The sequence below is a fragment of the Alterinioella sp. B-7 genome (assembly GCF_056857775.1).
This window is the reverse complement of sequence record NZ_JBSXNT010000039.1, coordinates 195,001-304,880: the sequence shown is the minus strand read 5'-3', so window position 1 is coordinate 304,880 and position 109,880 is coordinate 195,001. Positions and strand designations below refer to the sequence as shown.

The window sequence follows — 109,880 nt, the reverse complement described above, 5'->3', positions numbered from 1 at the left end:
CCAGCAGATGGCGCTTGGCCGCGACCTCTATCATGGTGAGCCACTGGTGCGCGGCGACCTCGTGTTCTGGGAGGGGCATATCGGCTTCATGGCGAATGAGCGGATGCTCTTGCACGCGAATGCCTATCACATGGCCGTGGCCTATGAGCCGTTGAAGGAGGCCGCCGCGCGGATCGAGGAGGATGGCGGCGGGCCGATCACGGCGCGGCGGCGGTTCTTGAAGCCGTAGGTTCAATGCGTGAGGGTTTCGGCGCTTGCGCGCCGACCCGGGCGAGGGGTTTCACCCCTCGCGCTCCCCAAGGTATTTTTAGCAAAATGAAAGGACTGAGGTCACTCGACCGCGCGGATGAGCTTGCGTTCCAGCACGCGCAGCACGGTCTTCAGGTCATGGCCGCGTTTCAGGATCTGGCCGTCCATGCCGATGACGGAATACTGCCCCTGCCGCTGCGCCAGCTTGGGCCGTTTCTCGATCCGGTAGATCGGGTGTTCCGCGGTGCGCTTGAAGACCGAGAAGATGGCCGCGTCGCGCAAGTGCGAGATGCCGTAGTCGCGCCATTCGCCTGCCGCCACCATGCGCCCGTAAAGGCCCAGAATCACGCCCAGTTCCTTGCGGTCGAACGCGACCTCTTCAAGCGGGTTGAAGACACCGCCGGGCTGTAGATGCATCACCATTGCAGGCAGATTGGCGCTGTTTCCCGCGTAACGCAAGCGCTGCCACGCAATTGCCCCGAAGATGCCCCGCACCTGCCGCCCGCGCACCCTGATCTCGCCTTTCGGCGGCGTCATAACGGTTCTCGTAGTGATGAGCATTGGCTCACCCCCGACGGCGCGGTTTTCTTGCCCCCACCCAGTCCGTGCCGTCGGGGACTACACCTTCCCCCCGAACCGCCATTGCCAGCCGAGTTTCCGCCTTTTGCCGAGCAAGGTTGCCGGATATCGCAGATCCCGTGTTAAGCTCGGGTCAGAAAGCCAATGGAATCGGAGGAGGTGCCACATGTCCCGACACATCATCGACAAGCCCGCCGAGCGTGAATCGTCGCCGAGAATGGAAGAATATCTCCGTCAAGAGCGCCTGAAAGGGCCGCATGCCGCCACCAAGGCCCTGCAACGCCGCCCGCGCAGCCGCGACAGTCAGAAACGGGTGGAGGAGTTCGCCCGGATCGAGCGGGAGAACAGCTGATTCCCGGTTCGGGCGCAAAGACCCTCTGACCTCCGCCGCGACCCGATGCGCTGCGAAGGTCGGGGTGTGGGGGAGGGCTACTCCCGCACCAGCCTCTCATACCCTTCCGCGATGTCGCGGGTCAGGGCGCCGACCTCGAAATTGTAATCGCCGATCTGGCCCACCGGTGTGACCTCGGCCGCCGTGCCGGTCAGCCAGCATTGCTGGAAGCCTTCCATCTCGCCGGGTTCGATATGGCGTTCATGGACCTTGATCTGACGGTCCTTGAGCATCCCGATCACTGTCTGGCGGGTCAGGCCGTTCAGGAAGGCATCGGCGAGCGGCGTGTGCACTTCGCCGTCCTGGACAAAGAAGATATTGGCCCCCGTCGCCTCGGCCACGTAGTTGCGATAATCCATGAACAGCGCGTCCGAACAGCCCTTTGCCTCGGCGGCGTGCTTGGACATGGTGCAGATCATGTAGAGACCGGCGGCCTTGGCATGGACGGGGATGGTTTCGGGGCTCGGGCGTTTCCACTTGGAGATGTCGAGCTTGGCGCCCTTCATCTTGGCATCGCCGTAATAGGCGCCCCATTCCCAGGCCGCGACAGCCAGACGAACCGGGTTACGGGCCGAGGCAACGCCCATGTCCTCGCCCACGCCACGCCACGCGACGGCGCGCACATAGGCATCCGTCCAGCCATTGGCCTTGAGCACGTCGTATTTGGCCTTCTCGATCTCCTCGACCGACCAGGGGATCTCGAAATCGATCATCTCGGCGGATTTCTTCAGCCGTTCGGAATGCGCCACCGACTTGAAGATCTTGCCGTTGTAGCAGCGCTCACCCTCGAAGACCGAGGACGCGTAGTGCATCGCATGGGTCAGGATATGCACATTGGCCTCGCGCCAGGGGATCAGTTTGCCATCCATCCAGATGTAGCCATCGCGGTCGTCATATGCGCTCATTGTCTTGTCCTTCGCCAAGGGTCGCAATTTTACGGTTTGTTGCGCCTCTTATGGCCGTATCGGACATAATATTTCGCCAAACCGGCCATTCGCTACCAATTGATTCTTGGAAAGTCAACAAGGCTGACATAAACTGTGATCCAGAGCAGAGGCATGGGGGAATCCGGATATGGCCGAAAGAGGGGCTGCAAACGCGGTGTTCAGCGGCGAGGGGCTGCTGTTCCTGACCGACGAACAACTCAGGCGCGGAATCGAGGCGATGTTCTTCGCCTATCGCGGCTTCACCGCCGATCCCGACAAGATCCTGCAGGATTACGCCTATGGCCGGGCGCATCACCGGGCGATCCACTTCATCAACCGCAGCCCCGGCACCACGGTGAACAACCTGCTGACCATCCTGGGTGTCACCAAGCAATCGCTCAACCGTGTCCTGCGGACGCTGGTGCAGGATGGCCTCGTCGAAAGCCGGGTCGGCACGCATGACAAGCGCGAACGCCACCTCTATCTGACCGAGGAGGGGATCGCGCTGGAACGCGAATTATCGGACGCGCAGCGGGCCCGGATGCGGGCGGCGTTCCGGGCGGCAGGCCCCGAGGCGGTCGCGGGGTTCCGCACCGTGCTTGAGGCGATGATGGATCCCGAGTTGCGCCGCCAGTTCAGGGCCGGACCGGGAGGTGAGACATGAGCGACCCCTCCGCCCATCTGCTGATTGTCGATGACGACGAGCGCATCCGCGGGCTGTTGCAGAAATTCCTTGTCCGGCACGGCTTCCTGACGACCGCCGCGCGCGACGCGGCCCATGCCAGGCGGCTGGTCGAGGGGTTGGAGTTTGACCTGATCGTGCTGGACGTGATGATGCCGGGTGAAGACGGCATCAGCCTGACCAAATCCCTGCGCGAAGAGATCATGACGCCGATCCTGCTGCTGACGGCGCGCGGCGAGGCCAGCGACCGGATCGGCGGCTTGGAGGCCGGGGCCGACGATTACCTGCCCAAGCCGTTCGAGCCCAAGGAACTGCTGCTCAGGATCAACGCGATCCTGCGCCGGATGCCCGCCGTGGCGGAGCCGCAGGGTACGCCGAACATGCTGAACCTCGGGCCGATCCGCTATGACCTGGAGCGCGGTGAGATGTGGCACGGCTCTGAGCCGATCCGCCTGACCGCGACCGAGGCGGCGTTGATGCGGATTTTCGCGGGCTGCCCGAATGAACCGGTCAGCCGCGCGCAGCTGGTCGAGGATCTGGGCCGAGACAAGGGCGGCGGCCCGGCGCAGAGCCAAGAACGCGCCGTCGATGTGCAGATCACCCGGCTTCGGCGCAAGATCGAGGCTGACCCGAAACAGCCGCGCTACCTGCAAACTGTGCGGGGCGCGGGATATATGCTGGCACCTGACTGATGACAATCTGGATGAAGAACGTGGCGGGCACAGAACACGAGATGCCCGCAGGCCACCCCGAGCAGATCGCCCGATTGGAGCGGGTCAACGCGGCCCTGGAGGGGCCAGGGTTCTTTGCGCTGGGCATGCACCACGCCCCGATGGCCGGGGAGGCAGACATCATGCTGGCCCATCCGCGCGCCTATCTTGAAGGGATCCGGCGCGTCGCGCCGAGCAAGGGGATGATCAGCCTCGATCCCGATACCAGCATGTCACCGGCCACGCTGGAGGCGGCGCTCTGCGGGGTCGGCGGCTGCACTGCCGCCGTCGATGCGGTGATGGCGGGCGAGGTGAAGAACGCCTTTGTCGGCACGCGCCCCCCCGGCCACCACGCCGAAAAGGCCCGCGCCATGGGGTTCTGCCTGTTCGGCAATGTCGCGATTGCGGCGAAACACGCGCTGGAACGGCTCGGGGCTTCCCGCGTCGCGGTGGTCGATTTCGACGTGCATCACGGTAATGGCACGCAGGATCTGCTGTGGGAGGAGGATCGCGCGCTGTTCATCTCCAGCCATCAGATGCCGCTTTTCCCCGGCACCGGGTCGGCCAGCGAGCGCGGCGCGGCGAACAATGTCATGAACGTGCCACTGGCACCGGGAAGCGGAAGCGATGCAATGCGGGAGGTTTACGCCAATCGCATCCTGCCGAGGTTGGAGGCGTTCGCCCCCGACCTGATCCTGATCTCGGCGGGTTTCGATGCCCATGCCGATGACCCCTTGGCGAACCTCAATTGGACGACCGAAGATTTCGTCTGGCTCACCCGCAAGATCTGCGCGGTGGCCGAGCGGGTTTGCGGCGGTCGCGTGGTGTCCTCGCTTGAGGGCGGATACGACCTGGACGCGCTGGCCGAGGCGGTGGCGGCGCATGTCAGCGTGCTGATGGAGCAATGACCACCGCGCTGATCACGCACGCCGATTGCCTGGCGCATGTCACGCCCGCCGATGTCGAGGAACAGCCCGCCCGCCTGGCCTATGTGCTGCGCGTGTTGGAGGGTCTGCCGCTGGAGCGTCACGAGGCCCCCCTGGCGGAGGAGGCGAGCATCCTTGCCCTGCATGACGCCGCCTATGTCGCGCGGATCAAGGCCAGCATTCCGGGCGAAGGCTTTGCCATGCTGGACGCCGACACAGACAGTGAAACCGCGCTTTGCCCGACTTCCCTCCCCGCGATCCTGCACGCCGTGGGGGCGGCGCAGATGGGTGTCGATCTGGTCATGTCGGGCGCGGCGCGCAACGCTTTCGCCGCCATCCGTCCCCCCGGCCATCACGCCGAACAGGCGCTGGCGATGGGGTTCTGTTTTCTCGGCAACGTGGCGCTGGCGGCGCGTCATGCGCTGGACCGACACGGCCTGTCCCGCGTCGCCATCGTGGATTTCGACGTGCATCACGGCAATGGCACGCAGGCGCTGCTCTGGGATGAGCCGCGCGTGCTGACCGTCACCTCACACCAGATGCCGCTGTGGCCCGATACCGGCTATCCGTCCGAGACCGGCGGGCATGAGAACGTTCTGAACGTGCCGCTGGCCCCCGGAACAGGCGGGATCGAGATGCGCGAAGCCTATGAGCGGCTGGTGTTCCCCCGCCTGCATGATTTTGCGCCGGAATTGCTGCTGATCTCGGCGGGGTTCGACGCCCATGCCGCCGATCCGCTGGCCGATCTCACCTGGCATGAGGCGGATTACACGTGGCTCACGCAGGGCCTTTGTGACATTGCCGATACGCATTGCAACGGTCGCGTGGTCTCGACTCTCGAAGGCGGCTATGATCTGGACGCGCTGGCCGCATCGGTCGCGGCGCATGTGAGGGTTTTGACGGAGCGAGCCGGATGAGCAACGAGACGAAGATCGACGAGATGAGCTTTGAAGAGGCCATCCGCGAATTGGAACAGGTGGTCAACGCGCTGGACAAGGGCGATGTGGCGCTGGAGGATTCGATCTCGCTCTATGAGCGCGGGGCCAAGCTGAAGGCGCGCTGCGAGGCGAAGCTGAAAGAGGCCGAGGAAAAGGTCGCGCAGATCACGCTGGACGCCGACGGGCAGCCCAATGGGGCCAAGCCGGTCGAGGGGCTCTGACCCCTTGTTCCAGGCAAAGCTGACATCCACCCAAGACGCGATCGGGGCGTTTCTGGCCACGCGGATCGGCGCGCTTGGGCGGGACCGGATCGTCGAGGGGATGCGCTATGCCAGCGCCGGCGGCAAGCGGCTGCGCGGGTTCCTGGTGCTGGAAAGCGCGGCGCTGTTCGGTGTGAACCGGGACGCCGCGATGCAGGCGGCGGGCGCGGTGGAATGTATCCACGCCTATTCCCTCGTGCATGACGACCTGCCCTGCATGGATGATGACGACCTGCGCCGGGGGCAGCCGACCGTTCACCGGAAATGGGACGAGGCGACGGCGGTTCTGGTGGGCGATGCATTGCAGAGTTTCGCCTTTGAATTGCTGGCCGACCCGGTGACAGGTGATGCCAACCAACGGGCTGAGTTGATGGGCACGCTGGCCCGTGCCGCAGGCCCGCGCGGCATGGTTCTGGGACAAAGCCAGGACATCGCCGCCGAAACCGCCGCGACCCCGCTGACGCTGGAGCAGATCACCACACTCCAGGCCAACAAGACCGGCGCGCTGCTGGAATGGCCGGCCCATGCCGGGGCGATCCTGGGCCGGGCCGATGCCGCCCCCCTGCGGCACTACGCGCGGGCGATTGGACTTGCTTTTCAGATCGCCGACGACATCTTGGATGTAGAAGGCGATCCGACGAAGGCCGGGAAACGGCTGCAAAAGGATGCCGAGGCAGGCAAGGCGACCTTCGTGTCGCTGCTTGGGCTGGATGCCGCCAAGGCGCGCGCGCAAACGCTGGTCGAAGAGGCCGAGGCCGCGCTGCAGCCTTATGGCGCTGCGGCGGGAACCTTGCAGGATCTCGCGCGCTTCGTTATCGCGCGCGATACCTAGACCCTTGGAGACCGGCCCGATGAGCCAACGCCCCGCCACGCCCCACCTGGACCGCATCGCCTCCCCCGCCGATCTGCGGGGCCTCAGCGATATGGACCTGCGCCGCGTGGCCGATGAGCTGCGCGCCGAGACCATTCACGCCGTCAGCCAGACCGGCGGCCATCTGGGCGCGGGGCTTGGCGTGGTCGAACTGACCGTGGCGCTGCACGCGATCTTCGACACGCCGCGTGACAAGCTGGTCTGGGATGTCAGCCACCAATGCTACCCCCACAAGATCCTGACCGGGCGGCGCGATCTGATGCCGACACTGCGCAAGAAGGATGGGCTGTCGGGCTTCACCAAGCGGTCCGAGTCGCCCTATGATCCGTTCGGCGCGGCCCATAGCTCGACCTCGATTTCCGCCGCGCTCGGCTTTGCCGTGGCGCGCGATCTTGGCGGCGTGCCCGATACCGGCGCGGGCGACGCGATTGCCGTGATCGGCGACGGTGCGCTCTCGGGTGGCATGGCCTATGAGGCGATGAACAATGCCGGTCACCTGGGCAAGCGCCTGATCGTGATCCTGAACGACAACGAGATGTCGATCGCGCCGCCGACGGGGGCGATGTCCTCCTACCTCTCGCGGCTCTATGCCGGTGCGCCGTACCAGGAGTTGAAGGCCGCCGCCAAGGGCGCCGTCTCGCTGCTGCCGCCGCCCTTCCAGGAAGGCGCGCGCCGGGCCAAGGAGTTGCTGAAATCGGCCACCGTGGGCGGGACGCTGTTCGAAGAACTGGGGTTCTCCTATGTCGGCCCCATCGACGGGCATGACATGGAGCAGCTTCTGTCCGTCCTGCGCACCGTCAAGGCCCGCGCCGACGGGCCGATCCTGATCCATGCGATCACCAAGAAGGGCAAGGGCTACAAACACGCCGAACACCGCCCCGACAAGGGCCATGCCTCTGCGCCCTTCGACGTGGCGACCGGCGACCAGCGCAAGGCCCCCTCGAACGCGCCGAGCTACACCAAGACATTCGCCAAGGCCCTGATCCGTGAGGCCGAGGCCGATGACAAGATCGTCGCGGTGACGGCGGCGATGCCCGATGGCACCGGGCTGGACCTGTTCGGCGAACGCTTCCCCAAACGCTGCTTCGATGTCGGCATCGCCGAGCAGCACGCGGTGACCTTCTGCGCCGCGCTGGCGGCGGGCGGGATGAAGCCCTTTGCCGCGATCTATTCGACCTTCCTGCAACGCGGCTACGACCAGGTCGTGCATGACGTGGCAATCCAGCGCCTGCCCGTGCGCTTTGCCATCGACCGGGCCGGGCTGGTGGGTGCCGATGGCGCGACCCATGCCGGCAGCTACGATGTCGCCTACCTCTCAAACCTGCCGGGTTTCACCGTCATGGCCGCCGCTGACGAGGCCGAGCTGATCCACATGGTCGCCACCGCCGCCGCGCATGACGACGGCCCCATCGCCTTCCGCTATCCGCGCGGCGAGGGCGTGGGTGTCGATATGCCTGAACGGGGCGTACCGCTGGAGATCGGGCGCGCGCGCATGATCGCCGAAGGCAACCGGGTGGCGCTGCTTTCCTTCGGGACGCGCCTTTCCGAAGTGCAAAAGGCCGTCGAGGGTCTGATGCAGAAGGGGATCACGCCGACCATCGTGGACGCGCGCTTTGCCAAGCCTCTGGATGCGGACATGATCCTGCAACTGGCCGCCCATCACGAGGCGCTGATCACCATCGAGGAAGGCGCGATCGGCGGTTTCGGCAGCCATGTCGCGCAGCTGCTTGCCGAGAACGCGGTGTTCGACCGGGGGCTGAAATACCGGTCCATGGTGTTGCCGGACGTGTTCATCGACCAGGCCAGTCCGGCGGACATGTATGCCGTGGCCGCGATGAATGCCGAACATATCGAGGCCAAGGTGCTGGATGTGTTGGGTGTTGCGAGTTTGGGGAAGCGGGCTTGAAGGAAGCATGTGTCGCCGCGCCTTCGGCGCGCCGATCCGTGGGGGTTTCACCCCCACACCCCCAAGGTATTTTCAGCAAAATGAAGATGCTCGGGACAGGCTGGCCGCAAGCTCCACATGTGGGCTCCAGCGGAACTGGTCGACGACCTGCACCCAGTCGAACCGGTAGCCCGCATCGCAAAGCGCCCTGGCGTCGCGGGCGAACGTCACCGGGTTGCAGGAGGCATAGGCGATGCGCGGCACGCCAGCCTCGGCGATCTGCGCCACCTGTGCCTCGGCCCCGGCGCGGGGCGGGTCGAGGAGGACCGCATCAAAGCGGGTCAGCTCATCGGGCAGGAGCGGGCGGCGGAAGAGGTCGCGGGTTTCAAACGTGATCGGTTTCAACCCCGTCGCGTGGCGCGTGGCGTGGTCGAGCGCCTCGGTCAGGTCGGCGGCCCCTTCGACGGCATGAACGGCGGCGGTTTGCGCCAGCGGCAGGGTGAAGGTGCCGCACCCGGCGAAGAGGTCGGCGACATGACGCGGCTCGCCCACGGCCTCCTGCACGGCTGCGACCAGCGCGGCCTCACCATCCGGGGTGGCTTGCAGGAAGGCCCCCGGTGGCGGGATCACCTGCGCGGGGCCGAAACGCTGCGCGGGCGGGTTGGCGGTGAAGACGGTCTCATCCCCCCAGGTGAGCCGCGCGAAATGCGGCACGAAGCGGGGCAGGGCAAGGCGCAGCGCCTCATCCAGCGGTTTGCCCCCGGTGACGGCGCAATCGACGCCGGCATCGGACCGGGTCAGGGCAAAACCCAACACCGCGTTGCGCGAGGCACCAAGGCGGGTGACTTCCTCCAACACCGGGACCCGCGCCAGAAGATCGGGATGCAGCACGTGGCATTCCGTGATCGGCACGATGGTGTCCGAACGGCGGGCGTGAAAGCCGACCAGCGCGCCCTTCTTGGTGCGCCGTCCGGCCAGCGTGGCGCGACGGCGGGTGCGCGGCGGTGACGTGTGGATGGGGCGGAAGGGCGCGACAATGCCCTGCGCGGCAAGCGCCGTTTCGACCACCTGCGCCTTCCAGCGGGCCACGAAATCATCCGAGGCGTGTTGCAACGCGCAGCCGCCGCAACTGCGGAAATGGGCGCAGGGCGCGCGGACGCGGTCGGGCGAGGGGGCCACGATGCGCGGGTCGGTGATGCGGCCATTCTCGGGCGCGCCGGATACGACCTCGCCCGGTAGCGTCAGTGCGGCCCGCAGGCCGTCGCCGGTAATACCGTCGCCCTTGTGGCCGAGCCGCTCGATTACGTGATCCGTCATGGCCCCCGCCATATCTGCAAACCGGCGCGCGCGAAAGATGGTTCAACCGCTTGGGATCGCGGGGCTGAAGGCATAGCCTTCGGGGCTGAGCACGGTGCCCTCGCGCAGCCCGTGCGGCTTGTCTCGAACGGGCTCCAGCACCACATCGCCGCGCGCTTCGGCCCTTGCGATGGCGGCGTCGGGGTCGATCCCGAAGAGGTAGAGTTGCAAGCCGGACCCGCGCGGCGGCGTTTCCGGCACCAGCCCAAGCAGGGGATGCGCACCATAGGTGGCGTCGGCGTGCAGCTGCATCATCATCTGCCCATGCCGGACGATGGCAAAATCCTCCGACACGTGATGCGCGGTGAGGCCGAGAACCTCGGTCAGGAACCTGGCCAACGCCCCCACATCCGGGCTCAGCAGGTTGACGCCGAGCCCTGTCAGGCTGCGCCCGAACGCCTCGGCTGAGATTGTTTCCAGATCCATCGCCTCACGCTCCTATTCGGCGGCCTCGTCAATCCCGATGAAGCCGCCTGATTGCCGGTTCCAGTAGCGCGCGTAAAGGCCGTTCCGCGCCAGCAATTCGTCATGCGTGCCGTCCTCGACGATGCGGCCTGCATCCATCACCACGATCCGGTCCATGGCGGAGATCGTGGACAGGCGGTGCGCGATGGCGATGACGGTCTTGCCCTCCATCACCTGCGCCAGCGTGTCCTGGATCGCGGCCTCGACCTCGCTGTCCAGCGCCGATGTCGCCTCGTCCAGCACCAGCACCGGCGCATCCTTCAGGAACGCGCGGGCCAGGGCAATGCGCTGGCGCTGTCCACCCGAGAGTTTCACGCCGCGTTCGCCAAGATGGGCGTCATAGCCGCGCCGCCCGGTATGGTCGCGAAGGTCCAGGATGAACTCATGCGCCTCGGCCCGGCGGGCGGCGTCGATCATCTCGTCCTCACTCGCCCCCGGACGGCCATAAAGGATGTTGTCACGCGCCGAGCGGTTGAACATCGCGGTTTCCTGCGTGACCATCGAGATCTGGCGGCGCAGGCTTTCCTGCGTCAGGTCGCGCACATCCGTCTCGTCCAGCATCACGCGCCCGCCCTCGGTGTCGTAGAGCCTGAGCAGCAGCGCCACGAGGGTGGACTTGCCCGCGCCCGACGCCCCGACGATGCCCAGTTTCTCACCCGGTTTCACGTCCAGCGACAGATCGACAATGCCGCCCGTATCGCCGCCATAGGCGAAGCTTACCTCATCGAAGCGGATGCGTCCCTTGGCCCGCTCGACCTCCAGCGCGCTGTCACGGTCGGTCAGGGCATGGGCGGGCGAGAGCGTGTGCATCCCGTCCTCGATCTCGCCGATATGGGAATAGATCGCCATCAGCACGAAACTGACCCAACCCGTCATCTGCGCGATGCGGATGGCAATGGCCCCGGTGGTCGCGATCTCGCCCGTCGAGGCGAGACCGAGCGACCAGAGCCAGAGCGTGCCGCCAATCAGGATCACCGGCAGCGCGCCCGCCACCGTCATCAGCGAGAGCCGGAAGAGGGCCGAGATGCGCCCGAACCCGATTGCCTTCTGACGGAAATTGGCCATCGCATCGAGGGCCGAGCGATCCTCGAAATCGTGATGCGCGAAGAGCTTGACGGTCTTGATATTGGTGATCGTGTCCACGACCTGCCCGGACACGGCGGCACGGCTGCCCGCCCGCGCCTTGGACAGTTTGCGCACACGCGGCATGAACCAGCGGATGAGCGCGAAATAGGCCGCGAGCCAGACGACCAGCGCCACGGCCATCCGCATGTCGATCGAGATCAGCAGGATCAACGAGCCGATGAGCGAGGCCAGCGCGAAGGCGACGACATTGACGAATTCCACCACCACATTGGTGACCGCGCCCGAGGTCTGCATCTGTTTCTGCGCGATGCGGCCAGCGAAATCGTTGTCGAAGAAGGTCACCGCCTGGCCAAGCGTGTGCCGGTTGAGCCGCGCCAGAACCAGCACATGCACATTGGGCTGCACCACCAGCGCCGAGGCCGCGGATGACGCCGCGAAGGCCAGCGGGCGCAGAGCCAAGAAGAACCCGAGCGCGGCCAGAAGGAGGGGCCATTCGGCCTGAAATATCGTGTCGGGCTGGCCGGTGCTGGCGGCGTCGATGATGAGACCCAGGAGCAGCGCCGACAGAACCTCGGAAATGCCCGCGATGGCCGAGACCAGCCCCGCCATGATCAAGACCGGCCACGCCCCCTTGAGGCACCAGTAGATGAACGCGCCGAGCGTGTCGGGGGGCGGGCCATCCGCCGGGCGGAAGGCGTCGATGAGGTTGGCGAGGCGGTTCATTCGGCGGCCTCGGTGCCGATGAACCCGCCCGATTGCCGCGCCCAGAACCCGGCATAGAGGCCGTTCTGCGCCAAAAGCTCCGCATGCGTGCCTTCCTCGGCCACGCGGCCATCCTCCAGCACGACGATCCGGTCCATATGGGCGATGGTGGACAGGCGATGCGCGATGGCGATCACGGTCTTGCCCTCCATCACGCCGTAAAGCGTGTCCTGAATGGCGGCTTCGACCTCAGAGTCCAGCGCGCTTGTCGCCTCGTCCAGCACAAGGATCGGCGCGTCCTTCAGGATCACGCGCGCCAGCGTCACGCGCTGCCGTTGCCCGCCCGACAGTTTCACGCCGCGTTCGCCGACCTGCGCGTCATATCCCTGCCGCCCCTCGGGGTCGGCCAGATCGAGGATGAAATCATGCGCCTCGGCCCGCTTGGCGGCGTCGATCATCTCCGCTTCACTCGCGTCGGGGCGACCGTAGAGGATGTTTTCACGCACCGAGCGATGCAAAAGCGAGCTGTCCTGCTGGACCATGCCGATCTGACGGCGCAGGCTGTCCTGCGTCACCTCCGCGATGTCCTGCCCGTCGATCAGGATGCGTCCGGTCTCGGCGTCGTAGAAGCGCAAGAGCAGTTTCACCAGCGTGGATTTCCCCGCGCCGGAGCGCCCGATGACGCCGACCTTTTCGCCTGCCGCAATGGTCAGGTTGAGGTTCTGAAGGCCTCCGCTTTCACGCCCGTAATGGTGGCTGAGGCCGCTGATCTCAATCTCGCCCTTGGTCAGGTCAAGTTCAAAGGCTCCGGGCCGGTCGATCAGCTCAATGGGTTGCGCGATGGTCTCCATCCCCTCGGACACGACGCCGAGAGAGCGGAAGAAGGTGCTGAGCGCCCACATGAACCAGCCGGTCATCGCATTCAGCCGCAGCGTCAGCGCGGTGGCGGCGGCGACGATGCCGACGCTGGCCGTGCCCTGCATCCACAGCCACACGCCCCACCCGACGACGGCCACGACCAGAAAGCCGTTCAGCGCGGTCAGGGCGACATCCATCGTCGTGTAGATGCGCATCTCGTTGGCGAAGGTGCGGCGGGTGTGCTCGATGGCTTCGCGGGCGTAATTCAGCTCATCATCGTGATGCGCGAAGAGCTTGACCGAATGGATATTGGTGTAGCTGTCGACCACCCGCCCTGTGACCTCCGAGCGCGCGTCGGAACTGGCCTTGGAGGCGGGGCCGACGCGGATCATCGTCCAGCGGACAAGGATCGCGTAGAGGACGAACCAGACCAGCAGCGGGATCACGAGGCGCGGATCCGCATCGAAGAGCAGCAGGGCAGCCCCCACCAGGTAGGCCAGCGAAAAGGTGATCGCGTCGAAGACCTGGAAAATGGCGTCCCCCGCGGCGGGCGGCGTCTGCATGATCCGGTTGGCCAGCCGTCCGGCAAAGTCGTTCTCGAACCAGCCCACGGATTGGCGCAGCACATGGCGATGCGCGCGCCAGCGGATCAGCGTGCCGAAATTGACGATGATCGCATTGTTCAGAAGGGCCACGTCCAGCCATTGGATGATTGGCCGGATGAACAGGATGAAGATGGCGACGGCCAGCAATTCCCACCCGTATTCCGACAACACGGTGTCCGGGCTGAGGCCGCTCAGGATGTCGACCAGGCGGCCCATATAGGCGATCAGCCACAGCTCCAGCGCCGCCACCACGACAGACATGAGCGCGGTGAGCGCAAAGACCTTCTTGAACGGCTGCGAATAGGCCCAGAGAAACGGGCCGATCTTGCGCGGGGGCTGATCCTCTTCCGCGTAGTCGGTGAAGGGATCGACCATATTTTCGAAGAAACGAAACATGGGGCTGACCAGGAATTGGGGTTCAGACGGAAGATATAGCGCGCGTGCTACAGGAAGACCATGAGGGCCGAGGCGGCGAGGGCGGTGGCCATCACGGTGCGGAAAACGGCCCAGGCTGCCGGTGTGGTCAGCAGCAGCGCCAGCAGCGTGCCGGCGAAGCTCCAGAACAGGCAGACGAAGAGGTTGAGGCCCGAGAAGGCACTGGCAAGACGCTGCGCGTCCACCCAAGGCCCAAGCCCCGCGCCATAGCCCGCCGCCGCCGCCATCGCCACGGCCCAGACCTTGGGATTGACCCACTGGAACAAGACCGCTTCGATGAAGGTGAAGGGGCGCTCGCGCGACCGCTTCGCCTTCAGCCGCGAGGCGTTCAGCAATTGCCAGGCCATGAACAGGATCCACGCCGCAGCGGCAATCTTGAGGGTCAGGGTCAGCCCCGGACGCGCCGCCAGCAGCGCGCCGATACCAAGCCCGGTCAGCCCCGCCGTGATGCCCACGCCAAAGGCCACGCCCGCGACATGGGGCAGGGTGGCGCGAAAGCCGAACCGCGCGCCCGAGGCGGTGATCAGGATGACATTGGGACCGGGGGAAAACAGCCCGGCAAAGACAAAGGGATAGAGCGGATCCATGCGCGCGACATGGAGGGCGCGGGGGCTACTCTGTCAAGCCAGCAAATCGGGTTTGGTGAGGGTAAAGCCCGAGGCGATCCAGCGTGCCTCCGCCGCGCGCAGGGCTTCCCCCAGTGCGGGGCCAGAGAGCCCCTTGGCCTGTAGATCGGCGGCGCGGATCGGCAGGGTCTGCGCGGCACCATGTGCGACGGCGTCCAGATCGGCCTGCGTCACACCGGTTCCGAACAGGGCCGCGCGCAACAGCACCACGTCGCGCCCCGCCTGGTCGCCGAGGTGATAGCCAAGCGCGCCCGCGCCCGCCACATCCCCGATCCGCGCGCGGCGGTTGGCGATGCACGATGCCTGCGATTTGCTGAGGCGCAGCGCGTCCGTCGCGTTCTCTCCCCCGATCAACGCCAGTCGCCGGACCGGGTCGGGAGACAGCCCATGTTGACCCTCCAGATGCACCAGCACCGGCAGCGCGGTCGCATCCGCCCCCGGCAACACGCGCGCCAGGATACCCGCCTGCGTCATCGCGGCGACGGCTGGCGCGGGATCGGGGGCGGACAGCAGCTTGACCATCTCGGCCCCCACCCGTTCGCGCGACAACCCGTCCAGCCCCTCGGCCATCCCGGCGCAGGCTGCGAGGCCCTCGGCGTCCAACCCTCCGGCGGGATCGGCATAATGGGCGTGGAAGCGGAAGAAGCGCAGGATGCGCAGGTAGTCTTCCTCGATCCGGTCACGTGGATCGCCGATAAAGCGCACCCGGCGCGCCTCAAGGTCGGGCAGGCCCTGGCCAAGCGGGTCCAGCACTTGCCCGCGGGCATCGGCATAGAGCGCGTTGATGGTGAAATCGCGGCGCTCGGCGTCTTCCTCGACCCTCTCCGAGAAGGCGACAACCGCGCGGCGGCCATCGGTCTCGACGTCGCGGCGGAAGGTGGTGACCTCATGCGGAAAGCCCCCGGCCACAACCGTCACGGTGCCGTGGTCGATGCCGGTCGGGACGGGTTTCATGCCGGCCGCCTGCGTGACCCCCATCACCCGTTCGGGCCGCGCATCGGTGGCGATGTCGATATCCGAGACGCTCCGCCCGATGATTCCGTCGCGCACGCAACCGCCCACGAAGAGCGCGTGAAACCCCGCCCCCTCAAGCGCCGCGCAGAGCGCCTGAGTCGCGGGACGGGTCAACCAATCCGCCTCCAACTTCATGATCCCACCCGATCAGCGAGGCCCTTCAGCATTCGCGCGGTCGCGCCCCAGATGTAATAGGGGCCATAGGGCACCACGTAATAGGCCCGCCACTTGCCCTGCCAGCGGCGTTTCTCGACCCGGTAATTCGCGGGCGTCATCAGGAAGGTGAGCGGCACGGTGAAGACCTCGGCCACTTCACCGGGTTCGGAAACCGGTTCAAACGGTGCGCGGACCCGGCCCACGATGGGGGTGACGGTGTAGCTGGTCACTGTTTCATGGGGCGGCAGGGGGCCGAGGATGTCGACATTGGCGGGGTCCAGCCCCACCTCCTCCCACGCCTCGCGCAGGGCGGCGGCGGTCGCATCCGCATCGCTTGCGTCGATCTTGCCGCCGGGAAAGGCGATCTGGCCGGGATGGTGCTTCAGGGTCGAGGCGCGTTGCGTCAGGATCACCCGCGCCTCTGCCCCCTCGCCCATGACCGCCATCAGCACCGCCGCCTGCCGCAGCTTGCGCCCCGCGGGCAGCAGCACGTCCGGATTCAGGTCATAATCCGAGGAGGCCGGGGCAGGCCCCGACAGCACCTCGGTTATGCGGGCCAGGTCAGTCAGCGGGATTCTCCGCCTCGAAGCCGAGCGTTTTCGGGTCGAACACGTAATGCGCGCCGCAGAACTGGCAATCGGCGGTGACCGTGCCCTCATCCGTGGTCATGTGGCCGATGTCCTTGGCCGAATAGATCGACATCGACTGGCGCACGCGATCGGCCGAACAGGTGCAGCCGAACTGGACCGGCAGCGCGTCGAAGACGCGCGGGCCTTCCTCGTGAAAGAGGCGCAGCAGCAGGTCGGTCGGCGCGACGCTCGGCCCGATCAGCTCCAGATCCTCGACCGTGTCCAGCAGCAGGTTGGCGCGGGTCCAGTTCTCGGATTCATCGTCGGTCAGGATATCTTCCGCCGTCAGCAACCCGGCCTCGCCCGAGCCGCCTTCACCGGTCACATGGGGGCTGGCCTTGGGCATGTGTTGCAGCATCACGCCGCCCGCACGCCAGCCGGTGACTCCGCCGGGTTCCGAGCTGTGGCCATAGGACAGCGCAAAGCGGGTCGGCAGTTGCTCGGATTGGGCGAAATAGGCCTCGGAGCAGGCGGCCAGCGAGCCACCCGACAGCGGCGTGATGCCCTGGTAGGGCTCCATCCCCTTGCCCTGGTCGATCAGGATCGCGAAATACCCCTTGCCGATCTGGGCAAACGGGTCCGCATCCGCATCGAAGGTCTCGGCGTCATAGCTGGCATAGCCCCGGATCCGCGCCTTGCCGCCGGGTTCAGACGGGGCATAGATATCGGTCGCCAGGATGCGCAGCGGGCCGTCGCCGCGCACTTGCAGGGACAGTTTCCAGCGCAGCTTGATGGTCTGGCCGATGAGGGCCGTCAGCAGCGCCATCTCGGCGACCATGCTTTCGACGCCGCGCGGATAGTCGTGCTGCGACAGGATCTGGTCGATGGTGCCGTCCAGCCGCGCGACCCGGCCACGAATGTCGGACCGGTCCAGCTGGAACGGCAGGACGGTATCGTCCCAGGCGAGTTTCATGGCTGTGGTCATCGGCTTTCCTTCCGCGGCGCGCGCTGGCATACCGCGCCCATATATGCGGGGCAAGCGCCTTGCCAACCCCGAGCCTGACAAGACACGCCCGAGATGAACCGCCGCTTCGGCCCCAAACCGGACCCAGACCGCTACTACTGCCCCCGCATGGGGGCCTATGCGATCGTGCTGGCGGGCGATGGGATTCTGGCGACGTTCCAGGAGCGTCCGACGCCCGAGCTGCAACTGCCCGGTGGTGGCGTCGACCCCGGCGAAAGCGCGGTGCGCGCCCTGCATCGCGAGGTGCTGGAGGAGACCGGATACCGCATCCACGCCCCGCGCCGGTTGGGCATGTTCCACCGGTTCACCTATATGCCGGATTACGAGATCTGGGCGCAGAAGCAATGCCATGTCTACCTGGCGCAGATCGGCCCTTGCGTGACGGTGCCGTCCGAACCCGGCCATATCCCCGTCTTCCTGCCCTGGCATGTCGCGGAAGAGAGGCTTGGCGTCGAGGGCGACCGGTATTTCGTGGCGCAGGTCAGGCGGCGGATGGGCCTGTGAAATCGAACGCGACCAGCGAGACATCGTCGGCAAATTCGGTCCGACCGGCAAAGTCCTGCACAGCCGTGACGATGGTCTCCAGCAACGCCTCGCCCTGATCCTCGGCGGTCCGGCGCAGGAGGGCCGCCAGCCCATCCTCGCCAAATTCCTCGCCCGCGCGGTTCTCGCATTCGGTGATGCCGTCGGAATAGAGCATCAGCCGGTCGCCGGGTTCAAGGTGGAAGGTGACGCTGTCGAACTGCGCCTCTTCCAGCAGGCCGATGGGCATCCCGCCTTCCCCGACCCAGGTCACCGCGCCATCCGGGCGCAGGACCGCCGGATGCGGATGGCCCGCCTGCACCATCTGGACGGCGCCCGTGGTCAGGTCCAGATAGGCCAGCGCGAGGGTGAAATAGAGGTCGGTCTCGATCTCCTCGAACATCATGCGGTTCAGCTTGGCGGCGACCCGGTCGGGTGGCAGCGCGTCCCAGGCCCCGCCGCGTTTCTGCACCATTGCGACGTTCTGCTCCGGTGCCGCCGTTCCCAGAAGAGCCGCCATGCGCGCCGCCAGCAGCGCCGAGGTCACGCCATGGCCCGAGACGTCCAGCGAAAAGAGGCCGATGCGGGCCGCGTCGATGGGAAAGAACCCGATCAGATCGCCGCCGACATGGCCGCTGGAACGCAGCGTCAGCGCGATCGAGCCGGTGTCGAATTGCCGGAACCGTTCCCGCACCAGCGTGTCCTGCAGGCGTTTCGCCTCCAGCAGGTCGCGGTCCAGCGCGTCATAGAGCCCCCGGATCTCGGCCAGGGTGCTGCGCACGCGCTGGTTCTGCCAGACCAGTTCGCGCTGCATCTCGATGATGCGGATCCCGGCCCGCATCCGGGCGCGCAACTCATGCGGATCGACGGGCTTGGACACGAAATCATCGGCCCCCGCATCCAGGCCATGCGCAATCTCGGCCTTTTCGGACTTGGAGGTGAGCAAGATGACATAGGCATAGCCTTCGCGCGGGGTTCGGCGGAAGGCACGAGTAAATTCGGGGCCGGTCATGCCGGGCATCATCCAGTCGGTTAGGATGATGGAGATGGATTGATCGGTCAGCGCCTCAAGCGCGTCGCCGGGGGTTTCGCAGACGGTGACGGGATGGCCCCATCTGCGCAAGAGCGTGGCCAGTAGGCGCCGTTGCGCGCGACTGTCATCCAGCACCAGCACATGCGCCGGATCCGCCTGCATGGGCGGCCGGTCTACGGGTCTGATCTGAATCGCATCGTCCGGCACGTCTGGCCCTTTGACTACCATGTCGGTTCTTGTTGCCCGATATGTCTTAAGCCCTCGTGAATGATAAAATCCGAACCAAACACCGCTGTCGCGGCAAGGCCCTGTTAAGCTATGCAACCCTAGGCTGCGCCTTGGTGGGCGGCGATACATTAGGAGGGTGACATGATTGATCGAGCCCGATTGGCCGAATTGAAGCATGAGATCGGCGACGAGGATTTTGAGGAGGTGGCCGAGATTTTCCTGGAGGAAATGACCGAAACCCTCGATGCGCTGGCCGCGAACCCCCTCCTGGTGACGCCCGCGGCGTTTCACGGGCTGCGCGGATCAGCCTCCAACCTGGGGTTTGCCGGGTTCGCCGCGGCCTGCAGCGAGGCGGAAAAACAGTGCCAGGCGGGGGACGCGGTCGATATAGCGGCGCTCGTCGCGCTCTTCCATACCTCGGTCGAGGCGGCGGCGGATGATCTGCCCGCGCAGGCGGCGTAGGGGCTGGCGGCCTATATCATGAACTCCGCCAGAACCTCATCTTCGGTGATGTCGCGATAGGCAAAGCCGCGCTCGGTCATCTGCGCGAACAGCGTGTCGAAGCTCTCCGGCGCGCCGGATTCGATCCCGATCAGGACCGAGCCGAAATTGCGCGCCGATTTCTTGAGATACTCGAACCGGGCGATATCCTGATCCGGCCCCAGAAGCGCCAGAAAATCCTTGAGCGCGCCGGGGCGTTGCGGCAGGCGCAGGATGAAGTATTTCTTTACCCCCCGATAGCGCATCGCGCGTTCCGCGACCTCTGGCAGGCGCTCGAAATCGAAATTCCCGCCCGAGGTGACGCAGACGATGGTCTGGCCCTGGATCACCGCGCCCAGATCAACCAGCGCGTCGATGGTCAGCGCGCCTGCCGGTTCCAGCACGATGCCCTCGATATTCAGCATCTCCTGGATGGTGACGCAGATGCGGTTTTCGGGCGCGATCAGCACATCGCCGGGATCGGTCTGGCGCAAGACCTCGAAGGGCGCGTCGCCGATCCGGGCCACGGCCGCGCCATCGACGAAATTGTCGACGCGCGGCAGGGTGACGGGTTCGCCCGCCTTGAGCGCCGCGCTCAGGCTGGCCCCGCCCGCAGGCTCCACCAGCTTCAGCCGCGTGGGCGCGCCGATCCCGGCCAGGTAGGCGGTGACGCCCGAGGACAGCCCGCCGCCGCCGACCGGCAGCACCAGACGGTCCGGGGCGGACCCCAGCTGTTCGATCAGTTCCACCGCGACCGAGGCTTGCCCTTCCATCACGTCGAGATCGTCGAAGGGCGACAGAAAATGCGCGCCGCTGGTGGCGCAGAACGCCTGCGCGGCGGCCAGCGTGTCGTCGAAATAGTCACCGACCAGCCGGATCTCGATGGCGTCGCCGCCGAAGACCTGCGTTTTGGCGATCTTCTGTTTGGGTGTCGTGACCGGCATGAAGATGGTGCCATGCCGGTTCAGGTGGCGGCAGACATAGGCCACCCCCTGCGCGTGGTTCCCCGCACTGGCGCAGACAAAGCTGTCCTGATCGGGATGCGCGGCCAGATGCTTGGATATCGCGTTGAAGGCACCACGGATCTTGTAGCTGCGCACCGGCGACAGATCCTCGCGCTTGAGCCAGATCCCGGCCCCGAACCTCTCCGACAGGAAGGCGTTGCGCAGAAGCGGCGTGGGCGGAAAGAGGTCGCGCATCGCGTCCGTGGCGCGGCGCACATTTCCGGCGAACCCCGTCATGACAGGGACCGGCCCTCGATCTGCATTCCGTAGACGGTTGTCATCAGCGACAGGTTCAGCAGGATCTGGATCCAGTAGACCCCGGCCACCAGCACCAGCCCGACCAGCGTGCTGCCGAAGATCGCCTCGACCGCGCCGCTGAGGACAGTGATGGAAATGGCGATGATCACGATCGGCACCAGGATATCGGTCGAGACGGGCTTGGTCGCCTGCCAGGATTCCGCGATCCGCATCTTCTCGCCCAATGCGGCGGCGGGCAGGATCAGCCCGATCCGCACCGCGACCCAGGAAATGCCCATCGCGATACCGATGGCGACGAACCAGATCACCAGCACCGATTGCGTGGCCAGGATCAAGGCCCCGGACGCGATGCCGATGGCCAGAACGATCAGGATCATCACCAGCACCAGGATGATCAGCCGCCCGATATAGGATTTCACGTTCTGCCCGTGCCATTGCGGCACGATGCCGGCCCCGTATTCCTCGCGCAGGACAAAACGGTGCCAGCCGACCGCGGCCCAGGCCGAGAGGATCAGGTTGAGGATCGAGACCAGGAATATGAAACCGGGATATTCCGGCATCGGAATTCCGTCGGGCCCCGGCACCGTCTGCGCCGAAAGCCAGACCAGCACCAGCATCGGGGCCGCCGTCAGGAACAGGGTCAGCCGAACCGCCTGCCCGAGGTTGCCGAACACCTGCCGCACCACGTGCTGCAACATCTTGTAGCCATCATCCATCGCCGTCGCCCTCCTTGCTTCCCCCCTGAAAACCCGGTATCGCCCGCGCGGTCAATCTCATATTCCCGGAGTGCCTGAAATGTCCGCGCCCAAGAAAGTCGTCCTTGCCTATTCCGGTGGTCTCGATACGTCGATCATCCTGAAATGGCTGCAGACGGAATATGGCTGCGAGGTCATTACCTTCACCGCCGATCTGGGCCAGGGCGAGGAGCTTGATCCGGCGCGCGAGAAAGCCGAGCTTCTGGGGATCAAGCGCGAGAATATCCATATCGAGGATGTGCGCGAGGAATTCGTGCGCGATTTCGTCTTCCCGATGTTCCGCGCCAATGCGGTTTATGAAGGGCAGTACCTGCTCGGCACCTCCATCGCGCGGCCGCTGATCTCCAAGCGGTTGGTGGAACTGGCCGCTGAACACGGCGCCGACGCGGTGGCGCATGGCGCGACCGGCAAGGGCAATGACCAGGTGCGGTTCGAACTGGCGGCCTATGCGCTCAACCCCGATATCAAGGTGATCGCGCCGTGGCGGGAATGGGACCTGTCCAGCCGCACCAAGCTGCTGGATTTCGCCGAGAAGAACCAGATCCCCATTGCCAAGGACAAGCGCGGCGAGGCGCCGTTTTCCGTCGATGCGAACCTTCTGCACACCTCGTCGGAGGGCAAGGTGCTGGAAGACCCCGCCGTCGATGCGCCCGATTACGTCTATCAGCGCACCGTGCATCCCGAGGACGCGCCCGACACCCCCGAATATGTCGAGATCGGGTTCGAGAAGGGCGATGCCGTCAGCATCAACGGCGAGGCGATGAGCCCCGCGACGATCCTCACCAAGCTGAACGAGCTTGGCGGCAAGCATGGCTGCGGGCGGCTGGACCTGGTCGAGGGGCGCTTTGTCGGCATGAAGTCACGCGGCATCTATGAGACGCCGGGCGGCACGTTGCTGCTTGAGGCGCATCGCGGGATCGAGAGCATCACCATGGATCGCGGCGCGATGCATCTGAAGGATGAGCTGATGCCGAAATACGCCGAGCTGATCTATAACGGCTTCTGGTTCAGCCCCGAGCGCGAGATGCTGCAAGCCGCGATCGACGCGAGCCAAGCTTACGTGACCGGCACGGTGCGGCTCAAGCTCTACAAGGGGCAGGCGCGCACCGTGGGCCGCTGGTCCGACTACTCGCTCTATTCCGAGGCGCATGTGACGTTTGAGGATGACGCGGGCGCCTATGACCAGAAGGACGCGGCGGGCTTCATCCAGTTGAACGCGCTGCGCCTGAAACTGCTGGCGGCCCGCAAGCGGCGGGTGGAGTGATGGCGCTGGAGCGCCGCAGGGTCGAGAAGGACCACCTGCGCGCGCTCTTCCGGCTGAAGGTGGCCGAGGATCAGGCGGGTCTGGTCGCGCCGAACGAGATCACATTGGCGCAGGCGGCCTATGAGGCGGGTGGGTATGTCTGGGGCCTCTGGGAGGGCGACACTGCCGTTGGTCTCATGGCCATGATCCACCCGCATGAGGCGGGCGGCATGGAAGAGGGCGAAGACCCCGATGCCGCCTATATCTGGCGGCTGATGATCGGGGCGGAGTATCAGGGCAAGGGCCATGGCCGTGCCGCGCTGGACCTGGCCATCGGGCAGGGCCGCGACTGGGGCCTGCCGCGCATTGCCCTGTCGGTGGTGCAGGCCGATAACAGCGCTATCGCCATGTATGAGGCGGCAGGGTTCCGGCGGACGGGCAAGATCATCGAGGATGAGATCGTCCTGTCGCGCGACCTGTGAGCCCTTCGCCGCAACGTCATCATTGACGCGGGGCCGCGCGCGGCGCTCACTGATGCAACCCCGCGAAGGAAGCCCATGCCACCCATGACCCTTACCGAAATATCCGCGCTGATCGGGCGCGGCCTGTCCACCAGCAGCTTTACCGACAGCCTGAAATTCGATTGCGGCGCGGATGGCGTGATCGTCATCGCCGACAAGACCGTGTCGCTTGAGGATGCACCGACCGACTGCACCCTGAGCATCAGCCGCGAGAACCTGCAAAAGCTGATCTTCGGCAAGCTCAACCCGATGACGGGCGTGATGATGGGCAAGCTGAAGGTTTCGGGCGATGCAACCGTCGCGCTGAAACTGGGGCAGCTTCTGAAGGCATGAAAAAGGCCCGCGCCGGGACGACGGCGCGGGCCAAGACAGCCGAACCAGGGTGGGGGCTTATTCGGCCGTGATCGTGGCCATCACAAGGTCGCCGTCCTGACGGATCGGGCCGTCTTCCGAGGCGCCGAGTGTATACTCGAAAACGCCGGTCGACATGCCGCCATCCTCGCCGTGAACCATCAGCATCAGCATGTCGCCCGAGGCAACGTCCTCGGTCAGGATCGCGGTGACATCCATGTTTTCGCCTTCGCCAAGCGGCGCGTGGCCGACGACGGGGCCGGGGGCCATCTCTGCGTCGGTGCGGTGGACGACCAGCCAGCCATTGGCGGGCGCGATCACGCTATCGGCGGAAACGGTGCCGCCCGAGGTATCCTGATCCGACGCGGTGACGGCGGGCGCCATTGCGTGGGCCGCGGCGAAGGCTGCGGCGGCGGACAGGCAAAGGGCGGTGGTTGCGATAATGGTCTTCATGGTTGATCTCCCGTGTCTGTTAGGCACGCATTCAGGGCGTGCGATACAGGCAGTCACGAAAGACCCGCGGAGAGAGTTTCACCGGCGCCGGATTTTTTTTTGGCCTTGGCGCGCGCGTCAGTGCCCGCGCAGAAACTCCTCCTCGCCCATGACGCGCGACAGCCGTGTGCGGTCAAAGTCGATATGGACGATGCGGCTGGTGCTGTTGTCGTCGGCGACGCGGCGGAACCAGAACTGATCCTCGCTGAAATTGCCGCGCTGCATGATCCAGCGCACCATCGAGGCGGTCAGCCCCTTATAGGGCGCGATCAGGTCGATGATCCACAGACGGTCGCCCGATTGCCAATCCTCCGGCTCAAGCGCCTCGCCGGTGATCAGCTTTTCCTCGGCCTCGCCGTTCAGCCAGCCCCAGGTGAACATGCCGCGCGGCACGTCGTCGAACCGGAAGATACGAAACTGGCCAAGCTCGATCGCCGGTTCGAAATAGGTCCGCAGCAGGCTGACCTGCATCCGCGTGTGGCGTGGTGACCGGAAGGCCAGGAACATCACATCGCCATAAACCCCCAGCTTGTCGCGCGAGGGGCGTTCCAGTGGCGGCAGCGTTGCGCCGGTGGTGTCGGTCCTGGCGTTCATGACGCGTCCGCCAGCATCGCCGCCTCCCAGACCTTGAGGGCGGGGCGGGTGACGGGCGGGCGGTCTGCGTCCGATTGCAGGGTGGGGAAGAGGGCGAACAGTTCCTCGCGCACGTCGTCTTCGAGGCCGCAGAGCGTGTAATCGCCGGGATGGAAGCTCTCGGTGGGGGTGTTCTCGGTGTAGATGACCTCGTGATTGTCGAAGAGCAGGTGGAAATATTCGACCTCCTCCGCCTGGGTATCGACGCGGATCGAGTGATCGTTGACCAGCCCCTTGGCGGGGGCAAGCACCTGCGCCTCGCCGAACAGCAGGTCGGCGCGCCAGTCATCCAGGTAGATCCGGTGCTGCGGTGAAACCACAAGGTCGCGGGCGGGCCGTGCGGGGCCGAAAGCATCCTGTGCGATGCGAACCGGGCGCAGGCTGGGGTCGGCAGCAAGCGCCGCGCGGTCCAGCCTGCGCGAGCCGATCCAGCGCACCCGCTGCGGCGGGCCGTCCAGGGTGCGGACAAGATCGCCCGTGGCCAGGGTTTCAACGGCCACCGGGCCCCCGGGCGTGTCGATCATGGTGCCGCGCGCGACACAGATCAGGATGTTGATCGTGACCGTGTCATCGTCGGAATTGCCGCCGCTCGTGCCCACGATGGTGAAGCTGACCACCTGGTCGCTGCCAGACTGGATGACTGCCGAACGATCCACGGTGAAGGTGTATTCGCCCGTCACCGTGTTGAAGCTGAGCGTGCCCCAAGCCGTTGTATTGAGGGCGGAAAAGCTGTAGCCGCCGGTCGCTTCGCCCTGGCTGTTGCCGGAGGTGAGCGAGACGACGTCGAAATCGCCGCTGATCGTGGTCGCGGAGGGATCGCTCAGATCGAGCGTGAGGCCCCAATCATTGGGGCCGCCGGTGGCGTTGCCACTGACATCTGCAATATTGTAACCCATGATACGCCTGTAAGTCTTCGACTGCACGAGTGCCGCGATTTCGCGGTCGTTGGGGGCAGTTCATCACAGAAATCTGGCGTTTGAAAGGCAACCGGCGTCAAACGGGGTCTGGTGCGGCGGAAAGCAGCGCGTGGCGGCGCAGGTGGTCGTAGCAGGGCATGGCGCGGGCCAGGAGGGCAGCATCCGCGCCGGTCAGGTCCGGCAGCGCGCCCTCGGCTCCGGCAAAGCCCGTGCTGGCATGGATCGCGCCATACCAGTGCTTCGCCCAGATGCCGTCGCTGGCGTGGCCACCGGCGGGCCATTCCAGCATCCGATCGGTGAAGTCGAGACCGATTGCGGCGCAGAGTTTTCGCAGCATTTTCCGTGGGTTGGCGCGGATGTCATGGCTGTCGATGACGATGCCGCCGAGCCGGTCGAAAAGCGCCACCTGTTGCGGAAATCCGAGGTCTTCCAGCGTCGCGTTGCCCCGTTTCGCACCATAGGAGGCGATGACGCGGGCGGGGTGGCGGATCAGGTGGACATGGGTGCAGTTCGCGGCCCAATCCATCGGGAATCCGTCCAGCATGTGATGCGGCATCTGTTTCATATAATGATGCTTTTTGCCCTCGGGCACCGGCCCGGCGCAGCGCGCGGCGACCTTGTCGGGGTCGCTTTCATGGGCGGCGATGATCTCGTCCGCCAAGGGGTGATCCGAGCCGCTTTCCTTGAGATAGGCGGCGTAGAAAGGCTCGTCCCAGACCGCGCAATCGCCGCGTGCGGCGAAGGCATACATCATCGCGGTCGAAAGGTTCCTCGGCCCGCTCCACATGGCGATTTTCATGATGCACCCCCCTGTACACCCCCCGATGCACCCCCCGTGCATACGCGGGTGGCCCGCGTCCTCGCGTTGGATCACCCGCGCGTGATCTCACACGGGATTGCATTGTGTTTCAAGATGCGCCGCCCGCAGGATGGGGCGAGAACGCTGAAAAGGGAGGTTCGTCATGCCGCGCATTCGCATCAAAGAGAAGGTCAGGACAACCGCGCTGGGCCTTGCCATCGTGCTCGGCGTCATTGTCCATGGCAGCCGCGCCCATGCCGGGGAGATACGCGGCACGGCCGTCGCGGGCGGCTGTTTCTGGTGCGTCGAGAGCGATTTCGAATCGGTGCCGGGTGTGGTCGGGGTGGTGGCCGAGCTCTGGGGCGATGCCGTGCCGGTTGCGGGCGATCATTGAGGGCGTGATTTCTTCATGGGTTCGAATTGCTGCGCAATCCGACCGATGCGAGGGGTCAACCCCTCGCGCTCCCCGAGGTATTTTCAGCAAAATGAAAGGGAAGCGCGATTGTGTGTGATGGCCGACTCGGGCCTTAGAGGAACACGGCCACGTTGTTGCGCAGCACGATCTCGGCGGCGAAGATGCCCAGGATCACGATGAGCGGCGCCAGGTCGATGCCGCCCATGTTCGGCAGGGTGCGGCGGATCGGGCCATAGACCGGCTCGAGCAACCTGTTCAGCCCGGTCCAGATCTGCACCACCACGGGCTGGCGCATGTTCAGCACGCCGAAGGTGATCAGCCAGCTCATGATGATATGGGCCAGGATGATGAACTTGGCGACCTGGAGCAGCATCAGGAGAATCTGGTAGATCGAATACATGGGCGCGCTTTCCGGGGCTTGGGGACATGACCGGCTGCACAGGTAAGCGGGGCGGACGGGCTTGGCAAGGGAGTGACGTGACGGCAGAGGTTGACCATGAGGTCATCGGCCCCACGTAACAGGTCTGACAGTCCATTTTCGCGTTAGCGCCATGTATCCCTTTCTCCGCCTTGCCTACCAGCTGCTCGTTACCCGCAACGCCCCGCCGATCGCGCCCACGGACACCCATGTCAGCCATCACCGCTGCTGGCCCTGGGATCTGGACATGTTCCTTGAGCTCAATAACGGGCGCACCCTGACCATCTATGACCTTGGCCGCGTGCCGGGGGCCCGGCGCGCCGGACTGCTGCGTGTCCTGCGCGAGAAGGGCTGGGGCATGACCATGGCCGGGGCCTCGGTGCGCTACCGGTCGCGGGTGCGGGTGTTCGAAAAGGTCGAGATGCACAGCCGCCTGGTCGGCTGGGACGACCGGTTCTTCTACCTCGAACAGAGCATGTGGCGGGGGCAGACCTGCTGCAACCAGATCGTCTATCGCGCGGCGGTGACGGACAAGGGCGGGATCGTACCCGCCGACCGCCTGATGGAGGCCCTGGGTCATGAAGGGCCGCGCCCGAAGATGCCGCAATGGGTGCGCGCCTGGATCGCGGCGGATAACCTGCGGCCCTGGCCGCCGGTCCGCGAGGACGAGACCGAGGCGGAAGCGCCCCGGCGTCTGGCCGGGTAAGGCCGACGCGCGCCCTTTCCCATTGCCAAACGGCCCGAATGCCCCAAGGATGCCCCGCAATGATCGGGCGGGGGGCACATGGCCGAAATCTCACAGAAAAAACGCATCTGGGGCTGGTTCTTCTTCGATTGGGCCAGCCAACCCTACAACACCCTGATGCTGACCTTCATCTTTGGCCCCTATTTCGGGCAGACCGCCGCCGCCGCCCTGATGGCGAATGGCATGTCCGAACAGGCCGCCGAGGCCGAGGCGCAGGCGCTGTGGGGCTACGGCCTGGCGCTGACCGGCGTGATCATCGCCATCCTTGCGCCGATCCTGGGCAGTGTCGCGGACAGTTCCGGGCGGCGCATGCCCTGGGTCTGGATCTTCTCGGTCATGTATGTCGTGGGGGCCTTCGGCTGCTGGTACACGGTGCCGCAGGATTTCTCGGTCTTCTGGGCGCTGGTCTTTTTCGGCATGGGCCTGATCGGGATGGAGTTCGCCACGATCTTCACCAATTCTTTCCTGCCGAGCCTCGGGCCGCGCGAGGAGCTTGGCCGCATCTCGGGCTCGGGATGGGGGTTCGGCTATGTCGGCGGTGTGCTGGCGCTGGTGATCATGCTGGCCCTGTTCCAGGCGGGCGATAACGGGCTGACCATGGTGGGGCTGGAGCCTCTCTTCGGGCTCGATCCGGGAGCCGGGGAAGATACGCGCATCGTCGGGCCGCTGACGGGCCTGTGGTATGCGGTCTTCATGATCCCCTTCTTCCTCTGGGTGCGCGAGGCGCCGCCGCATGACGGTGCGCATTACCGGATCGGGCAGGGCCTGCGCGACCTGGGGCGGACGCTGAAGGGGTTGCCGAGCCATCCCAGCCTGCTGGCCTATCTGGGCAGTTCGATGTTCTACCGCGATGCGCTGAACGGGATGTATACCTTCGGCGGCATCTACGCGCTTGGCGTGCTGGACTGGTCGATCATGGAGGTGGGGATCTTCGGTATCCTGGCCGCGATCTCGGGCGCGGTCTTTGCCTGGGTCGGCGGCCATGCGGATCGCAAATTCGGGCCGATGCCGGTGATCGTGGTGTGCTGTGTCACGCTGATCTTCACCGCCTGCCTGATCGTCGGCCTCAGCCCCGAGGCCGTTTTCGGAATGGCGGTCGAGGAAGGATCGAGCCTGCCCGATCAGCTCTTCTACCTGGCCGGGCTGCTGATCGGGGCGGCGGGCGGCGCGGTGCAATCTGCCAGCCGCAACATGCTGACGCGGCAGGCCAATCCGGCGCGCATGACCGAGGCTTTCGGACTTTACGCGCTGTCGGGCAAGGCGACGACCTTCCTGGCGCCGTGGCTGATCGGGATGACGACGGACATCACCAACAACCAGAGGCTCGGGGTGACGCCGCTGATCGTGCTGTTCGGAATCGGGCTGATCATGCTAATCTGGGTCAATCCGCGCGGAGAGGGGGCAAGAACATGATCCGGGGAGTTCTGGGACTTTTCGCGGTGACGCTGCTGGCGTCCTGCGGTCCGGGGGGCGAGGAATCGGCGGGCTATGTCGCCGTGCGGCAGGCCGATAGCCGTCCGGCGCGCGAATTGTTCGGCTATGTGCCGGATGCCAGCGAGGGGCGCGGGCAGGCCCTTGGCGGCTATGCGCGCGGCTGTCTGGCGGGGGCCGCGCAGCTGCCCGAAACCGGTCCGACATGGCAGGCGATGCGGCTGTCACGCAACCGCAACTGGGCGCATCCCGCGATGGTGGAGTTTCTGCAGGATCTGTCGCGCTTTGCCGCCACGCAACCGGGGTGGGAGGGGCTTTATGTCGGCGACATCAGCCAGCCGCGCGGCGGGCCGGTGACGGGCCATGCCAGCCACCAGATCGGGATGGATGCCGATATCTGGATGCTGCCGCCCGACCGGCTGAACCTGAGCGCGGCGGAACGCGAGACTGTCTCCTCGGTCTCGTTGCGGCGGGCCGAGGGGGCCTATGTCAACGATGCCTGGACAGAGCAGCATTGGGCGATCCTGCGCGAGGCGGCCAGCGATCCGCGCGTGTCGCGCATCTTCCTGTTTCCCGGTGCCAAGGTCTGGATGTGCGACAACGAGACCGGCAACCGCGATTACCTGCGCCAGATCCGGCCCTGGTACGGGCATTATTCCCATTTCCATGTCCGGCTGAGATGCCCGGCGGGCTCACCGGGGTGCGAGGATCAGACCCCGCCGCCGCCCGGTGACGGCTGCGCGGAGGCGCGTGAATGGCAGGCCAATATCCTGAACCCGCCGCCGCCGCAGCCGCCCGACCCGGACGCACCGCCGCCCGAGCCGCGCCGTGAAATCACCCTTGGCGACCTGCCCGCGCAATGCACCGCCGTTCTGGCCGACGGCTAAGCGCCGCGCTGGTCGCGCTGACCTGTCTCGGCGCACCGGCTTGGGCGCAGGAGGCACGGCTGATCGGCGCGCTGACGCTGCGGGTGGATCATCCGCAATGGGGCGGTCTGTCGGGCGTCGAAATGGCCGCGGACGGCGGGTCGCTGGTCGCGGTCTCGGATCGCGGGATCCTGTTTCGCGCGACCGTGACGCGGGACGAGAGCGGGCAAATCACCGGCCTGACACTGCTCACCACGGATGAGTTGACGGGCCGCGACGGGCAGCGGGGGCCGTGGGCGGCGCGTGACAGCGAGGGGCTGGCGATGCGGGCCGACGGCACGCTCTTCATCTCGTTCGAGGGCGATCACCGGGTGGCGCGTTACATTGGCGGCGGGGCCTCGGAACCGCTGCCGCCGCATCCCGATTTCGCCGGGTTGCAGGAAAACGCCTCGCTCGAGGCGCTGGCCGTGGATGCGGAGGGCACGCTCTATGCCCTGCCGGAACGGTCCGGCGAAACGACCCGCCCCTTCCCGGTCTTCCGCTATCGAAACGGCGCCTGGGACGGGGATTTGAGCCTCCCCCGCGAGGGGGATTTCCTGGCCGTGGGGGCGGATTTCGACGATCGCGGGCGGTTCTACCTGCTGGAGCGGGATTTCAGCCTGTTCTTCGGCTTCGCCACCCGCATCCGGCGCTTCGAGATCACGGAGTCTGGCCTGGGAAGGGGCGAGGTGCTCTTGCAGACCCGCGCCGGGCAACATTCCAACCTGGAGGGCCTGAGCCTCTGGCGGGACGCGGCGGGGCGGCTGGTGGCCAGCATGGTCTCGGACGATAATTTCAGCCCGCTCCTGCCGACACAGGTGGTGGAATATTACCTTGCGGAATAGGCGAATTGGCCGCGTTCTCCCCGCATCCGCTCCGCGTTGCTGACACATTTTTCTCCTAGACAAGGTGGGAGTGAGAATGAGGCCCCGCCATGCCGGTCTATTACGGCTATTCCAACGCCATCTTTGGCACCCAGTCGACGGTCAACGGATCGCCGGTCAACTATGCGTTTGGCCCGACCGTTGGCGGCACCTGGACCTGGACCGGCTCGACCACTTCGTTTCATGTGCGCGAGAATGACGGCGCGACTCTCTATAACGGCGATCCCACCAACGAACAGGTCAGCGGGCAGGAGCAGATCGGCGGGGCGTGGGAGCAGGTCACGCTGATCGGCGGCACCTATTACCAGACGATCTGGGATTACACGTTCGAGATCGAGGCCGCCGATGGCACGCTCTACCGCGTGGCCGTGATCGACGTCGACCTCAACAATGACGACGACCTGAACGATGCCGGCGAGGATGGCTATTACCTGGTCTTCCCCGATGGTGTGCCGCCCGCGGGGGTCAACTACACCGTCAACGGGATCGTCGAGAATGACGATTTCGTACCCCATGCCGATCTGGGTGCCACCATCGTCTGCTTCACCGAGGGCACCATGATCGAGACCGAGCACGGGCCCCGCGCGATCGAGACGCTTCAGCAGGGCGACCGTGTCCTGACCCGCGATGACGGCTATCAGCCGCTGCGCTGGATCGGCACGAGGCGGGTGCGCGCCGAGGGCGACCTGGCCCCGGTCCTGTTCCAGCCCGGAACCGTGGGCAATGACCGCCCGCTGCTGGTCTCGCCGCTGCACCGGATGCTGATGTCGGATTGGCGGGTGGAGCTGTTGACCGGCGAGCCACGGGCGCTGATCGCGGCGCGCGATCTGGTCAATGACCGCGATATCGTGCGGCAACGCGGCGGGTGGATCACCTATGTGCATATCCTCTTTGACCGGCATCAGATCGTCTATGCTGAAGGCGCGCCGAGCGAGAGCCTGCATCCCGGCCACTGTGCCCTTGATGCGCTGGAGCGTGAAAGCCGCGCCGAGGTGATCGCGCTGTTCCCTGAATTGGCCGAGGATGTGGCCAGCTACGGGCCCGCCGCCGCCACGGTGGTCAAGGGCTACCAGGCCGCCTGTATCGCGCGACTGGCGGGCTAGGTGGGGGCAACCTGCGTCGACACCAGGTTTCTTCGCGCGGGATCGACCCCGCGCATCTCCCGGCGTTAGGCGTCGCCTTCCAGCCGGTCGTCGCCGCGGCCCGGAATATCGCTGCGTTTGGTCGGCTCGGGCCACGTGTCGATGACCTGCACTGCCTCATCCGCTGTTTCGACAAAGCGGAAGAGGTGCAGATCCTCCTCGGATATCGTCCCCGCCTCGGCCAGCGCGTCCCAGTTGATGATCTTGCGCCAGAACGCCTCGCCGAAGAGGAGGAAGGGCACCCGTTCCATGCGGCCCGTCTGGATCAGGGTCAGCGCCTCGAAGGTCTCGTCCAGCGTGCCGAAGCCGCCGGGAAAGACCGTGATCGCGCAGGCCCGCATCAGGAAATGCATCTTGCGGATCGCGAAATAGTGGAAGTTGAAGCACAGATCGGGCGTGACATATTCGTTCGGCGCCTGTTCATGCGGCAGCACGATATTGAGGCCGATCGACACGCCGCCCGCGTCCTGCGCGCCGCGTGATCCGGCTTCCATCACGCCGGGGCCGCCGCCGGTGACGATGATGTTGTCGTGGCGGCCCGTGTTCAGGCTGCGTTCGGTCATGATGCGGGCGAATTTGCGCGCCTCGTCATAGTATTTCGACAGGTCGCGCAGGGTGTCGGTGCGGGCCAGATGCGCCTCGGAGGGGGCCGGGATGCGCGCGCCGCCGAACATCACCACGGTGCTTTCGACGCCGTATTCATCCATCAGCATCTGCGGTTTGAGCAGCTCCAGTTGCAGGCGCACCGGGCGCAGTTCATCCCGGCACATGAAATCGCTGTCGGTGAAGGCCAACCGATAGGCGGGCGCGCGGGTCTGGGCCGTGTCGGGCACGTCCTGCGCGCTCTTGATGTCGGTTTGGGCCTTGCGGAACGGGCCCTGCCGCTGGTCGTCTTTCATTGCGCCTGTCCTTCGTGTTTACCTGTCCCGACGCTATCGTGGGCAGCAGGCAGAGGGAACCGGGAATGCAGGACTGGACAGGAGAGATCGAGGCGGCGCAGGCGCGAATCGCGGCCCATGTGCGGCGGACGCCGGTGATGAAGGCGGTTCTTGGCGGGCATGACGTGGCGCTGAAATTCGAGCATGTGCAGCACACCGGCAGCTTCAAGCCGCGCGGCGCGTTCAACACGCTGCTGTCACGGGAGGTGCCGGAGGCGGGGGTCGTCGCGGCCTCGGGCGGCAATCACGGCGCGGCGGTGGCCTATGCGGCGGCGCAGTTGGGGCACAGGGCCAAGGTCTTCGTGCCGGAGATGGCGGGGCCTGCGAAGATCGCGCTGATCGAGCGGGCAGGGGCCGATCTTGTGGTGGTGCCGGGGGCCTATGCCAATGCGCTGGAGGCGGCCGAGGCGCATGAGGCCGAGACCGGCGCGATGCAGGTCCATGCCTATGATTCCGTGCAGACCGTGGCCGGGCAGGGCACCGTGATGGCGGAATGGGAGGCGCAGGGGCTGGAGGCCGATACGGTGCTGATCGCCGTCGGCGGTGGCGGGCTGATCGCGGGGGCGATGGGCTGGCTGGCGGGGCGGCGCAAGGTTGTGGCGGTGGAGCCTCGCCTCAGTTGTGCGCTCCATGCTGCGTTGCAGCAAGGGGCGCCGGTGGATGTGGATGTGTCGGGTGTCGCGGCAAATGCGCTTGGGGCGCGGCGGATCGGGGAGATCTGCCTGGAGCTTGCGCAGGCGCAGAATATCGAGTCACTTCTTGTAGAAGATGATCGGATCACCGCCGCGCGCACCCTTCTTTGGCGGGAGTTGCGCCAGGCGGTGGAGCCTGCGGGGGCGACGGCAATGGCCGCGCTTCTGTCCGGGGCGTACCGACTGGAAAAGGGGGAACGGGTGGCCGTGCTGCTCTGCGGTGCGAACGCGGCGGGGTTTGACGGGTTGATGTGACGCGCAGCGATGCTGCGCAGCAATTTATTGTATAAGAATGTGTCGCCCCGTGTGATTGCCCGCGTGAGACAGAAACTGTTCCGCGCCGCGCGGCGATTGCATCGCGCGCGGAGCCTGACTATAGCAGCCCGGACCATCGCCAGAACAGGATACATGCCATGACCGCCAATGCCCAACTGGAAGCCGCCATCGAAGCCGCATGGGAGGCGCGCGACCAGATCACGCCCGCGACCACCGGCGAGACCCGCGAGGCGATCGAGGACACGCTGAACGCGCTGGATGGCGGCGGGCTGCGGGTGGCCGAGAAACAGGATGACGGCAAGTGGCATGTCAACCAATGGGCCAAGAAGGCGGTGCTTCTGGGGTTCCGCCTGAAGGACATGGAAATGCAGTCGGGCGCGCCGCAGGGTGCAAGCTGGTTCGACAAGGTGGACAGCAAGTTTGCCGGATGGGGACCGAATGAATGGGGCAATGCGGGGTTCCGCGCCGTGCCCGGCGCCATCGCCCGCAAGTCGGCCTATATCGCGCCCGGCGTGGTGCTGATGCCCTCCTTCGTCAATCTGGGTGCCTACGTGGACAGCGGCACGATGGTGGACACCTGGGCCTCCGTCGGATCCTGCGCGCAGATCGGCAAGAACGTGCATCTGTCGGGTGGCGTCGGCATCGGCGGCGTGCTGGAACCGATGCAGGCGGGCCCCACGATCATCGAGGATGAGTGTTTCATCGGCGCGCGCTCCGAGGTGGTCGAGGGCTGCATCGTGCGCGAAGGATCCGTGCTTGGCATGGGCGTCTATATCGGCCAATCGACCAAGATCGTGGACCGGGAGACCGGCGAGGTTTCCTATGGCGAAGTGCCTGCGGGATCGGTCGTGGTGGCAGGCTCGATGCCGTCCAAGAACGGGGTGAACCTTTACTGCGTCGTGATCGTCAAGCGGGTCGATGCCAGGACACGGGCCAAGACCTCGATCAACGAATTGCTCAGGGCCTGAGGCGCGCATGGCCGACAAGCCGAAAAAGACGCAACAGGTCTACACCCTCGTTGTCGAGGTCGGGCGCAAGGCGGGCGACGGCTTGCCCAGGGACGCGACCGGCGCGGCGCTGATGCTCTATGCCTCGGGCGTGGATGAGGCCGAGGCGGTGCGCGAAAGCGTGGCGGTCCTGAAACAGGCCGACATGGCCCCGCTGGATGTGCAGGGCTACGGCACGCTGGAGGAGCGGCGCGAGCTGGGTCACGAGATCGGTGAGGATGAACTGGAACTGATGCAGCGCGCTGCCGATGAAAACGCGGTGATCGTGGCGCAGATGACGCCGTTTTTCGACAAGGAGTGAAGGTGGCTTACGCGGCGATGCGCCCGTTCGCCCCCAGAAGCGCCAGATAGGATTGCGCCGAGGCGCGGTCCAGAGTGGGCCAGGCGGCGAGGCGGTCGGCCTCTTCCAGCTTGTCGGCGGATTTGCCCTGCGCGGCCAGCACATCGCCAAGCAGAACCGATTCCATCCGGCAGCGGCCTGCGATCAGGCAATCGTGGTCGTCCAGCAGCACCTGGTGATAGACCCGCGTGGCCTGTGTCATCGTCAGGCGGGCGGAGCGGCCATTGACCAGGTCGCCCGCGCGGGCCAGCACGTGATCTTCCCCGAAGAGGTATTCGATATCGGGACCGCTGAGAAGGATGCGCTGGTTGCGGGCGACGCAGATATCGCCCGTCAGGCCGAAATAGGGCGCGCGCATCTCGATCGGGGCGGTGTGGCCGCGCGCAAGCGGCTCGGTCCGGCCGATCCAGCGAATGGGCTGCGGCCCGCGCGACACGGTTTCGACCAGCATTCCGGGGGCCAGCGTTTCAATGGCGCGCGGCCCGTCGGGCGTGGCGATACAGGCGCCGGTCGCAATACCCGGCAGCGGCACGGCGGGCACGAAGTGATTGGCGATGCCGGCGAAGTCGATGGAAACCCTGGCCTCCTGCGGACCGGGCAGCAGGGTGCGCGGATCGTCGATGTAGAGGGGGCCGACGGGCGTGGCCAGCCGGTCACCGGATTCGGTGTTTTCAAGGATCAGCGCATCGGCGCGGCCCAGGATGTCCCAGGAATAATGCAGGTGCAGCGGGTCGCCGCCCGAGAGGAACCCCGGCCCGGTCTCGAAGCTGAACCCGCCATGTTCGACGGAAACGGTTCCGTTGGGGTAATGGATGACGCGGAAATCGGCGGCGGTGCCGGTGCGGCCCTGCCAGATCACCACGGGCACACCGCGCCCCGGACGCAGACGCGCCTCGAAGATCAGCGCCCCGATGGAGAGGTCCGGCGCGCGCGCGGGCCGTTTCGGGTGGATCAGGCGGGAGCTGTCCCAGATCGCCAACCATGTCATGTAAACAATCGCCTCAATAAGCTGCTGATTGAACCCTAACCGGGGATTGCGGGCCGAATTTCACCACAAAGAGGCAAGATTGTGTTCGGCGGTGGATCGCCTACCCCATCAGCGCGCGGGCCTCGTAACTGCGCAGCGAGGGCCGTGCGGCGGCGCTGTAGCCCGCACCGGTTTCGGGGTCCAGCTCGGGGAAGAGCGCAAAGAGCTCCTCCTGCACCGCATCGTCGAAGCCCGACAGGGTCTGCGGTCCGGGCTGGAAGCTTTCGGTCAAGAGCCCCTCGGACCAGATCATCTGGTGATCGTCAAAGAGCAGGTGGAAATATTCGACCTCTCCGCCCTCGCGCACGCGGATGGAACATTCATTGACCAGATCCTTGGCGGCGACCAGCACCTCGTCCTCGCCGAAGAGCAGTTCCGCCATGTGGTGGCGGATCAGCACCCGGTGCTGCGGCGACAGGATCAGCGTGTCATGCAGGCCAAGCGTGCCGCGTTCGATCACGATGGGGGCGAATTTGCCGGTGGCGGGCACGCGCCGCCGCCCGATCCAGCGCAGGGGTTGCAGGCCGCTGTCGCGGGTCTCGACCAGGTCGCCCGCCTGCAGCGCCTCGACCGCGATGTCGCCGCGGTCGGTCCTGATCCGCGTGCCGGCGGCGAAACAGGGGATCGAGGTGATCGAGACGAAGGCGGTGTCGGAAATGCCGGCCGCCTCGGCGGTGTAGGAGAAATTGAACGTGTCGGGATCGGTCAGGTTGCCATAGCCCGCGGGCGGCTCGACGCTGAGCGTTCCATCGGCCATCAGCGTGACCTCGAAGCCGTTGTTCAGCGTGATCGTGTCGCCGACATTGACCGCCTGCCCGTTGATATGGGTCACGACCATCACGCCGACCGAGCTGTCATTGCCGAGCACGTCGATATTGGCGGTCTGGCCTTCGAACACGGTCTGCGAATCGTCCCAGGCCAGCACGTCGCCCTGGATCGAGCCCCCGCCGATCAGCAGGGTGGAATCGTAGCTGCTGTCGGCGACATCCGCGATTCCGAGGCGGATCGAGTTGGTCACCCCCGCATTGACCGGCATCATCACCGAGAGCGTGACGGTATAGCCGTCCATCTCGGTATTCACCTGGTCATTGGTGTTGTCGTTGTAGAGGGTCTCGTTCGCGCCGCCATTGACGTTGTTGATCTGGGCGATCTCGAAGATGGGGGATTCGATCAGCTGTCCGTTGACCCAGATCCCGACCGCGTCGTTGAAGATCGAGCCGACATATTCGGGATATTCCTCGGAGGCGAAGGTGAACTGGATCGAGATGAAATCGGTGGTCGGGATGAACTCCGCCTCGAGGATGGCGGCGTCATATGTGTTCTGCCCGGCGGCGGCGTTGAAATCGGCGTCGTTGTTCACGCCGTTGGTGTTCGAGGAGGTGTTTGAGCGCCAGTTGGAGCTGCCCCACCCGTTGGTGAAATTGGACAGCCTGCCGGTGGAGAGCATCACCCCGGTATCGCCCGGCGTCACCTCGCCCGAGACGCTGTCGCCGTCGCTCCAGATGCCCGAGGACCGGTTGTCGCCGGAATAGTTGGCGTTCAGCACCGTCACGCCGGGGCCGAAGATCGTGTTGGCCATCTGGATGGCCGACGCATTTGTATTGATCGGTAACTCGCTGGCTGCGACCATGCCTCTACTGCCCCTTGTTCAGGCGGCACCCGTCGCAATCCCGGTGTTTTCTTCTGCTGGATTGCCCGGATGGAAGGTCTTTTGCCTTCCCGACCGCCTCTGCTTCTTTTGTTTTGCCGGAGAATAGCCCGATTTTTGCCATGAAGTAAGAGGGTTGCGCAGGTCGGCGCGGGCCTTGTGTCCCGCAGGACGCAGGTTTAGCAATTCTGCAACTGCCCCGATCCCGAGGACCGAGCCCATGACCGACCCCCAGAAACTGACCGCCGACCTTGTGAAATGCCCCTCGGTGACGCCCGAGGAGGGCGGCGCGCTGGTGCTGCTGGAGGAGGTGTTGAGCGCGGCCGGGTTCGAGTGCGCCCGCGCGGATCGGGGCGAGGTGTCGAACCTTTTCGCCCGGTGGGGCGACAAGGGACACGCGCGCACATTTGGCTTCAACGGTCACACGGATGTGGTGCCGGTGGGCGACGAGGCCGCCTGGACGCATCCGCCCTTCGGGGCCGAGGAGGTGGATGGATGGCTCTATGGTCGCGGGGCCACGGATATGAAATCGGGCGTGGCGGCCTTTGCGGCGGCGGCAATTGATTTCGTCCGCGACACCCCCCCCGATGGCGCGATCATCCTGACCATCACCGGCGATGAGGAAGGCAGTTCCGTCGACGGCACGCCCGCGCTGCTGGACTGGATGGAGGCCAAGGGCGAGAAGATGGATATCTGCATCGTGGGCGAGCCCACCAGCGTCGAGAGCATCGGCGACATGGTCAAGATCGGGCGCCGCGGTGCGATGTCGGCCTGGTTCACGGTGAAGGGCAAGCAGGGCCATTCCGCCTATCTGCACAAGGTGCTGAACCCGATGCCCGCCGTGGCGCTGCTGGCGCATCGGCTGTCATCGCATGTGCTGGACGAGGGGACCGATCATTTCGACGCCTCGACCTGTTCGGTGGTCACCATCGACACCGGCAACACCGCCACCAACGTCATTCCCGGCCAGACCCGGATGGCCGTCAATCTTCGCTTCAACGACACCCATAGCGGGGAAAGCCTGACGGACTGGCTGCGCGAAGAGGCCGACAAGGTGGAGGCGGAGACCGGCGTGCGGATCGAGATGCGGGCGCAGATCTCGGGCGAGGCGTTCCTGACCCCGCCGGGCGACCTGTCGGCGCTTGTGGCGGGCGCGGTAAGCCGCGAGACCAACCAGAGCCCGATCCTGTCCACCACCGGCGGCACCTCGGACGCGCGCTTCGTCAAGTCGCATTGCCCGGTTGTGGAATTCGGGCTTGTCGGCCACCGGATGCACCAGGTCGATGAGCGGGTCTGGATCGACGACATCCACGCGCTGAAACGGGTCTATACCGGGATCTTGCGGGATTATTTCGGCGGCTAGGCAGGGCTGCGGGGCGTTCCGCGCTGAGCCGCGCCATCGCCGCCCCGCGTGACGGCGATGGCGCGGCGGCTTCGCCTTGATTCCGCGCCGGAGCCATTACTCCCCATCCACCTCGGGCGTGGCGGGCGGGCCGCCTTGCAGGTCGGCAATCAGCGCCTCCATCTCGGCGATCTCAAGGCGCTGCGCCTCGATGATCCGTTCGGCCAATGCCTGCACGCGCGGGTCCGAGAGCGTGGCGCGCTCGCTGGTCAGGATGGCGATGGAATGGTGCGGGATCATGGCGCGCATCCACGAGATGTCGCCCACAGTCGCCTGCGACCGCAGCAGATACAGAGACGCCGCGAAGACCACGACGCTGACCCCGAGAATGGCGTAGTTCGAGGCCTTGTTGCGATACATCCCCCACATGAAGAGCAGCATGATCACCGCCATGGTCGCCCCCATGTAGATCGCCATGTAGGTGCGGGTCTCGCTGAACTGGACATGGCTCCAGACAAAGGTGTTCAGATACATCAGCCCGAACATCGTCACGGTCGATGTCAGGATCATCGCGATGAAGCGTGTGTAGGTCATTTGTGCCTCTTTTCGTTGCGTCACATGACATGTCAACAACGTTCCCCCACTGGAAGGTTCCGGAGATTATCCGCATGACGCGCTGTGCGACCCATGCTAGCCATGGCGCATGGCACGCATCCCCTCAAAATCCGAGATCCTCGACTGGATCGGCGAGAACCCCACCAAGACCACCAAGCGCGACATCGCGCGGGCCTTCGGCATCAAGGGGGCCGACCGCATCGACCTCAAGCGCATCCTGAAGGAGCTTGAGGGCGAGGGGCATCTGGAGAAGCGCAAGAAGACCTATCGCGACCCCGACAAGCTGCCGCCGGTCTCGGTGCTCAAGGTGCTGGCGCCCGACGATGCGGGCGACATTTATCTCAGCCCGCTGGAATGGCACGGCGAAGGCCCCGCGCCGCGCGTGCTGTTCTCGGCCAAGGCGACCGACCCCGCGCTTGGCGAGGGCGACCGTGTGCTGGCGCGGTTGCAGGAGGTCACGGGCGAGGATCACGCCTATGTCGGGCGGCTGATCCGGCGCATCGGGACCAACCCGCACAAGATCCTGGGCATTTTCCGCAAGTCCGCCGAGGGCGGGCGCATCCTGCCCATCGACAAGGGATCCGACAAGGAATGGCAGGTCGAGGCCGGGGCCAGCGACGGGGCGAAGGATGGCGAGCTGGTCGAGGCCGAACAGGCCGGGCCCAAGGGCCGGATGGGCCTGCCGAGCGCGCGCGTGATTGCCCGGCTCGGCGATCCGTCAGCGCCGCGCGCGGTGTCGCTGATCGCCATTCATGAGCACGGGATACCGGACGATTTTCCCGATGCGGTGATCGAAGAGGCCGACGCGAAGAAACCCGCCGGTCTCAAGGGGCGCGAGGATCTGCGCGATCTGCCGCTCGTTACAATCGACCCAGCCGACGCGCGTGACCATGACGATGCCTGTTATGCCCATGCCGATGACGACCCCAAGAACCCCGGCGGGCATGTGATCTGGGTCGCCATCGCCGATGTGGCGCATTACGTGACGCCGGGATCGGCGCTGGACCGCGAGGCGAGGAAGCGCGGCAACTCCACCTATTTCCCCGACCGGGTGGTGCCGATGCTGCCGGACCGGTTGTCGGGCGACCTGTGTTCCCTGCATGAAGGCGTGCCGCGCGCCTGCCTTGCCGTGCGCATGGTGGTCGATGAGTTCGGCGAGAAGATCGGCCACCGCTTTGTCCGTGGCCTGATGAAATCGCCCGCCTCGCTGAATTACGAGGAGGTGCAGGCGGGGATGGACGGCCAGCCGAACGAGAAGGTCGCGCCGCTCATCGAGGATGTGATCCATCCTCTCTTCGCCGCCTATGACGCGCTGAAAACCGCCCGCGCCAAGCGCCAGCCGCTGGACCTGGACCTGCCCGAACGCCGGATCGAGCTGTCCGAGGACGGCACCGTCACCTCGGTCGCGTTCAAGGATCGGCTGGATGCGCATAAGCTGATCGAGGAATTCATGGTGCTGGCCAATGTGGCCGCCGCCGAGACGCTGATCGCCAAGCGCCAGCCGCATCTGCTTCGCGTCCATGAAGAACCCAATCAGGACAAGCTGACCGCGCTGCGCGAAACGGCGCAGGCCAGCGGCTTCACCCTCGCCAAGGGGCAGGTGTTGCAGACGCGGCATCTGAACAGCCTGCTGAATGCGGCAGAAGGCACCGAGTTCGACGAGTTGATCAACATGGCGACGCTGCGCTCGATGACGCAGGCCTATTACAGCCCGCAGAATTTCGGGCATTTCGGTCTGGCGCTGAGGGCCTATGCGCATTTCACGTCGCCCATTCGCCGCTATGCCGACCTGGTGGTGCATCGCGCGCTGATCACCGTGCACGGGTGGGGCGAGGACGGGCTGAGCGCGCAGGAGGTGGAGCGGCTGGAGGACACCGCCAAGCATATCTCGGACACCGAACGCCGTTCGATGATGGCCGAGCGCGATACCAATGACCGCTATCTTGCCGCCTATCTCTCGGATCGGGTGGGCGCGACGTTTACCGGTCGGATCAGCGGAATCGCGCGGTTCGGCGTGTTCGTGAAGCTGGACGAGACCGGGGCCGATGGCCTTCTGCCGATGCGTGCCCTGGGGCGGGAATATTTCCACCACGATGCCGAGGCGCAGACGCTGACCGGGGCCGATAGCGGCATGGTGATCGGGCTCGGGGCAAGGGTGCAGGTCAAGCTGGCCGAGGCGGTGCCGGTCACCGGGGGGCTGGTGCTGGAACTGGTCGAGATCGAGGGCAAGACGGTCAAACCCGGCAAGGGACGGCACCGGGGCGCACCCCCGCGCCGCAAGGCGGGGCAGGCCAAGGCGAAATCGGCCAAGGTGAAGAAGAAACTGCGCCGCAAGAAGGGGTGAAGCCCGTCCCGTTCAGATTTGCGTAACCTCTACCTGCGATGGTTCCGGCAACAGATTGCCGATCCGCTGGCCTGCGGCTTTTTGCAGCCCCCGGAACCGGATATGATCTGAGGTGCTGGCAGAAGGCGAGGCGCAACAGCGACATGAAAATTCTTCTCACTATCGTCGGGGTGATTCTGGTCTGGGCCGGGGCGACCTTTGCCTCGCCGCCCGAAAACTCGTTGCGCCCTGCGATGCGGCCCGCGACCGGCGGCGTGATCGAAATGGCCGCCCTGGCGTCGCAAACGCTTGGCGATATCCGCCCGGTCATGCGGCGCGATCCGCCCGCGGTTGAGCCGCCGGCGCTTGAGGTCGGGGCTGCCGTCACACCATCGCGCGGGGACAGCCCGATCAGCGATGCTGGCTTCCGCGACTGGATCGCGTCATTCGCGGCCCATGCGCGCGCGCGAGGCATCAGCCAGGCCACCCTGACCCGCGCCTTCGACGGGGTTGAGGTGAATGAGAGGGTGATCGAGCGCGACCGAAACCAGGCCGAGTTTTCGCGCACGCTGTGGGACTATCTCGATTCTGCCACCTCGCCCGCGCGCATCGCCAACGGGCGCGACGCGCTGGCCGAATGGCGCACGACCCTGGCGGAGATCGAGCGGGACTACGGCGTCGAGGCCGAAATCGTGACCGCCATCTGGGGGTTGGAGAGCGCCTATGGCAGTTTCCGCGGCGACGTGCCGATCATCGAGGCGATGGCGACACTGGCCTATGAGGGGCGGCGTCAGGCGTTCTTTGAAGCGCAGCTGATGGCGGCGCTGGAGATCATCGAGGCGGGCGACATTTCACCGGGCAACATGCGAGGCTCCTGGGCGGGCGCGATGGGGCATACGCAGTTCATGCCAACGAGCTTTACCGAACACGCGGTCGACCACAACGGCGACGGGCGGCGCGATATCTGGGGCGATTATCCGGGCGATGCGCTGGCCTCGACCGCGCGCTACCTGTCCGAGAACGGCTGGACATTTGGTCAGCCCTGGGGGCTGGAAGTGGTGCTGCCCGACGGGTTCGATTTTGCCCAGAGCGGAGAGCTGATCCGGGAGGATGCTGCGCATTGGAACGCGATGGGCGTGCGGCTTGTGGACGGTGGAGAGGTGCCGGATCACGGGCCGAGCTCGATCCTGCTGCCGGGCGGGCATACCGGCGTGGCGCTGGTCATCTACGAGAATTTCCAGGTGATCGAGACCTATAATCCGGCGGATGCCTATGTGATCGGGGTGGGCCACCTGGCCGACCGGATCGCGGGCGGGCCGGCCTTTCGCGGCGGCTGGCCGCGCGCGGACCGGGCGCTGACCAATGACGAGCGGTTCGAGTTGCAGCGGCGGCTGACGGCGGCGGGCTTCTCGACCGAGCGCATCGACGGCATCGTCGGCCCGCTGACGATCCAGGCGGTGCGCGAGTACCAGGCCGCCGAGGGGCTGGTGCCGGATGGCTACGCCTCGGTTGACCTGCTGCGGCGGTTGCGCTGAGGCGGTTGCGCCGCCGCGTCGCGTCATCGCGGTGGCGGGCGGCCCGCGTCAGGCCCCCTGCGGGAGCCCTCCTTGTGCCGCATTGCCATGGAGACCTTGCAAGGGTGGTTCTGTGACGGACGGGTTGCCGGTGGGGGCGGGCCGGGGATGCGCGGCCTCTGGCGGAGGCGCGAACGGGTTGCGTCAGATTCAGGTATTTGGACGAAGAAGATGGGACCGGTGGGGCCCGTCATATGTTGTCGCGCCTTTGGTCTCTGTGGGTTTGAGTATTTGGACCAAGAAGATGGAGGGGATTGGGGGCCGCTACCAGGTGGTTTTCTGCCCCCTGCCCGCGTTCTTTGCCGCGAGATATCCCAGGCGCGCGATGGCGAAATCGCCGATGGCGAGGCCGCGGAAGAGGAAGGCGCGGGGGGTGTCTGGCGTCATCTCGCCGGGGCCGTCGGTGAGGAGGTGCTTGAGGTCCCCGGTGACGAGGTCGGGGGCGACCAGCTTCTTCGGGCTTGCCTCCTCCTGCGCCATGTCGTCGATGAAGAGGGGGGAGATCGCCTCCATCCCCTCGGGGTTCCACGGAATGCCCAGATCGGTGACGGCGGCGAAGGCGCCCGGTTTCAGCCAACGCGCGTCGAGGAAGGGGGCGACCTCGTAATCCAGCGTGATCGAGCTGACGACGATATCGGCCTCTTCGATGGCCTCTTGCGGGGTTGTGCTGGCCCTGGTCTCCAGCCCGAGTCTGCGGCCCATGTCGCAGAGCCGGTCGATATTGGCCTGGCCCCGGCCCGAGGCGCGGATGGATGTCAGCGGGAAGAGGTCGTTGAAAATGGCAAGATGGCTGCGCGCCTGCATGCCGCAGCCGATGAAGGCGATGCTCTGCGCTTCGGGGTTGGCCAGGCGGCGGGCGGCGACGGCGGAGAGGCCCGCCGTGCGCACGCCCGTGACCCATCCGGCCTCGCACAGCGCCCGCATCTGGCCGGTTTCGCTGTCCTGGATCAATATCGCGCCGTCGATGCCGGGGCGGCCTCTGGCCGGGTTGCGGGGGCTGACCATGACCGATTTCACGATGGTGAGGTCGGGCGTGTCCGCCGAGGACAGCGTTGTCATCATGTAGCGGCCATCGCCCGGCAGCACGGCGGATTTGGGCGCGGTCGAAATCTCACCCGCCGCCTCGCCCCGGATCGCCTCCTCGATGGCATCGACGATCTGCGCGCCGGAGAGGCCGAGCCCCTCCAGGTCGGTGTCGGAGAGGATCAGGAATTCGTCGTCCGTCATGTTCGGTCTCCTTCGGTTTGCCCGAAGGCTAGGCCGAAACGGAACCTAACGGAAGAGCAGCACCGGCACCTTGCAGGCGCGGATCATCTCGGTCGTGGTCGAGCCGATCAAGAGGCTGCGGATCCGGCTGTGGCCGTAGGCGCCCATCACCAGAAGGTCGAAATCATGCGCCTCGGCGCGGTCGGCGATCTCCTTCTCGGGCTGGCCCTCGGCGATCTCGGTGGTGATGTCATAGCCGCCGCCCTTCAGCACGGCGGCGGCGCCCTCGATGGCGCGGCGCGCCTCTTGGGTCTCATCGCCCACGGTCAGAAGGTGGATGGCGAGACCGGCGAAAAGCTCGGACCGCGCGATGTGATCGACCGCCTTCATCGCGAACCTGCCGCCGTCGAAGGCCACCAGCAGTTTCTGCACGGGCCGGAAGGCGCGCGAGGCGACCAGGACGGGCCTGGAGGAGGCGCGCACGACGCGTTCCATGTTGCTGCCCAGGTGCAGGCTGGCGAAATCGGCACCTTCGCCGCGCTTGCCGATGATGACGAGGTCGGCCTCCGCCTCGGCCTCGCGCAGCGTGTCGATCAGGTCGCCGATGCGCAGGCGGGCCGAGACCTCGACGCCTTCCGCCGCAATGCGCGCGCTGGCATCCTCGATGATCGCCTGGCCGCGCTTGCGGGCAAGCTTGGCCTTCTGCGCGTCAAGGTCTGCCAGTTCGTTGAGCAGCGCGGTGCGCGCGCCAAGCCCGATATTGCCGGACAGGTTGCGCGGGTCGGTGGCCTCGTCGCGGCGGCCGATCACGTGCAGAACCTCGACCGGCCAGCCCTTGCCCTTGGCGACCCAGGCGGCGTGGTCGCAGACGCTTTGCGAATAGGTGGAGCCGTCCACCAATGCGATAACCTTGCTCATATCGGCCCTCTCAATGTCCCATCAGGCGGTCCATCGCGCCCGGTTTGTCATGTTCCGCCAGCTTGTCGACGATGGTTTCCGACGCCTCGTTGAGGCCGCGGATCTCGACCTCGGCGCCTTCCCTGCGGAACTTGAGCACGGCCATGTCCAGCGCCGCAACAGACGAGATGTCCCAGATATGCGCGCGGGAGACATCGATCACCACCTTGTCCAGCACCTCGCCGAAGTCGAAGGCGGCGGAAAACTCATCCGAGGAGGCGAAGAAGAGCTGCCCGTGGACGGTGTAGATGCGGGTCGTGCCGTCCTTCGACAGCTCCGACGTGACGCTGAAAAGCTGCGCGATCTTGCCGGCAAAGAAGATGCCCGACAACAGCACGCCGGTCAGCACGCCGATGGCGAGGTTGTGGGTGTAGACGGTGACGAAAACGGTCGCCAGCATCACGATCGAGGAGGAGCGGGGATGGTCGCGCAGCGCCCCGATCGAGGACCAGGAGAAGGTGCCGATCGAGACCATGATCATGATCGCCACGAGGGCCGCCATCGGAATGATCGAGACGATATCGCCAAGCACCACGATCAGGATCAAGAGGAAGACCCCGGCGGCAAAACACGAAAGCCGCCCGCGCCCGCCCGATTTCACGTTGATCATGGATTGGCCGATCATCGCGCAGCCCGCCATGCCGCCGATGAAGCCGGTGCAGAAATTGGCCACGCCCTGGCCGATACATTCCTGGTTCTTGTCGGATTTCGTATCGGTCAGGTCATCGACGATCTGCGCGGTCATCAGGCTTTCCAGCAGGCCCACGGCGGCCACGGCGGCGGAATAGGGCAGGATGATCTGGAGTGTCTCAAGGTTCAGCGGGATGTCGGGGATCAGGAAGACCGGCAGGGTCGAGGGAAGCTCACCCATATCGCCCACGGTGCGCAGGTCCATCCCGAAGATCAGTGCGATGCCGGTCAGCACCACGATTGTCACCAGTGGCGAGGGGATCGCGGTGGTGACGTAAGGAAAAAGGTAGATGATGGCGAGGCCGCCCGCGACCATCACATAGGTCAGCCAGGGCACGCCGATCAGTTCGGGCAGTTGCGCCATGAAGATCAGGATCGCCAGCGCGTTGACAAAGCCGGTCATGACCGAGCGCGAGACGAAGCGCATGACGGTGCCCAGTTTCAGCATCCCCGCGATGACCTGCAAGACGCCCGCCAGCACGGTGGCCGCCAGCAGGTATTGCAGCCCGTGGTCGCGCACCAGCGTCACCATCAAGACGGCGGTAGCGGCGGTGGCGGCCGAGATCATGCCGGGCCGGCCGCCGACGATGGCGGTGATCACGGCGATGGAGAACGAGGCATAGAGGCCGATCTTGGGGTCGACGCCCGCGATGATCGAGAAGGCGATGGCCTCGGGGATGAGGGCAAGCGCCACGACAAGGCCGGCCAGCAGGTCGGCGCGGATGGTGCCGAGCCATTCGACCCGCATCCGGTTCAGAAAGTCCGGGGACATGGGGCAAGGGTCTCCGTCAGGGGAATGTTCGCGTTTGCGCGGGGCATAAAGCGGCTTGGGGCCGGTGGCCACCCCCTTGCGCGCTTGACGGGCGCGCGTGACCCGAAAGGCTCAATCCACGCGGTCCTGCGCGAAAAGGTAGAAGACAAGGCCGACCGCGACGATGAGACCGAAGAGACCGAAGAGGGCGCCGTAAGCCTCGGGCGGGGCGTTTTCCGCCGACAGCCTCGTAAAGATCGGGCCGCTGGCGAATTGCATGATGCCGACGCCGCCGATGGAGAACAGGTTCATCAAGGTCACGCCGCGCCCGACCAGATGCGGCGGAAAGAAGCTGCGCCCATGCGCCATGATCACCGGGTAGGACGAGCCGAAGAGGCCGATGGCCGCCATAAGCGCGATCGCCCCCCACTCGCTGCCCGAGGGTGCAAGCCAGAGCGCGCCACAGAAAATGGCCGTCATCAGGTTGCCGGTGAAGATGATCCATTTGCGCGTGCCCAGAAGGCGGTCGAGCGGCCCGTAGATGAAATTGGCCAGCACCATCGCCAGCCCCATGATCAGCGTTGCTGTGCCGATCCGGGTGACATCGGCGGCGAAGACATCGGCCAGGTAGGGGCCGCTCCACAGGCCGCGGATCCCGGCGGCGGGGGCGTAGCAGACCAGCATCATCGCCAGCACCGGCCATAGCCCTCGGATGCGCAGGATGTCGATGAGGCGGCCTTTTTTTCCGCCTTCCGGCATGTCCGGGTCCTGCACCGTCAGCGCAATGGCGGCGGCGGTAATCAGCGTGATCGCGGCCAGCCCCCAGAGCGTCTGCCGCCAGCCGAAGGCCTCGACCGCCCAGGCCGTGGGCAGGGCGGCGGCGATATTGCCCAACGATCCGACGCCGACGATCACTCCGGCCAGCGTGGCGAAGACCACGGGCGGATAATTGCGCGCGAGGATGTAGTAGGAGGCCATCAGCACCGGCGCGCAGCCGATCCCGATCAGCACCATCGCGACCCAGATCGCGGCAGGCCCCTGCGCCAGGGCCATCACCACCGCGCCGCCCCCGCCGCCAAGCGCCAGCAACCCGCAGGCCGTGCGGCGCGGGCCGATACTGTCCAGCGCCCATCCGATCGGGATCTGCATGGCGGCGAAGCTGACGAACCAGAGGCCCGAGGCAATGGCCAGGTCTTCCGGGCCAGCGCCGATCTCGGCCTCCAGAACCGGCGACAGGACCGCCAGGAAGGCGCGGTAGAACTGGCTCAGCACATAGGCCGTGACCAGGAAGAACATGCCTGCTTTCATCACGGCCCCCTCTTGGCGCGCAGCCTGCCGCCGGGCGGATAACTGCGCAAGCGGGATTATGCCCAAGTATTTTTGTCGGATAACCTTGACGCCGCTTTCCGGCCTTGCCACAAGAGGCGCAGAAAGCCCGAGTCTTTCGCTCAAATTTACCAACCAACGGGATGCAGACATGAAACTCGCCCTTACCACGCTGATGGCCACGACCGTTCTGGCCGGTGCCGTTTCCGCCCAGGAACTGAACCTCTATTCCTCGCGCCACTACGAGACCGACGAGAGGCTCTATTCCGATTTCACCGATGCGACCGGCATCACCATCAACCGGATCGAAGGCAATGCCGACGAACTGATCGCCCGGATGGAGGCCGAGGGCGTGAACTCGCCCGCCGATGTGTTCCTGACCGTCGACACCTCGCGCCTGCAACGCGCCGCCGATGCAGGGCTGTTGCAGCCGGTCGAAAGCGAGCTTCTGGAGGCGCGCATCCTCTCGAACCTTCAGGATGACGAGAACCAGTGGTTCGGCTTCAGCCAGCGTGCGCGGATCATCTTCTACAACCCCGAGATCGTGGACACCCCGCCCGCGACCTATGCCGACCTGGCCGATCCCGCCTATCAGGGGCTGGTCTGTATCCGGTCCTCGACCAACACCTACAACCAGACCCTGCTGGCCTCGATCATCGAGCATGAGGGCGAAGAGGCCGCGACAGACTGGGCCGAGGGCGTCGTCGCCAATTTCGCGCGCGCGCCGCAGGGCGGCGACACCGATCAGCTACGCGGGCTGGTCTCGGGCGAATGTGGCATCGCGGTCTCGAACAGCTACTATTTCGCCCGCGCCGTGCGGCGTGAGGTCGAGGGCGTCAGCGAGGCCCTGGACACGATCGGTTGGGTGTTCCCGAACCAGGAGGGGCGCGGCGCGCATATGAACCTGTCGGGTGGCGGGGTCGCGGCCCATGCGCCCAATCGCGATGCGGCGGTGGCGTTCCTGGAATATCTCGCCTCGGACCAGGCGCAGGAATATTTCTCGGCCGGGAACGATGAATTCCCCGTGGTCGAGGGTGTGCCGGTGGCGGAGTCCGTGGCCTATCTGGGCACGTTCGAGGCCGATGAGGTGGACTTGTCCGACGTGGCCGACAACATCCCCACCGCGCAGGAGATCTTCAACACGGTCGGCTGGCCCTAAATCCTGCACGGGTTCCAGCCGCTCCTCAAGCCCGTCCCCTTTTGCCAAGGGGGCGGGCTTTCCTCGCTCAGGCCACCGCGCGCATCAGGACCGGACGGCGCAGCGCGGTGATATGGCGGGCCTCCTCGGCACGGCCCTGGCGCAGCAGCGCGGTCAGCAGCGCCAGTTCCAGCAGGTCACGCTGTGCGCGGCTGCCGCCGATGCGGGCATGATCGGCCATCGCGGCGGTCAGATGCGCGGTGGCCTCGGCCCAGTTGCCCCTGGCGATGTGCGCAAAACCCTCGGCCAGGTCCGGCACCAGATCGGCGGCATTCCCCCTGGGCGAGGTGATGATGCGCGAAAGCTCCTCTCCATTGCCTGCCATCGCATGGGCCAGCGCCGCGTGTGTATCGACGAAGGCATTGCCGCAACTGGGGAAAAACTGCGCCGCGTAATCGCTGATCTGGCGCCAGCGGGCCGGGTCCACGGCGACGCCCGCCGCCTCGGCCCGGAACAGCAGCGACGCGGTGTCGGTGAGCACGTTGATCGGCAGCGCCTTGCAGGTGCCGGGGGCGACATCGGCATCCATCACCGCCCACATCCCGGCCTCATCCCCCTGCTCCAGCGCCCAGAGTGCGACATGCCAGGACAGGTGCCCATGCAGGAACCCGTCGCGGTCATGGCCCCCGACCCAATCGGCCAGGTAACTGCGCCCGGTTTCGGTCTCGCCGGTTTCATAGAGGACGTGCGAGCGCACATGCGCGCCATTGGCGTTGTCCGGGTTCAGGGCCAGCGCGCGGTCGATATGGCGGTTCGCCTTGGCCAGTTGCCCCGTTTCGCAGAGCGCGAAGGCATATTGGCTGAGGCACCACCAATCCTCGCCGTAATGCGGCAGGAGCGAGGCATTGAAGGCCAGCATTTCCGCCTCGCGCCCCGGCTGGCCGGAAAACCCGATCAGGCCGAAGACCGATGTGCAGGTCTGCGCCACCACGGCATCACGGGGGTGCGCCCCGACATGCGCGCGGATGGCGGCGTAGGCGTCAGTCAATTTTCCGTCGGTCAGCAGCCCCATGGCGTGGATATGCCCGGCCTCGCGATCAGTGACGCCTTGCGCCAGATCGCGCGCCGTGGCCGTGGCCGCCCTGGCCCCGGCCATGTCGTTGGCGTATTGCCGCGCCCGCGCCAAACCGGCATGGCCAAGCGCGAAGCCGGGATCATGGGCGATGCAATCCTCGAACGCCTCGACGATGCGCGCCTCGGCCCCAAGCAGGCGGTGCTGGCCAAGGCGATAGGCCGTGGCCGCCGCATCGGATTGGGTGGAAATGGGCAGGTCATAGAGGTCGGTCTGCATCGGGGCCGCTCCTTCTGGCTGAAGCGGTCAGCCTGCACCGGGCCGCGTCACCCTGTCAAAGGAAGGATCAATCCGCCGCCACCGGGTCCGGCACGAAATTCGCCTCGGTCCGGTCGGAGCGGCCAAGGCTCCAGCACAGAACGATCACCGGCAGAAGGCCGACTGCGCCGATCACCAGCGACGGCACGGCGGCCTGCGCGAGGCGTTCATCGGCGGCCAGGCGATGCGCCTGCACCGCCAGCGTGTCGTAGTTGAAGGGCCGCATGATCAGGGTCGCGGGCAGCTCCTTCATCACATCGACGAAGACGATCAGCAGCGCGGTCAGCAGCGAGGGCCGCAGGATGGGCAGGTGCACGCCGCGCAGCATGGTCGATGGTGATCGGCCAAGCGTGCGCGCCACCGCGTCTATATTGGGGTTGATCGTGGACAGGCCCGCATCATAGGCCGACAGGGCGGCGGCCATGAAGCGCACGGTATAGGCGGCGACCAGCAGCCAGATCGACCCGGTCAGCAGAAGGCCCGTCGAAATGTCGAAGGTCGCCCGCATCCAGGCATCCAGCGCGTTGTCGAAGGCGGCGAAAGGCACCATCAGCCCGACCGCGATGACACCGCCGGGCACCGCGTAGCCAAGCCCGCCAATGGCAATCGCGGTGCGGTTGGCGCGGGTCGGATGCAGCCGCGCGTTGAAGCCGAGCAGCACGGCGGCCGCGACCGTGACCAGTGCCGCGACCGAGGCCAGCGTGACGGAATTTTGCAGGAAGCCCAGGTAGCGCTCGGTCAGGATCAACTGGCCCGAGCCCCATCCCATCCAGAGCAGAAGCCCCGCAGGCAGCAGAAATCCGAGCAGGACGGGCGTGGCGCAGAAGGCCAGGGCCAGCGCGGCGCGGTATCCGGTCAGGCGGGGCGGCTCCATCCTCTCGAAGCGGCGACCGGCGCCGTGATGCCTCTGCCGGCTGCGTTGCGCGCGTTCCAGGGCTGCCAGCAGCAGGGCCACGCCGAGCAGGACCAGCGCCAGTTGCGCGGCGGCAGAGCGATCGGCGAAGGAGAACCAGCTTTGATAGATGCCGGTCGCGAAGGTCTGGACGTTGAAATAGGAGACGGTGCCGAAATCGGCGATGGTCTCCATGATCGTCAGCAGCACACCGCCCGCGATGGCAGGCCGCGCCACCGGCAGGCTGATGCGGAAGAAGGCCGACCAGGGCCCGTGCCCAAGCGTGCGCGCGGCGATATAGGCGGTGGCGCTTTGTTGCAGGAACGCGGCGCGCGCCAGCAGGTAGACATACGGGTAGAGCACCAGCATCAGCATCAGGGCGGCGCCCGGCAAGCTCCTGATTTCAGGGAACCAATAGTCGCGCGGCCCCCATCCGGTCAGGTCACGCAGGGTGGTCTGGACCCACCCCGGATGATCCAGGAAATCGGTATAGGCATAGGCCAGGACGTAGGCCGGGAAGGCCAGCGGCAAGGCCAGCGCGATCTCCAGCACCCGGCGGCCGGGAAAGCGCGTCATGGTGACCAGCCAGGCGGTGCCGGTGCCGATTATGGCGGTGCCGGTTGCCACGATCAGCACCATCAGTGCGGTGGCGCGGGCGTAGCGGGGCAGGACGGTCTCAGCCAGGCTGGTGACGGTCTCCAGCCCGCCGGTCAGCGCGGCCAGGGCGACGGCGACGATTGGCAGCAGGCACAGGCCCGCGGCCCCCCAGGCGAGGGCGGACATCCAGATACCTGAGCGGAAGCGTCGGTTTAGGCTCATGGGGCTAGGCTCTAGGCCAAATCGGCAGGGGCGTCCAGCGGGGCGTGGCGGGTGAGGAAGGCGGCGGTTTCGGCCTCGGTCGGGGCGTGGCCGGTGAAGACCTCGACATAGGGCGGCATCTGATCCAGGCGGGTTTGCAGGCTCTCGTCCAGCTGCATGGCGTAATAGCCCACCTGCGTGAAAATCATCGTGTGCGCGCGGGTGCGGGCCTGCGGTTTCGTATAGTCAAACCTTTGAAACATATCGGAAATCGCTGCGATGCGCGTGGCATCGGCGGCATCGACTTGGCCCCGGAGGGCCGCATCATTCTGGCCCCAGTTGCGGATCGCGAGGTCCAGCTTGGCGTCGAAAAGCCGCGCGTCGATCCAGCAATCGAAGAGGTTGTAGACACCGGCGCAGATGCTGGCGGCGGGGGCGTTGCATCGCGCCACGAGGTTGCCGGTGTTCTTCGCTTTCCAGCGGTCGACGATCCCCGCCAGGAGGGCGTCACGATCCGCGAAATGCCAGTAAAAGCTGGTGCGCGACAGGCCAAGCGCCTTGGCCAGCGGCATGATCTTTACCGCGTCCACCCCGCCCGACACCAGCGCCTGATGGGCCGCATCCAGCCACAGATCGGGCGAGCCGCGCCAGCCCTGGGTCTTGTCGGGGTTCTGGTCAATCATCGCCCTGCCACCTATCATCCAGGACCACTCATAGGAAATTCCTGACAGGATTGTCCGGTTTTTCTGACAGGTTTGTCAGGAAATCGCAGCATCGGAAGGGACGACATGAAAATAGGCGTGATCGGCACAGGCACCATCGCCAGCGCGGTGGTCCGGGGCATCGCGGGGGACGGGCATGACATCGCCGTGTCCGAGCGCAGCGCGGCCCGTGCGGCTGACCTGGCGCGCGCGTTCGACAACGTCAGCGTGCATGACAATGCGGGCGTCGTGGCTGCAAGCGACGTGATCTTCCTGGGGCTGATGGCCGAGGCGGCGGGCGAGATCCTCGCGGGCCTGTCCTTTCGCGCGGGTCAGCGGGTGATCTCGTTCATGGCGGGCGCCTCGCTGGAGGAGGTGGCGGCAATGGTCGCGCCCGCGCGGGCCGTCGCGGTGATGTTGCCGTTTCCGGGGATTGCCGTGGGCGGCTCGCCGATCCTGGTGCAGGGCGCGGCGGATCTGGCGCGCGACTTGTTCGAGCCTGCGAACCGGGTCTACACGCTGGCCGATGATGCGGAGCTGTCCAATTACCTGGCGGCGCAGGCGGTGCTGTTGCCCACCGTCACGCTGGTGGCGGAGGCGGCGGGCTGGCTGGCGGCGCAGGGCAGCGATGCCGACCAGGGGGCCGCGTTCCTGAAACACCTTGTGGGATCCTCGCTGATGGCCTCGAATCTTGGCCCGCTGATGGCGGACCTGGGCACGCCTGGCGGATACAATGCGCGGCTGCGCGATCATATGGAGGCGGCGGGGATACAGGATGCCTTGCGCGAGGGGCTGGACAGGCTGGCGCGCTGAGAGGTCAAGAATACCCCCGCAAGCTGGGGCTTGCGGGGGCAGGAGTGTAATCAATCACGTGCTGAAATATGCGGCTGAAGCCCCATTTTTTGGGGGGGGGGGCGAGGCGTCAGCCTACCAATCCGCCATCGTCGCGCCAGACCGCCACGACCGAGGAGCGCGGCAACCGGCCTTCGCCATCGGGGAAGGGCGCACCGGGGTGCTGGATGCCGACGAACATGGTGCGCCGATCCGATGACCAGGTCAGGCCCGTCACCTCGGAGCCCTGCGGCCCGGTCAGGAAGCGCACGATCTCTCCGGTCTCGGGATCGCCTGCCAGCATCTGGTTGTTGCCCATGCCGGCAAAGCCGTCCTCGTTGCTGTCATCGCCATCGGTCTGGATCCAGAGGATCCCGGCGGTGTCGAACTGCATCCCGTCAGGCGAGTTGAAGAGGTTGCCCTGATGGATGTTGCCCGAGCCGGCATTGGCATCCGCATGCACGCCGGGATTGCCCGCCATGACGTAGAGATCCCACCGGAATAGGTTGGCGGCGTGATCGTCGTTGGAGGGGAACCAGCGCACGATCTGGCCGTAACGGTTCTCGGCCCGCGGGTTGGGGCTGCCGGACACGGGTTCGACGAGGTCGCCGCCCGCATTGGTCCAGCCCGGCGCGCGGCGCGAGTTGTTGGTCAGGGCGCAATAGCCCTCGACCGCGATGGGGTTCACCGCGACCCATTCGGGGCGGTCCATCGTGGTGCCCCCGGCGGCAGAGGCGGCCTGCCGGGTAAAGACGCAGATCTCGACCTCGGACATGCCCGTGGCCTCGGGCGTCAGCGCCACCCATTCGCCGGTGCCATCGGTGTCGAAACGCGCGACATGCAGCAGCCCGTCATCAAGCAGGTGATCGGTGGGTCCGCCCGGCTGGTAATAGCCGTTGGAGACGTATTTGTAGAGGTATTCGCCGCGCTCGTCATCGCCCAGATAGACCACGACCCGGCCATCGCGGGCCACGGCGCAGGCGGCGTTCTCGTGCTTGAAGCGGCCAAGTGCCGTGCGCTTGACGGGCCTGCTGTCGGGGTTGGCCGGGTCGATCTCGACCACATAGCCGAAGCGGCGCGGCTCGTTCGGGGTCTGGCTGACATCGAAGCGGGCGTCATGCGCCTCGTAGGCATAGCGCCCCTCGTGCCCGATACCGTAGCGGGCATAGTCGGCGGGCAGCTCGAAATCGGCGTCGGTAGAGCCGAAATAGCCGTTGAAGTTTTCTTCGCAGGTCAGGTAGGTGCCCCAGGGCGTCTGGCCCGAGCCGCAATTGTTGAGGGTGCCAAGGGCGGTCATCCCCTCGGGGTCGGCCTCGGTCTGCAACAGCGGATCACCGGCGGCGGGGCCCGCGATGCGCGTCTCGGTGTTGTGGTGGATGCGGCGGTTGAAGGGGCTGTCGACCACGATCTGCCAGCCGTCCGCGCCCTGCGCGACCTCCATCACCGTGACGCCTTGCAGGTTCTGCAGCTTGCGCACGTCCTCGGCGCTGGCGACATCGCCGCCCGAGGCGGGCAGGTTGACGTCCTTGTTCACGTATTCATGGTTCACCGCGATGATCTGGCGGCCGCCGATATTGAACAGCTCCATCCCGTCGGTGTTTTCGCCGAAGACCCGGTCCGAGCTGGCAAGATCGCCGCCGGTGGCCTGGTCCAGATCGGGGGCCGCGTCCGAGAACAGCGGATCGCCCCACCGCGCCAGCACTGACCAGCGGTAGCCCTCGGGCACATGCACGGTGGCATCGGTCTGGATCGGGATCGGGGTGAAGGCGAAGCGGCCGGCGGCCTGCGCCTCGGCGGAGGTGGAGGAGAGCAAGCTGCCCACGCCCATCACGGCGGCGCCGGAGCCGAAGGCCAGGACCGAGCCGATGAAGCCCCGCCGCGACAGGGCGGTTTCGACCACGGCGTCGAACTCGGGCGCTTCGGGGCGCGGGTTGTGGTGCTCGTCCCAGTCGTCCCAGGACAGGTGGCTCAGGTCGGTGTCTTTCATCGGATCGTGCCTCGTGTTGCAGGGTGAGTGACTGCGGGCGGGGTAGGCGATGCAGGCAAAACCCGCGTGACGATCCGGTGTCGGTTTGATGACAGTTGCCATCGGGGCTGTGGTATCGCCAGCCGTGCCCCGGCCCCGTCGGGCTGCATCGGGCAAAGCACCGCGCTTAGGCCAGCAGCATCCAGATCGCGACACCGGCCAGGATCGCCCCGAAGGTGAGGTTGAGGATGCGCGCGCTGGCGGGGCTGCGGAAACGGCGGGCGAGGCGGTCGCCCACCACGGTCCAGGTCAGGAAGGCCATGAGGTTGTTCAGCGTGAAGACGGTGGTGATCAGCAAGATCACGGCCAGCGGATCGGCAGGGTCGAGGAACTGCGTGAACATCAGTGCGATGATGACATAGGCCTTGGGGTTGAGGATCAGCAGCACCGCGCCATCCGCGAAACTGGCCGGGCGCGGGGCGGGGGCCGAGGTCAGCGTGCCCGCGCGGATCAGCCCGAAGGCGAGCCACAGGACATAGAGCGCGCCCGCGATCTTGAGCACGGCAAAGAGGCGCGGGGCCATGTCGAGGGCGGCAACGAAGCCCAATCCGATCCCTGCCGTCACCACCCATGTGGCGATGTGATAGCCCGCATTCGCAGGCAGCGTCGCGCGCAACCCGAAGCGCGCGCCATTGGCGGCAAAGACCATGTTGCCGGGGCCGGGGCTGTAGGCCAGCGGGAAGAGGAAGACGATGAGGGCGAGGGCGATCTCTAGCATCGGGGCGGTCCCTGTTGTGGACGCTCAGGATGCGCGGAGAGGGACGTGGAGGGCGACCCGGATGTTGCGCAAACGGAAGATGCCTACTTATTCAGGTAAGAATCTTGATAGATTTCTTGGCAAGTCTCACGAGGTTAACGCATGAAGAATTCGACGAGCATGAGCTTGGATGCTGCGGTTCTGGAGGAGGCCAAACGCCCTGGACTCAATATCAGCCAAGCCGCCGAAACGGGCGCGCATCTGGAAGGAAGAGAACGCCGGGGCAATCACGGACCTCAATGCGTTCATCGACGCTGAGGGCGTGCCTCTGGCTGAGTATCGGAAGTTCTGATCCTGGCGGCGCAGTTCGACCTCGATCGAACCGACAAGGCCGCGTTGGTCGTGGGTTCCGGTGCAATCGGTGGAACGGGTGGTGACACCACTGAACCCGACGGTAATGATCGGTGATATGACCTATATGGTCATGTCGCACCTTCCGGGCGACCCTGACTGTTGCCGGGTTGGGCGAGAGGATCGGATCCCTGTCAATGATGCGCGACGCATTGGTGCGGGCGGTGACTGCGTTGCTCACCGGCGTCCGATCACGTTCCCACCCCCAACCCGAAAGGGCCGGGGGCGGCGCTTTCATCCCGATCCGTCAGCCGGGGATCTTGGCCATGCGCAGGTAGGGCAGCTTGGTGTCGATCGCGCCGTATTTGGCAATCGCGTCCTCGTCCGATACGGCGACGGGCACCACGACATCCTGGCCCACCTGCCAGTTGGCGGGGGTGGCGACGTTTTCCTTCGCGGCTATCTGCAAACCGTCCAGCGCGCGCAGCACCTCGGCGAAGTTGCGGCCCACATTCATCGGATAGGTCATGGAGAGCTTCAGCTTCTTGTCCGGCCCGACGATATAGACGACGCGCACGGTGGCGGTGTCATTGGGGGTGCGGCCATCGGGCAGGTAGGCGTCGGCGGGCAGCATGTCGAAGGCCTTGGAGACCTCCAGATCCTTATCCGCGATGATCGGAAAACCGGCCTTGGCGCCGCCGACCTTCTCGATGTCGGTCTTCCATTTCTTGTGGTCCTCGACCCCGTCCACCGAGATGCCGATCACCTTGGTGCCGCGTTTCTGCCATTCGGCGTCAAGTTGCGCGACGGCGCCGAATTCGGTGGTGCAGACGGGGGTGAAATCCTTCGGGTGCGAGAACAGGATAGCCCAGTTGTCGCCGACGAACTCATGCAGGGAAAAGCTGCCCTGGTCGGTTTCGACATTCAGGTCGGGGATGGTGTCGTTGATGCGCAGGCCCATGACGGTCTCCTCTTACGGTTGCGGTTCCTTGCCGCCAAGATGTGCCTTCCCCCGTGCAGGGGCAAGGGGGTGCGCGGAAGTGTTCAGGGGCGGGCTTGCGGAGGCCCGCGCCGGGTGACAGGTTGCGCGCAACCGAATGCCTGGGAGAAAGCCAATGCCTGATAGCAGAAATTTCTACATCAACGGCCAGTGGGTCGCGCCCGCGACAGCCAATGATCTCGACGTGATCAACCCCTCGACCGAGGAGGTCTGCGCGACGATTTCCCTGGGCGGCCAGGCCGATGTCGATGCCGCCGTCGCCGCCGCGCGCGCCGCGTTCGAGACCTGGTCGAAAAGCAGCAAGGCAGAGCGTCTGGCGCTGCTGCACCGCGTGCTGGAGGTCTACAAGGCCCGCGCCGGGGATATGGCGGAAGCGATCTCGACCGAGATGGGCGCGCCGATCGACCTGGCCAAGACTTCGCAAGTCGGTGCGGGGGCGTTCCATATCCAGAACTTCATCCGCGCGCTTGAAGGGTTCGAATTCGAGCAACCCTTGGGCGATCACGCGCCGAATGATCGCATCATCCATGAAGGTGTCGGCGTCGTCGGCATGATCACGCCGTGGAACTGGCCGATGAACCAGGTCACGCTGAAGGTGATCCCCGCGATTGCGGCGGGCTGTTCGATGGTGCTGAAACCCTCCGAGATCGCGCCGCTGTCGGGGCTTCTCTTTGCCGAGATCATGGATGAGGCCGGGGTGCCGGCGGGCGTCTTCAACCTGGTCAATGGCGACGGCGCGGGGGTCGGCACGATGCTGACCAGCCATCCGGGCGTCGATGCGATCAGCTTTACCGGATCGACGCGCGCCGGGATCGCGATCTCGAAATCCGCCGCCGACACGCTGAAACCCGTCCATCTGGAGCTTGGCGGCAAGGGTGCGAACGTGATCTTCGCCGATGCCGATGAAAAGGCGGTCAAGCGCGGCGCGCAGCATTGTTTCAACAACACGGGCCAAAGCTGCAACGCGCCGACGCGGATGCTGGTGGAACGGTCGATCTATGACAGCGCGGTGGAGATTGCGGCCGCGACCGCCGAGAGCACCGCCACCGGCATGGCGGCGGAACCGGGGCGGCATATCGGCCCGCTGGTCAGCCAGGCGCAATGGGACAAGGTGCAGGGGCTGATCGAAAAGGGTATGGCGGAAGGCGCGCGGCTGGTCGCGGGCGGTCCGGGCCGGCCCGAGGGGGTCAATCGCGGCTACTTTGTCCGGCCCACGGTGTTTGCCGATGTGAGCAACGACATGACCATCGCGCGCGAGGAGATCTTTGGCCCGGTGCTGAGCATTATCCCCTTCGAGGATGAGGAAGACGCCGTGCGCATCGCCAATGACACCGAATATGGCCTGACCAATTACGTGCAATCGCAGGACGGCGCGAAACGCAACCGGATGGCGCGGCGGCTGCGCTCGGGCATGGTCGAGATGAACGGCCAGTCGCGCGGCGCGGGCGCGCCCTTTGGCGGCATGAAGAAATCCGGCAACGGGCGCGAAGGCGGCGTCTGGGGCTTGATGGATTTCCTGGAGGTCAAGGCGGTCTCGGGCTGGTCGCCAGAGGACGCGTGAGACGCTGACATTTGCAAAACGGAGGCAACCGGGGCAGAGAATGGCCTCGGTTGTTTTCATTCAAGGCCCGCTGCCATGGAATTCGTGCCCGAAACGGTGCTGAAACGCGACATCTTCTCGGAGACGATCGTGGGCCATCTGGCCGAGGATCCGGCGTGCAAGGTGGTGCTGCGCAAGCTGGACGGGGTGCCGTGGTATGCGCGCCCGATTGCGTGGTTCCTGGCGCGCAAGGAAGTGCGGGGACTGCGCGCGGTGGCCGGGATCGAGGGGGTGCCGGAGTTGTTGCGGGTGGATCGCGTGGGGCTTTTGCGCAGCTGGTCAGAGGGCACGCCGCTGCAGCTGGCAAAGCCCGACAGCGCCGCGTGGTATCACGATGCCAAGCGCCTGCTGCGCGAGATGCGGGCGCGCGGCGTGGCGCATAACGACATTGCCAAGCCGCAGAACTGGCTGATGACGCCCGAGGGGCGCGCGGCGGTGATCGACTTTCAACTGGCATCCGTGCATCCGCGCAAGGGATGTTGGTTCCGTCTGCTGGCGCGCGAGGATCTGCGGCACCTGCTGAAACAGAAACGCGCCTTTGCGCCCGGTCTGCTGGTGCCGAGCGAGCGCAGGGTGCTGGCGAAGAAATCGCTGCCCTCGCGGATCTGGATGGCGACGGGCAAGCGGGCCTATAATTTCGTAACGCGGCGGCTGATGAACTGGTCGGACGGGGAAGGCACCGAGGACCGGATCGCGCGCGACGGGCCGGAACTGCGCAAGATCGCGGAGCGGCCCGAGATGTCGGATGTCGTGCTCTGCACCTATGCGCTGCCCGCGCGCGGCGTGGGGGTCTATGCGTTCTACGAGACCTATATGGCGCAGTCCGAATTGCGGGCGCTGGTGCCGGAGGCCCGCGCCGACCTGGTGCAGGCAGTGGCCGAGTTTCCGCGTGACGGGGTCGAGATACGCGAGGATATCCTGCATCTGATCGCCGCGAATCGGTTGGATGAACTGGCCGTGCTGATGGAGGGCGCGCCGGACTTGCAGCCGGTGGTCGCCAGGATCGTTGCGGGGCGGCAGAACCTGACGGATCGGGTGTTGAGGCAGTAAGGCTCCTCGCCCCCCTGTTTCCGGGGCGCTCCTCGCCTTCAGAACTCGGGTTTCGCGGTGTATTTCACGCCCTTGCCGCTGTCGGGGTGGTTGAAGCGCAGGGTCTCGGCATGGAGCATCAGGCGCGGGTAATCGCGCGCCGGGCCGCTCGCATAGAAGGGATCGCCCAGGATCGGGTGGCCGATGGCGCGGGCATGCACCCGCAACTGATGCGTGCGTCCCGTCCGGGGCGTCAGGCGCACGCGGGTCTCGCCTCCGCCAGATTTCAGCACCCGCCAGTCGGTCTGCGAGGGCTTGCCGGTGTCATGGCAGACCATCTGCAGGGGCCGGTTGGGCCAGTCCACGATCAGCGGCAGGTCGATGGTGCCGGTTTTCTCCAGCCCCTCGCCATGGACCCGCGCGATATAGGTTTTCCTGACGCTGCGTGCCTCGAACTGGCGGTTGAGGGCGCGCTGCGCGTGGGGGCTGAGGGCGAAGACCATGAGACCCGAGGTGTCCATGTCCAGCCGATGCACCAGCAGCGCGGTGGGAAAGGCCGCCTGCACGCGGGTCAGCAGGCAATCGGACAGGTGATCCCCGCGACCGGGGACCGAGAGCAGACCGGCGGGCTTGTCGACCAGCACGATCTCATGATCCTGGTGCAGCACGTCCAGGGGCGTGTCGGGGGGGCGGTAGTCATGGGCCATGGCGCGCGGTGTAGCGCGTGGGGCCGCTATTGCAAGGGCGCGCGGGTGGCAATGAGGGCGGTGTTGACCACGATCGCGGCGAAGGCCACCAGCCAGACGATGCGCAGGGTTCGTGTGGCCGGGTCGCGCATCCAGACCCGCATGGCGGAGAGGAACGAGAAGGGGCCGGGATTGATGCTGCCGGTCTCGGCCGCCGCGATGGCGCGGATCTGAAAGAGTGCCCGGAAGGAACAGATCGCCCAGATCAAGAAGGCCACGCCTTGCAGGCTGAAGAAGGGGAGGGCGAGGATGTCCATGGCGCCCAGTCAAGCGCAGGTCGGAGATCGGCGCAAGTGGGATCGAATTGTCGGCATTCGGGACGCTGCGCGTTAACCCGCCGGAAACCGGGCCCGCGTCAGGGTCGACGGATTGGATGGGGGCGTCAGCCAAGAAGGTTTGCGCCGATGATGAACAACACAAGCGAAGTGCGGGTGATCAAGCTGAAGGACACGTATCCCGACGAGAAGGGCCATGCCAGCGACATGATGGCCACCTTCCGGATCTGGTCGCTTCTGGGCGGGGCGGAGCAGATGCGCGACAGGACGGTTGCAAACCGGTTTCTCGGATAGATCCGGACCGGTCTTGCGATTTCCGTCGCCGGGTGGCACCGAAGACCCGGACACGGCGTTTGATCCGTGTCATTTGCGAACCGCGCGTTTGCGGCGCAAGATCGGAGTGCAACAGGTGTCAGGGAAGGGGAATCGCCATGCTGGCCATATCATCGCGCAAGATCGCTCAGGTCATCCTGATGGGGCACGAACTGGACCGCGCGGAGGGAGAGCTGCGCGGCTTCATCGAGGCGCTGAACGAGGATGAGCAGGCCGAGCTGGTCGCCGTCATGTGGATCGGACGGGGCAGTTTCGAACCCGCCGATTTCCGCGAGGCGCTGGCCACCGCCTATTCGGAACGCACGACGCCGACCGCCGATTACCTGATCGGCACGCCGCACATGTCCGACCACCTGGAAAGCGGGTTGCAGGAACTGGGGATCGATCCGGGCGACGAGGAAGACGCGCTGCTTTAGCTTGAAGGTCAGGCGTTGACCTTGAGGGAGGACCGGAAGGCCAGCCCGATCAAGGCGACGCCGCCGAGGCCGGTGATCAGCTCTGGCACCTGAAACAGCGTGTGGGCATACATGATGACCGACAGCAGCAGGATCGCGTAGAAGGCCCCGTGTTCGAGGTAGCGGTATTCGTTCAGCGTGCCCTTCTCGACCAGCATGATGGTCATCGAGCGCACATACATCGCCCCGATGCCCAAGCCGATGGCGATGATGAAGAGGTTTTGCGACAGTGCGAAGGCCCCGATCACGCCGTCGAAGGAGAAGCTCGCATCCAGCACTTCGAGGTAGAGGAACGCGCCCAAACCCCCCTTGGCGACGCCGCTTGCCGCGTCCTGCTTGTCCAGCACATGGCCCAGAACATCGACGCAAAGGAACGTCACCAGCCCGTAAAGCGCGGCGGTCACGAATTCGGCCGCGGTCTCGGGGGGCAGGAACCGCGAGAAGCCCAGGATGAAGATCAGGACCACGGCGATCTCGATCCCCTTGATCGAGGCCCAACCCGAGAGCCGTTCCTCGATCCGCCGAATCCAGTGGACGTCCTTTTCTGTGTCGATGAAATAGCTCAGCGCCACCATCATCAGGAAGGTGCCGCCGAAGGCCGAGATGCCCAGTTGCGCGTCGTGCATGATGTCGGCATAGGTCTGCGGCTCGGTCGCGGCCAGGCGCACGGCCTCCCAGGGGCCGACATTGGCGGCGACGACGACGACCAGCAGCGGAAAGACGATCCGCATCCCGAACACCGCGATCAGGATGCCCCAGGTCAGGAACCGGCGTTGCCAGGCAGGGGTCATGGTCTTGAGCTTGTTGGCATTGACGATGGCATTGTCGAAAGAGAGCGAGATCTCCAGCACCGCGAGGATCGCGCAGATGAAGAAGATGCCCATCGTCCCCCGGATCGTGCCGGTATAGGCCCAGCCGACCCAGACGCCCAGCAAGAGGCCGACGACAGTGACGATGAAGGCCCAGCGGAAATAGGACAGGGTCGGACGGGACATGAAGGCTCCGGGGGTGATGTTCGATTACTGGTCGATGAACGAGCCGTCCAGATGCGGCCGCATCTCGATCTCGCGCACCACGTTTTCGGCACTGTATGCGGCATTGGCAAGCCCCGCCCCCAGCCCCGGACCTTGCGGAATGGATAGGTATCCGTCGCGGATGTCGGGCGTCCAGTCAACCAGGTCGGAACCGCGCAGCCGGTTCTCGTGCCCTGTCGCGCCGTCCTTCTGCGTGACCAGCGGCAATTCCTGGATGGCGAAGTTGGAGATCGCCGCGTCCAGTTGCAGGCAGGCCAAGAGCGAGATCGGCGACAGCGGGTTATGCGGTACCACCTGGATGTCATGTGCCTCGGCCAGGGCGGCGATCTTGCGCGCACCGGTGATGCCGCCGCACAGGCACAGCGACACGCGGGCATAGTCGAGCGCGCCGCGCTGGATATGGGCCTGGAACTGGTAGAGCGAGAAAAAGCGCTCGCCGGTGGCCAGCGGAATGCCGATATTGTCCGCGACCCGACCCATCGCCTCGGTGCTGGTCGGCGGAATCGGATCCTCGTAGAACATCGGGCGGAACTGCGCGATCTCGCGGGCGAAGGCGGTCGCCTCGGGCGGGGTCAGACGGCGGTGGATCTCGACGCAGAGGTCCATGTCGGGGCCGACCGCCGCGCGGATATCGGCGATGACCTGCACTGCCTCGTCGATCTTACGGGCATGGCCGCGGGTGTAGACCTCGGACTTGGCCTCATCCAGGAACGGGTTGAGATGGCCGATCGCGGTATAGCCCTGGTCCTTGCGTTGCAGCGCGGCGTCGATCATCTGCTCCTTGGTGGGCGATTTGACATGGGCGTAGACGCGCACCCTGTCGCGGGTCGGCCCGCCCAGAAGGACATGGATGGGGACGCCAAGCGCCTGGCCCTTGATGTCCCACAGCGCGATGTCGATGGCCGAGATCGCGCCGCAGATCGCCGCGCCCGTGAAATGGCCGAAGCGGTGCATGACGGTCCAGTGGGTCTCGATCCGGCCCGGATCCTTGCCGATCAGGTAGGTGGCGAATTTGCCAACGGCGGTGGCGGCGGCCTCGAGATGGCCCCAGGCCCCGCATTCGCCGGTGCCGATCAGTCCCTCATCCGTCTCGATTTGGACATAGAGGTATCGGTTCGCAAAGATCGGGGTGACGCGGGTGATTTTCATGGGGACGGGCCTTTCGCGGGTCAGTCGTTGGTCAGCGGAAAGTGGCACTTGACCACACGGTCGGCGTCGCCCACGCGGGTGGTCGGCGGCACCTCGCGGCATTTGTCCTGCGCCTTCCAACAGCGGGTGCGGAAGCGGCAGCCCGAGGGCGGGTTGACGGGGCTTGGCACCTCGCCCTTGAGAAGCACTTGCTGGCGTTTTTCGCCGCCGATATTGATCTCGGGCTCGGCCGACAGAAGCGCCTTGGTATAGGGGTGGGCGGGGGTCTCGTAGACATCCTCGCAATCGCCCATCTCGACCATCTCGCCCAGATACATCACGCCGATCCGGTCCGAGATGTGGCGCACGATGGACAGGTCGTGGCTGATGCACATATAGGCGACGCCGAACTCCTCCTGCACTTCCTCCAGCAGGTTCACCACCTGCGCCTGGATCGACACATCGAGGGCCGAGACCGGTTCATCGAGGATGATCAGCTCGGGGCCCAGCACCAACGCGCGGGCGATGCCGATGCGTTGCAACTGCCCGCCCGAGAACTCATGCGGGAAGCGGTTGGCAAATTCGGGGCGCAGGCCGACGCGTTCCAGCAATTCGCGCACCCGTTCGGGCCATCTGGCCTTGTCCAGCGTGCCTTCGTGAATCTTCAGGGGCTCGGTCAGGACGTCATAGATCGTCATGCGGGGCGAGAGCGCGGCGAAGGGATCCTGAAACACGACCTGGATACGGCGGCGCAGGGCCTTGTCGGACAGGGCCTGTGGCGTGAAAATGTCCTGACCCTCGAAGGTGACGCGGCCGCTATTGGGGGTTTCCAACCGCAGGAGCGTGCGGGCCAGCGTGGACTTGCCGCAGCCGGATTCGCCGACGATGCCGAAGGTCTCGCCCCGGCGGATGTCGAAGCTGACGCCATCGACCGCCTTGACGGTGCCGGTCTTGCCGCGCAAGAGGCCGCCGCCGACGTCGAAATGCTTGACCAGGTCCGAGACCGAGAGAAGCGGTGCAAGGGTCGCGGTTGTCATGTCGTCACCTCGGGCTGTCGATTGCCCTGGCCCGCCTCTTCGGCGACCACATGGCAGGTCACGTCCTGACCCGAGGGGACATGGACCGTGGGCGGGAACTGTTCGGAGCAGACGGGTTTCGCCGCCGTGCAGCGCGGCGCGAAGGGGCAGCCGCGCGAGGCAGCGGCCAGGTTGGGCGGCGAGCCCAGGATCGGGCGCAGCTTGTCGCCTTTCTCAATCGCCTGCGGACGCGAGCCCAGAAGTCCCAGCGTGTAGGGGTGGCGCGGCGTGCCCAGAACCTGCCGGATCGTGCCCGTCTCCATCACCGTGCCGGCATACATGATCGCCACGCGGTCGGCGGTTTCGGCCACCAGCCCCAGGTCATGGGTGATCAGGATCAGCGACATCTGCCGTTCGTCCTTGAGCTGCTGCAACAGGTCCATGATCTGCGCCTGCACCGTCACGTCGAGCGCGGTGGTGGGTTCGTCCGCGATCAGCACCTCGGGGTCCAGCGCGATGCCCATGGCGATCATCGCCCGCTGGCGCATACCGCCCGAGAACTGGTGCGGATAATCGTCCAGCCGCCGCTCCGGTTCGGGGATGCCGACTTTTGTCAGCAACGCGATGCTGGCCGCACGAATTTCACGACGCGTCATTTGTGGTCGGTGGACGCGGAACATCTCGCCGATTTGCCAGCCAACAGTATAGACCGGGTTCAGCGCGGTCAGCGCATCCTGGAACACCATGGCGATCTTCTCGCCGGTGTAGCGCCACCAGTCCCTTTGCCGGACGGCCTGCAGATCCTCGCCCTTGAAGCGCATCGCGTCGGCGGTGATATGGGCGGGCGGGCTTTGCAGCAGGCGCATCGCGGCCATCATCGACACCGTCTTGCCCGAGCCGCTTTCGCCGACGATGGCGAAGGTCTCGCCCTTGTCGACATGGAAGCTGACCCCGCGCACGGCGTGAACGGTCTGCGCCGGTGAGCGGAAGGCGACATTGAGGTTGCTCAGTTCGAACTGGTGTCGGGTCATGCCTGTTTCGCCCTTTCAAAGCGCCAGCGTTCGCGCGGATCACGGATGCGGCGGGTCCAGTTTGCCATCAGGTTGATCGAGAGGGTCGAGAGCATGATCATCAGGCCGGGAAAGAAGGCCATCCACCACGCCGTTTCCAGGTAGTCCTTGCCCTGGCTGACCATCAGACCCCAGGTGATGTTGGGGGCCTGCACGCCGATGCCCAGAAAGGACAGCGAGCTTTCCGACAGCATGATCAACGCGAAGTCGATGGTAACGATATTGATCACGGTCGGGATCACCATAGGCCCGATATGCATGGCGATGATCTGGTATGGCCTGGCCCCGATGACGCGCGCGGCATCGACGAAGAGACGCTCGCGCAGCTCCAGAACCTCGGCCCGTGCGACGCGGATATAGACCGGCAATTGCCCCACCGCGAGGACCAGGATCAGGTTCAGCGGCGAGGGGCTGAGCATGTAGAGCACCACCATCGCCAGCAGGATCGAGGGAAAGCTTTGCAGGACGTCGGAAAGCTGCATGATGACTCGGCCCGTCCAGCCGCCCTTGAATCCGGCCCAGAGGCCGATCAGCGTGCCGATGATCAGCGCCGCGATGGCCGAGGCCATCGCGATACCCAGGGTGACGCGGGTGGCGACGATGATGCGGGCCAGGATCGGACGGCCAAGCGCATCGGCGCCCAGGATATTGACCAGGCCGCCCTCGGTGGTGCCGAAGGGCGCGGCGCGGGCGCGCAGGTTCATGCCACGGGCCAGATCGCCGAAGAGCCATTCGCCGAACAGCGCGCAGAACAGGAGGAACAGCAGCCAAAGGGCCGCCAGCACGGCGACCGGGTCGCGGACCAGGAAGTAGAGATAGGGCGTGCGGGTGCGCGTCGCCACCATCTCGGCCTGGATCGACGGCGCGCCGGGCGGGTTGTCGCGGGTGTTGTTCAGCTCGGTCATCGCGCCCTCACTTGTGCCGGATCCGGGGATCGAGCAGCGCGTAGGCCACGTCGATCAGGATATTCATCAGGAAGATCACCACGGCGGTGATCACGACGCCCGCCTGCACCACGGCGAAATCGCGTTGCTGGATGGCGTCGATCATCAGCTTGCCGACGCCGGGAAAGCCGAAGATGCTTTCGATCACGACCGACCCGTTGATGAAGCCCACCGCCTGGTTGCCGGCCATGGTCAGGATCGGCAGCGACGCATTGCGCAGCGCGTGGACGAAGAGGACTGAGCGGAACGGCACGCCCTTGGATTTCGCGGTGCGCACATAGGGCGCGGTCAGGGCGCGGATCATCGCCTCGCGCACCACCTGGGCCAGCAGGCCGAGGGGGCGCAGCGTCAGCACGGTGATCGGCAAAATCCAGTATTCCCAGCCGCCGATGCCCGAGGTCGGCACCACCCGCAGCCAGACCGCGAAGACCGAGATCAGCGTCAGCGCGACCCAGAAATTCGGGGCGGAGGCGCTGGCCAGCGACAGGATCGAGATCACCCGATCCAGAAGGCCGGTGGGCCGGACCGCCGCCCAGACACCCAGGAGCACCGCCCCGATGACGGAGATGAGCATGGTCAGCCCGGCCAGTTTCAGCGAGGTCGGATAGGCCTCCAGCACGATCTGCGCGGCGGGACGCGCCTGGCGCAGGCTTTCGCCCAGGTCGAGGCGGAAGAGGCCGCTGAAGAATTCCCAGAACTGCACGATCATGGGACGGTCGAGGCCGTGGATGCGGATGTATTCCTGCCGCGCCGCCTCCGAGGCGTCGTCGGGCAGGTAGAGGTCGGCGGGGCTGCCGGTCAGGCGGACCAGGAAGAAGACCAGGACGACAAGGCCGATCAGCGAGATCAGGCTTTGGGCCATCCGGGCGAGAACGAAATTGCCCATGGGGTGCGGGCTCCCTTTTTGGCGGGTATCCGGTGTGCGCGCGGGCATGATGCGCCGTCGGGACGACAGGCGAAAGCGGCGGGCCGGATTGCGGTGATCTGGGGAAGGCGCGGGTAGAGGGGGTGGCAGGGGCCCAGGGTGCGTGGCCCCTGCCGGTGGTGCGATCAGTTGAAGGTCACTTCCTCGATCAGGAAGGTGGACGGGTTCTTGCCCGACACATCATAGCTGATCCTGGGCCCGATCCGGGCAAAGGCGACCTGGTGGCCGATCACGGCGTCGACCTGGACATCCTCGTGCATGAAGCGCACGACCTCCTGCCAGGCGGCTTCGCGTTCCGGGCCCTGCGGGGTGGCCAGCGCGGTCTGGATCATCTCGTCCAGTTCGGGCAGGCAGATCGGGTTGCGGTTCGAGTCGCAGAGGTGGCGGGTCAGCGAAAAGCCGGCATCGCCCTTGTCGTTGTCATGGCGCGACAGCAGGATCACGGCACGATCTTCGCCGCGGGGTTCATCGCGGTATTCACGATAGACGCCGGATTCGACCAGCTCCATCCGGGCGTTGAAGCCTGCAGCCTGCAACATCAGCGCCATCGCCTCGACCAACTCGTTCGAGCCGGGGAACCGGTCGTTGATATACATCACGGTGATTTCGCGATCCACGTCGACACCGTCGGCGCGCGCCTCTTCCAGAAGCTCGGTCACCCGGTCCGGGTCATAGGGGTGCGGAACCAGATCGGGGTTCGAGCCGCTGATCGAGGGGCCGATGATGGCGGTGCCCAGAACGGTTTCGGCGGGCAGGATGGTGCCGAGCAGCGCCTCGCGGTCAATGGCGAGGTTCACCGCCATGCGCACGCGCAGGTCATCCAGCGGAGCCTCCCATGCGCCGAGGATGAAATAGATCGTCTCGAAGTTCTGATAGGCGACGTCCATGTCGGTGGTTGCCAGTTCCTCGGGCACCGAGAAGGTGAAATCGGCCTCGCCGACCTCGACCATGCTGGCGCGGACCGAGCCTTCGCCGCGGAACACGAAGGTTGCGCGCTCGACCTCGGGCTGGTCGCCCCAGTAATCGGGGTTGCGTTCCAGCACGATCTGCACCCCGGCCTGCCATTCGGCCAGCGTGTAGGGGCCGGTGCCGACAGGTGCGCGGGTCAGCGCGTCGAACGGCGTGTTGGGCGAGACGATCGGCACCTGGCTGAGCGAGAATTCGACGGTATACTCGTCGATCGCCTCGGCGGTGAAGGTCATGTGATCCCAGTACTTGTTCCGGGCGATCTGCTCGAGGTCGGTATTGAACAGGCGCTCGACCGAGTAGACGACGGCATCGGCGTTGAAGGGCGCGCCGTCATGGAAGGTGACGCCCTCGCGCAGCGTGTAGCGATAGGTGGTGTCGTCCACCTGCTCCCACGCGGTGGCGAGCCGGGGCTGCAGAGAGCTGTCGGAGAGGTCCAGCAGGGTCAGCGTCTCGATCACGTTCTGACGCAGGATCGGGCCGGTCTGGCTGTAGTCGAAATTGCCGGGGTCGATATTGGGCGGTTCCGACGACTGGACGATAACGATCTCGCCCTCGGCGGGTTGTGCGGCCACGGGGGCGACACCCATCGAGACGGCGATGATGGCGGCGGCCAGAACCGGTGTCCCCAGTCGGACCCCCATCTGGCTGATGCGCTCGGCAAATGACATTCGAACTCCTCCTTCGAGTTTTCCCAAGAACCGGTGCCGCTGTCAGGCTTCGCCGCAGGGCGAAAAACCATGGCAAACGCCGATCCCCTCCCTGGGATCGCGGAATGCGATGGGAACAGGTTAGGGGAGTCTGTCCATATGTCAACAAGCGAAATAGTATTTCATTAGATGAAATTACAAGAGAAATATATCCAATATCAAGCCGTTGCTGCGCGTGCGAAAGGATGCTCCCCGCAAAAGGAATGCCGGGCGCGGGACCGAAACGATGCGAATCGGGTCAGTCGATGAGGGTGCTTGCCGTGTCGTCGCCGCCTGGATCGCGCCGGGGGCCGCGATAGCCAAGGCGGCTGGACACATGCACCGCGGCTGCCGCCAGAACGGTGCAAAGGTGATCCTCGCGGTCGGCGACACTGCGCGCTGGACCCTGTAGCCCGAGCGCGCCGATCACCTCGCCGGTGCGTTTGCGGATCGGGGCCGAGATGCAGCAGATATCGACGTCGCGTTCCTGCCGGTCGAAGGCCAGGCCAGCCGTGCGCACCTGCTCCAGCTCGGCGCGGAACCTGTCGGCATCGGTGATGGTGTTGGGGGTCAGGGCCGCAAAGTCGATCCGGCCCAGCGCGTCATCCAGCCCCGCGGACCAGTGCCAGGCCAGCAGGATCTTTCCCGCCGCCGTGGCATGGATCGGGGCCCGCCCGCCGATCCGCGCCGCCGAGCGCAGCGACCCGGTGCCCTCGAACACGTCCAGATAGACGACATCGCCGTCCTGCAATACAGCCAGCGTCGCGGTCAGCCCGGTTTCCGTGGCCAGCGCTGCCAGGCTGCCCTGCGCGGTCTCGCGCAGGCCGGTATCGGCCAGGAACCGCGAGCCGACCTCCAGCGCGCGCAGGCCGATGCCGTAGGTCTTGGTCTCGTCGTTGCGGATCAGGAAATCGCGGCCCCGCAGGGTTTCGAGAATGCGCAGCGCGGTCGCGGGCGACAGGTCGCAGGCGGTGGAAATCTCGGCCAGGGTCTGGCCGGGCCGGTTGGCCACGACCTCCAGCACATGCAGGCCGCGATCCAGGGCGCGGGTCGGCGTGGGGGCGGTCTTGCGCGGCTTGCTCATGCCGGTTGCCCCAGCCCGAGCCGCGCAAGCGCCGCGTTCAGCACGGCCACGATCTTGTCCTCATGGCCCTGGTAGAAATAGCCCAGACCGGGCACCATCTTGCCGTCGAAGGCGGGCGTTGCGATGGCGTCGCGCCGCAGGCGCTCCAGGAAGGTGGAGACTTCGCGCATCGGGCGCTCCTCGCGGGTGCCGTACCAGGCAAAGATCGGCACCCGGACCCGCGCAATGGCCGGCGGTGTCCGGCCATCGCCATAGACCTCGCGGTTCATCTCGGCCCGTGCCATGTACCATTCCGCGCTGACCGTGCTGTCATAGGTGTCGCCGCCGGTGCCCCAGGGCATCAGGTCGCGCCCGCGCCCCTCGGCCACCATCCGGCGTGCCAGTTCGCGCCCCTCGTCGGTGAACTTGTCGCGCACCGCCGCCCCCGAGGAGGCCAGCCCCAGCGCCACGACCTCGGGGCGTTGCTGTTGTGCCTGGTAATGCACCACCTTGGCGCCGCCAAATCCGTAACCGACCAGGAAGATCGAAGTGTAGCCCGCCGATCGCGCCCATTCCACCCAGGCGTCGAGGTCGAAAATGCAGTCGGTGAACAGCTCCCACGCGCTGCCATGCAGGACCGGGCGTTGCTCGCCCCGGAACCAGCTTCCGAAATCATGGCCGCGCGTATCGACACTGAGGAAGGCGCAGCCGGGGCGCACGACGCGGCGGCCGATCTCGATATACTCCTTCTCGGCGAAATTCTGTTGCCGCGTATGGACCCACAGGATCAGCAGCCGGGGCTTGCCCCGATCGCCCGCCGCCCTGATCAACGCGCCGCGCAGGTCCAGATTGTCCTCGGTCCGGGTATAGACGATGCGTTCCTCGCTTGGGCCGCTGAACGGATCGAGGCGCTTGCGCTTGTCAGGCATTGTCGCAACGCTCCTTCGCACGGCGGCTTGGTCGGGCCGCATCGGCAGCACCCATCTGGCCGTCGTCTTTAGCCATTTCAGAACCGGGGCGCAATTGCGGTTGGGCGATTGCACTTGCTGCTTGTTTCGGGCGACATGGGCGCATGACCCTTTCAATGGCCCAGACATGACCCCGCCCGAGACCGCCCTGCCGCCGGGCACGCTGGACCTGCATGTCCACGCCGCCCCCGATATCAAGCCGCGCAGCGTCAACGACCTGTCGCTGGCCCGCGCCTGTGTGGATCTGGGGTGGCAGGGCGCGGCGCTGAAATCCCATAGCGAGCCCACGGGAGGCCGCGCCGCCATGGTCGGGGCCGCGACCCGGGCGGGGATGATCGGCGGGCTGGTCCTGAACCGCGCCATTGGTGGGCTGAACCCGCGGGCCATCGCGGCCTTTGCCAGTGCCACGCCGGACACCGCGCGGATCGTCTGGATGCCGACACGGGACGCGGCGCATGACATCGCCCGCAAGGGCACGGGCCGCGCGGCGGTTCCGGTTCTGGATGGCTCTGCCCCCGCCGAGGGGCTTACGGAGGTGCTGGAGGCGATTGCGCGGCATGACCTGGTCCTGGCCAGCGGTCATCTGCACCCCGCCGAGACGGTTGCCGTCTTCCGGCTGGCCAAGGCGGCAGGGGTGCGCCGCCTGCTGGTGACCCATGCCACCGCCCCGATCACCGATATGGGCGATGACCTGCTGCAAGAGTGCCTGGAGCTTGGCGCGCATGTGGAGATCTGCGCCCGCAATGTCTTCGGGGACGACCGCGCCCGTATCGACCCGGCCAAACTGGGGCGCGCGGCGGAGGTGTTCAGGCTGTGTGGCGGTCGCGCGCTGCTGTCCTCTGACCTGGGCGACACGCGCTACCCGCTGCCGTGGGAGGGGCTGGCGCAATTGGCCGGGGCACTGGCGGGGCAAGGTATTCCCGCCGCCGATCTTCGGCATGCGCTGACCGAGATCCCCGCGCACCTGGTCCATCAGTCCACGGCGTAGCGGGCGATGTAGTCCCGGTCCAGCGTGATGCCGAAACCGGCGGATTGCGGCACCGTAACATGGCCGTCCGTCACGGGCGGTTGCTCGGGCGCGATGCGCGGTGTCAGCGGGTCGCGTGCGTCCGAAAAATACTCGGCATAGAGTCCGCGCGCCTTGGCCCCCAGAAGGTGCATCGAGACCAGCGGTTCCTCGTGATGGGCGATGCGCACCTCATGCGCCTCGGCCAGAGTCGCCGCGCGCACCCATTCGGAAACGCCGCCACCCAGCGAGCTGTCGAAATTCAGCACATCCACCGCGCCAGCCGCGATCAGGTCGCGGCAGCCCTCGGACGACATCTCGTTCTGGCCTGCGCCGACCTGTTGCCCTGTCGCCTGCCGGACATGGGCCATTCCGGCGGCATAGTCGCGCCAATGGGTCGGCTCCTCGATCCAGTCGACGTTCAGTTCGGCCACGGAGCGGGCGAATTCGCTGGCCTGATACCGGTCCCAGCCCTGGTTGGCGTCGCAGATCAGCACGAGATCCGGGCCGATGGCGTCGCGCACGGCGCGGGCGCGGGCGGCGTCCACATGCGGTTCGGAGAAGCCCACCTTGATCTTGACGCCGCCATAGCCCTCGTCCCGGCGCTCGGCCGCTTCTTCGGTCAGCGCGCCGGTATCGTCGGCCCCGCCCATGTAGCCGCAACTGACTACGGCGCGGACCCGGTCCTGCGCGCCGCCCAGAAGGCGATGCACGGGCAGGCCGGTGATCTTGCCGAACAGGTCCCAAAGTGCCGTATCGACGGCCGAGATAGCCTCCATCACGCGCACCCGGTGATGCACGCCGCCGGAGAGGCCGATCATCGCGGCGTAGCACGGGCCCAGCCGGGTCGCGTCCAGCCCGATGAGGCGCGGGGCGATGTCGTCGCGGATGATCTTCACGACCTCGCCCTGGTGATCGCGGATATCGCCGATGAAGACCTCGCCCACCGCGCCCGCGTCGGTTTCGATCCGCACCACGAGGGTGCAGCGCACGTCGATGGTGAAGGTCGCGGCCCGGAAGGCGCGCTCCAGCGGGACGCGCATTGGGGTGACGGTAACGGCCTCGATGATCATTGTCAGGGATCCCGTATTGCGTAAGCGCGACTGATCGTCGGCATTTCACTTAGTGCAATAGAATTTCACCTGATGCAATAGTTGAAGCTTTGGGGCACCTAGATGTGCCGGTCGAACACCGCCTTGGCCCGGCCCCAGACGCCCGCATCGAGATCGTCCAGCGTCAGCAGCGACGGCAGCAATTGCGCGGCGAAGTCCTGGCTGCTTTCGACCGGCAGCAGCGAGGGCAGGTTGTCGATGGCCATGACATCCAGCACCGGATCCCTTGCCACGCGCAGGGCGGGGGCGGCCCATGTCGTGGCGCTGGAATAGACCGGGACCGGGTTGTAATCGCTGTCGGGGTCGCAGGCGACATCGCCGATGACGGACAGCGTGCGGGATTGGCTGAGCGCCACACGCGGGACAAAGACCGGCGTGCCGGGGCGCGCGAAGATGCAGTTGAGGAAGATGTCATGGGCGAGGATCTCGGGGAAGGGTCCGCCCGACGCGGTTTCGGCCATGTCCCAGCGGGTGACGGGCAGGTCCATCGCCTTGCAGAGGTCGGCGGCCCCCGATCCGACCCGGCCCAGCGCGCCGATGACGAGGGCGGCGGGCCGCTCCTCGCTACTGCGCAGCTCCTCGCCCAGGCTGGCGAGAAGCGCATCCTTGCTGGCATAGGGCGCGACGGGGCCGCAAATCTCTCCGCGTCTCTGCGCCGTCCAGGCCATCAGCGAGGCCGCAGCCCCCGCGAACCCGGCCCAATAGCCGAAGGCGGCGACGCGGCGGCCCTCCTCATCGACCAGGTATTCCAGATCGTAGAGCGTGCCGCCCCCCGCCTTGAACCGGTCCAGCAGGATACGGCCCGAATGTTGGCCCTTGAAGGCATGGCCGAACATGATGTGGCGATGTTTGAGCGGCGTACCATCCTCGGGCAGTTCCTTCAGCCCGAAGATGATCGCATCCTCGGGCGCATCGGGCCAGGCGTTCTCCGGTGCGATCTCGGCCCCCGCCGCGGCATAGCCCGTCAAACCGGCGGCGCGGGTGGAGCTGTCTTCCATCGTCACGCGGAGGCCCTTGGCGATCAGCGCGCGAACCCCATCCGGTGTGACGCCGCAGCGTTGCTCGTTCTCGCGTTGTTCGGCGCGGATCCACAGATGCGTCATGTCGGTCCTTTCACAGATGGGTGCGGGCAAACTGGCGGTCGGGGCCTTCCAGATGGGGCAGCGCGTTGAACTGGGTCAGGGCGAGGTGCCCTTCGAGCGGCAACCAGCGGCTGAGCGAGGTGTTCTCGATCGCGAGACACACCCGCGCCATGGCCTCCAGCGACAGGCCCAGCGTGATCCGCATCGCCATGCCGATGACGCCGCCCGAGGTGATCACGATGCTGCGCCCGTCATTCTGCATCAGGTCACGCAGGCCCGCGCCGACGCGGGTTTCGAAATCGGCGAAGCTTTCGGGCGTATCGGCGATCTCATCGGCCTGCCACGCGGCCAGCATCCGGGGCATGAACTGCACGAAATCCTCGCGCGTGTCCGGGATGGCGACCCCGTGCTGCGCCTCGAACAGATGCGCGATGGTGAAGAACTCCATCTCGTCGAATCGGGCATCGGTCTCTGCCCCCTCGATCCCCATCGCGTCAGCCGTCTGCCGGTGTCGGTGCAGCCCGCCGCGATAGCTATGCGCGAAGACCTCACCGGCATCGCCCAGATGCGCGCCGAGCCAACCGGCCTGCCGCGCGCCAAGTTCGCTGAGTTGGTCATAGCTGACCTCGTCTCGGGCTGCGGTATTGGCCTGGCCGTGGCGGACAAGGGTGATCTGGGACATGCGGGCTCTCCTTCGCCGATGGTCTAGGCGTTTGGCAGGGCGGGGAAAAGGCACGATGACGGAAAAACGCGCGGGGCCGTCGCGCATGGGGGTCTTTCGCTGCCCGTGCTTTGGCATAGAATGGGGCCAAGCAACCGGGAGGCCCCTTCACATGTCCGACGCAATCCGTTTCCAGCTCGATGGCGAAGAGGTCACGGCCGAGAAGGGCATGACCATCTGGGAGGTGGCGAATGGCCGGGGCCTGGTCATCCCGCATCTGTGCCACAAGCCGCAGCCCGGCTATCGCCCCGACGGCAATTGCCGCGCCTGCATGGTCGAGATCGAGGGCGAGCGGGTGCTGGCGGCCTCGTGCATCCGCGAACCGTCCGAGGGGATGGTGGTGACGACCAACTCGGGCCGTGCGAAATCCGCGCGCAGAATGGTGATGGAGATGCTGCTTGCCGACCAGCCCGAGCGTGACGCAGCGCATAACAAGTCCAGCCACCTCTGGGACATGGCCGCGTTGTGCGGCGTCAGGACAAGCCGGTTGCCGACACTGGAGGCCGACCGGATCCCGATCCTCGATGACAGCCATATCGCGATGCGCGTGAACCTGGATGCCTGCATCCAATGCGGGCTCTGCGTTCGGGCCTGCCGCGAGGTGCAGGTCAACGATGTGATCGGTATGGCGGGGCGCGGTCACGATGCCTATCCGGTCTTCGATCAGGCCGACCCGATGGGCGACAGCACCTGCGTGGCCTGCGGCGAATGCGTGCAGGCCTGTCCCACCGGCGCGCTGATGGAGGCGACTGTGCTGGATGACGCCCAGGTCGGTGACCGGGCCGATTACGACAGCGAGACCGAAAGCGTCTGCCCCTTCTGCGGCGTCGGCTGCAAGGTCAGCCTCAAGGTCAAGGATGGCCGCATCAAATATGTCGAGGGCATCAACGGGCCCGCCAATGAAGGGCGGCTCTGCGTCAAGGGGCGGTTCGGGTTCGACTATATCCACCATCCGCACCGCCTGACCAAGCCGCTGATCCGACGCGAGGATGCGCCCGCGAAGGGGCTGAACGTGGACCCCGCCAACTGGCAGACGCATTTCCGCGAGGCCAGTTGGGAAGAGGCGATGGAGGTCGCAGCCGGGGGCCTCAGCCGGTTGCGCGAGACCCATGGCGGGCGGTCCGTCGCGGGGTTCGGCAGCGCCAAGTGCACGAATGAGGAAGCCTACCTGTTCCAGCGCTTCATCCGTGAAGGCTTCGGGCACAACAATGTCGATCACTGCACGCGGCTCTGCCATGCGTCCTCGGTCTCGGCGCTGATCGAGAATGTCGGCTCGGGCGCGGTCACGGCCACGTTCAACGAGATCAAGAACGCCGATGTGGCGATTGTCATTGGCGCGAACCCGGTCGAGAACCACCCCGTTGCCGCGACCTATTTCAAGCAGTTCACCAAGCGCGGCGGCAAGCTGATCGTGATGGACCCGCGCGGCGTGGGCCTGCGCAAGTTCGCCAGCCACATGCTGCAATTCCGCCCCGGCGCGGATGTCTCGATGCTGAACGCGATCATGCATGTGATCGTGGAGGAGGAGCTTTACGACAAGCAATATATCGAAGCCTATACCGAGAACTGGGAGGCCGAGAAGGCGCATCTGGCCGATTTCAGCCCCGAGAAGATGGAGGCCATCTGTGGCGTTGCGCCGGACGTGATCCGCGACGTGGCGCGGACCTTCGCGCGGGCGAAATCGGCGATGATCTTCTGGGGGATGGGCGTCAGCCAGCATATCCACGGCACGGATAACTCGCGCTGCCTGATCGCACTGGCGCTGATGTGCGGCCATGTCGGTCGGCCCGGCACCGGGCTGCACCCCCTGCGCGGGCAGAACAACGTGCAAGGCGCGTCGGATGCGGGTCTGATTCCGATGTTTCTGCCGGACTACCAGAGTGTCACCGATGACCGGATCCGCAAGAACTACACCGATGTCTGGGGCGCGCAGGATTTCTCGGCCGAAAAGGGCCTGACCGTGACCGAGATCGTCGACGCGGTTTACGCGGGCGATATCAAGGGCATGTATATCCAGGGCGAGAACCCGGCGATGAGCGACCCGGATGTCGACCACGCCCGCGACGCCTTCGCCAAGCTGGAGCACCTGGTCGTGCAGGACATCTTCCTGACCGAGACCGCGAATTTCGCCGATGTGATCCTGCCCGCCTCGACGCTTTATGAGAAGAGCGGCACGGTTTCCAACACCAACCGGCAGGTGCAGATGGTGCGCCCCGCCGTCAGCCCGCCGGGCGAGGCGCGCGAGGATTGGGCCGTGACCGTGGAGCTTGCACAGCGGATCGGGCTGGACTGGACGTTTACCCATCCCAGCCAGGTCTTCGCCGAGATGAAGCAGAACATGGGCAGCCTCGACAACATCACCTGGGAGCGGTTGGAGAAGGAGACCGTGACCTACCCCTCGCTCTCCCCGGAAGATCCCGGCCAGGCGGTGGTGTTCGGCGATGGCTTCCCGCGCGCAAATGGCCGCGCCCGGTTCGCGCCCGCCAGTGTGATCGCGCCCGACGAGGCGCCCGATGCCGAATATCCGATGATCCTGACCACGGGGCGGCAGTTGGAACATTGGCACACGGGCTCGATGACACGGCGGTCCAAGGTGCTGGACGCGGTGGAGCCGGAGGCAAACTGCTCGCTCAACCCCCGCACGCTGAAATTGATGGGGGTGGAACCCGGCGAGATGATCCGCCTGACCACGCGGCGCGGCTCGATCGAGATCATGGCGCGGGCCGATCGCGCGATTGCCGAGGATATGGTGTTCGTCCCCTTCGCCTATGTCGAGGCGGCGGCCAATGTGCTGACCAATCCGGCGATTGACCCCTACGGCAAGATCCCCGAGTTCAAATTCGCCGCCGTGCGGGTCGAGAAGACGGGCCAGGTCGCGGCGGAGTAGCGGTCAGTAGAACCCGAGGCCCTGCCGGATTACCGGCAGCAGCGCGGCGGCGACGATGCCGACACCCGCGCCGATCACCAGGCGCGGCAGGAAGGTGCCGAAGCGCGGACTGGCGATGCTGAGCGCGCCGCAGACTGTCGCGTAGAATCCGAGGGTTATAGGGTCCATGCCGGGCAAGGTAGCATAAACCGCCCGACCCCGCGCCGTTTTCTTGCGGGGATTGCAACGTCTGCGCAGTGGAGGCAATCTGGCGGTCATGAACATAGATCCTGACCGCTTCCTGTCCGACCTCCACCACCTGCGCAGTTTTGGCGCGACCGGCCCCGGCGTCGTGCGCCGCGCCTTTTCACCGCCCGATATTGCGGCGCGGGAATGGCTGGTCGACCAGATCAATGCCGCCGGACTGGCCCCCCATGTCGACCCGGCGGGCAATGTCTTCGGGCTGGCCGGGGGGCGCTCCTTGCTGATCGGCTCGCATAGCGACACGCAGCCCGAAGGCGGCTGGCTGGACGGGGCGCTTGGCGTCATCGCGGGGCTGGAGATCGCGCGCGCGTCGGCTGGGGCGGGCGGGCCGCCGATTTCTTTCGTCAGCTTCCAGGATGAGGAGGGACGCTTTGGCGCGCTCACCGGCAGCGATGTCTGGTCTGGGACTGTCAGCATGGCGGAGGCCGATCAATATGCCGACCGGGATGGCGTGCGCTTTGGCACCGCGCGTCAGGGGCTGGCGCATCTGATGGCGGAGGAGTTCGTCGATCCCGCCCGGTTTAGCGGTTTCCTGGAGATGCATATCGAACAGGGCCCGGTGCTGGACATGGCGGGCGAGGCGGTGGGGGTCGTGACCTCGATCGTCGGCTCGCGGCAGTTGCAGGTGACTCTGAAAGGCCAGCAGAACCACGCCGGAACCACCCCGATGGCGATGCGGCGCGACGCGTTTCAGGGCGCGGCCGAGGTGGCGGTGCGTCTGCGCGCGCGGATGGCCAATGTGGTCACGCCGGAATCTGTCTGGACCATCGGCAATATGCGGGTGCATCCCGGTGCGTCCTCCATCGTGCCGGGGCTGGCGGAGTTTCCGCTGCAATGGCGCGACCGCGACGGCGACCGGCTGGACCGGATGGAGGACGTGATCCGCGCCGTTCTGGATGAAGTGGCGGAGGAAACCGGGCTGGAGGTGACGGCACGGCAGATGCGCGCCGACCTGGTGCCGGTGGCGATGGACGAAGGGATGCAGGCCGCACTGAGCAAAGCGGCGGAGGTCCACGCGGCGGGGCGCTGGCGGTCGATGCCCTCGGGCGCGCTGCACGATGCGTCGAACGTGTCGCGGCTGATGCCCGTGGGAATGCTCTTCGTGCCCTCCATCGGCGGGATCAGCCACGATTTCGCCGAGGACACCGCCGAGGGCGACCTCGTCACCGGCCTGACGGTGCTGGCGGAGGCGGCAGAGCGGCTGGCACGGTAGGGAACCCTCCTGCGGTCTGGGGCGTTTGCCTTGCAAGAGACCGTCAACCACGAGGAGAGTTCGCAATGGTCGATACCTATCCGATTCCCCCCGCCAATATTGAACCCAACGTCGATACCGCCGGATTGCAGAACGTGCTGACGCATACCGTGCACGCCAAGGACCGGCTGCAAACCGTGCGCGAGAACCTGGACCGGACGACGTTGAACGTCGCCGACAGCCTGATCGCCAAGCATATCGCCCATTCCGAACAGCTGTCCCGCATGATCACCGAAAAGGGCGGCAAGCCGGATGCCAGCGGCGGGGTCGGCTCAAGCCTGTCGGCTTCGCTCAGCAAGATCGGGGCGATGTTCGACGATGACACCGCCGATTCGATGGAAACGATCCGCGACGGCGAAGAGGAGGTCATGGACGCTTTCGGCGAAGCGCTTGGCAAGATCACCGACGGGCCGGAACATGACGAGCTGGTCGAGATGCGCGACGAGATTTCGCGGATTTGCAAGGGCGATACCGTCGCCTAGCCCCAGGTCACATCCCCCAGAAAAATATACCCCGCGCCGTAGATCGTCTTGATCAGGCGCGGGTTTTTGGCATGTATCGGTGCATGGCTCATGCAGTGTTCTTTCAGAATCCCCAATCGAAATACAAAGATAGGCCGGGTGAAGCTTATCATTTCCAAAAGAAGTACCTTGGGATGGTGCTTGAGACAGTCGGTGACTGGATTGTTTTCTACGAAGGGAGAGGACAGGGAGGGGCGTTCGGATATGTCGCTCTTCAAAAGGTCGAGGATGTGAAACCTGATCCAGCTGAACCGGGAATGTTCTTTGCAGTCATGGATCGCGGAAGCCTGCTGCAACTTGAGAGCAAGGTTGGACGGGCTGGTCCCGATGGGCGAGCCTACGAGATCAACCTGCGCGGCCGCGATGGTCGCCCGATGGCGGGTGGAAACAACACCTCAGCAGTCCGGCGTCTCACCCCACCTGAGTTCCATTCCATTGTCAGCGCAGGATTGGTGGAGGAGCCAGGTCCGTATTCAATGCCGCGAACGCCCGATGGCTTCTCAGAAGGGCAGGCCGAGTTTAGCCATGTTGGATTGTTGGATGACCGCCTGAGCATCCTCTCCTCTCGCCCAATGCGCGACGCTATGTTCTCTCGGATGGTAAGACGAGCTTATCGCGGCAAGTGCGCAATCTCCGGGTTGGATCTAAGAAACGGTGGAGGACGTCCAGAAGTTCAAGCTGCGCATATCCGGCCAGTCTCCCGGCGTGGGCCGGATGTCGTGCAGAATGGGCTCGCGCTTTCAGGAACCTTGCACTGGATGTTTGATCGTGGTCTCATTTCAGTTGCGGAAGATCATAAAATACTGATTTCTCATAACAAAGTTCCTCAAGACACGGTCAGGCGGCTCATCAACCCGGGGCAGCGTCTGGCACTCCCAGCAAACCCGCGAGATCATCCTCACCCTGAGTACCTAAAGTATCACCGGGAAGAGATTTTTGGCCGCTTGGGCTAAGGGCCTCACCCCCAGGTCACATCCCCCAGAAAAATATACCCCGCGCCGTAGATTGTCTTGATCAGGCGCGGGTTCTTGGGGTCTTCGCGCAGCTTGGTGCGCAACCGGCTGACGCGGACATCCATCGCGCGGTCGAAGCTTTCGCCCGCCGCACCGCCAAGCGTTTCCTGCATCTGCTGGCGTGAAATCAGGCGCTTGGGGCTGTCGAGGAAGAGGCGGAGAACCTCGCCCTCGGCGTGGGAAAAGCTGACCTCGTCGCCGTTTTCGGCCACCAGCACGTAGCGGTCGAAATGCGCCGTCCAGCCCGCGAAACGGGCGGTTTGCGCCTCGGCGGGCTTGGCCCTGGCGTCGCGCAGGCGAACGCGGACGCGGGCCACGACCTCGGCCGGGTCGAAGGGCTTGATGATGTAATCGTCGGCCCCCAGTTCCAGCCCCGTCACCCGGTCCTGCACCTGCGCCCTGCCTGAAATGATGATGATTGCCGCCCCGGATTCCAGCGCCAGCCGATGCACCAGCGCCAGCCCGTCGCGGTCGGGCAGGCCCAGATCGACCAGGCAGACATCGGGCGTGGTGGATTGCAGCGCGGCCTCGAACTCGGTCGCGCGGGCATAGGTGGCGGTGCGGAATCCGGCCTCCTGCAACGCTTCGGACAGCATCAGCCTTATCTGGGGTTCGTCGTCCAGGATGGCGACAAGGGGCGCGGTCATGGCGCGACCTCCTGGCTGAGGACGGCGTGAAGCTGCCCGGCGTTGAAGGGTTTCGACAGCACCGGCCAGCGGGTCGCACCGCGGGCGCGCAACGGGTGCGTTTCGGGCAGCGAGGTCATCAGCGCCAGCCGCAGGTCGGGGCGCTGATCCGCGATGCGCTCCAGCAGGTCGACGCCGGTTGTGTGGCCCGGCAGCTTGATATCGGACAGCACCGCGTCGATGGCGGGCAGGTCCGACAGTGTCAGCGCCTCGGTGAAATTGTCGGCCTCGATCACCTGGTGGCCCTGATCGGTCAGCATCTCGCGGACCGAGACGCGCAGGGCGGGCATGTCTTCCACCAGCAGCACCAGCTTGGGTTGCGCGGCGTCGGCGGGCACGGGGCGCAGCGGCAGGCGCAGGGTGACGCGCGCGCCGCCCTGGTGGTTGGCAAGCGTGACATTGCCGCCCGACAGCTTGGCCATGTCGAACACCATCGACAGGCCGAGCCCCGATCCGGCCTGCCCCTTGGTGGTGAAGAACGGATCCAGCGCGCCGGCCAGCGCCTCACGGGAAAATCCCGGCCCGCTATCCTCGACCACGATCTCGAACCAGGTGTCGCGGACCTTGTGGGCGCGGAGGGTGATCGTGCCGCGTTCCGCCCCGATGGCGTCCCGGGCGTTGAGGACGAGGTTCAACAGGCTGTCCTGCAGCGAGCCTTCGTCGAGCATCAGCAACTCGTCCGGCAGGCTCTGCGTGATGGAGAGGTCGATATGGTCGGGCAGGGGCGCGCGGGCGAGCGCGGCGAAATTCTCGAAGAACCGGCGCATCTCGACCGGCGCGGGGGCCAGTTCGCGGGGCCCCGAGATATGCGCGATCCGGTCCAGCAACGTGCCGCCCCGGCGCGCGGCGGCGGTCGTCGCGGCGGTCATTTCGCGCGCGGCATCGCTGAGCGGGGTCTTTTCCAGGCGGCTTTGCAGCCCGAGGATGATGGTCAGCAGGTTCGAGAAATCATGCGCCAGCCCGCTGGTCAGTTGCGCCGCCAGTTCCCGCTTGTGGGTCTGGGCCAGCGCCTCGCGGGTCTGCGTTTCCTCGGTCACGTCGGTCGACAGCAGGTAGGCCCCGCCATCACTGGTGTCCGGGGTGAAGGCGGTGCGGATGCGGCGGCCCGAATCCGCATCGGTGAATTCATACACGCAAGCGCTTCCGTCCAGCGCCTTGTGCAGGAAGGGCCGCAGCCGCCGCGCCAGCGCGGGGCCAAGCGCGTCATCGAAATGCAGCCCGGTGATGTCGGCGCGACGCCCCGGCAGAAGGGTCGAAAGCCGCCTGTTGGTATAGAGATAGACCTCGTCGCGGCTGATATGGGCGATATGGGCGGGCATCATTTCGGTGGTCAGGCGGGTGCGGGCCTCGGCCTCGGCCAGCCCGCGCTTGGCCTCCTCCAGTTGCGCGATGGTGGCCTCGAGCTGGCGGTTGGTGCGGGCCAGTTCCTCGGCATGGGTCAGAAGCTGGTCGGACAGTTCCTCTGACCGGGCGCGCAACAGCCCCTCCTGGTTCTTGATCGAGGTGATGTCGGTATAGACCGTGACCCAGCCGCCGCCGGGCAGGGGGCTGCCCTCGACGCTGATGGTGCGCCCGTTGGACCGGGTGCGTTCCATGTAATGCGGCACGAAATCACGGGCCTGGTCGACACGGACCTGCACGAACGCGTCAATATCCTCGACCGCGCCGTATTCACCGGTGGTGGCGAGGTAGCGGATGGTTTCGTCGAAGGGTGCTCCGGGGGTGACAAGATGTTGGGGCAGTCCGAACATCGTCTGGTAGGGCCGGTTACAAACCGCCAGCCGCAGGTTGCTGTCGAAGATCGACAGCGCCTGCTGGATCAGGTTCAACCCGGCGCGGGTCATCTGGGCGGTGGCGTCCGATCTGGCCATGTGCTCTCTCCGGGTCAGCCTGTCATGGCTACACCGCCGCGCAGGGCGCCGCCAAGCCCTGTTACAATTCGTTAGGATTGCGCAAAAGTCAGGACAAATTTGCCGGTGACAGATGTGCAGGTCACGTTTCGCGCAGTGAGTCGCGCAGGGGAAGGCGTGACCACGGTGCCGGGGATAGCCCGGTCAGGGGAGGAAGACATTTGGCTGAGAAGACCGCGGTCCGGGGACGCCCCCAATCCGTGCCGGAATTGCTGGCGCGCAATGTCGCGCAGTTCGGCAGCAAGCCGGCCTATCGGGAAAAGGAATTCGGGATCTGGCAAAGCTGGACCTGGCGCGAAGCCGCCGACGAGATCGAGGCCATCGCGCTCGGCTTTCTGGCGCTGGGGGCCGCCGAGGGCGATCATATCGCCATCATCGGCCGCAACCGTCCCGCGCTCTACTGGTCGATGGTCGCCGCGATGAAGATCGGCGCGGTTCCAGTGCCGCTTTACCAGGATGCCAGCGCCGAGGAGATGGCCTATGTCGTCGATCATTCCGGCGCGCGCTTTACCATCTGCGGCGATCAGGAGCAGGTCGACAAGGTGATCGAGGTGCAGGAGACGGTCAAATGCGTCGAGCACATCATCTACCAGGATCCGCGTGGATTGCGGAAATACGACCACACCACGCTGCACGCGCTCTCTGACATCCAGGGCGAGGGCCGCGCCGCGCGCGTGAGGCTGATGCCAGAGCTTGAGCGCCGCGAGAGCAAGCTGGAATATGACGACACCTGCGTGATGCTCTACACCTCGGGCACCACGGGCAAGCCCAAGGGCGTGGTGCTGTCCAACCGCAACGTGATCGAGACGGCCAAGAATTCGTCGGAGTTCGATCACCTGCGCCCGTCGGAGGACATCCTGGCCTATCTGCCGATGGCCTGGGTCGGTGATTTCATCTTCTCCATCGGGCAGGCCTATTGGACGGGGTTCTGCACCAACTGCCCCGAAAGCGCCGACACGATGATGACCGACCTGCGCGAGATCGGGCCGACCTATTACTTTGCCCCGCCGCGCGTGTTCGAGACGCAATTGACCAATGTGATGATCCGCATGGAGGATGCGGGGAAATTCAAGAAGCGCCTTTTCGACAAGTACATGGCGCACGCGAAAAAGGTCGGTCCCGCCATATTGGACGGCAAGCCGGTCAGCATGGGCGACAGGATCAAGTACTGGATCGGCGACAAGCTGATCTACGGCCCGTTGAAGAACACGCTCGGGCTTTCGCGCGTGCGCGTGGGCTATACGGCGGGGGAGGCGATTGGGCCGGAGATCTTCGAGTTCTACCGCTCGCTCGGCATCAACCTGAAACAGCTCTACGGCCAGACCGAGGCGACCGTGTTCATCACCGCGCAGCCCGATGGCGAAGTGCGCGCCGATACCGTGGGTGTGCCGTCGCCCGGCGTCGAGATCAAGATCGCCGAGAATGGCGAGATCTTCTATCGCTCGCCCGGCACATTCGTGGAGTATTACAAGAACCCCGAAAGCACGGCGGATACCAAGGACGCGGAAGGGTGGGTGGCCACTGGCGATGCGGGCTTCTTCGAGGAAGAGACCGGGCATCTGCGCATCATCGACCGCGCCAAGGATGTGGGGCAGATGGCCGATGGCAGCCTGTTCGCGCCGAAATATGTTGAAAACAAGCTGAAATTCTACCCCGACATCCTGGAGGCCGTGGTTTTCGGCAATGGCCGCAACCGCTGCACCGCCTTCATCAATATCGACCTGACCGCCGTGGGCAACTGGGCCGAGCGCAACAATATCGCCTATGGGTCGTATCAGGAACTGGCGCAGCATCCGCGGGTTCTGAACACCATTCAGGAACATGTCGAGACGGTGAACAAGTCCCTGGCCAATGACGAGATGCTGTCAGGCTGCCAGATCCACCGCTTCCTGATCCTGCACAAGGAACTGGATGCCGATGACGGCGAGATGACGCGGACCAGAAAAGTGCGCCGCAAGATCATCGAGGAGAAATTCCACGACCTGATCACCGCGCTCTATGACGGGTCGGACGAAATCTACACCGAGACCGAAGTGACCTATGAGGATGGCCGCAAGGGCAAGATCAAGGCCACGCTCCAGATCCGCGACGCGGCGGTGATCGAGGATACGGCACATACGAGGGTGGCTGCGGAATGAATGACATGAGCACCAGCACCGTCACCGAGGACGGGCGCACGATTGGCGGCGTCATGATGGAGATGCGCAATATTACCCTGCGGTTCGGGGGCGTTGTGGCGATCAAGGACATCTCCTTCGACATCCGCGAGGGCGAGATCCGGGCCATTATCGGGCCCAATGGCGCGGGGAAATCCTCGATGCTGAACGTGATCTCGGGCTTCTACCATCCGCAGGAGGGCGAGGTCTGGTATCACGGCGCCCGCCGCAAGGCGATGAAGCCCTACCAGGTCGCCCGGCAGGGCATCGCGCGGACCTTCCAGAACATCGCCCTTTTTGACGGGATGAGCGTGCTGGACAACATCATGACCGGGCGGATCAACCACATGAGCTCCAGCTTTCTCGACCAGGCGATCTGGTGGGGAAAGGCGCAGCGCGAAGAGGTGGAGCATCGCCGCAAAGCCGAGGAAATCATTGACTTTCTCGAGATCCAGGCGATCCGCAAGACACCTGTTGGGCGGCTGCCTTATGGCTTGAAGAAGCGGGTCGAACTGGCCCGCGCGCTGGTGGCGGAACCCAAGCTGCTCCTGCTCGATGAACCGATGGCGGGGATGAACGTGGAGGAGAAGGAAGACATGTCGCGCTTCATCCTCGACGTGAACGATGAGTTCGGCACCACCATCGCCCTGATCGAGCACGATATGGGCGTGGTCATGGACCTGTCCGACCGTGTCGTGGTGATGGATTACGGCAAGAAGATCGGCGATGGCAGCCCCGACGAGGTGCGCCAGAACCAGGAGGTTATCGACGCCTATCTGGGGGTGGCGCATGACTGAATTTCCTCTGAAACGGGCGTACACCCCCCGTACACCCCCCGATGCACCCCCTGTACAGACGGCATGGCGTTTCGGAGTTGCGTCGATCTTTTCGGTGTTGGCCTCGTCTGTCGCAGCGCAGGACACCCCCGCTGAGTGGGCGGTGCATCGAATCTATGCCGACTACAACTTTTGCCGCGAAATCATCATGAACGCTAACCCGATAATTGGTCCGCACGCGATTGCGGGGCTGGCGGCGGATGCCGCCAACGGTGCGGTGCGTCTGGATGTAACCCTGCACTCCGCCACGCAGGGCGGCAGCGGGTTGGCGGAGTACAGGTTTCATAACGGCGAGGGCCTTCTGATGCGCTGCAGTTTTTTTGCGCCGCTTGCCCCCGCGACCGCCAACGAGGTGCGCGCGCTGATGGAGGACGGATATGGCGACCCGATCGCCGCGCCCAACTTCATGCCGCATGACGAGTCCGCAGGCAGTCGTAGGGTCTTCCCCTGTATCGATCCGGACCAACCAGGAGCGCCGCAGACGAATATTCATGCCGAGATCTTTGAAGACGTCAATCAGGACGGTGTGCCAGGCTACCGGATCTTTTTCAGTGTTTTCTTTGACGATGTGCCGCTCGCCTGTTCGGAGCGACTTCAATGATCGTGACCCAACCCGTTAACACCCTAGCAATGAGGCCGCGACATGCCTGAACAACTCATCTTCGCGATGGAGGTCACGCTCAACGGCCTGATGACCGGCGTGATGTATTCGCTGGTGGCGCTCGGCTTCGTGCTGATCTTCAAGGCCTCCGGCATCTTCAATTATGCGCAAGGGGTGATGGCCCTTTTCGCCGCCATGACGCTGGTCGGCATCCAGGAGGGGCGGGTGCCGTTCAGTCACCTGATCAACGCCATCTTCGGCACCGAGATCTACGATTTCGGCTGGGATGTGCCGGCGCTGCTGGCGATCCTTCTGACGGTGCTGGTGATGGTCGGCTTCGCCTTCTTCGTGCAGAAGGTGATCTTCAAGCACCTCGTGGGGCAGGAGCCGATCATCCTCTTCATGGCCACCATCGGCCTTGCCTATTTCCTGGAAGGGGTGGCCGACCTGATGTGGGGGTCCGAGATCCGGACGCTGGATGTGGGCCTGCCTCAGGGCATCAACCTGGCGATTGACGAGACCACCTTCAACTGGTTCGGCTACGGCTTCTTCATCGACAACCTCGATATCGTCGCCACCATCGTGGCCGCCGTGCTGGTCGCCGGGCTGGTGGCGTTCGCGCAATACACCAAGCAGGGCCGCGCCATGCGGGCGGTGGCCGATGACCACCAAGCGGCGCTGTCGGTGGGCATCTCGCTGAATTTCGTCTGGATCCTCGTGTGGTCGCTGGCGGGCTTTGTCGCGCTGGTTGCGGGCATCATGTGGGGCGCGAAATCGGGGGTTCAGTTCTCGCTGAGCCTGATCGCGCTGAAGGCGCTGCCGGTGCTGATGCTGGGCGGCTTCACCTCGATCCCCGGCGCGATTGTCGGCGGGCTGATCATCGGCGTGGGCGAGGCATTGTTCGAGTTCTCGGTCGGGCCGCTGATCGGGGGGGCGACGGAAAACTGGTTCGCCTATGTGCTGGCGCTGCTGTTCCTCGTGTTCCGGCCGCAGGGCCTCTTTGGGGAGAAGATCATTGAGAGGGTGTGACGAGCGCCGGGAAAGGGCTCCGGTGGAGCGTTTTCAGCGAGGGACGGGCGGAGCCCCTGCCGGTGCGGCATGGTGGGTGAACCCGCGCGGGCGCGGACCCATCCACCCAAGGGGGGATGCGACATGGCCAAGCTGATTGCGATCCTGAATGTCATCGCCTGGTCGGGGTTCTGGGCCTTCGGCTATCTCGCGCTGAGCGCGGATGCCGATCACACCGGGCATGTGACCGTGGCCGTCATCCTTGCCGCCATCGGCGCGGGGCTGGGCCTCTTCGCCTATCTCTGGCTGGTGCGCCATTCCGAGCGCACCGGCTACGCCACGCCCGCCAACCGGGCCGATCATACAATCGAAGATGAGGAAACCGTCTGATGTTCTATCGTGAAGCAGGTGACTTCAAGACCACCTATGCCGCCGACAACCAGACCTTTCCCATCGCCTTCGACCGGTGGCGCTACTGGGCGGTCCTATTCGTGGCGGTCTTCGTCATTCCCCTTGTCATCAACGATTACTGGGCCAACGCGCTGCTGATCCCGTTCCTGATCTATGCCATTGCCGCCATCGGGCTGAATATCCTGACCGGCTATTGCGGGCAGGTCAGCCTTGGCACCGGCGGGTTCATGGCGGTGGGGGCCTATGCGACCTACAAGCTGATGACGGCCTTTGTCTGGATGGACATGGTGACGATCACGCTTCTGTCGGGGCTGATCACGGCGGGGGTGGGCGTTCTCTTTGGCCTGCCGAGCCTGCGGATCAAGGGGTTCTACCTGGCGGTGGCGACATTGGCGGCGCAGTTCTTCCTGGTCTGGATCTTCAACCGGGTGCCGTGGTTCTACAACTATTCCGCCTCGGGCCAGATCAACGCGCCCGAGCGGATGATGTTCGGGGTGCCGGTGACCGGGCCGAATGCCGAGGTCTGGGTGAAATACCTCTTTGCGCTGGGCTTTGTCATCGTGCTGTCCTGGGTCGCGCGCAACCTGACGCGCGGATCGGTCGGGCGGCAATGGATGGCGATCCGCGACATGGATATCGCCGCCGAGATCATCGGGGTGAACCCGCTGAAGGCCAAGCTGACGGCCTTTGCGATCTCCTCGTTTTTCGTGGGCGTGTCCGGGGCGCTGCTGTTCTCGATCTTCCTGGGCGCGGTCGAGGTCGGCGAAGCCTTCGGCATCTCCAAGTCGTTCCTCGTGCTGTTCATGGTGATCATCGGGGGGTTGGGGTCGATCTTCGGCAGCTTCGCGGGGGCGGCCTTCATGGTGCTGTTGCCGGTGGTGCTGAAGATCGTCGGCGTCGACATGTTCGGCTGGCCCACCGATATCGTGCAGCATCTGCAATTCGTCATCGTCGGCGGGCTGATCGTCTTCTTCCTGATCGTCGAGCCGCATGGCCTGGCGCAGCTGTGGCGCCTGGCGAAGGAAAAACTGAGACTCTGGCCGTTCCCGCATTGACGGGTGGGGCCACAACAACAACGACATCCAAAGGATCCAAGGGAGGACCAAAGATGAAGAAACTTCTGACACTGACCGTGGCGGGCCTGATGGCCGCGGGACCGGCGATGGCCGAGCTCGTGTTCCCGTCGCTGAGCTACCGGACCGGGCCCTATGCGGCGGGGGGCATCCCCTTTGCCGATGGCTATGCCGACTACTTCACGCTGCTGAACGAGCGTGACGGCGGCATCGGCGGCGTGATGACGCGCGTGCCCGAATGCGAGACCGCCTATAACACCGAGCGCGGCGTGGAATGCTACGAGGCCACCCGCGGTGAAGGCGCGCTGGTCTATCAGCCGCTATCGACCGGCATCACCTACCAGCTGATCCCGCGCGTGACCGCCGATGGCATCCCGCTGCACACGATGGGCTATGGCCGCACCTCGGCCGCCAATGGCGAAGTGTTCGAATGGGTCTTCAACTACCCGGCGAATTACTGGGATGGCGCATCGGTGATCATCAACTACCTGCTGGAGCAGAATGAGGGCTCGCTGGAGGGCCAGAAGATCGCGCTGCTCTACCACAACTCGGCCTATGGCCGCGAGCCGATCCGCACGCTGGAGATCCTGGCCGAGGAGCATGGCTTCGAGCTGGTGCAACTGGCCGTCGATCACCCCGGCCAGGAACAGGGCAACCAATGGCTGACCATCCGCCGCGAGCGTCCCGATTATGTCGTGATGTGGGGCTGGGGCGTGATGAACCAGGTCGCGGTGCAGGAAGCCGCCAACATCCGGTATCCGATGGATCAGTTCATCGGCAACTGGTGGGCCGGTGCCGAACATGACGTGATGCCCGCCGGTGCCGATGCCGATGGCTACCTGTCGCTGAACATGAACGTGCTGGGCGATCTGCCGGTCTTCGACGAGATCCAGCAGTATGTGCATGATGCCGGCCTTGCCGCCGGTGACGGCTCGAACCTCGGCTCAGTGCTCTATACCCGTGGCATGTATGCCGCGATGCTGGCCGCCGAGGCCGCCCGCACCGCGCAGGAAATCCACGGTGTCGACCAGATCGACGCATCCATGATGCGCGACGGCATGGAAGCGCTGGAAATCACCGAAGAGCGGATGGAAGAACTGGGCATGCCCGGCGTCGGCCCCGCCTTTGAGGTGACCTGCGCCAACCATGGCGGCCCCGGCATGGGCCGTATCCAGCAGTGGAACGCCGCCGATCAGGAATGGGTCACGCTGACCGATTTCATCGCGCCCGACGATTCCGTCACGCAGCCGCTGATCGAGGAAGACTCGATGGCCTTCGCGGAAGAAAGCGGAATCGAGCCGCGCGACTGCGCGATGTAAGCCGACGCCAGACCATCCCCGGCGGCGGCACAGCGCCCGCCGCCGGGACCAACTTTCACGACTGATTTGGGCCGAGAGAGGCCGGAGATTTCGCCATGCTGGACGCCGCACCGACCGATCAGGACACGCTGCTTGAGGTCAACAATATCGAGGTGATCTACAATCACGTCATCCTGGTGCTGAAGGGCGTCAGCCTGAAGGTGCCCAAGGGCGGCATCACCGCGCTGCTTGGCGGCAACGGGGCGGGCAAGACGACGACGCTGAAGGCCGTGTCCAACCTGCTGCATAGTGAGCGCGGCGAGGTTACCAAGGGCTCGATCGTCTATCGCGGCGAACGGGTGCAGGACCTCAGCCCCTCGGACCTCGTCGAACGCGGCGTGATCCAGGTGATGGAGGGCCGCCACTGTTTCGAACACCTGACCATCGAGGAAAACCTGCTGACCGGCAGCTACACCCGCAAGGACGGGCGCGGCGCCATCGCCGCCGATCTCGATCTGGTCTATGACTATTTCCCCCGGCTCAAGGAACGCCGCCGCAGCCAGGCGGGCTATACCTCGGGCGGGGAACAGCAGATGTGCGCCATCGGCCGCGCCCTGATGAGCCGCCCGGAGACCATTTTGCTGGATGAGCCGTCGATGGGCCTGGCTCCGCAACTGGTCGAGGAGATCTTCGGCATCGTGAAGGGCCTGAATGAGAACGAGGGCGTGACCTTCCTGCTGGCCGAGCAGAACACCAACGTGGCGCTGCGCTTCGCGCATTACGGCTACATCCTGGAATCGGGCCGCGTCGTGATGGACGGCCCCGCCGCCAGCCTGCGCGAGAACCCGGATGTGAAGGAATTCTACCTCGGCATGTCCGAGGAGGGCCGCAAATCGTTCCGCGATGTGCGGTCGTATCGTCGCCGCAAGAGGTGGTTGAGCTGATGAAGGACGCTGTTGTGACATCGCATTTCGACAAGCTGGAAACCCGCAGCGCCGATCAGCGGGCCGCCGATATGGCCAGGGCCCTGCCCGAGCAGATCGCGCGGGCCAAGGCGTTGGCAGGGTATGCAACCTCTCTGGCCGGGATCGACCCGGCCTCGGTGACCGACCGCACCGCGCTTGCCGCGCTGCCGGTGCTGCGCAAATCCGAGATCGGCAAGGCGCAGGCCGGGGAGGCGCCGCTTGGCGGGTTCGCGGGCCCGGTCAGCGGATTTGCGCATATCTTCCAAAGCCCCGGGCCGATCTATGAGCCCGGTAACATCGGTGATGACTGGTGGCGCATGGGCCGGTTCCTGCACGCCGCCGGTGTGGGCAAGGGCGATATCGTGCAGAACTGTTTCGGCTATCACCTGACGCCCGCCGGCATGATCTTCGAATCGGGGGCGCGCGCCGTGGGGGCGACCGTGCTGCCCGCGGGCACCGGCCAGACCGAGCTGCAAGCCCGCGCCGCGCATGACATCGGCGTCACGGCCTATGCGGGCACGCCGGATTTCCTGAAGGTGATCCTGGACAAGGCCGACCAGATGGGGCTTTCGCTGTCGATCACAAAGGCGGTGGTGGGCGGCGGGGCGCTGTTCCCCAGCCTGCGGCAGGAATATGCCGACCGGGGCATCGCCTGCCTGCAAAGCTATGCCACCGCCGATCTGGGCAACATCGCCTATGAAAGCGCCGCGATCGAGGGGATGATCGTCGATGAGGGCGTGATCGTCGAGATCGTGCGCCCCGGCACCGGGGATCCGGTCGCCGAGGGCGAAGTGGGCGAGGTCGTGGTCACAACGCTGAACCCCGATTACCCGCTGATCCGTTTTGCCACGGGCGATCTGAGCGCTGTCATGGCAGGCGAAAGCCCCTGTGGCCGCACCAATATGCGCATCAAGGGCTGGATGGGCCGCGCCGACCAGACGACCAAGATCAAGGGCATGTTCGTGCGCCCCGAACAGGTCGCCGACCTGGTCGCGCGCCATCCCGACCTGACCCGCGCCCGCATCGTCGCGGAACGAGAAGGCGAGATGGACGTTATGCAGGTGCAACTGGAGACCGAGGCCACTGACGCAAGCGTTTATGAACAATCGGTTCTGGATACGCTAAAGTTGAGGGGGCGAATCGAGATCGTTCCGGTCGGATCCCTGCCGAATGACGGCAAAGTCATCGAGGATCGCCGCAGCTACGACTGATCTCGTGTGCCCCCGATTTAAGAGGAGGTTTTCACATGAGATCGTTTGTTCGGGCATTGCTCTTGATGTCGGTGGCCCTGCCTGCGCAGGCCGATACCGCCTTTGTCGTCGGCACCGTCGACGGGATCGCCACCAACAGCTACGGCGCGCCGCGCTATGTCGGCACGGCGCTGCAACCGCTGGATCACGCGGGCTTCGAGGTGATCAGCGCCATCGACGCCGATACCGAGACCCTACGCGGGCTGGTCGGCGAATTGGTCGCCATGCAGGAAGAGGACCGCATGGTCATCATCCTGGCGGGCCGGTTCGTGCATTTCGAGGGGCTGACCTGGTTCCTCGGGCGCGAGGCCGGGGTGCAGGGGCTTGGCTCGGTCTCGGGCGCGGGCATCCCGGTGCAGTTGCTTCTGGATATTGCGGCGGCCTCGGAGGGCCGCGCGCTGGTGCTGTTGGGCCCCGAGGACCAGGGCCTGCCGATGGGGCCGGGGTTGAACGAGGGTCTTGGCAACCTGGAGGTGCCCGAGGGCGTGACGCTGGCCATCGGCCACCCCGCCGCCGTGGCCCGTTTCGCCACCCGCGAATTGCTGGTGCAGGGCCGACCCCTGCGCGCCGCCTTCGAGCGGGCACCGGGGTTGAGCGTGCAGGCGATCGACGCGCCCGATCAGCCTTTCATGCCCGCGCCCGTCGTGACACCCACCGTGCCGCCCGCCGACCAATCCTATTGGGAGGCGATGGTGGCACTGAACAATGTCTTCGCCTACCAGGCCTATCTGAACCGCTATCCTAACGGCTATTACGCCGCCGAGGCGCGGGCCCGCATCGCGGCGCTGCAACCGCCGCAGCCGCAATTGACCCCCGAGGAGGTGGAAGCCGCGCTTGGCCTCAACCGCACCCAGCGCCGCCAGATCCAGCGCGATCTTGCGGTTCTGAATTACTACAGCGCGGGGATTGACGGCATCTTTGGCCAGGGCACGCGCGGCGGCATCCGGGCCTGGCAGCGGGACAACAACCTGCAATCCACGGGCTACCTGGACGCGGCCCAGGTGCAGCGCCTGGCCGATCAGGGCGAGGTGCGCCGGGCCGAGCTCCAGGCCCAGGACCGCGCCTTTTGGCAGCAGACCGGCAGCGGCAATGACGAGGCGGGCCTGCGCGCCTATCTGAACCGCTATCCCAACGGAGAGTTCGCCGAGATTGCCCGCGAACGTATCGCCGCCATCGAGGAGGCGCGCGCCGAGCAGGCCGATATCGACTATTGGAACCAGACCGGGCGCGGCACCAACGAGGCGGGCTTGCGCGCCTACCTGCAACGCTATCCGCAGGGCCAGTTCGCGGGGCTCGCCCGCCAGCGGCTGGAGGACATCAATGCGCAGCAGGATCGCGATTACTGGAGCCAGACCGGGGCGAATGGCACCGAGGCGGGCCTGCGCGCCTATCTGCAAAGCTATCCGCAGGGCATCTTCAACCAGACCGCGCGCCAGCAGTTGAATGCGCTGGTCACGGCGGGCAATCACGGGCAGGCGTGGCAGCAGGCGCGCGCCGAAGACACGCTGGACGCCTATCGCGCCTTCATCAACACCTATCCGGACAGCCCGCATGTCCAGCGGGCCCGCGCGCGGATCAACGAGATCCAGGCCGATAACCAGGCCTGGCAGGCGGCCGTGAATGCGGGCACCGCGCAGGCCTATCGCGATTACCTGAACATCTACCCCGACGGCCGCCATGCCGACGACGCGCGGCAGCGATTGCAGACCGGGAACGCCGACGAACAGGCCTGGCGCACTGCGCGCGACCAGGACACCGTCGCGGCCTATCGCCAGTATCTGGACGATTTCAGCGAGGGCGCCCATGCCGCCGAGGCGCAGACCCGGATCGACGCGCTGACCGGCGGCCCCAGCGATCCGGCGATCGGGCAGATGTCGCAGGCGCAGCTTCAGCTTGCGGCCACCGGATTGCGCCGCGTGGGGTTGTTGCCGAATGGCAATGTGTCCGAGGCCGATATCGTCGCGTCGCTGCGCCGTTATCAGCGGTCGCGGGGCCTGGAGGAGACCGGCATGCTGGATCGGCAGACCATGGCGCTGTTGACCGTGGAGGCATTGGGCGGGAACAACTGACCCGCGCCCGATGCCGTTGCGCGCCAGGTTCGCGATTGTCCAACATTGCCTGCCCGTCCGGCGGAACGCGCTTTTCGATCCACCTCGGGTCTTGGGTCAGGCAGAAATGCGGATCGCCGCACCGCAAGAAAAGCGCCGCGGGGGGATGTCCCTCGCGGCGCTTTTTCGAGTCTGCTCTGGTGGCAGGTTCAGCCCTGGCGGGCCTTGAACCGGCGCTGCGTCTTGTTGATCACATAGACACGGCCCTTACGGCGCACGACGCGGCAATCGCGGTGACGCTGCTTGAGCGAACGGAGCGAGTTTCTGACCTTCATCGGTCCTCTCCTCTATCGCGGCGCGGCGATGCGCCTTGGGGTTATGCCCTTGGGACAAGGGCGGAAAATGGTGGGCGATACTGGGATCGAACCAGTGACCCCTTCGATGTCAACGAAGTGCTCTACCGCTGAGCTAATCACCCCCTAAATCGCGAAACTGGACAAACCGGACACCGGCCAGCCGCAGCATCGCCACGTTGGGTAGGGGGTCTATAAAAGGAGTCGGGCAGGTGTTCAAGGGCTTTTGAAGCGCGTCAGAATCGCGCAATATGACAGGCGATGACAGAGCGTTCCCCCTCCCGTCCGGCCTACCGGCTCGAGTTGCCCGACAGGCAGGCCGGACCGGTCATTGTGGCCTCGCCGCATTCGGGCCGGCACTACCCGTGGAGCTTTGCGCGCAGCACGATCCTGGACGAACGCAGCATCCGGTCCTCCGAGGATGCCTTTGTCGATATGCTGGTGGGCGAGGCCCCGGCGCTTGGCGCGCCCTTGCTGGCCGCCGAGTACCCGCGCGCCTATATCGACCTCAACCGCAGCAGCGACGAGCTGGACCCCGCCGTGATCGAGGGCGTGGCCCGCGTGCCGTCCAATCCGCGCGTGTCCTCCGGTTTGGGCGTGATCCCGCGCGTGGTGGCGAACGGGCGGCTGATCTATCGCGGCAAGCTGACGAGGCGCGAGGCCGAGGCGCGGCTGGACGCGGTCTGGCACCCCTATCACGATTGCCTGGAGCGGCTGATGACCGACACGCTGGCGGGGTTCGGCCAGGCGGTGCTGCTGGACATCCATTCGATGCCGCATGAGGCGCTGGAAAACGTTGCCCGCAGCCCCGGCACCCCGCGCCCCGACGTGGTGATCGGCGACCGCTTCGGGGCCTCGGCCGGGGCGATGACGGTCGACGCGCTGGAGGCGGCGTTTCAGGGCAGCGGCCTGGTGGTCAGCCGCAACACCCCCTTTGCCGGGGCCTATATCGCGCAGCATTACGGGCGGCCCTCACGCGGGGCCCATGCGATCCAGATCGAGATCGACCGGTCGCTATACATGGATGAGGCGACGATCCGCCCGAACGGGAATTTCCGCCATGTGAAGGCACTGATGACCGGGGTGTTGCGGCAGATGATCGGGGCCGACGATGGTGCGATGCCGCTGGCGGCGGAGTAGGTTGCGGGGGTCGGGAGCCTCCCCTTACGCCGGCATTCGCCGCCTACCGGGCAATGGGCGCAGGTATTTTGGGCAAAATGAAAGAAGGGGCGGGCGTTACAGCATTCTGCGTTTCATCTGATCCCGACTGCATCGAAAGGCGCGTTCGACCGCAGGGAGAGGCAGCGTCTATCGATTCAAGACAAACTCAAAGTGCTTGAACCTTGATGTGGGGTTAACGCAGAGAGCGGCCTTTGACGATCGCATCGGCACCGAATTTGCGCCGAATCTCGTCGCTGGCGCGTTCGGCCTTTATGCGGGCGGCCTCCTGCGGGTCGAGCAGGTTGCCGCTGCGGTCGGCGTGGTCCTCGGCCACCATATCCGATACGCCGACGCCGAGCAGGCGGTAGGGTTTTCCCTGCGGCACCTGGTCGAACATCGCCTTTGCTGCGCGGTAGATGCGGTCGGTCAGTTGGGTTGCGTCCTCCAGGCTGCGGCGGCGCGAGATCAGGGTGAAATCGGCCCGCTTGAGTTTCAGCACCACGACCCGGCCCGCGATGCGCTTGGCCTTGAGGCGGTCCGAGACCTTCTCGGCCAGCCGCCAGATATGGCCGTCCAGCAGATCGGGGTCGGAGGTGTCCTCGAAAAACGTGGTCTCTGATGAGAGGCTTTTCATCGGGGCATTGCGGCTGACCCGGCGGTGATCCTGCCCGCGCGCGAGGTGCCAGAGGCGATCCCCCATGGATCCGAAGCGCGCATGCAGATCCTGCCGGTCCCATCGCCTGAGATCGGCGAAGGTGCGGATGCCCGCCTTGTCCAGCGCCGCCTGCCCGACCGCGCCGATGCCCCAGATCAGGCCGACCGGCCTGGGATCGAGGAACTCCACCGTCTCGGCTGCGCCGATCACCGAGAACCCGCGCGGCTTGTCGAGATCCGAGGCGATCTTGGCCAGGAACTTGTTGTGGCTGAGGCCGATCGAGCCGGTGATCCCAAGCTCTGCCTGCATCCGGCGGGTAAGGCGGGCCAGCATCACGGCAGGCGGCACCCCGTGCAGTTTCTCGGTGCCGGTGAGGTCCATGAACGCCTCGTCCAGGGAGAGCGGCTCGATGGCTGGGGTCATCTCCTCCATCATCGCGCGGATCCGGCGCGAGGTCTCGACATACACCTCCATCCGGCCCCGCACCACCACCGCCTCGGGGCAGAGTTTCAGCGCCTGGAACATCGGCATCGCCGAGCGCACGCCTTTGATGCGCGCGATGTAGCAGGCCGTGGAGACCACGCCGCGCTTGCCGCCGCCGATGATCACCGGCTTGTCGCGCAACTCCGGGTTGTCGCGTTTCTCGACACTGGCATAGAAGGCGTCGCAATCCATATGCGCGATGGCGAGATCGAAGAGCTCCGCATGCGCCACGATGCGGGGCCGCCCGCAGGCGGGGCAGCGTCGTCCGGCATCGAACCGGGTCAGGCAATCGCGGCAAAGGGCGGGCATCGGGCAATCAAGGCTTGTGGCAGGGGCCGTTCGGGGCCAAAACTGATCTAGCACGTTTCATGGACCCATTGCATAGTCGCATAGATGAAAAACGAGGATAGCATCATGGATTTCGAAGCCATTCTGGATGGGCTGCTTGGCGGCAACATCGTGATACTCCTGCTGGCAGGCTTCATCCTGCTCTGCGTCTACCTTGGCATTCGCATCGTGCCGCAGAGCCAGAAATTCGTCGTCGAACGGTTCGGACGGCTGAAATCGGTGCTTGGGCCGGGGATCAACTTCATCGTGCCCTTCCTCGACCGGGTGGCGCACAAGATCTCGATCCTGGAGCGGCAATTGCCCAATGCCAGTCAGGACGCGATCACCAAGGACAACGTGCTGGTGCAGATCGACACATCCGTGTTCTACCGCATCCTGGAGCCTGAAAAGACCGTCTACCGGATCCGCGACGTGGATGCCGCGATCTCGACCACCGTTGCGGGGATCGTGCGCGCCGAGATCGGCAAGATGGACCTCGACGAGGTGCAATCGAACCGCGACCAGCTGATCGTGCAGATCAAGCGCAGCGTCGAACAGGCGGTGGATGACTGGGGAATCGAGGTGACGCGGGCCGAGTTGCTGGATGTGAACCTCGACCAGGCGACGCGGGATGCGATGTTGCAGCAGTTGAACGCGGAGCGCGCGCGGCGGGCGCATGTGACCGAGGCCGAGGGCCAGAAACGGGCCGTCGAACTGGCCGCCGACGCGCAGCTCTACGCCGCCGAGAAGACCGCCGAGGCGCGCAAGATCCAGGCCGATGCCGAGGCCTATGCCACCCGCGCCGTTGCCGCCGCCATCGCCGAGAACGGGCTGGAAGCGGCGCAATACCAGATCGCGCTGAAACAGGTCGAATCGATTGCCCTGATGGGGCAGAGCGCCGGCACCCAGACCATCGTGGTGCCCGCCGATGCCGCCGATGCCTTCGGCAAGGCGTTCCAGATGCTGAAAGGACGGGGCTGATGCTGTCGGAATGGTGGTTCTGGGCCGCAGCCGCGATCGTGCTGGCCATCGGTGAGGTCTTGATGCCGGCCTATGTGCTGCTCGGCTTCGCCATCGGGGCGGCGGCGGTGGCGCTGGTCCTGATCATCGGCGGGCCGCTGGCGGCGCTGCTGGTCGGATCCGTGCCCGCGATGATCCTGGGCTACGCGGTACTGTCGCTGATTGCCTGGCTGGCGCTGCGCAAGGTTCTGGGCGTGCGCCGGGGCCAGGTGAAAACCTTCGACAGCGACATCAACGAGAACTGACGCGGCCCCAACTCGGGACAATTCGACTAAAATTGTCTTTCATTTTGCCAGAAATACCTCGGGGGTGTGGGGGCTGGCCCCCACTTGCGCTGCGCTCAGAGCCCCGCGATCTCGTCCAGGATGGTCCGCGCCGCCGCGGCCGGGTCCGCGGCCCGTATCACGGGGCGCGCCACAACGATGTGATCGGCCCCGTCGGCGATTGCCCGGGCCGGGGTCGCGATCCGCTTCTGGTCGCCCAGGTCGCTGCCCGCCGGACGCACGCCGGGGGTGACGATCAACCGGCCTTGGGCTTCGGGCAGGGCGCGGATGCGGGCGGCCTCCTGCGGCGAAGCGATGATGCCGTCGGCCCCGGCTTCAAACGCCCGGCCCGCGCGCTCGACCACCAGGTCGGCCATATCGCCGTCGCGGATCAGGCAAGCGTCCAGGTCGGCCCGGTCCAGCGAGGTCAGGATGGTCACGCCGAGGATCTTGAGGCCGGTTCCCGCGGCACCTTGCTTGGCGGCGCGCACCACATGCGGGTCGCCATGCACGGTCAGGAAATCGAGGTCGAACTGCGTCAGGCCCCGCACCGCCGCCTCGACCGTGGCGCTGATATCGAACAGCTTCATATCCAGGAAGATGCGCTTGCCATGCTCCTGCTTCAGCTCATTGGCCAGCGCGAGGCCGCCGCCGGTCAGCATGCCGAGCCCGATCTTGTAGAACCCCACGGTATCGCCGAGACGCTCCGCCATCTCCAGCCCCGCCATGGCGTTGGGCAGGTCGAGCCCCACGATCAGCCGGTCATCGCTCATGCCATTCTCCCCCGTTTTCCGCACTCCTCGCGTGATTAGTCGCGGGCGGCGTGGCTGTCCATCCACCAGACAGACTTCGGCCCGGATGCGCGGGAGGGACAAACCGCGGATCCGGGCCGGGAACCCAAGCAGGACGGAGGGGCAGGGGTCCGCCTGGGTGTTCTTAGGTGGCGCGGCCCCCGGGGAAAGAAGCGGGGGAGGGACAACCCCGGCCTCAAAAGGGCCGCGCCTTGGGGAACTCTATTTCCTTGCGCGCCTGGCCTCGTTGCTGAGGCCCACGCTGATTTCGGGGAAGGAGGCGTCGCGCGGCCCGTGCCAGGCACAGGTGATGGCGCGGTGGTGCGAGCCGTGGTGCAGGATGGCATCCGCCCGGAAACAGGCGTGCTGCGCGTCATAGGCGACATGGGTCAGGTCGATACGCATTGTCTCCGGCTCCTTCGTGGTTTCAATCGTCTGATACCTGTAAGACGCGCGGGCGCGGCAAAAGGTTTCAAAGTTTTTTCAGAAATCGTCAGGGACGCGCGAAATATGCCTGCCGGACCAGTTGCAAACCGGCCCTGTGCCTTCGCCGGCGCCTGAAACCCGGACCGCCCTGGCGCGAATATGGTGCCTCTCCCCCCAGTTTCGCAGGACTGCGGAACAAAGGCCACCGGCAAGGGGTTTGGTCTCGAGACCCTTTGCCGAAAGGAGACCGAAGCCATGCCTGCCCGCGAAACCAGCCATGACCCCGAATATGTCCGCCGCGACCCCCTCTCCGGTGAGGCCGCGACCCCGCCGAACAGGGCGGTGACGGATGACCCGACCCACGGCGTCGACCCCGGCGCACACCCGCCCCAATCCGAGGAAGAGCGGCTGATGACCCAGCAGCGCCGCGCGTTCCGTCCGGGGGCATTGTGGGGCGGTGTCCTGGTCATCGCCCTGATCTTGCTGATCTGGGTGCTTGTCTGACGCGGCTCTTCGCGCGGGTTGTACTCTTGCGAACGCGTGCCCTGCTCCCCATCTATCTGACAAGGCCCGAACCTTGCCGCGCGCCGCTTTGACGGGCGGGCAGATCCCGGGCGCTTGTGAAAAGGAGAGAGCACATGAACTTGGAGAAGTTCACCGACCGCGCACGCGGTTTTCTTCAGGCGGCGCAGACCATTGCCCAGCGTGAAGACCACCAGAAACTGGTTCCCGAACATCTGCTGAAGGCGCTGCTTGACGACGATCAGGGCATGGCCGCCAACCTCATCACCCGCGCGGGCGGGGATGTGGCGCGCGTGGCTGAAAGCGCCAACCTGGCGCTGTCGAAACTGCCCAAGGTGACCGGCGACGGTGGCGGGCAGCTTTACATGGACAGCCAAACCGCCAAGGTCATGGGCGAGGCCGAGAAGCTGGCCGAGAAGGCCGGTGACAGTTTCGTCGCCGTCGAACGGCTGCTGACCGCGCTGGCGATGGTCAAGTCCAAGGCGCGCGAGGCGCTGGAGGCCGGAGGCGTCAACGCGCAGGTGCTGAATGCCGCGATCAACGATATCCGGCAGGGGCGCACGGCGGATTCCGCCAGTGCCGAGGACAACTATGAGGCCCTCAAGAAATACGCCCGCGACCTGACAGCGGCTGCGCGCGAGGGCAAGATCGACCCCATTATCGGCCGTGACGAGGAAATTCGTCGGGCGATGCAGGTGCTTTCCCGCCGGACCAAGAACAACCCGGTCCTGATCGGTGAGGCGGGCGTGGGCAAGACCGCGATCGCGGAGGGCCTTGCCATGCGCATCGTCGATGGCGATGTGCCCGAAAGCCTGCGCAACAAGACGCTGATGTCGCTGGATATGGGCGCGCTGATTGCGGGCGCGAAATATCGTGGTGAATTCGAGGAGCGGCTGAAGGCCGTCCTTAATGAAATCTCGGCGGCAGCCGGTGAGATCATCCTCTTCATCGACGAGATGCACACGCTGGTGGGCGCGGGTAAATCGGATGGCGCGATGGATGCGGCCAACCTGATCAAACCGGCATTGGCGCGGGGCGAGTTGCACTGCGTCGGGGCGACCACGCTGAATGAGTACCGCAAATATGTCGAGAAGGACGCGGCCCTTGCCCGCCGGTTCCAGCCGCTTCTGGTCGAAGAGCCGACGGTGGCCGACACGATCAGCATCCTGCGCGGGATCAAGGAGAAGTACGAGTTGCACCACGGGGTGCGGATCAGCGACGCCGCGCTTGTGGCCGCCGCGCAATTGTCCGAACGCTACATCACCGACCGCTTCCTGCCCGACAAGGCCATCGACCTGATGGACGAGGCGGCCAGCCGGTTGCGGATGGAGGTCGATAGCAAGCCCGAGGAGCTGGACGCGCTGGACCGTGACATCCTGCAAAAGCAGATCGAGGCCGAGGCGTTGAAGAAAGAGGATGACGCGGCCTCCAAGGATCGGCTGGTCAAGCTGGAGAAGGACCTGGCCGAGTTGCAGGAGCGCTCGTCCGAGATGACGGCGCAATGGCAGTCGGAACGCGACAAGCTGGAAAGCGCGCGCAACCTCAAGGAACGGCTGGACCATGCGCGGGCCGAGTTGGACCAGGCCAAGCGGGCGGGCGATCTGGCCAAGGCGGGCGAGCTGTCTTACGGCGTCATTCCGCAGCTTGAGAAGCAGTTGGCGGAAGCCGAGGATCATGACGACGATGTCATGGTCGAGGAAGCCGTGCGGCCCGAGCAGATCGCCAGCGTCGTCGAGCGCTGGACCGGCATCCCGACCTCCAAGATGCTGGAGGGCGAGCGCGACAAGCTGCTGCGCATGGAGGCCGAGCTTGGCAAGCGCGTGATTGGTCAGCGCACGGCGGTCAAGGCCGTCTCGGACGCCGTGCGCCGCGCGCGGGCGGGTCTGCATGACGAGAACCGGCCGCTGGGCTCGTTCCTGATGCTTGGCCCCACGGGTGTCGGCAAGACGGAGCTGACCAAGGCGCTGGCCGCCTATCTCTTCGACGACGAACACGCGATGGTGCGGGTCGACATGAGCGAATTCATGGAGAAACACGCCGTTGCCCGCCTGATCGGCGCGCCTCCGGGCTATGTCGGCTATGACGAGGGCGGCGTGCTGACCGAGGCCGTGCGGCGCAGGCCCTATCAGGTCGTGCTGTTCGACGAGGTCGAGAAGGCGCATCCGGATGTGTTCAACGTGCTGTTGCAGGTGCTGGACGATGGCGTGCTGACCGATGGTCAGGGCCGCACGGTCGATTTCAAGCAGACGCTGATCGTGCTGACCTCGAACCTGGGCGCGCAGGCGCTGAGCCAACTGCCGGAAGGGGCGGATGCCAGCGACGCCAAGCGCGACGTGATGGACGCGGTGCGGGCGCATTTCCGGCCCGAGTTCCTCAACCGACTGGACGAGACCATCATCTTCGACCGGCTCAGCCGCGATGACATGGATGGGATTGTCGAGATCCAGCTTGGCCATCTGCGCCGCCGTCTGGCGGATCGCAAGATCACGCTGGAGCTGGATGAGGGCGCGATCAAGTGGCTGGCCGATGAGGGCTATGACCCGGTCTTCGGCGCAAGGCCCCTCAAGCGGGTGATCCAACGCGCGTTGCAGAACCCGCTGGCCGAGATGCTTTTGGCGGCTGAGGTCAAGGATTGCGAGACCGTGCCGGTGAGCGCCGGAACCGACGGGCTGATCGTGGGCGACCGCGTCAGTTCCTCGAACCGGCAACCGCCCGAGGAAGCCGTGGTTCACTGAAGAATGAAACGCCCCCGATGATCTCGGGGGCGTTTTGCTATCTGCCGGGCGGCGGAACCCCGATCAGGGTTTGTATGACCCCGTTCATGGAGCAGCATCATCGGGATGTCGGTGGGCCGGGCTGATCGTGCTTCGCGATGGCCGATTGCGCGATGCGCCGCCAGCGGGCAAGCTGGCCGGGCACCGCGAGGGGGGACGCAGGCCGATGATGAACGCATTTCTGGAGATTCTGGCGCAGGCTTTCGTCTTCATCCTCGGGCTGGTCGCGCTGATCATCGTGGTGCTGGCGATCATCGACCGGGTGCAGACGGGCGACGCGATCCGGCGCAACTACCCCGTCATCGGGCGGTTCCGGCACATCTTTACCGCGCTGGGCGAGTTCTTCCGGCAGTATTTCTTCGCCATGGACCGCGAGGAATTGCCCTTCAACCGGGCGCAGCGCGACTGGGTCAAGCATACCGCCGATGGCGGGTCGAACACGCTGGCCTTCGGCTCCACCCGCAACCTGGAGATCCCCGGCACGCCGATCTTCGTCAATTCGCCCTTCCCGCCGCTGGACGATCAATATGCCTCGACCGAGCCGATGGAGATCGGCCCCTATGCGCGCCACCCTTACATGGCCCCGTCCTTCTTCAACATCTCGGGCATGAGCTATGGCGCGATTTCCAAGCCTGCCGTGCGCGCCCTGAGCCGGGGGGCGAAGGCGGCCAATATCTGGCTGAACACCGGCGAGGGGGCGCTGTCGCCGTTCCACCTCGAGGGCGGCTGCGACATCGTCTTTCAGATCGGCACCGCGAAATACGGCGTGCGCAACCCTGACGGCACGCTGAACGACGACCGGCTGCGCAAGATCGCGGCGCATGTAACCGTGCGCATGTTCGAGATCAAGCTGGCGCAGGGCGCGAAACCCGGCAAGGGCGGCATCCTGCCCGGCGAGAAGGTCAATGCCGAGATCGCCGAGATCCGCGGCATCCCGATCGGCCAGGACAGCCTGTCGCCCAACCGCCACCCCGAGATCGAGACCCACGCCGACCTCTTGGACATGATCGCCCATATCCGCGAGGTCACCGGCAAGCCCGTCGGCATCAAGACCGTCGCGGGCGGGCGCGAACCGTTCGAGGAACTCTTTGCCCTGATCAACGAGCGCGGCCCCGAAAGCGCGCCGGACTTCATCACGCTGGATGGCGGCGAGGGCGGCACCGGGGCGTCACCCATGCCGCTGATGGATCTTGTCGGCATGTCGATCCGGGAGAGCCTCTTGATGGTGTCGGACCTGCGCGACACCGCCGGATTGAAGGATCGTATCCGGCTGGTGGCCTCCGGCAAGCTGATGAATCCCGGCGATGTGGCCTGGGCGCTGGCGGCGGGCGCGGATTTCGTGACTTCGGCGCGCGGCTTCATGTTCGCGCTGGGCTGCATCCAGGCGCTCAAATGCAACAAGAACACCTGCCCCACCGGCATCACCACGCATGATGCGCGATTGCAAAAGGGGCTGGTGGTGGAACGCAAGGAGACCCGCGTCACCCTCTATGCCAAGGGCATCATCAAGGAGGTGGAGACCATCGCCCATTCGGTGGGCGTGACCGAGCCGCGCCTCTTGCGCCGCCGCCATGTGCGTCTTGTGCAGCCCGACGGGTCGTCGACCCCCATGCATATCGTCTTTCCGCGCAGTAACGCCGATTCAACAATGCCGTGAGGGGACGTGCTTTGCCTTTGCGAACACCCATGTCTTTGGCAGGGTGCCCGCAACGCAAAGGAGAAATGCCATGGCTTATCGTTACCGCTCGCCGCTGACGCGCGCCGACGTGACCCCGAAACACATGTATATGAACCGCCGCCAGTTGATGGCCGGCAGCACCGCGATGCTGGGGGCCGGCCTGATCGGCGGGCGCGCAGCCGCGCAGGAGGCGCTGGAGCCCAATTCGCTGGAAGAGATCACGACCTACAACAATTTCTACGAATTCGGCACCGGCAAGACCGACCCCGCCTCATATGCCCATATGCTGACGACCGAGCCCTGGTCGATCGAGATCGACGGCATGGTCGACAATCCCGGCACCTGGTCGATGGCCGATGTCATGGAGGGCATGACGGTCGAGGAACGCATCTACCGCCTGCGCTGTGTCGAGGCGTGGTCGATGGTGGTGCCGTGGAACGGGTTCGAGCTGGCCGACCTTCTTACCCGCGTCGGCGTGCAGGAGGGCGCGCGATACGTGGCCTTCGAAACGCTGATGCGCCCCGAGGAAATGCCGGGCCAGCAACGCGCCATCCTGGACTGGCCCTACCGCGAGGGGCTGCGCCTGGACGAGGCGATGCACCCGCTGACCCTGTTGGCGACGGGGCTTTACGGTGATCCGCTGCCCAACCAGAACGGCGCGCCGATCCGGCTGGTGGTGCCGTGGAAATACGGCTTCAAGTCGATCAAGTCGATCGTCCGCATCAGCCTTGTCGAGGAGATGCCCGAAGCGACCTGGAACATGCAGAACCCGCGCGAATACGGATTCTATTCCAACGTGAACCCCAATGTGGATCACCCGCGCTGGTCCCAGGCCACCGAGCGGCGCATCGGCGGCGGCCTGTTCTCGGGGCGCGAACCGACGCTGATGTTCAACGGCTACGAGGATGAGGTCGCCAGCCTCTACGAAGGCATGGACCTGTCGGTATATTACTGATGGCCACCACGCCGACCATCAAGATGACCACCGCCCTGACCTGCCCGACATGCGGGCAGGTCACGCCGGAAACCATGCCCGCCGATTGCTGCGTCTGGTTTCACGAATGCACCGGCTGCGGCGCGATCCTGCGCCCCGAAGAGGGCGATTGCTGCGTGTTCTGTTCCTTCGGGACCGTCCCTTGCCCGCCGGTACAGGCCGGAACCCCCTGCTGTTGAGGCCACAATGATCGACACCCTGAACACCACCCTGCGCAAGCTGCCGGAATGGCCGCTCTATATCATCGGCTTCCTGCCGGCGGTCTGGCTTCTCTGGCTGGGTGTGAATGGCGGGCTGGGGGTGGAGCCGATCAAGGAGCTGGAGCAACAGCTTGGCATCCTGGCGCTACAGTTTCTCATCGCCTCGCTCTGCGTCACGCCCCTGCGCCGCTATGCCGGGATCAACCTGCTGAAGTTCCGCCGTGCCTTCGGGCTGCTCGGCTTCGGCTATATCTGCCTGCACCTTCTGACCTGGCTGGCGCTGGATATGGTCTTCCTCTGGAGCCAGATCGTCGAGGACATCACCGAGCGTCCCTATATCATGGTGGGCATGGCCGCGTTCCTGTTGCTGGTGCCGCTGGCGCTGACCTCGACCAAGGGCTGGATCCGGCGCCTGGGGCCGCGCTGGCAGAAGCTGCATCGGCTGGTCTACCTGGCGGTTCCATTGGGGGCGGTGCATTTCATGATGCAGGAGCGGGTCTGGACAGCGCAGTTGATCACCTACCTGGTCCTGGCCTTCGGAATCGTCGGGATTCGGATGATCTGGATTCGGCGGCGCCGAGTCGCCCGGTGACTCGGCGCCTGAATCGGCGCGATTGAGGGGCCAAATCACCCTCACTTGTGGATAGGTGTGTGGATAACCCCAAATATTGATTGGTGAGTCCCCCGCGAGTCGCCCCCGAGTCGCCTGCAAGGGGCTGCGCAACACGAAAACTTTGCCGGATGGTCAAAAAAATCCCCCCATAACACACTGAAAACAAACGATAACCAAAAGAGTTCGCAAAAAATCGCATCTTTCTTCAAAAAACCCCTTGCGGGTCACCGGCCCTATCCGTAAACACCCCCTCACCGGCGGCGCAGAGATGCACC

Annotated in this window: 110 protein-coding genes, 1 tRNA gene and 1 pseudogene (1 of these 112 running past the window's edge); 57 read left to right on the top strand and 55 right to left on the bottom strand. The window is 65.6% G+C overall.

The features are described from left to right. Positions 1–229: the final stretch of a C40 family peptidase gene (locus AC13C7_RS16450; RefSeq protein WP_172318539.1), read on the top strand. It extends 605 nt beyond the left edge of the window; the window shows 229 of its 834 coding nt (coding positions 606–834); its start codon lies off the left edge, out of view; it ends in the stop codon at positions 227–229. Between the two features lie 101 nt (positions 230–330). Here AC13C7_RS16450 and AC13C7_RS16445 read toward each other — a convergent pair whose 3' ends face one another. Continuing rightward, complete coding sequence (locus AC13C7_RS16445) at positions 331–666, bottom strand: DUF2794 domain-containing protein (RefSeq protein WP_482868442.1); 336 nt, start codon at positions 664–666, stop codon at positions 331–333. A 328-nt stretch (positions 667–994) separates the two neighbouring features. Between AC13C7_RS16445 and AC13C7_RS16440 the strand changes: the two genes are divergently transcribed. After that, complete coding sequence (locus AC13C7_RS16440; protein ID WP_172318541.1) at positions 995–1,180, top strand: hypothetical protein; 186 nt, start codon at positions 995–997, stop codon at positions 1,178–1,180. A 77-nt stretch (positions 1,181–1,257) separates the two neighbouring features. Here the strand turns inward: AC13C7_RS16440 and AC13C7_RS16435 are convergent, their stop codons facing one another. Further along, positions 1,258–2,124 carry a branched-chain amino acid aminotransferase gene (locus AC13C7_RS16435; RefSeq protein ID WP_172318543.1) on the bottom strand — a complete coding sequence of 289 codons (867 nt, stop codon included), beginning with the start codon at positions 2,122–2,124 and terminating at the stop codon, positions 1,258–1,260. 169 nt (positions 2,125–2,293) lie between these two features. Between AC13C7_RS16435 and AC13C7_RS16430 the strand changes: the two genes are divergently transcribed. The 7 genes from AC13C7_RS16430 to dxs are packed head-to-tail and all read left to right on the top strand — an operon-like array spanning position 2,294 to position 8,438. After that, complete coding sequence (locus AC13C7_RS16430; protein WP_172318545.1) at positions 2,294–2,809, top strand: MarR family winged helix-turn-helix transcriptional regulator; 516 nt, start codon at positions 2,294–2,296, stop codon at positions 2,807–2,809. Continuing rightward, positions 2,806–3,519 (top strand): response regulator, encoded by a 714-nt coding sequence (locus tag AC13C7_RS16425; RefSeq protein WP_172318547.1) that lies wholly within the window; start codon positions 2,806–2,808, stop codon positions 3,517–3,519. The genes AC13C7_RS16430 and AC13C7_RS16425 overlap by 4 nt, the downstream gene beginning before the upstream one ends. After that, complete coding sequence (locus AC13C7_RS16420) at positions 3,516–4,445, top strand: histone deacetylase family protein (RefSeq protein WP_482868441.1); 930 nt, start codon at positions 3,516–3,518, stop codon at positions 4,443–4,445. Before AC13C7_RS16425 ends, AC13C7_RS16420 begins: the two co-directional genes overlap by 4 nt. Beyond that, positions 4,442–5,380, top strand: a complete 939-nt coding sequence (locus AC13C7_RS16415; protein ID WP_482868109.1) for a histone deacetylase family protein — start codon at positions 4,442–4,444, stop codon at positions 5,378–5,380. Before AC13C7_RS16420 ends, AC13C7_RS16415 begins: the two co-directional genes overlap by 4 nt. Beyond that, entirely contained in the window at positions 5,377–5,622 is a 246-nt protein-coding gene (locus AC13C7_RS16410) for an exodeoxyribonuclease VII small subunit (protein WP_172318553.1), read from the top strand. Before AC13C7_RS16415 ends, AC13C7_RS16410 begins: the two co-directional genes overlap by 4 nt. Positions 5,623–5,626: 4 nt before the next feature. After that, positions 5,627–6,493, top strand: a complete 867-nt coding sequence (locus tag AC13C7_RS16405; RefSeq protein ID WP_482868108.1) for a polyprenyl synthetase family protein — start codon at positions 5,627–5,629, stop codon at positions 6,491–6,493. A 19-nt stretch (positions 6,494–6,512) separates the two neighbouring features. Continuing rightward, the gene (dxs, locus tag AC13C7_RS16400; protein ID WP_482868107.1) at positions 6,513–8,438 is read left to right on the top strand and encodes a 1-deoxy-D-xylulose-5-phosphate synthase; all 1,926 of its coding nucleotides are present in this window, start codon (positions 6,513–6,515) and stop codon (positions 8,436–8,438) included. 72 nt (positions 8,439–8,510) lie between these two features. Here the strand turns inward: dxs and AC13C7_RS16395 are convergent, their stop codons facing one another. Genes AC13C7_RS16395 through hslO form a run of 8 tightly spaced genes read right to left on the bottom strand, consistent with a single transcriptional unit; the run spans position 8,511 to position 17,274 of the window. Continuing rightward, on the bottom strand, positions 8,511–9,734 hold the full coding sequence (locus AC13C7_RS16395; protein WP_482868106.1) for a class I SAM-dependent RNA methyltransferase: 1,224 nt from the start codon (positions 9,732–9,734) through the stop codon (positions 8,511–8,513). Positions 9,735–9,776: 42 nt separating this feature from the next. Beyond that, entirely contained in the window at positions 9,777–10,199 is a 423-nt protein-coding gene (locus AC13C7_RS16390; RefSeq protein ID WP_482868105.1) for a VOC family protein, read from the bottom strand. Between the two features lie 12 nt (positions 10,200–10,211). Then, positions 10,212–12,047, bottom strand: coding sequence for an ABC transporter ATP-binding protein (locus AC13C7_RS16385; RefSeq protein WP_446117897.1), 1,836 nt, complete (start codon positions 12,045–12,047; stop codon positions 10,212–10,214). After that, positions 12,044–13,885 (bottom strand): ABC transporter ATP-binding protein, encoded by a 1,842-nt coding sequence (locus AC13C7_RS16380; RefSeq protein WP_482868104.1) that lies wholly within the window; start codon positions 13,883–13,885, stop codon positions 12,044–12,046. Before AC13C7_RS16380 ends, AC13C7_RS16385 begins: the two co-directional genes overlap by 4 nt. A 47-nt stretch (positions 13,886–13,932) precedes the next feature. Further along, positions 13,933–14,511 carry a LysE family translocator gene (locus AC13C7_RS16375; protein ID WP_172318569.1) on the bottom strand — a complete coding sequence of 193 codons (579 nt, stop codon included), beginning with the start codon at positions 14,509–14,511 and terminating at the stop codon, positions 13,933–13,935. A gap of 33 nt (positions 14,512–14,544) precedes the next feature. Then, complete coding sequence (locus tag AC13C7_RS16370; protein ID WP_172318571.1) at positions 14,545–15,699, bottom strand: CCA tRNA nucleotidyltransferase; 1,155 nt, start codon at positions 15,697–15,699, stop codon at positions 14,545–14,547. Continuing rightward, a complete protein-coding gene (locus tag AC13C7_RS16365) occupies positions 15,696–16,289 on the bottom strand; it encodes a CoA pyrophosphatase (RefSeq protein ID WP_482868440.1) in 594 nt (197 codons plus the stop codon). Before AC13C7_RS16365 ends, AC13C7_RS16370 begins: the two co-directional genes overlap by 4 nt. Beyond that, positions 16,282–17,274, bottom strand: coding sequence for an Hsp33 family molecular chaperone HslO (hslO, locus tag AC13C7_RS16360; RefSeq protein ID WP_482868103.1), 993 nt, complete (start codon positions 17,272–17,274; stop codon positions 16,282–16,284). The genes AC13C7_RS16365 and hslO overlap by 8 nt, the downstream gene beginning before the upstream one ends. Before the next feature lie 93 nt (positions 17,275–17,367). Between hslO and AC13C7_RS16355 the strand changes: the two genes are divergently transcribed. Then, complete coding sequence (locus tag AC13C7_RS16355; protein WP_482868102.1) at positions 17,368–17,817, top strand: NUDIX domain-containing protein; 450 nt, start codon at positions 17,368–17,370, stop codon at positions 17,815–17,817. On the opposite strand, the gene AC13C7_RS16350 is transcribed toward AC13C7_RS16355, so the two are convergent. Then, positions 17,795–19,030 carry a PP2C family protein-serine/threonine phosphatase gene (locus tag AC13C7_RS16350; protein ID WP_482868101.1) on the bottom strand — a complete coding sequence of 412 codons (1,236 nt, stop codon included), beginning with the start codon at positions 19,028–19,030 and terminating at the stop codon, positions 17,795–17,797. The genes AC13C7_RS16355 and AC13C7_RS16350 overlap by 23 nt on opposite strands. 207 nt (positions 19,031–19,237) lie before the next feature. On the opposite strand from AC13C7_RS16350, the gene AC13C7_RS16345 reads away from it, so the two are divergent. Continuing rightward, positions 19,238–19,558 carry an Hpt domain-containing protein gene (locus tag AC13C7_RS16345; RefSeq protein ID WP_172318579.1) on the top strand — a complete coding sequence of 107 codons (321 nt, stop codon included), beginning with the start codon at positions 19,238–19,240 and terminating at the stop codon, positions 19,556–19,558. An 11-nt stretch (positions 19,559–19,569) separates the two neighbouring features. On the opposite strand, the gene ilvA is transcribed toward AC13C7_RS16345, so the two are convergent. After that, the gene (ilvA, locus tag AC13C7_RS16340; RefSeq protein WP_482868100.1) at positions 19,570–20,817 is read right to left on the bottom strand and encodes a threonine ammonia-lyase IlvA; all 1,248 of its coding nucleotides are present in this window, start codon (positions 20,815–20,817) and stop codon (positions 19,570–19,572) included. After that, positions 20,814–21,554, bottom strand: coding sequence for a hypothetical protein (locus AC13C7_RS16335; protein WP_482868099.1), 741 nt, complete (start codon positions 21,552–21,554; stop codon positions 20,814–20,816). The genes ilvA and AC13C7_RS16335 overlap by 4 nt, the downstream gene beginning before the upstream one ends. A gap of 79 nt (positions 21,555–21,633) precedes the next feature. On the opposite strand from AC13C7_RS16335, the gene AC13C7_RS16330 reads away from it, so the two are divergent. The 3 genes from AC13C7_RS16330 (at position 21,634) to AC13C7_RS16320 (ending at position 23,690) form a co-directional block, all read left to right on the top strand. Further along, the gene (locus AC13C7_RS16330) at positions 21,634–22,857 is read left to right on the top strand and encodes an argininosuccinate synthase (protein ID WP_172318585.1); all 1,224 of its coding nucleotides are present in this window, start codon (positions 21,634–21,636) and stop codon (positions 22,855–22,857) included. Continuing rightward, a complete protein-coding gene (locus AC13C7_RS16325; protein ID WP_482868098.1) occupies positions 22,857–23,318 on the top strand; it encodes a GNAT family N-acetyltransferase in 462 nt (153 codons plus the stop codon). Before AC13C7_RS16330 ends, AC13C7_RS16325 begins: the two co-directional genes overlap by 1 nt. Positions 23,319–23,402: 84 nt before the next feature. Then, positions 23,403–23,690: an SCP2 sterol-binding domain-containing protein gene (locus tag AC13C7_RS16320; protein WP_172318589.1), complete on the top strand. Its 288-nt coding sequence runs from the start codon at positions 23,403–23,405 to the stop codon at positions 23,688–23,690. Positions 23,691–23,747: 57 nt separating this feature from the next. On the opposite strand, the gene AC13C7_RS16315 is transcribed toward AC13C7_RS16320, so the two are convergent. From AC13C7_RS16315 to AC13C7_RS16300, 4 genes are all read right to left on the bottom strand, one after another. Further along, positions 23,748–24,161 (bottom strand): DUF7282 domain-containing protein, encoded by a 414-nt coding sequence (locus AC13C7_RS16315; protein ID WP_172318591.1) that lies wholly within the window; start codon positions 24,159–24,161, stop codon positions 23,748–23,750. Between the two features lie 117 nt (positions 24,162–24,278). After that, a complete protein-coding gene (locus AC13C7_RS16310) occupies positions 24,279–24,794 on the bottom strand; it encodes a toxin-activating lysine-acyltransferase (RefSeq protein ID WP_446117888.1) in 516 nt (171 codons plus the stop codon). Continuing rightward, entirely contained in the window at positions 24,791–25,729 is a 939-nt protein-coding gene (locus AC13C7_RS16305) for a Hint domain-containing protein (protein ID WP_482868097.1), read from the bottom strand. Before AC13C7_RS16305 ends, AC13C7_RS16310 begins: the two co-directional genes overlap by 4 nt. A gap of 97 nt (positions 25,730–25,826) precedes the next feature. Continuing rightward, positions 25,827–26,549 (bottom strand): sulfotransferase-like domain-containing protein, encoded by a 723-nt coding sequence (locus tag AC13C7_RS16300; RefSeq protein WP_482868096.1) that lies wholly within the window; start codon positions 26,547–26,549, stop codon positions 25,827–25,829. A 163-nt stretch (positions 26,550–26,712) separates the two neighbouring features. Here AC13C7_RS16300 and AC13C7_RS16295 point away from each other — a divergent pair, with 163 nt between their 5' ends. After that, positions 26,713–26,943 (top strand): peptide-methionine (S)-S-oxide reductase, encoded by a 231-nt coding sequence (locus AC13C7_RS16295; RefSeq protein WP_482868095.1) that lies wholly within the window; start codon positions 26,713–26,715, stop codon positions 26,941–26,943. Positions 26,944–27,076: 133 nt separating this feature from the next. On the opposite strand, the gene AC13C7_RS16290 is transcribed toward AC13C7_RS16295, so the two are convergent. After that, the gene (locus AC13C7_RS16290; RefSeq protein WP_172318601.1) at positions 27,077–27,364 is read right to left on the bottom strand and encodes a YggT family protein; all 288 of its coding nucleotides are present in this window, start codon (positions 27,362–27,364) and stop codon (positions 27,077–27,079) included. Positions 27,365–27,515: 151 nt separating this feature from the next. On the opposite strand from AC13C7_RS16290, the gene AC13C7_RS16285 reads away from it, so the two are divergent. The 5 genes from AC13C7_RS16285 (at position 27,516) to AC13C7_RS16265 (ending at position 32,450) form a co-directional block, all read left to right on the top strand. Further along, positions 27,516–28,088, top strand: a complete 573-nt coding sequence (locus AC13C7_RS16285) for an acyl-CoA thioesterase (protein ID WP_172318603.1) — start codon at positions 27,516–27,518, stop codon at positions 28,086–28,088. A gap of 78 nt (positions 28,089–28,166) precedes the next feature. After that, on the top strand, positions 28,167–29,540 hold the full coding sequence (locus tag AC13C7_RS16280) for an MFS transporter (RefSeq protein WP_172318605.1): 1,374 nt from the start codon (positions 28,167–28,169) through the stop codon (positions 29,538–29,540). Beyond that, positions 29,537–30,445 (top strand): penicillin-insensitive murein endopeptidase, encoded by a 909-nt coding sequence (gene mepA, locus AC13C7_RS16275; RefSeq protein ID WP_482868094.1) that lies wholly within the window; start codon positions 29,537–29,539, stop codon positions 30,443–30,445. The genes AC13C7_RS16280 and mepA overlap by 4 nt, the downstream gene beginning before the upstream one ends. Continuing rightward, the gene (locus AC13C7_RS16270; protein WP_482868093.1) at positions 30,418–31,308 is read left to right on the top strand and encodes an esterase-like activity of phytase family protein; all 891 of its coding nucleotides are present in this window, start codon (positions 30,418–30,420) and stop codon (positions 31,306–31,308) included. Before mepA ends, AC13C7_RS16270 begins: the two co-directional genes overlap by 28 nt. Positions 31,309–31,397: 89 nt before the next feature. Beyond that, entirely contained in the window at positions 31,398–32,450 is a 1,053-nt protein-coding gene (locus tag AC13C7_RS16265; RefSeq protein WP_482868092.1) for a Hint domain-containing protein, read from the top strand. Between the two features lie 65 nt (positions 32,451–32,515). Here AC13C7_RS16265 and AC13C7_RS16260 read toward each other — a convergent pair whose 3' ends face one another. After that, positions 32,516–33,388, bottom strand: coding sequence for an LOG family protein (locus AC13C7_RS16260; protein WP_482868091.1), 873 nt, complete (start codon positions 33,386–33,388; stop codon positions 32,516–32,518). A 65-nt stretch (positions 33,389–33,453) separates the two neighbouring features. On the opposite strand from AC13C7_RS16260, the gene AC13C7_RS16255 reads away from it, so the two are divergent. The 3 genes from AC13C7_RS16255 (at position 33,454) to AC13C7_RS16245 (ending at position 35,703) form a co-directional block, all read left to right on the top strand. Beyond that, on the top strand, positions 33,454–34,374 hold the full coding sequence (locus tag AC13C7_RS16255; protein ID WP_482868090.1) for a threonine/serine dehydratase: 921 nt from the start codon (positions 33,454–33,456) through the stop codon (positions 34,372–34,374). Positions 34,375–34,532: 158 nt separating this feature from the next. Continuing rightward, the gene (gene dapD, locus AC13C7_RS16250) at positions 34,533–35,363 is read left to right on the top strand and encodes a 2,3,4,5-tetrahydropyridine-2,6-dicarboxylate N-succinyltransferase (protein ID WP_172318617.1); all 831 of its coding nucleotides are present in this window, start codon (positions 34,533–34,535) and stop codon (positions 35,361–35,363) included. A 7-nt stretch (positions 35,364–35,370) separates the two neighbouring features. After that, on the top strand, positions 35,371–35,703 hold the full coding sequence (locus tag AC13C7_RS16245) for a hypothetical protein (RefSeq protein ID WP_482868089.1): 333 nt from the start codon (positions 35,371–35,373) through the stop codon (positions 35,701–35,703). Between the two features lie 7 nt (positions 35,704–35,710). Here AC13C7_RS16245 and AC13C7_RS16240 read toward each other — a convergent pair whose 3' ends face one another. The 3 genes from AC13C7_RS16240 to AC13C7_RS16230 all read right to left on the bottom strand — a co-directional run bounded on the left by AC13C7_RS16240 (position 35,711) and on the right by AC13C7_RS16230 (position 38,639). Continuing rightward, complete coding sequence (locus AC13C7_RS16240; protein ID WP_446117876.1) at positions 35,711–36,730, bottom strand: Hint domain-containing protein; 1,020 nt, start codon at positions 36,728–36,730, stop codon at positions 35,711–35,713. Between the two features lie 100 nt (positions 36,731–36,830). After that, positions 36,831–38,399 (bottom strand): Hint domain-containing protein, encoded by a 1,569-nt coding sequence (locus AC13C7_RS16235; protein ID WP_482868088.1) that lies wholly within the window; start codon positions 38,397–38,399, stop codon positions 36,831–36,833. Positions 38,400–38,417: 18 nt separating this feature from the next. Beyond that, the gene (locus AC13C7_RS16230; protein ID WP_482868087.1) at positions 38,418–38,639 is read right to left on the bottom strand and encodes a hypothetical protein; all 222 of its coding nucleotides are present in this window, start codon (positions 38,637–38,639) and stop codon (positions 38,418–38,420) included. On the opposite strand from AC13C7_RS16230, the gene dapE reads away from it, so the two are divergent. Continuing rightward, the gene (dapE, locus tag AC13C7_RS16225; protein WP_482868086.1) at positions 38,638–39,780 is read left to right on the top strand and encodes a succinyl-diaminopimelate desuccinylase; all 1,143 of its coding nucleotides are present in this window, start codon (positions 38,638–38,640) and stop codon (positions 39,778–39,780) included. The genes AC13C7_RS16230 and dapE overlap by 2 nt on opposite strands. Positions 39,781–39,876: 96 nt before the next feature. Here the strand turns inward: dapE and AC13C7_RS16220 are convergent, their stop codons facing one another. Further along, positions 39,877–40,353: a DUF305 domain-containing protein gene (locus AC13C7_RS16220; protein WP_172318638.1), complete on the bottom strand. Its 477-nt coding sequence runs from the start codon at positions 40,351–40,353 to the stop codon at positions 39,877–39,879. Positions 40,354–40,462: 109 nt separating this feature from the next. On the opposite strand from AC13C7_RS16220, the gene rnr reads away from it, so the two are divergent. Together rnr and AC13C7_RS16210 are read left to right on the top strand one after the other, a co-directional pair. After that, a complete protein-coding gene (rnr, locus tag AC13C7_RS16215) occupies positions 40,463–42,718 on the top strand; it encodes a ribonuclease R (protein WP_482868085.1) in 2,256 nt (751 codons plus the stop codon). Between the two features lie 143 nt (positions 42,719–42,861). Further along, positions 42,862–44,232 (top strand): lytic murein transglycosylase, encoded by a 1,371-nt coding sequence (locus AC13C7_RS16210; protein ID WP_482868084.1) that lies wholly within the window; start codon positions 42,862–42,864, stop codon positions 44,230–44,232. 303 nt (positions 44,233–44,535) lie between these two features. Here AC13C7_RS16210 and AC13C7_RS16205 read toward each other — a convergent pair whose 3' ends face one another. The 4 genes from AC13C7_RS16205 to AC13C7_RS16190 all read right to left on the bottom strand — a co-directional run bounded on the left by AC13C7_RS16205 (position 44,536) and on the right by AC13C7_RS16190 (position 49,183). Next, the gene (locus tag AC13C7_RS16205) at positions 44,536–45,498 is read right to left on the bottom strand and encodes an ornithine cyclodeaminase family protein (protein ID WP_482868083.1); all 963 of its coding nucleotides are present in this window, start codon (positions 45,496–45,498) and stop codon (positions 44,536–44,538) included. A gap of 45 nt (positions 45,499–45,543) precedes the next feature. Beyond that, on the bottom strand, positions 45,544–46,395 hold the full coding sequence (locus tag AC13C7_RS16200) for a universal stress protein (RefSeq protein WP_482868082.1): 852 nt from the start codon (positions 46,393–46,395) through the stop codon (positions 45,544–45,546). Positions 46,396–46,405: 10 nt separating this feature from the next. After that, complete coding sequence (locus tag AC13C7_RS16195) at positions 46,406–47,896, bottom strand: SulP family inorganic anion transporter (protein ID WP_482868081.1); 1,491 nt, start codon at positions 47,894–47,896, stop codon at positions 46,406–46,408. Between the two features lie 111 nt (positions 47,897–48,007). Further along, positions 48,008–49,183, bottom strand: a complete 1,176-nt coding sequence (locus tag AC13C7_RS16190; RefSeq protein WP_482868080.1) for an MFS transporter — start codon at positions 49,181–49,183, stop codon at positions 48,008–48,010. A 169-nt stretch (positions 49,184–49,352) separates the two neighbouring features. Between AC13C7_RS16190 and AC13C7_RS16185 the strand changes: the two genes are divergently transcribed. Continuing rightward, on the top strand, positions 49,353–50,360 hold the full coding sequence (locus tag AC13C7_RS16185) for an extracellular solute-binding protein (protein WP_482868079.1): 1,008 nt from the start codon (positions 49,353–49,355) through the stop codon (positions 50,358–50,360). 67 nt (positions 50,361–50,427) lie between these two features. Here AC13C7_RS16185 and AC13C7_RS16180 read toward each other — a convergent pair whose 3' ends face one another. From AC13C7_RS16180 to AC13C7_RS16170, 3 genes are all read right to left on the bottom strand, one after another. Continuing rightward, positions 50,428–51,690, bottom strand: a complete 1,263-nt coding sequence (locus AC13C7_RS16180; protein WP_482868078.1) for a tetratricopeptide repeat protein — start codon at positions 51,688–51,690, stop codon at positions 50,428–50,430. Positions 51,691–51,757: 67 nt separating this feature from the next. Beyond that, positions 51,758–53,440, bottom strand: a complete 1,683-nt coding sequence (locus AC13C7_RS16175; protein WP_172318654.1) for an ABC transporter permease — start codon at positions 53,438–53,440, stop codon at positions 51,758–51,760. An 11-nt stretch (positions 53,441–53,451) separates the two neighbouring features. After that, complete coding sequence (locus tag AC13C7_RS16170; RefSeq protein WP_172318656.1) at positions 53,452–54,102, bottom strand: TetR/AcrR family transcriptional regulator; 651 nt, start codon at positions 54,100–54,102, stop codon at positions 53,452–53,454. A gap of 105 nt (positions 54,103–54,207) precedes the next feature. Here AC13C7_RS16170 and AC13C7_RS16165 point away from each other — a divergent pair, with 105 nt between their 5' ends. Continuing rightward, positions 54,208–54,933, top strand: coding sequence for an NAD(P)-binding domain-containing protein (locus AC13C7_RS16165; RefSeq protein WP_482868077.1), 726 nt, complete (start codon positions 54,208–54,210; stop codon positions 54,931–54,933). A 109-nt stretch (positions 54,934–55,042) separates the two neighbouring features. On the opposite strand, the gene AC13C7_RS16160 is transcribed toward AC13C7_RS16165, so the two are convergent. Next, complete coding sequence (locus AC13C7_RS16160) at positions 55,043–56,938, bottom strand: PhoX family protein (protein WP_482868076.1); 1,896 nt, start codon at positions 56,936–56,938, stop codon at positions 55,043–55,045. Positions 56,939–57,104: 166 nt separating this feature from the next. Beyond that, entirely contained in the window at positions 57,105–57,695 is a 591-nt protein-coding gene (locus AC13C7_RS16155) for a LysE family translocator (RefSeq protein WP_482868075.1), read from the bottom strand. A 141-nt stretch (positions 57,696–57,836) separates the two neighbouring features. Between AC13C7_RS16155 and AC13C7_RS16150 the strand changes: the two are divergent. Continuing rightward, a pseudogene (locus tag AC13C7_RS16150) lies at positions 57,837–58,026 on the top strand (type II toxin-antitoxin system CcdA family antitoxin). Between the two features lie 306 nt (positions 58,027–58,332). Here the strand turns inward: AC13C7_RS16150 and AC13C7_RS16145 are convergent. After that, positions 58,333–58,986, bottom strand: coding sequence for a peroxiredoxin (locus AC13C7_RS16145; protein WP_172318664.1), 654 nt, complete (start codon positions 58,984–58,986; stop codon positions 58,333–58,335). A gap of 154 nt (positions 58,987–59,140) precedes the next feature. Here AC13C7_RS16145 and AC13C7_RS16140 point away from each other — a divergent pair, with 154 nt between their 5' ends. Together AC13C7_RS16140 and AC13C7_RS16135 are read left to right on the top strand one after the other, a co-directional pair. After that, positions 59,141–60,586 carry an aldehyde dehydrogenase family protein gene (locus tag AC13C7_RS16140; RefSeq protein ID WP_446117857.1) on the top strand — a complete coding sequence of 482 codons (1,446 nt, stop codon included), beginning with the start codon at positions 59,141–59,143 and terminating at the stop codon, positions 60,584–60,586. 75 nt (positions 60,587–60,661) lie between these two features. After that, entirely contained in the window at positions 60,662–61,675 is a 1,014-nt protein-coding gene (locus AC13C7_RS16135; protein WP_482868074.1) for a serine/threonine protein kinase, read from the top strand. Positions 61,676–61,713: 38 nt separating this feature from the next. On the opposite strand, the gene AC13C7_RS16130 is transcribed toward AC13C7_RS16135, so the two are convergent. Continuing rightward, positions 61,714–62,361, bottom strand: coding sequence for an RluA family pseudouridine synthase (locus tag AC13C7_RS16130; protein ID WP_172318670.1), 648 nt, complete (start codon positions 62,359–62,361; stop codon positions 61,714–61,716). Positions 62,362–62,387: 26 nt separating this feature from the next. After that, the gene (locus tag AC13C7_RS16125; protein WP_446117854.1) at positions 62,388–62,657 is read right to left on the bottom strand and encodes a hypothetical protein; all 270 of its coding nucleotides are present in this window, start codon (positions 62,655–62,657) and stop codon (positions 62,388–62,390) included. A gap of 147 nt (positions 62,658–62,804) precedes the next feature. Between AC13C7_RS16125 and AC13C7_RS16120 the strand changes: the two genes are divergently transcribed. Both AC13C7_RS16120 and AC13C7_RS16115 read left to right on the top strand, forming a co-directional pair. Continuing rightward, positions 62,805–62,969: a hypothetical protein gene (locus AC13C7_RS16120; protein WP_482868073.1), complete on the top strand. Its 165-nt coding sequence runs from the start codon at positions 62,805–62,807 to the stop codon at positions 62,967–62,969. Between the two features lie 137 nt (positions 62,970–63,106). Then, on the top strand, positions 63,107–63,424 hold the full coding sequence (locus AC13C7_RS16115) for a DUF3775 domain-containing protein (protein ID WP_172318676.1): 318 nt from the start codon (positions 63,107–63,109) through the stop codon (positions 63,422–63,424). Positions 63,425–63,432: 8 nt separating this feature from the next. On the opposite strand, the gene AC13C7_RS16110 is transcribed toward AC13C7_RS16115, so the two are convergent. The 9 genes from AC13C7_RS16110 to AC13C7_RS16070 form a co-directional block, all read right to left on the bottom strand. After that, positions 63,433–64,458, bottom strand: coding sequence for a DUF475 domain-containing protein (locus AC13C7_RS16110; RefSeq protein ID WP_482868072.1), 1,026 nt, complete (start codon positions 64,456–64,458; stop codon positions 63,433–63,435). 24 nt (positions 64,459–64,482) lie between these two features. Continuing rightward, positions 64,483–65,646, bottom strand: coding sequence for a galactonate dehydratase (dgoD, locus tag AC13C7_RS16105; RefSeq protein ID WP_172318680.1), 1,164 nt, complete (start codon positions 65,644–65,646; stop codon positions 64,483–64,485). Positions 65,647–65,666: 20 nt separating this feature from the next. Next, the gene (locus tag AC13C7_RS16100; protein ID WP_482868071.1) at positions 65,667–66,662 is read right to left on the bottom strand and encodes an ABC transporter ATP-binding protein; all 996 of its coding nucleotides are present in this window, start codon (positions 66,660–66,662) and stop codon (positions 65,667–65,669) included. Beyond that, positions 66,659–67,672, bottom strand: coding sequence for an ABC transporter ATP-binding protein (locus AC13C7_RS16095; RefSeq protein WP_172318684.1), 1,014 nt, complete (start codon positions 67,670–67,672; stop codon positions 66,659–66,661). The genes AC13C7_RS16100 and AC13C7_RS16095 overlap by 4 nt, the downstream gene beginning before the upstream one ends. Beyond that, entirely contained in the window at positions 67,669–68,616 is a 948-nt protein-coding gene (locus tag AC13C7_RS16090; RefSeq protein ID WP_446169966.1) for an ABC transporter permease, read from the bottom strand. Before AC13C7_RS16090 ends, AC13C7_RS16095 begins: the two co-directional genes overlap by 4 nt. 7 nt (positions 68,617–68,623) lie before the next feature. Further along, a complete protein-coding gene (locus AC13C7_RS16085) occupies positions 68,624–69,541 on the bottom strand; it encodes an ABC transporter permease (protein WP_172318686.1) in 918 nt (305 codons plus the stop codon). A 164-nt stretch (positions 69,542–69,705) separates the two neighbouring features. Further along, on the bottom strand, positions 69,706–71,217 hold the full coding sequence (locus AC13C7_RS16080; RefSeq protein WP_482868070.1) for an ABC transporter substrate-binding protein: 1,512 nt from the start codon (positions 71,215–71,217) through the stop codon (positions 69,706–69,708). Between the two features lie 277 nt (positions 71,218–71,494). Continuing rightward, positions 71,495–72,319 (bottom strand): IclR family transcriptional regulator, encoded by an 825-nt coding sequence (locus AC13C7_RS16075; protein WP_446117846.1) that lies wholly within the window; start codon positions 72,317–72,319, stop codon positions 71,495–71,497. Then, on the bottom strand, positions 72,316–73,227 hold the full coding sequence (locus AC13C7_RS16070; protein WP_482868069.1) for an alpha/beta hydrolase: 912 nt from the start codon (positions 73,225–73,227) through the stop codon (positions 72,316–72,318). Before AC13C7_RS16070 ends, AC13C7_RS16075 begins: the two co-directional genes overlap by 4 nt. Positions 73,228–73,393: 166 nt before the next feature. On the opposite strand from AC13C7_RS16070, the gene AC13C7_RS16065 reads away from it, so the two are divergent. Next, a complete protein-coding gene (locus AC13C7_RS16065) occupies positions 73,394–74,254 on the top strand; it encodes a DUF6282 family protein (RefSeq protein ID WP_482868068.1) in 861 nt (286 codons plus the stop codon). Here the strand turns inward: AC13C7_RS16065 and AC13C7_RS16060 are convergent. The 3 genes from AC13C7_RS16060 to AC13C7_RS16050 form a co-directional block, all read right to left on the bottom strand. Continuing rightward, positions 74,239–75,345: a mandelate racemase/muconate lactonizing enzyme family protein gene (locus AC13C7_RS16060; RefSeq protein WP_482868067.1), complete on the bottom strand. Its 1,107-nt coding sequence runs from the start codon at positions 75,343–75,345 to the stop codon at positions 74,239–74,241. The two genes, AC13C7_RS16065 and AC13C7_RS16060, sit on opposite strands and share 16 nt — an antisense overlap. Before the next feature lie 98 nt (positions 75,346–75,443). Beyond that, positions 75,444–76,487, bottom strand: a complete 1,044-nt coding sequence (locus AC13C7_RS16055) for a saccharopine dehydrogenase (protein WP_482868066.1) — start codon at positions 76,485–76,487, stop codon at positions 75,444–75,446. Positions 76,488–76,497: 10 nt separating this feature from the next. Beyond that, positions 76,498–77,148, bottom strand: a complete 651-nt coding sequence (locus tag AC13C7_RS16050; RefSeq protein WP_446117842.1) for a histidine phosphatase family protein — start codon at positions 77,146–77,148, stop codon at positions 76,498–76,500. Between the two features lie 151 nt (positions 77,149–77,299). On the opposite strand from AC13C7_RS16050, the gene fdhF reads away from it, so the two are divergent. Next, positions 77,300–80,074: a formate dehydrogenase subunit alpha gene (gene fdhF / locus AC13C7_RS16045; RefSeq protein ID WP_482868065.1), complete on the top strand. Its 2,775-nt coding sequence runs from the start codon at positions 77,300–77,302 to the stop codon at positions 80,072–80,074. A gap of 3 nt (positions 80,075–80,077) precedes the next feature. On the opposite strand, the gene AC13C7_RS16040 is transcribed toward fdhF, so the two are convergent. Continuing rightward, positions 80,078–80,242, bottom strand: a complete 165-nt coding sequence (locus AC13C7_RS16040; protein ID WP_172318695.1) for a hypothetical protein — start codon at positions 80,240–80,242, stop codon at positions 80,078–80,080. A gap of 88 nt (positions 80,243–80,330) precedes the next feature. On the opposite strand from AC13C7_RS16040, the gene AC13C7_RS16035 reads away from it, so the two are divergent. The 3 genes from AC13C7_RS16035 (at position 80,331) to AC13C7_RS16025 (ending at position 83,043) form a co-directional block, all read left to right on the top strand. Continuing rightward, complete coding sequence (locus AC13C7_RS16035; RefSeq protein ID WP_482868064.1) at positions 80,331–81,530, top strand: hydantoinase/carbamoylase family amidase; 1,200 nt, start codon at positions 80,331–80,333, stop codon at positions 81,528–81,530. Positions 81,531–81,595: 65 nt separating this feature from the next. Beyond that, the gene (locus AC13C7_RS16030) at positions 81,596–82,051 is read left to right on the top strand and encodes a DUF2383 domain-containing protein (protein ID WP_172318697.1); all 456 of its coding nucleotides are present in this window, start codon (positions 81,596–81,598) and stop codon (positions 82,049–82,051) included. A gap of 83 nt (positions 82,052–82,134) precedes the next feature. After that, complete coding sequence (locus AC13C7_RS16025; RefSeq protein WP_482868063.1) at positions 82,135–83,043, top strand: HNH endonuclease; 909 nt, start codon at positions 82,135–82,137, stop codon at positions 83,041–83,043. A 5-nt stretch (positions 83,044–83,048) separates the two neighbouring features. On the opposite strand, the gene AC13C7_RS16020 is transcribed toward AC13C7_RS16025, so the two are convergent. Further along, positions 83,049–83,750: a response regulator transcription factor gene (locus AC13C7_RS16020; RefSeq protein ID WP_172318698.1), complete on the bottom strand. Its 702-nt coding sequence runs from the start codon at positions 83,748–83,750 to the stop codon at positions 83,049–83,051. Next, entirely contained in the window at positions 83,747–85,660 is a 1,914-nt protein-coding gene (locus AC13C7_RS16015; protein ID WP_482868062.1) for a PAS-domain containing protein, read from the bottom strand. Before AC13C7_RS16015 ends, AC13C7_RS16020 begins: the two co-directional genes overlap by 4 nt. 200 nt (positions 85,661–85,860) lie before the next feature. Between AC13C7_RS16015 and AC13C7_RS16010 the strand changes: the two genes are divergently transcribed. The 10 genes from AC13C7_RS16010 to AC13C7_RS15965 all read left to right on the top strand — a co-directional run bounded on the left by AC13C7_RS16010 (position 85,861) and on the right by AC13C7_RS15965 (position 97,366). Beyond that, a complete protein-coding gene (locus AC13C7_RS16010; RefSeq protein WP_482868061.1) occupies positions 85,861–87,837 on the top strand; it encodes an AMP-binding protein in 1,977 nt (658 codons plus the stop codon). Continuing rightward, positions 87,834–88,652 (top strand): ABC transporter ATP-binding protein, encoded by an 819-nt coding sequence (locus AC13C7_RS16005; protein ID WP_172318701.1) that lies wholly within the window; start codon positions 87,834–87,836, stop codon positions 88,650–88,652. The genes AC13C7_RS16010 and AC13C7_RS16005 overlap by 4 nt, the downstream gene beginning before the upstream one ends. Next, positions 88,645–89,292: a hypothetical protein gene (locus AC13C7_RS16000; RefSeq protein WP_172318703.1), complete on the top strand. Its 648-nt coding sequence runs from the start codon at positions 88,645–88,647 to the stop codon at positions 89,290–89,292. The genes AC13C7_RS16005 and AC13C7_RS16000 overlap by 8 nt, the downstream gene beginning before the upstream one ends. Before the next feature lie 42 nt (positions 89,293–89,334). Next, complete coding sequence (locus AC13C7_RS15995; RefSeq protein WP_172318705.1) at positions 89,335–90,321, top strand: branched-chain amino acid ABC transporter permease; 987 nt, start codon at positions 89,335–89,337, stop codon at positions 90,319–90,321. Positions 90,322–90,444: 123 nt separating this feature from the next. Further along, complete coding sequence (locus AC13C7_RS15990) at positions 90,445–90,690, top strand: hypothetical protein (RefSeq protein WP_446119910.1); 246 nt, start codon at positions 90,445–90,447, stop codon at positions 90,688–90,690. Beyond that, on the top strand, positions 90,690–91,766 hold the full coding sequence (locus tag AC13C7_RS15985) for a branched-chain amino acid ABC transporter permease (RefSeq protein WP_172318709.1): 1,077 nt from the start codon (positions 90,690–90,692) through the stop codon (positions 91,764–91,766). Before AC13C7_RS15990 ends, AC13C7_RS15985 begins: the two co-directional genes overlap by 1 nt. Positions 91,767–91,819: 53 nt before the next feature. Next, positions 91,820–93,103 carry an ABC transporter substrate-binding protein gene (locus AC13C7_RS15980; protein WP_172318711.1) on the top strand — a complete coding sequence of 428 codons (1,284 nt, stop codon included), beginning with the start codon at positions 91,820–91,822 and terminating at the stop codon, positions 93,101–93,103. A 95-nt stretch (positions 93,104–93,198) separates the two neighbouring features. After that, entirely contained in the window at positions 93,199–94,026 is an 828-nt protein-coding gene (locus AC13C7_RS15975) for an ABC transporter ATP-binding protein (protein WP_446119907.1), read from the top strand. Beyond that, positions 94,026–95,258: a phenylacetate--CoA ligase family protein gene (locus AC13C7_RS15970; protein WP_482868060.1), complete on the top strand. Its 1,233-nt coding sequence runs from the start codon at positions 94,026–94,028 to the stop codon at positions 95,256–95,258. Before AC13C7_RS15975 ends, AC13C7_RS15970 begins: the two co-directional genes overlap by 1 nt. Before the next feature lie 35 nt (positions 95,259–95,293). Then, positions 95,294–97,366, top strand: a complete 2,073-nt coding sequence (locus AC13C7_RS15965; RefSeq protein ID WP_482868059.1) for a peptidoglycan-binding protein — start codon at positions 95,294–95,296, stop codon at positions 97,364–97,366. Positions 97,367–97,554: 188 nt separating this feature from the next. Here the strand turns inward: AC13C7_RS15965 and ykgO are convergent, their stop codons facing one another. Together ykgO and AC13C7_RS15955 are read right to left on the bottom strand one after the other, a co-directional pair. Then, positions 97,555–97,680, bottom strand: coding sequence for a type B 50S ribosomal protein L36 (ykgO, locus tag AC13C7_RS15960; protein WP_010141322.1), 126 nt, complete (start codon positions 97,678–97,680; stop codon positions 97,555–97,557). Positions 97,681–97,748: 68 nt separating this feature from the next. Then, positions 97,749–97,823 (bottom strand) — tRNA-Val (locus tag AC13C7_RS15955). Positions 97,824–97,959: 136 nt separating this feature from the next. Between AC13C7_RS15955 and AC13C7_RS15950 the strand changes: the two genes are divergently transcribed. Continuing rightward, on the top strand, positions 97,960–98,838 hold the full coding sequence (locus AC13C7_RS15950) for an N-formylglutamate amidohydrolase (protein ID WP_482868058.1): 879 nt from the start codon (positions 97,960–97,962) through the stop codon (positions 98,836–98,838). 214 nt (positions 98,839–99,052) lie between these two features. Here the strand turns inward: AC13C7_RS15950 and AC13C7_RS15945 are convergent, their stop codons facing one another. After that, positions 99,053–100,306 carry a DNA polymerase IV gene (locus AC13C7_RS15945; protein ID WP_446119898.1) on the bottom strand — a complete coding sequence of 418 codons (1,254 nt, stop codon included), beginning with the start codon at positions 100,304–100,306 and terminating at the stop codon, positions 99,053–99,055. 105 nt (positions 100,307–100,411) lie between these two features. On the opposite strand from AC13C7_RS15945, the gene AC13C7_RS15940 reads away from it, so the two are divergent. Beyond that, positions 100,412–101,305, top strand: a complete 894-nt coding sequence (locus AC13C7_RS15940; protein ID WP_446119915.1) for an SPFH domain-containing protein — start codon at positions 100,412–100,414, stop codon at positions 101,303–101,305. Continuing rightward, the gene (locus AC13C7_RS15935; protein WP_172318723.1) at positions 101,305–101,589 is read left to right on the top strand and encodes an NfeD family protein; all 285 of its coding nucleotides are present in this window, start codon (positions 101,305–101,307) and stop codon (positions 101,587–101,589) included. Before AC13C7_RS15940 ends, AC13C7_RS15935 begins: the two co-directional genes overlap by 1 nt. A 95-nt stretch (positions 101,590–101,684) precedes the next feature. On the opposite strand, the gene pyrF is transcribed toward AC13C7_RS15935, so the two are convergent. Further along, positions 101,685–102,380 carry an orotidine-5'-phosphate decarboxylase gene (gene pyrF / locus AC13C7_RS15930; RefSeq protein WP_482868057.1) on the bottom strand — a complete coding sequence of 232 codons (696 nt, stop codon included), beginning with the start codon at positions 102,378–102,380 and terminating at the stop codon, positions 101,685–101,687. A gap of 240 nt (positions 102,381–102,620) precedes the next feature. Then, a complete protein-coding gene (locus AC13C7_RS15925) occupies positions 102,621–102,803 on the bottom strand; it encodes a hypothetical protein (protein WP_172318727.1) in 183 nt (60 codons plus the stop codon). 276 nt (positions 102,804–103,079) lie between these two features. Between AC13C7_RS15925 and AC13C7_RS15920 the strand changes: the two genes are divergently transcribed. From AC13C7_RS15920 to msrQ, 6 genes are all read left to right on the top strand, one after another. After that, positions 103,080–103,328 (top strand): hypothetical protein, encoded by a 249-nt coding sequence (locus AC13C7_RS15920; protein ID WP_172318729.1) that lies wholly within the window; start codon positions 103,080–103,082, stop codon positions 103,326–103,328. Positions 103,329–103,462: 134 nt separating this feature from the next. Beyond that, on the top strand, positions 103,463–106,081 hold the full coding sequence (clpB, locus tag AC13C7_RS15915) for an ATP-dependent chaperone ClpB (protein ID WP_172318731.1): 2,619 nt from the start codon (positions 103,463–103,465) through the stop codon (positions 106,079–106,081). Positions 106,082–106,289: 208 nt separating this feature from the next. Next, entirely contained in the window at positions 106,290–107,777 is a 1,488-nt protein-coding gene (locus AC13C7_RS15910) for an FMN-binding glutamate synthase family protein (protein ID WP_172318907.1), read from the top strand. A gap of 70 nt (positions 107,778–107,847) precedes the next feature. Next, complete coding sequence (gene msrP / locus AC13C7_RS15905) at positions 107,848–108,753, top strand: protein-methionine-sulfoxide reductase catalytic subunit MsrP (RefSeq protein WP_172318733.1); 906 nt, start codon at positions 107,848–107,850, stop codon at positions 108,751–108,753. Then, complete coding sequence (locus tag AC13C7_RS15900; RefSeq protein WP_172318735.1) at positions 108,753–108,971, top strand: GDCCVxC domain-containing (seleno)protein; 219 nt, start codon at positions 108,753–108,755, stop codon at positions 108,969–108,971. The genes msrP and AC13C7_RS15900 overlap by 1 nt, the downstream gene beginning before the upstream one ends. Before the next feature lie 7 nt (positions 108,972–108,978). Next, on the top strand, positions 108,979–109,584 hold the full coding sequence (gene msrQ, locus AC13C7_RS15895; RefSeq protein WP_172318737.1) for a protein-methionine-sulfoxide reductase heme-binding subunit MsrQ: 606 nt from the start codon (positions 108,979–108,981) through the stop codon (positions 109,582–109,584). The last annotated feature ends 296 nt before the right edge of the window (positions 109,585–109,880 follow it).

Coding starts and splice junctions, on each gene's coding strand:
- AC13C7_RS16445 (WP_482868442.1), bottom strand. CDS start 666: ATGCATCTACAGCCCGGCGGTGTCTTCAACCCGCTTGAAGAGGTCGCG.
- AC13C7_RS16440 (WP_172318541.1), top strand. CDS start 995: ATGTCCCGACACATCATCGACAAGCCCGCCGAGCGTGAATCGTCGCCG.
- AC13C7_RS16435 (WP_172318543.1), bottom strand. CDS start 2,124: ATGAGCGCATATGACGACCGCGATGGCTACATCTGGATGGATGGCAAA.
- AC13C7_RS16430 (WP_172318545.1), top strand. CDS start 2,294: ATGGCCGAAAGAGGGGCTGCAAACGCGGTGTTCAGCGGCGAGGGGCTG.
- AC13C7_RS16425 (WP_172318547.1), top strand. CDS start 2,806: ATGAGCGACCCCTCCGCCCATCTGCTGATTGTCGATGACGACGAGCGC.
- AC13C7_RS16415 (WP_482868109.1), top strand. CDS start 4,442: ATGACCACCGCGCTGATCACGCACGCCGATTGCCTGGCGCATGTCACG.
- AC13C7_RS16410 (WP_172318553.1), top strand. CDS start 5,377: ATGAGCAACGAGACGAAGATCGACGAGATGAGCTTTGAAGAGGCCATC.
- dxs (WP_482868107.1), top strand. CDS start 6,513: ATGAGCCAACGCCCCGCCACGCCCCACCTGGACCGCATCGCCTCCCCC.
- AC13C7_RS16395 (WP_482868106.1), bottom strand. CDS start 9,734: ATGACGGATCACGTAATCGAGCGGCTCGGCCACAAGGGCGACGGTATT.
- AC13C7_RS16390 (WP_482868105.1), bottom strand. CDS start 10,199: ATGGATCTGGAAACAATCTCAGCCGAGGCGTTCGGGCGCAGCCTGACA.
- AC13C7_RS16385 (WP_446117897.1), bottom strand. CDS start 12,047: ATGAACCGCCTCGCCAACCTCATCGACGCCTTCCGCCCGGCGGATGGC.
- AC13C7_RS16380 (WP_482868104.1), bottom strand. CDS start 13,885: ATGTTTCGTTTCTTCGAAAATATGGTCGATCCCTTCACCGACTACGCG.
- AC13C7_RS16375 (WP_172318569.1), bottom strand. CDS start 14,511: ATGGATCCGCTCTATCCCTTTGTCTTTGCCGGGCTGTTTTCCCCCGGT.
- AC13C7_RS16370 (WP_172318571.1), bottom strand. CDS start 15,699: ATGAAGTTGGAGGCGGATTGGTTGACCCGTCCCGCGACTCAGGCGCTC.
- hslO (WP_482868103.1), bottom strand. CDS start 17,274: ATGACCACAGCCATGAAACTCGCCTGGGACGATACCGTCCTGCCGTTC.
- AC13C7_RS16355 (WP_482868102.1), top strand. CDS start 17,368: ATGAACCGCCGCTTCGGCCCCAAACCGGACCCAGACCGCTACTACTGC.
- AC13C7_RS16350 (WP_482868101.1), bottom strand. CDS start 19,030: ATGCAGGCGGATCCGGCGCATGTGCTGGTGCTGGATGACAGTCGCGCG.
- AC13C7_RS16345 (WP_172318579.1), top strand. CDS start 19,238: ATGATTGATCGAGCCCGATTGGCCGAATTGAAGCATGAGATCGGCGAC.
- ilvA (WP_482868100.1), bottom strand. CDS start 20,817: ATGACGGGGTTCGCCGGAAATGTGCGCCGCGCCACGGACGCGATGCGC.
- AC13C7_RS16335 (WP_482868099.1), bottom strand. CDS start 21,554: ATGGATGATGGCTACAAGATGTTGCAGCACGTGGTGCGGCAGGTGTTC.
- AC13C7_RS16330 (WP_172318585.1), top strand. CDS start 21,634: ATGTCCGCGCCCAAGAAAGTCGTCCTTGCCTATTCCGGTGGTCTCGAT.
- AC13C7_RS16325 (WP_482868098.1), top strand. CDS start 22,857: ATGGCGCTGGAGCGCCGCAGGGTCGAGAAGGACCACCTGCGCGCGCTC.
- AC13C7_RS16320 (WP_172318589.1), top strand. CDS start 23,403: ATGACCCTTACCGAAATATCCGCGCTGATCGGGCGCGGCCTGTCCACC.
- AC13C7_RS16315 (WP_172318591.1), bottom strand. CDS start 24,161: ATGAAGACCATTATCGCAACCACCGCCCTTTGCCTGTCCGCCGCCGCA.
- AC13C7_RS16310 (WP_446117888.1), bottom strand. CDS start 24,794: ATGAACGCCAGGACCGACACCACCGGCGCAACGCTGCCGCCACTGGAA.
- AC13C7_RS16305 (WP_482868097.1), bottom strand. CDS start 25,729: ATGGGTTACAATATTGCAGATGTCAGTGGCAACGCCACCGGCGGCCCC.
- AC13C7_RS16300 (WP_482868096.1), bottom strand. CDS start 26,549: ATGAAAATCGCCATGTGGAGCGGGCCGAGGAACCTTTCGACCGCGATG.
- AC13C7_RS16295 (WP_482868095.1), top strand. CDS start 26,713: ATGCCGCGCATTCGCATCAAAGAGAAGGTCAGGACAACCGCGCTGGGC.
- AC13C7_RS16290 (WP_172318601.1), bottom strand. CDS start 27,364: ATGTATTCGATCTACCAGATTCTCCTGATGCTGCTCCAGGTCGCCAAG.
- AC13C7_RS16285 (WP_172318603.1), top strand. CDS start 27,516: ATGTATCCCTTTCTCCGCCTTGCCTACCAGCTGCTCGTTACCCGCAAC.
- AC13C7_RS16280 (WP_172318605.1), top strand. CDS start 28,167: ATGGCCGAAATCTCACAGAAAAAACGCATCTGGGGCTGGTTCTTCTTC.
- mepA (WP_482868094.1), top strand. CDS start 29,537: ATGATCCGGGGAGTTCTGGGACTTTTCGCGGTGACGCTGCTGGCGTCC.
- AC13C7_RS16270 (WP_482868093.1), top strand. CDS start 30,418: ATGCACCGCCGTTCTGGCCGACGGCTAAGCGCCGCGCTGGTCGCGCTG.
- AC13C7_RS16265 (WP_482868092.1), top strand. CDS start 31,398: ATGCCGGTCTATTACGGCTATTCCAACGCCATCTTTGGCACCCAGTCG.
- AC13C7_RS16260 (WP_482868091.1), bottom strand. CDS start 33,388: ATGAAAGACGACCAGCGGCAGGGCCCGTTCCGCAAGGCCCAAACCGAC.
- AC13C7_RS16255 (WP_482868090.1), top strand. CDS start 33,454: ATGCAGGACTGGACAGGAGAGATCGAGGCGGCGCAGGCGCGAATCGCG.
- dapD (WP_172318617.1), top strand. CDS start 34,533: ATGACCGCCAATGCCCAACTGGAAGCCGCCATCGAAGCCGCATGGGAG.
- AC13C7_RS16245 (WP_482868089.1), top strand. CDS start 35,371: ATGGCCGACAAGCCGAAAAAGACGCAACAGGTCTACACCCTCGTTGTC.
- AC13C7_RS16240 (WP_446117876.1), bottom strand. CDS start 36,730: ATGACATGGTTGGCGATCTGGGACAGCTCCCGCCTGATCCACCCGAAA.
- AC13C7_RS16235 (WP_482868088.1), bottom strand. CDS start 38,399: ATGGTCGCAGCCAGCGAGTTACCGATCAATACAAATGCGTCGGCCATC.
- dapE (WP_482868086.1), top strand. CDS start 38,638: ATGACCGACCCCCAGAAACTGACCGCCGACCTTGTGAAATGCCCCTCG.
- AC13C7_RS16230 (WP_482868087.1), bottom strand. CDS start 38,639: ATGGGCTCGGTCCTCGGGATCGGGGCAGTTGCAGAATTGCTAAACCTG.
- AC13C7_RS16220 (WP_172318638.1), bottom strand. CDS start 40,353: ATGACCTACACACGCTTCATCGCGATGATCCTGACATCGACCGTGACG.
- rnr (WP_482868085.1), top strand. CDS start 40,463: ATGGCACGCATCCCCTCAAAATCCGAGATCCTCGACTGGATCGGCGAG.
- AC13C7_RS16210 (WP_482868084.1), top strand. CDS start 42,862: ATGAAAATTCTTCTCACTATCGTCGGGGTGATTCTGGTCTGGGCCGGG.
- AC13C7_RS16205 (WP_482868083.1), bottom strand. CDS start 45,498: ATGACGGACGACGAATTCCTGATCCTCTCCGACACCGACCTGGAGGGG.
- AC13C7_RS16200 (WP_482868082.1), bottom strand. CDS start 46,395: ATGAGCAAGGTTATCGCATTGGTGGACGGCTCCACCTATTCGCAAAGC.
- AC13C7_RS16195 (WP_482868081.1), bottom strand. CDS start 47,896: ATGTCCCCGGACTTTCTGAACCGGATGCGGGTCGAATGGCTCGGCACC.
- AC13C7_RS16190 (WP_482868080.1), bottom strand. CDS start 49,183: ATGAAAGCAGGCATGTTCTTCCTGGTCACGGCCTATGTGCTGAGCCAG.
- AC13C7_RS16185 (WP_482868079.1), top strand. CDS start 49,353: ATGAAACTCGCCCTTACCACGCTGATGGCCACGACCGTTCTGGCCGGT.
- AC13C7_RS16180 (WP_482868078.1), bottom strand. CDS start 51,690: ATGCAGACCGACCTCTATGACCTGCCCATTTCCACCCAATCCGATGCG.
- AC13C7_RS16175 (WP_172318654.1), bottom strand. CDS start 53,440: ATGAGCCTAAACCGACGCTTCCGCTCAGGTATCTGGATGTCCGCCCTC.
- AC13C7_RS16170 (WP_172318656.1), bottom strand. CDS start 54,102: ATGATTGACCAGAACCCCGACAAGACCCAGGGCTGGCGCGGCTCGCCC.
- AC13C7_RS16165 (WP_482868077.1), top strand. CDS start 54,208: ATGAAAATAGGCGTGATCGGCACAGGCACCATCGCCAGCGCGGTGGTC.
- AC13C7_RS16160 (WP_482868076.1), bottom strand. CDS start 56,938: ATGAAAGACACCGACCTGAGCCACCTGTCCTGGGACGACTGGGACGAG.
- AC13C7_RS16155 (WP_482868075.1), bottom strand. CDS start 57,695: ATGCTAGAGATCGCCCTCGCCCTCATCGTCTTCCTCTTCCCGCTGGCC.
- AC13C7_RS16145 (WP_172318664.1), bottom strand. CDS start 58,986: ATGGGCCTGCGCATCAACGACACCATCCCCGACCTGAATGTCGAAACC.
- AC13C7_RS16140 (WP_446117857.1), top strand. CDS start 59,141: ATGCCTGATAGCAGAAATTTCTACATCAACGGCCAGTGGGTCGCGCCC.
- AC13C7_RS16135 (WP_482868074.1), top strand. CDS start 60,662: ATGGAATTCGTGCCCGAAACGGTGCTGAAACGCGACATCTTCTCGGAG.
- AC13C7_RS16130 (WP_172318670.1), bottom strand. CDS start 62,361: ATGGCCCATGACTACCGCCCCCCCGACACGCCCCTGGACGTGCTGCAC.
- AC13C7_RS16125 (WP_446117854.1), bottom strand. CDS start 62,657: ATGGACATCCTCGCCCTCCCCTTCTTCAGCCTGCAAGGCGTGGCCTTC.
- AC13C7_RS16120 (WP_482868073.1), top strand. CDS start 62,805: ATGATGAACAACACAAGCGAAGTGCGGGTGATCAAGCTGAAGGACACG.
- AC13C7_RS16115 (WP_172318676.1), top strand. CDS start 63,107: ATGCTGGCCATATCATCGCGCAAGATCGCTCAGGTCATCCTGATGGGG.
- AC13C7_RS16110 (WP_482868072.1), bottom strand. CDS start 64,458: ATGTCCCGTCCGACCCTGTCCTATTTCCGCTGGGCCTTCATCGTCACT.
- dgoD (WP_172318680.1), bottom strand. CDS start 65,646: ATGAAAATCACCCGCGTCACCCCGATCTTTGCGAACCGATACCTCTAT.
- AC13C7_RS16100 (WP_482868071.1), bottom strand. CDS start 66,662: ATGACAACCGCGACCCTTGCACCGCTTCTCTCGGTCTCGGACCTGGTC.
- AC13C7_RS16095 (WP_172318684.1), bottom strand. CDS start 67,672: ATGACCCGACACCAGTTCGAACTGAGCAACCTCAATGTCGCCTTCCGC.
- AC13C7_RS16090 (WP_446169966.1), bottom strand. CDS start 68,616: ATGACCGAGCTGAACAACACCCGCGACAACCCGCCCGGCGCGCCGTCG.
- AC13C7_RS16085 (WP_172318686.1), bottom strand. CDS start 69,541: ATGGGCAATTTCGTTCTCGCCCGGATGGCCCAAAGCCTGATCTCGCTG.
- AC13C7_RS16080 (WP_482868070.1), bottom strand. CDS start 71,217: ATGTCATTTGCCGAGCGCATCAGCCAGATGGGGGTCCGACTGGGGACA.
- AC13C7_RS16075 (WP_446117846.1), bottom strand. CDS start 72,319: ATGAGCAAGCCGCGCAAGACCGCCCCCACGCCGACCCGCGCCCTGGAT.
- AC13C7_RS16070 (WP_482868069.1), bottom strand. CDS start 73,227: ATGCCTGACAAGCGCAAGCGCCTCGATCCGTTCAGCGGCCCAAGCGAG.
- AC13C7_RS16065 (WP_482868068.1), top strand. CDS start 73,394: ATGACCCCGCCCGAGACCGCCCTGCCGCCGGGCACGCTGGACCTGCAT.
- AC13C7_RS16060 (WP_482868067.1), bottom strand. CDS start 75,345: ATGATCATCGAGGCCGTTACCGTCACCCCAATGCGCGTCCCGCTGGAG.
- AC13C7_RS16055 (WP_482868066.1), bottom strand. CDS start 76,487: ATGACGCATCTGTGGATCCGCGCCGAACAACGCGAGAACGAGCAACGC.
- AC13C7_RS16050 (WP_446117842.1), bottom strand. CDS start 77,148: ATGTCCCAGATCACCCTTGTCCGCCACGGCCAGGCCAATACCGCAGCC.
- fdhF (WP_482868065.1), top strand. CDS start 77,300: ATGTCCGACGCAATCCGTTTCCAGCTCGATGGCGAAGAGGTCACGGCC.
- AC13C7_RS16040 (WP_172318695.1), bottom strand. CDS start 80,242: ATGGACCCTATAACCCTCGGATTCTACGCGACAGTCTGCGGCGCGCTC.
- AC13C7_RS16035 (WP_482868064.1), top strand. CDS start 80,331: ATGAACATAGATCCTGACCGCTTCCTGTCCGACCTCCACCACCTGCGC.
- AC13C7_RS16030 (WP_172318697.1), top strand. CDS start 81,596: ATGGTCGATACCTATCCGATTCCCCCCGCCAATATTGAACCCAACGTC.
- AC13C7_RS16025 (WP_482868063.1), top strand. CDS start 82,135: ATGGCTCATGCAGTGTTCTTTCAGAATCCCCAATCGAAATACAAAGAT.
- AC13C7_RS16020 (WP_172318698.1), bottom strand. CDS start 83,750: ATGACCGCGCCCCTTGTCGCCATCCTGGACGACGAACCCCAGATAAGG.
- AC13C7_RS16015 (WP_482868062.1), bottom strand. CDS start 85,660: ATGGCCAGATCGGACGCCACCGCCCAGATGACCCGCGCCGGGTTGAAC.
- AC13C7_RS16005 (WP_172318701.1), top strand. CDS start 87,834: ATGAATGACATGAGCACCAGCACCGTCACCGAGGACGGGCGCACGATT.
- AC13C7_RS16000 (WP_172318703.1), top strand. CDS start 88,645: ATGACTGAATTTCCTCTGAAACGGGCGTACACCCCCCGTACACCCCCC.
- AC13C7_RS15995 (WP_172318705.1), top strand. CDS start 89,335: ATGCCTGAACAACTCATCTTCGCGATGGAGGTCACGCTCAACGGCCTG.
- AC13C7_RS15990 (WP_446119910.1), top strand. CDS start 90,445: ATGGCCAAGCTGATTGCGATCCTGAATGTCATCGCCTGGTCGGGGTTC.
- AC13C7_RS15985 (WP_172318709.1), top strand. CDS start 90,690: ATGTTCTATCGTGAAGCAGGTGACTTCAAGACCACCTATGCCGCCGAC.
- AC13C7_RS15980 (WP_172318711.1), top strand. CDS start 91,820: ATGAAGAAACTTCTGACACTGACCGTGGCGGGCCTGATGGCCGCGGGA.
- AC13C7_RS15975 (WP_446119907.1), top strand. CDS start 93,199: ATGCTGGACGCCGCACCGACCGATCAGGACACGCTGCTTGAGGTCAAC.
- AC13C7_RS15970 (WP_482868060.1), top strand. CDS start 94,026: ATGAAGGACGCTGTTGTGACATCGCATTTCGACAAGCTGGAAACCCGC.
- AC13C7_RS15965 (WP_482868059.1), top strand. CDS start 95,294: ATGAGATCGTTTGTTCGGGCATTGCTCTTGATGTCGGTGGCCCTGCCT.
- ykgO (WP_010141322.1), bottom strand. CDS start 97,680: ATGAAGGTCAGAAACTCGCTCCGTTCGCTCAAGCAGCGTCACCGCGAT.
- AC13C7_RS15950 (WP_482868058.1), top strand. CDS start 97,960: ATGACAGAGCGTTCCCCCTCCCGTCCGGCCTACCGGCTCGAGTTGCCC.
- AC13C7_RS15945 (WP_446119898.1), bottom strand. CDS start 100,306: ATGCCCGCCCTTTGCCGCGATTGCCTGACCCGGTTCGATGCCGGACGA.
- AC13C7_RS15940 (WP_446119915.1), top strand. CDS start 100,412: ATGGATTTCGAAGCCATTCTGGATGGGCTGCTTGGCGGCAACATCGTG.
- AC13C7_RS15935 (WP_172318723.1), top strand. CDS start 101,305: ATGCTGTCGGAATGGTGGTTCTGGGCCGCAGCCGCGATCGTGCTGGCC.
- pyrF (WP_482868057.1), bottom strand. CDS start 102,380: ATGAGCGATGACCGGCTGATCGTGGGGCTCGACCTGCCCAACGCCATG.
- AC13C7_RS15925 (WP_172318727.1), bottom strand. CDS start 102,803: ATGCGTATCGACCTGACCCATGTCGCCTATGACGCGCAGCACGCCTGT.
- AC13C7_RS15920 (WP_172318729.1), top strand. CDS start 103,080: ATGCCTGCCCGCGAAACCAGCCATGACCCCGAATATGTCCGCCGCGAC.
- clpB (WP_172318731.1), top strand. CDS start 103,463: ATGAACTTGGAGAAGTTCACCGACCGCGCACGCGGTTTTCTTCAGGCG.
- AC13C7_RS15910 (WP_172318907.1), top strand. CDS start 106,290: ATGAACGCATTTCTGGAGATTCTGGCGCAGGCTTTCGTCTTCATCCTC.
- msrP (WP_172318733.1), top strand. CDS start 107,848: ATGGCTTATCGTTACCGCTCGCCGCTGACGCGCGCCGACGTGACCCCG.
- AC13C7_RS15900 (WP_172318735.1), top strand. CDS start 108,753: ATGGCCACCACGCCGACCATCAAGATGACCACCGCCCTGACCTGCCCG.
- msrQ (WP_172318737.1), top strand. CDS start 108,979: ATGATCGACACCCTGAACACCACCCTGCGCAAGCTGCCGGAATGGCCG.